Source organism: Nocardia sp. NBC_01730 (assembly GCF_035920445.1).
Classification (GTDB): Bacteria; Actinomycetota; Actinomycetes; order Mycobacteriales; family Mycobacteriaceae; genus Nocardia.
This window is the reverse complement of sequence record NZ_CP109162.1, coordinates 1,325,182-1,440,524: the sequence shown is the minus strand read 5'-3', so window position 1 is coordinate 1,440,524 and position 115,343 is coordinate 1,325,182. Positions and strand designations below refer to the sequence as shown.

Below are 115,343 nucleotides of genomic sequence, written 5' to 3'. Positions count from 1 at the left end.
GGGCCAGCCACCACGCAAATCGGCAGTTATGGCGGAAGGTCCAGGCTCGTCATTGAGCGGAACGTCGTTCGAGCTGCGACGCTCTCACCGTCGGAAACCATACTCTCATTCTAGGAGAATAAAGTTAACTTTGCCAGAGAAAGTTCATGAAGATGCAATGCGATCAGGGCGGATGTCACACCGCGCGAGGATCGCCATGGGCGCGCTGAACCAAACCCGCCCGCCACTCCCGCCACACTGCTGGCCGATCCCAGCAGGGTCGACGCCATTGCGACCGGTCGGTCGGAAATTATATTGCTATACTGTGAGAATTAGATTCTCATCTTGGCTCGAACGGACGGCGACATGGGACTGATGCCCACCGCGATCGGCTATCTGCGCAGTGACGTATCCGGCATACGGCAAACCTGGGACGAGACCCAGATCCGAAGCCTGGCAGCACGACTCAGGTACAACCTGGCCAAAACGGTCGCATTCAGCGAGTGCACAGACGATCCCGTGGCACAACTGATCGCGGTGGCGAGGCGTACCCACGCCGAAGCGGTCATCACGCCCGGCGTCACGCATTTCGGTGGCACCATACCGGCAGAGCTGGGTTGCGTCACCGCAGTCATCACGGTCACACCAGAGCCCTTCTGACCCCGTCCGGCGGGTTCGGCGCTCGGCGTACCCACGCCGAGCGCCGAAACCAGCCCTAGCCGCAGGCGGTGGACTTACCGCCGGTCAGTGACATCAGCGCGCAGTACGTCGCCGCCGCGACCTTCCACTGGCCGGCTTCCTGGACAGCTTCACCGGTCTGATCCGGCAGTACCGGGTTACCGCCCATGAGCAGCGTGTAGGTGACGTCGGCATGACCGGCGCCGGTAAGTTTCGCCGCCGACACGGTGACCGACGTACTCTGCGCCTGCGGATCGGTCGCCTGCACCTGCAACTGCGCCAGGAACTCCGGTCCCCGTTCGATCACTGCGGCCCGCTTATCCGGCGCCGCCTTTCCGTCGAAGAACAGCACGTAGGCATCACTGATCGCCTTGGTGGTCGCGGCGTCGGCCGGGCCGGCGACGACCGCCGACGTGGCCGCCGTGGTCGACTCATTGTTGCTGACACTCTTGTCATCGGAGCTGCAGCCGGTCGCGACGCCAAAGGAGATCGTCGCAAGGCCGAAACAGAGCACGGTCCGGCGGACAACATTATCACGCATGATGGTTCCTCTCGGAATGATAATCAGGGATCGGGAATGAATGATTTCTAGTCGCATTACCTTTTCGACCGAATGACCATCGGCGAACACGGAGGGAAAGGCAAGAGATAGGCACGGTATCGGTTTCAGGGTCTATTTACAGAATCCACCATTTCCATCGACGCGTGGCGTCGATTTTCTACGGATCAGGCGCGAATGAATCACTCGATCGCCTGCTTCATCCCGTCCAGACCGAGCAGCACCGCGTTCCCGTTCACACTCAACGCGTTCCCGTGACCGGTCGCGTGCACGTCGAATACCGACTGGATGGCGGCATAGAAGCCCTGCACATCCAAGGTCTGGTTGACCGCGCGCTTGGCCTGACGCAGTCCGAAGGCAGGCATCCTGGCTATCCGTGCGGCCAGCGCTCGCGACTGCGCGTCGAGCTGACCACGCGGGACCACCATGTTCACCATGCCGACCTGCTCAGCCTCGTGTGCGGTGACGGCACGGCCGGTGAACAGAATCTCCTTGGCTTTACGGGCACCGAGTTCCCAAGTGTGCCCGTGATATTCGACGCCGCCGATACCCATGAGCACGACCGGGTCGGAGAACAACGCGTCCTCGGCGGCCACGATCAGGTCGCACGGCCAGCACAGCAGGAGTCCGCCCGCGATGCAGCGCCCCTGCACCGCGGCAATAGAGGGCTTCGGCACGTTGCGCCACCGCAGGGAATAGTCGAGATAGCGGCGGCTCTCGTTTCGGTATATCCGCTCGAGCGTGACCTTCTCCGACTCGGCTGACGAGCTCCCCCTCAGGTCGTGACCGGCGGAGAAGTGCTTACCTTCGCCACGGAGCACGATGACCGCAACCTCGTCATCGGCCGCCGCGCGACTCCATGCCACATCGAGCTCGTCCAATAGCTCGCCATTCTGAGCGTTGGCGACCTCAGGCCGATCGAGGGTAATCGTCGCGATCTTGTCCGCGACCCCGTAGCGGATATACATATCGAAACCTCAGCTCCGGGGAAGGCCGAGTACGCGCTCGGCAATAATGTTGCGCTGAATTTCGGAGGTGCCGCCTGCGATCGTTCCCGCAAAACTGCGCGCGTACCGTTCGAACCAGCTGAAAGAAAAAGTATCCAAATTCAACGGACTGAATGGCGCGGTGACGGCCGGATGGTCGAGGCCGGTCGGCCCCGCGGCCAGCAGCGCCCGCTCGGAAGCAGTCTGGACCGCTTCCGAACCGAAGACCTTCAGCACCGACAGCGCGGCCACATCCTGGTCACCGCGCGCCGCGCGGGCCAGGGCCGCGGAACCGAGCAGTCGTAGCGCCTCGATGTCCATGACCAGCGTCGCGTAGCAATCTCGATCCAAGACGGTCACGGGGTGGAAGTCTTCGACCAACTCCTGTAGCCGGTCCGCGAAGCTCAACCACAGCAGGGTGCGCTCATGCCCGAGCGAACCGTTGGCCACGCCCCAACCACCGTGTAGCGGCCCGACCAGATTCTCCGCAGGCACGTGGACGTCTTCGAAAAAGACTTCGTTGAGATCGAGATCGTGCGGACCGCAGATCGAGGCGAACGGCCGACGCGTGATGCCTGGGGTATCGGTCGGGATGAGCAGCACGCTGATCCCCTTGTGTTTCGGCGCATCCGGGGCGGTACGCACGAAAGTCAGCAGTACGTCCGCGTCATGGGCGCCGGATGTCCACACCTTCTGCCCGTTCACGACGAAATAGTCACCGTCGCGCACCGCGCGGGTGCGCAAGCCTGCCAAGTCGGAACCCGCGCCGGGCTCGCTCATGCCGAGAGAGGCAGTGATCTCGGCACGCAATATTCTTACGGCCCAATGCTTCTTCTGCTCCTCGGTGCCGAACGACAGCAACGACGCGGCAATGATGCCGAGGCCCTGCGGGTTGAAACTGTGGTACATGTGTCGCTTCGACAGCTCTTCGAGATGCACGTACTGCTGGAGAATAGTGGCGTTGCGCCCACCGAATTCCGGTGGATTGCCGGGCAGCAACCAGCCGTGGTCGAACTGCAGTCGCTGCCATTCTCGAGCCCAACCGGGAATATGGGAACTCGACCGGGCCCGTTCTTTACCCGCTGTCACGGCATCGGGCATGTGCTCGGACAGGAAGGCGATGAACTCGGCCCGGAAGTCCTCGACCTCGGCATCAAAAGTTAGTTGCACGGTACTCCTCAGCGATCAGCGCCCGATGCTCGGCGGCGCCGCCGAGCAATAGCTCGCCGGCTTTGGCTCGCTTGAGCGCGAACTGCAGGTCGTTTTCCCAGGTGAATCCCATACCGCCGAACAGCTGCACACCATGCCGAAACACCAAGGACTGGCATTCACCGGCGGCGGCCTTGGCCATCGAAGCCGCCACCCGCCGGCGCGGATCATCGGCGGCAATAGTCAATGCGGCGAAATAGGCCAGGGCTCGCGCCCGTTCGATCGCGACGTGCATGTCGGCGGCCTTGTGCTTCACGGCCTGGAACGAGCCCAACGGCACGCCGAACTGTTGTCTGGTACGCAGGTGCTCGAGCACCAGGTCCAGAATTCGCCGGGCGGCGCCGACCATGGTCAGAGCCAAACCAGCCAGCGCGAGGTGCCGCGCAGGCTCCGGATCTACTGCGACACGGAACTCGTCGCGCACCCGTACCCCTGCGAAACTCACCTCGGCGATATGCAGTACCGGGTCGAATACGGCCGTACGCCGGGAGACGACATCAGCGGCGGGAACCACGAAAACCCCGGCCTCGGTGACGACGGCGAGCTGTTGTGCCCGATCACCGTCCAGGACGTGGCGCGATGTGCCGTTCAGCAACCAGCCGTCGGCGTCCCGCTGCACAGTGACCCCGTCGTACACGGCGGCGCCCGACTGCCCCGGAACGGCCAATTCTGCCGCGAGCGGTACGAATTGACTCATAGTCGCCAGATAGGGCGTCGGATCGGCGGCACGGCCGAGTTCCTCTAGAACGATCGCCAGTTCCACCGCACCGCTAGGGTCTGTCAACTCGGTCCAGCCGAGTTTGATGTAGGTCTGCCACAGCGCGGCCGGATCTGCGTTCTTGTCGACGACCTCACGAATCAGCGTCGGCGGGCACTCTTTGGCGACGACGTCACGGACCGTGCTCTGCCATAGCTGTTGATCGGAGTCGAACTCCAAAAGCATCCGGACTGCCTCCTTGCCAGCTATCAGTGGGTGATGCCGCGAGAATATCATTCTCCTCACAAGAAAGTAATAGTCTCATTCTGGTGGCGACACATGGACGTGGAGCAGCTAGGGAACATGGCATTCTCCGGTACAGTGCATCCATGTTCTGCACACATAACCTAGGACAGTGCCGATCGTGACCAGCATCAGCGAAGAGCCCGCCTGGAAGCAGCGCGCTGTCGAACGTTCGATCCGCGGCGCGAAACTGCGCGCCGAACAACGGGTGCAGCGATTCCTCGACGCCGCGCAGGCGATCATCATGGAGAAGGGCACTACCGACTTCACCGTGCAAGAGGTCGTCGATCGTTCCAGCCAGTCGCTGCGCAGTTTCTACCTGCAGTTCGACGGGAAGCACGAGCTCCTGCTCGCCCTGTTCGAGGATGCACTCGGCCGCACCTCCGACCAGCTGCGAGCCGCGGCCGATGGCAAGACCGACCCGCTGGAGCGCCTGCAGGTGACCGCCGAGTTGCTGTTCGAACTGAGCCGACCCGACCCGACCGCGCAGCGCCCACTGTTCACGGATTTCGCGCCTCAACTGCTGGTTTCCCACCCTGCCCAGGTCAAGGTCGCGCACGCACCGCTGCTTGCGCTGTTCACCGACCTGATGGAAGAGGCAGCGCAGGCCGGTCAATTGGGTAAGGACGTCAATCCCCGCCGCATGGCCGCCATCGTCATGCAGACGGTCATGTTCACCGCGCAGTCCGCGGGCAGCACAGACGACGAGACGGTGCACCCGATCACGGCGGCAGAGGTGTGGGCCTTCTGTGCCCACGGGTTCGCTCGAAAATAGACATCGGGCAACCCCGCACCGCAGGGCCACCCGATATCTACGACACCCGCGCGCCGCGGGCGACTATCCGGGTCAGAGCGGCCGCGCGCCGCACCACGGATCGCTCACGGAGCCGGTACCTCGATCACGGTGGCCGAGCCCATTCCGCCACCGGCACACATGGCCGCGATTCCGAGACCGCCGCCGCGGCGGCGCAATTCGTGCACCAGCGTCGCGATCATCCTGGCACCGCTGGCCGCCACCGGGTGTCCGAGCGAGCAGCCACTACCGCTGACGTTGACCAGGCTCGGATCGATGGCCAGGGCCTTGATGGTGGCCAGCGGCACTGCGGCGAACGCCTCGTTGATCTCCAGCAGGCTGACGTCGGCCAGCGATATCCCAGCGCGGGCAACCGCTTTGGTGATCGCTTCGATCGGGGCCAGCCCGGTGTCGGCCGGATCGACACCGACCGACGCCCACGACCGGATGATGCCGAGCGCGGGAAGTCCGAGCTGGTCGCTGGCGATCGTCAGCGCCACGGCGCCGTCGTTCGCACCCGAGGCGTTGCCCGCGGTGATGCTGAAACCCTCGATCTCCGGGTGCAGCACCTTCAAACCGGCCAGCCGTTGCAGACTGGTATCCCGTCGCGGATGCTCGTCCACCGCGAAAAGCCCATGCGGCGTCTCGATGGGAACGATCTCCTCCTTGAAGCGTCCTTCATCGATGGCGGCGATCGCATTGCGATGCGATCGCAGCGCCCAGGCATCCATCTCCTCGCGGGAGAGCCCGGCCTTCACGGCTGTGTTCCAGCCGACCGTGATCGACATGTCGAGATTCGGGGCATCCGGCCGATCAGGATGGCTCGGCGAAACCCAGGGATCGATCCATTCGTCTTCGCCGACCCGGAACCGCGCCCGGGGGCCGGTCGAATCGGAATTCACACCACCCGCGATGACGAGCTGGTCCATCCCTGCCCGGATGCTCGCCGCCGCGGTCTGCACGGCCGCCATACCCGCGGCGCAGTGCCGGTTGTTGGCGAGGCCCGGAATCCTGGCCAATCCGGCGACAACCGCAGCGTGCCTGGCGAGCACGCCGCCGCCGTAGCGCCCCTCCCCCAGGATGATGTCGTCGATCCGGTCCGAATCGAGTCCCTCCGCCGCCGCGGCGACCACGTGCCGAGCCAGCGAGAAAGCGTTCGTGTCGCGCAGCGTCCCCTTCCTCGCGGTACCGATGGGCGTGCGCAGTGCGGATACGATGACTGCTTCAGGCATCAGTGCTCTCCAGTTCAGCAACAAGGTTGCGTCGCAACAGTTTTCCGGTTTCTGTCTTCGGCAGCTCGGCCCGGAACACGATGGTGTCGGGGGTTTTGGACGAGCGCAGCCGGTCCTTGACCCACTGCTTGATCTCCGCCACCGCACCGGTGCCGACCACCACCGCCACCAGTCGTTGTCCCCACTCCGGATCCGGCACACCGATCACGGCGGCCTCGGTGATCCCCGGGTATTCCAGCAGGACATCCTCGATCTCGGCCGGGGCGATGTTCTCACCGCCGCGGATAATGGTGTCGTCGGCGCGTCCCTCGATGAACAGGTAGCCGTCGGCATCGAGCCTGCCGAGATCTCGGGTCGGGAACCACCCGGCCGGGTCGAGAGCACTACGCCCGCCGTACTCACCGGAAATCTGGTCACCCCGGACGAAAACCAGCCCGGCCTCCCCCGCTGCGACCGGTTCGCCTGTCTCACTGCGGATCTCGATCTCGATGCCGGGCAGTGGGCGTCCGACCGAACCGAGCCGGTTGCGCTCCGCCGGGTCGGCGGATGCGGCCGCGGCGCGGTGATCGTCGGGCCCCAGCACGGCGACGGAGGACGCGGTTTCGGTCAGACCGTAGGCGTTGACGAAACCGGCATCCGGAAACACCCGTAGCGCGTGTTCCAGCACCGGCCGTGGGGTCCGGGAGCCGCCATAGGCGAGGCTGGTGAGCGTCGGGGTGTTGGTGTCTTCGTCCACCTCGGCGACGATGCGAGCCAGCATGGTCGGCACCAGCATTGCGTGGGTGATCCGTTCCCGGCGTACGGTGTCCAGCCAGTCCGCGGCATCGAAGGTCGACAAGTAGACCACCCGCCGACCGGAGTAGAGGTTCGAGAGCAGATTCGTCAGGCCGGCAATGTGATAGGGAGGCACCGACACCAACGACGCGTCGGTCTCCGCCGCGGCGCCGAACTCCAGCGTGTTCAGCAGATAGGCCATCAGATGCCGGTGCCGCAGCATGGCCGCTTTCGGCTCGGATGTCGTGCCGCTGGTGTAGATGATCACGGCGACTGCGTCACCGTCCCACGGCGTCGGAATCTGCTCCATATCCGGTGGCACGTCATCCGCCACGAGGGCGGCGAGGTCGTCCTGACGCAATACGAGCGCCCCCGGATGACGCTCGAGCAACGCGTCGAGCTGCTGACCGCCGAGCCGATAGTTCAGTGGCACGAACGGGACGCCCGCCAACACAGCACCGAACAGCGCCACCGGGTAGGCGAGATTGCTGGTCGCGAGGTATAGCACCGCCGGATACTCCCGGAACCGCAGCGCAGCGCGGCGCGCGTGGTCGCGTAGTTCTACCGCGGTCAGCGAACGGTCACCGACGGTGATCAGCGGACGGCTCCCGGCCGATGCGGCCATGTCTAGGATCATGCCAATGTTCATGAGAACATTATTCTCTCAGTAAGAGAGTTGGAATTTCAAGAGAGGGGACTGCAATGCAGATCAGCGGCAGTTCCACGGTCGTCACCCACAACTCCGACGGGTTCGGCGGAGCCGTCGTCGACCGTTGGCCACCTCGAGTGCGACGGCCTCTGCCGCGCGATCTTCCTCGGCGAGGCCACGCCGCGGCTCGAGCCCGATCGACCGGCGCCGAGCAGTACGTGCAGCGGGACCACTGTCCGAGCGTCCAGCTCGGCAAATTCTCGGCAGCCACCACTTTCGCGCCTATGATCAGGTGGTCGGGGCCGGAATTGCGCCTCGTGAGGTGATCGCATGATTCGCTACTCGAACGACCGGGACAGCGTCGTCCCACGAGGTGGTCGGTGTTCGACCGACGGCGCGAAACCCGCATGGTGAACGAAGGAATCAACCGTGTCGGAACTCGATCCCACGACAACCCAGCGTGACCTGCAGACCGGCCTGGCCGCGGAGTTGGCCGCCGCCGGCTTCTTCGACGCGGAGGAGATCGGGCGCGGCGGATTCGGCGCTGTCTTTCGCTGCATCGAACGGTCGCTGGACCGCCTGGTCGCGGTCAAAGTACTCAACTCCGAATTCGACGGCGAAGACCGTGCGCGGTTCGTGCGCGAACAGCACGCCCTCGGACGTTTGTCCGGCCACCCCAACATCGTGCAGATCCTGCAGGCGGACATCACCGCCACCGGTAAGCCCTATATCGTCATGCCGTTCCACGCGCGAGGGTCGCTGGACACCCAGCTACGCACCACCGGACCGGTGCGGTGGGATGAGGTGCTGTCCATCGGGGAACGCGTCGCAGGCGCCCTGGCCGCTGCTCATGCGGCAGGCACTATCCACCGAGATGTGAAGCCGGCCAATATCCTTCGCACCGACTACGACGAACCGCAATTGGCTGACTTCGGCATCGCCCGCGTCGGGGGCGGCTTCGAGACGACCACCGGCCACATCACCGGCACTCCCGCGTTCACCGCACCCGAAGTGCTCAGCGGTGCCTCGCCCAGTCCGGCATCCGATATCTACAGTCTCGGCGCAACTCTGTTCTGCCTATTGACCGGGCACGCCGCATTCGAACGCCGGACCGGGGAGACTGTCATGGCGCAATTCCTGCGGGTGAGCACCGAACCGATACCGGATCTGAGCGACACAGCGATTCCGGCCGACGCGGTCACCGCCATCGAATGCGCGATGGCACTGGATCCGATGGCCCGTCCGGAATCGGCCGCTGCCTATCAGCACCGGCTTCGCGAGGCGCTACGCCACGGTGGAACGGTCACCTCGAAGGACAGCACCCGCACCGAGTCGGCTATCGGCGGGCACGATCTGCCCGCCCAACCCCGCCGGACCCGAGAACCGACGGCGCCGCCCTCCGCGTCGACCAAGTACCGGCCGCCGTCACCGCCCCGCGCTCTGGTCGAGCGTCCCCGGTTGCTCCGAATACTGCGGGCCGGAGAACTACGACGGCTCACGGTAATCCGCGGTCCGGCCGGATTCGGCAAGAGCACCCTGGCCGCGCAGTGGGCACGCCTCCTCGAAGCCGAACAGGTCCAACTCGCCTGGCTGACCATCGATGCCGACGACAACAACGCGGTATGGTTCCTCGCCCATCTGGTAGAGGCGATCCGCCGCGCCCAGCCGACGCTGGCAGGCGACCTCGGCCAGATCCTCGAGCAGCACGCCACCGACGCCACCCGTTACGTCGTCAGCGCGCTTATAGACGAGATCCACACCAGCGGAGAAACATTTGCGGTAGTGATCGATGACTGGCACCTGGTGACGCAACCCGCAACGGTGGCCGCTTTCGAGTTTCTACTCGACAATGCCTGCCATCATTTACGCGTCATCGTGACCAGCCGAAGCGCCGCCCGGTTGCCGTTGGGCAAGATGCGCGTCCGCGACGAACTGGTCGAAATCAATTCCGAAGACTTGCGATTCGACGAAACCGAGGCGAGTTCATTCTTGCTCGACATCAATCGACTACTGCTGGATCCAGGAGATATCGCGCAGCTGCTCGAGTCGACCGAAGGATGGGCAGCAGCGCTACAACTCGCCTCACTGTCCTTACGCGGTCGCGAGAATCCGAGCGAATGTATCGAACAAATAGCCGGAGACAGCCACGCGATCAGCGAATATCTCGCGTCGAATGTGCTAGCGACGCTGGCACCGGACCTACTCGATTTCTTGCTGGCGACCTCGGTCACCGAACGGGTCTCCGGCGACCTGGCGTGCGTACTCGCCGAGGTGACCTGTGGGCAGGAGATGCTGGAGGAGATCGAGAATCTCGATCTGTTCCTCGGCCGAGTCGATGGTGCCCCCGACTGGTTCCGATATCACCGGCTCTTCGCGGATATACTGCGGCGCAGACTCGCTCGCAAGGACCCCGATCGGCTTTCGCGGTTGCACCGTACCGCGGCAGCCTGGTTCGCCGAGCGCAGGATGCTCAAAGAAGCCGTCGACCACGCGCTTGCCGCGAACGACCCGCCCGCCGCCATGCACATCATTCAGAAGTACGCACTCGAACTGCTGGAGCGGTCGAGGCCGGCGTCGTTACTCGGGCTCCTCGCAAAATTTCCGCTGTCCTTCGTGACCACGAGCCCGCAGCTGCAGTTGCTCGTCGCCTGGGCAAATGTCACGCTCCAACGCCTGCCGCCCGCGCGGGCGGCACTGGACTTGGCCGATGCGTTGCTGGACTCAGGCTATTGCGCCGAAGCCGAAACCGAGGCCATGCGCGCGGAAGTCGCGCTGGTCCGTGCCACCACCGGATTCTTCGCCGACCAGCACGACGAGTTGCCTGCGATAGTCCAAGACCGGCTACGCGGTACTGTCGACCCCTATTTCGCCACAGCCGCGGCCGACGTCGCGTCCACTGCCGCACTGTATCGATTCGATTTTGCCGAGGCCCGCCGCTGGCAACGATGGGCCGCGCCGTACCACGCGCGGCGAAAGAGCCCCTTCGGCGTCGTCTACGGGCACTGTCTGGCAGGCCTGGCCGGATTCGAGCAACTCGACTTCGCGGCCGCCGAGTCCGACCTGCGGACCGCACTCGCGGTGGCGCAGGTGGTCGGGTCGCACTCCAGCGGCGCCCGCCTTGCCTCGGCCCTACTCGGTGCGATCCGCTACGACCTCGGCGATATCGCCGACGCGGAGGCACTGCTCGACGAGAGTGCCGAACTGGGGCCCAAGAGTGCCCTCGTCGAGTTCATGATGGCCACCTACGGCATCGGAACCCGGGTCAAAGCGCTGCGCGGTGACCTCGACGCTGCGGAAACACGATTGTCCGAGGGCGCGAAGATCGCCGACAACCTGGGACTCGAGCGGCTCGCGGCGCGCATTATGAACGAACGCGTGCGCATCGGCTTGCCCCTCGACCCGGCCGATCGCGCGATGCTGCTCCAGCTACCACCGCCGCACCGTCCGCGCAGCGGCCTGCCCACCATCACCTCAGAACTTCAGCAGGACACCGCCATTCGATTGCTGCTCGCCGAGCATTCTCCCGACGCCGCGGACGAGGCGTGCACCCGGGCTGAAGCGCTGGTCGGCGCGATTGCCGAGATCGACCGGCCTCGCTCCCTGTTGCTTGCCCAACTGCTCTGGGCCGCGACACTTTCCGTAGCCGGCCGAAACGAGCTGGCGGGAGCCGTGTTCAGGCCGGCACTGGCACGGTGCGCGGAACACGGACTGATTCGCCCCGTGGCCGACGAGGCGGCGCAACTCCGGACGATGCTGGCGGCGTTACGCGCCGATCCGGCTCTCGCGCCAGAGATCTCGCAGACGTTCATCCGCAGAGTACTGGCCGAGCCGGGCCTGCATCGAGATTGGTCACGAGCCCACCGGCCCGGCCCGCGATGAACGTCGACGCAGCGCACACGGCGCGATGAGCGTGCGAAATTCCGAGACCAGATCGATATTGCCACCTACCATAAAAGAGAATACTCTTCTCACGACTGGCTGAGAATGATCTCAAAAGGGACCACCATGGCAGATTCCACCGACGCCGACGCCCGTTGTGCGCCCGTCGAGACGGACATCGCCACGGGGCCACCGACGCACCGTCGAAAGCACGATCACGGCCTCGTGCGGAATCTCGCTTGAAAGTAGGTTGCTGCCTATGTCGGTGTTTGCGCGACGTTCTCAGGTTATCCCGGAGAACCGCCGCGAAATGGTGAGCGATCCATTTCTCGACAACGGATTGGACCTCTCGGAATCGGGGATGCCGAACCGGCCGATGGTGGTGTTGGAACTCGATGATCTGTGCGATGCCCCGGCCGAAACGATCGCCAGGACGGCGGGACACATCGAGGACTCGCTGGCGCTCGTCATCGGGGTACTGAATCGACCACCGAGCAGAGCAATGGGCCCAGTCCTCGCGGCGACCACCCTGACCTTGACCGAGTTGCCGGTGGCCGATCTCCTGCACCAGGTGATATCGGTGGAGGAAACCGACGTCGCCCTCGCTACATTGGGCGCAGCGGTGGCCCGATCGCCGCGAGCGGCGCTCGCCTGCGGCCAGCTATTGCGCCAGACCTCGAAACTGGACACGATGCAAGCGCTGGCGGCCGAGGCTGCTGTCTACTCGATGCTGCTCGCCGGGCCCGAGTTCGCCCGATGGCTCACCGAACGCGGGCCTGCCCGCCCGAAGCCCCCGGCAGCCGACACCCTGGTTCGGTTACACCGCACCGACGGTCATCTCTCGATCGTGCTGGATCACCCACAGCGCCGCAATGCGCTGAGCGTGCGGCTGCGCGAGGAACTGCTGGCCGCCGCACAGGTGGCGGCCGCCGATTCGAGCATTACCTCAGTCGAGCTGAGCGGCACTGGACCGGACTTCTGCAGCGGCGGCGATCTGGACGAGTTCGGCTGTGCGACGGATCTGGTCGCCAGCTATCTGGTGCGGCTGGACCGGGCACCGTGGCGCGTATTCGACCGTATTGCCGGGCACCTGGTCGCGCGCGTCACCGGAGCCTGTATCGGCGCAGGCGCCGAGATAGCCGCGATGGCGGGCACGGTCGCCGCAGCCCCGGACACGTACTTCTCTTTTCCGGAAGTGCACATGGGGCTCGTCCCAGGTGCGGGCGGCACGGTCAGCGTGCCCAGTCGCATCGGCCGATGGCGAGCCGCCTGGCTCATGCTGACCGGACAGCGACTGCCCGTGCCGACTGCGCTGCGCTGGGGCTTAGTCGACCGGATGACCGAGGCAAGGAACTGAAGTGCGGGCGAATCACGAAACGAACAGACAACCCGGAACGGCGACAGCGTCTGCCGTCGTCGGCGACTGGGTACGGACGCTGACAACGTCTGCCGCACCGACAGCTGAACCGCACGGTCACGAATGTCCGGAACTGGCATGGGCAGCGTCCGGTGCGATGGCGCTCACCGGGACCGCCGAGGGACCGCCGGTGCTCTCCCCCGCGCCGGCCTATGGATTGCTGAAGGAAGTGCTGCGCGTGCTGTCCTGGGTCACCGGCGAGATCGGCACTCGGGTCGACCTCGATCCGGCGGTCGTCCTGGCCGGCCGCGCCGGATCGTCGGGGCTACGGCGGGCCGGTCGACGGTCCGCGAGCGGCGTGAGCAGGCTGCTCCGCACGGCCGACGGCTGGTGTGCCATCACGCTGAGTCGACGCGAGGACGTCGACGCCGTGCCCGCTATTCTGGGCCGCGCCTTCGACGGAGATCCCTGGACCGCACTCGAATCAGCTCTAAGCATCATGCCCTCGGCGGCAGTGGAGGAGCGTGCACAACTGCTCGGGGTACCCGCGGCAGCCCTACCTGCGACGGTCGCTCCGACTGTGCCCTGGCGGTCGTCACGGATCGCCGCACCGGTCGACACGTCGTCGTTGTCCGGACGCTCGGTCGTCGATCTGTCATCGCTGTGGGCCGGCCCGCTGTGTGCGCGAGTGCTCGGTCGAGCGGGTGCTCAGGTCATCAAGGTGGAGAGCACACACCGCCCTGACGGATTCCGCGTCGGCGACCCGAGGTTCTTCGACTGGCTGCACGACGGAAAGGAATTCCGCGCCATCGACTTCAGGTCTGCCCGCGGCCGAAACGAATTGGCAGAATTGCTCGATATGGCAGACATCGTGATCGAAGCCTCGCGCCCGCGGGCATTGGCGCAGCTGGGCCTGGCACCCGAGGACCGCCCGCACCCCGACGGGCAGGTCTGGCTGAGCTTGACCGGCGCAGGGCGGGGCGATCCGATGTGCGTGGCCTTCGGCGATGACGCGGCGGTGGCCGGCGGACTGGTCGGCCGGTATCGTGACGAACCGGTGTTCTGTGCGGACGCGATTGCCGATCCGCTATCCGGAATCTGCGCTGCACTGGCCGTGGCGAGCGCGGTCCGTGGCGGCGGCGGCGTGCTGATCGACCTTTCGATGCGGGCCACCGCGGCGGCCTTCGCCACGGCGCCGGCATTCGGGCACGGCACCCATCCGGTACACCGCCGTGGCGACGATTGGCTGGTGGAATGTCCTTGGTTGCAGCGTAGCCAATCCATTCTGACGCCCGCCGCCCCACCACCTGGCGGTGCGTAATTCTCATTCGACACGCGCGAGTATTCGCCTCCGGCCACACCGACGTCCGCTCGGCGGGTGGGCGAATCGTCGAATGCGGGCACGGCCTGCGGGCACGGCCCGATGAGGACCAGATAGACGCCAAGGGTGGCTGGCTGCTGCCCGGCTTGCACGACCACCATCTGCACCTGCGTTCGCTCGCTGCCACCGCCGGTTCGGTCCGGCTCGGTCCCCCGCGGCTGAGCACTGCCGCAGAGCTGGCAGCCGTTCTGCTGCAAGCGGATTCGGACTTACCTGCCGGGGCCTGGATCCGCGGTATCGGCTATCACGAATCCGTGGCCGGCGAACTGGACCGATGGACGCTGGACCGCATCATCAGGGATCGCCCGGCGCGCGTGCAGCATCGGTCCGGCGCGTTGTGGACGCTGAACTCGCGTGCCTGCGCGGCTGTCGGGCTGGCGGATTGTGTGCTGCCAGGGGTTGAACGCGACCCGGCCGGGCGCGTGACGGGAAGGCTCTGGCGGATGGACTCATGGCTCGGTTCCCGAATAGCCACGGTGCCCAACGATCTCGCCGCCGTCAGTGCTCGCGCGGCAGCACTGGGCGTTACCGGTTTCACCGATGCGACACCGTCGCTGCGCCAATCGGATATCGACGACTTCGCCCGGTCGGTAGCCGATCGGACGATCCAGCAGCACATGCACTGCATGGCGCCGCCCGGTATCACCGATCCCGGGATCGCACGCTTCTCGTTGGGACCGACCAAAATCCTGCTGGACGACGCCATGTTGCCCGCGTTGGACGAGTTCACCGATCACATTGCCGACCTGCACGCGGCGGGACGGTCAGTCGCGGTGCACTGCGTAACCCGGGTCCAGCTGATCCTCACCATCGCCGCGCTCGACGGCGCGGGCACGCGGGATGGGGACCGGATCGAGCACGGCGCGATCATCCCGGCCGAATCACTGGCGTGGTTGCGCGAACGCGGAGTACCGGTGGTGACTCAGCCCCACTTCTTGATGGAACGGGCGGCACAGTACGCCCGCGACGTGCCTGCCGTGGATCGCCCGGATCTCTGGCGGTTGGGCTCCCTGCTCGACGCGCGGGTCGGCGTCGCGGCGGGCAGCGACGCACCGTTCGGCGCGGCGAATCCATGGCATGTGGTGCGCGCCGCAGTCAATCGGGACCCGACTTCCGATGTGCCCGAAGGAATTTCGATGCACTCGGCATTGGCGCTCTTCCACGGCCGACCCGAACGCCCCGCCGCTTCTCGCGTGATAGCACCAGGCGAAGTCGCCGACCTCACCCTCCTCGCCGTGCCGCCCGAGGAGCTCACCTCGGCATTGCACGACCCACCGATCGCGGCGACCATCGTCGGCGGGTGGCCGATCCACCTAGGGTCGTGACGTCAGAACGTCACCGGACGAGTCGGAAAGGTAGGCCGGCCCGGGACCGAGAATCCGGCGAGCGGGCTTTCGTCGCAGGCTCGTGCAGGCACCTGAGGCATACCGATCACGACCGGCCGACCGCGACGCGAATGGTCCTGCGAGGGCCGTGGCGCGGGCCCCCGGCCTGCTACCGCCAAGGCGGTTTCGCCGTGGCCGCGCACACACTCCGGGTCAGGCCCCGCCAACGGCAGACCGGTGAAGAACTTCGCCGCCATGCACCCCCCTCGGCAGCTGTCGAATGCCGAACACGACGTGCATGCCCCGGCCGATTGCGGGCGACGCAACTCGGCGAACAACTCGGAGTCCCGCCAGATATGCGCGAAACCACCATCAGCGCGGACGTTTCCGGCCAGGAAGTCGTCATGAATCGCGAACGGGCACGCATAGACGTCGCCGATCGGGTCGACCAGACAGACAACTCGCCCGGCGCCACAGAGATTCAGTCCGGGCAACGACTCACCGTAGCCTGCCAAATGAAAGAACGAATCCCCGGTCAGCACCTGCTCTCCATGGTCGACCAGCCAGTCGTACACCGCGCGCTGCTGGTCGGCGGTGGGATGCAGCTCGTCCCAGACGTCGGCGCCGCGACCAGACGGCCGCAGCCTGGTCAAGCGCAGTTGCGCACCGAACAGATCGGCGATCGCGGCGAAGGAATCGAGTTGCCCCGCGTTCTCACGCGTCACCACCACAGACAGCTTGAAGTCGTAAACGCCTTCGGAAGCAAGGGTTTCCATCGCTCGCACAGCCATCCGGTACGAACCGGCACCACGCACGGCGTCATTCACCTGCTCGGTGGCGCCATCCAAGGAAATCTGCACATCGGTGTAACTGCTCGCGGCCAGCCGACGAGCCGCCGCCTGGTTGATCCGAACGCCGTTGGTGGAGAACTTCACCCCGACATGATGCGCGTTGGCGTAGTCGACGAGCTCCCAGAAGTCTTGACGCACAGTCGGTTCGCCGCCGCCGATATTCACATAGAACACCTGCATCCGCTCGAACTCGTCGATCAGCGCCATGCACTCGGCGGTGCTCAACTCGTTCGGATCTCGTCTGCCGGAACTCGACAGGCAGTGCGTGCAGGACAGATTGCAGGCGTAGGTCAGCTCCCACGTCAAGCAGATCGGTGCGTCGAGCCCGTACTGGAACTGATCGACCAGAGGAAGTGAGGTAGTCATGTCGCGTTTCTCTCACGGATCATGTCGGATGCGGCCAAGGTCATCAGGGCCGCGCGATACGTCGGCAACGCGGTCTCGGGCACGCCGACCTTGATGCAGGCTTCCCGTGCGGTACCCGAGTCGGCAAGGCCGCGAACAATCTGCAGCATCAGCGGGCTTTTCAAGAAGGACAGCCGCCTGGTCCCGAAGTGATAGAGCAGCGCGCCGAACCGTTCCGGCCGGACCGATACCTCTGATGACATCTCCCACCCGGCCTCCATATCGAACGGACGCCGGGACAGCTCAGTAGACACCGCACATTCCGTCGATCGATACCTCTTCCACGAGCACCTCTTCGATCAGCTCATCGGCGTCAGTCGCAGCAACGGCGTCTTCGGCGTTATCGGTCATGGCACTCCTCGTGTCCAGCTGTGCGATACCATATGGTATATGGCATTACCATATATGATAATGCCATTATCCAGTGGCTACAAGACCTGGCTCAGGTCACCTCAGGTCAGCGGTGCCGACGAACCGGCGATCGCCGCCCGAGAGACCACACCGGCCACGGCAGCTCGACATCAGGCGCGATCACCCTGACCGACGGTGTCCGCAGCAGATGGCGCCGCGACAGCACGATGGCCGTGCCGCAATGGCGGGCCAGTCGCACAGCGAAGTCGTGCGCGCCGAACTGCGCGTGGTGCCAGTTCCACCCGCAGCCCAGCGGCGCGAGGATCTCGGCCGCCTGCGCGAAATCCGCACGCTCGATCCGCTCCATGTCGAGCACCAGCCCCGTCCAGACAAACGAGCTGGTCAATGCCCATGGCGCCATTCCATCGCAGACCACATGGACGTGTCCGGTTCGACCGACAGCGCGGCCCGCCCACTCCAGCACGACACGGCGTCGCGCAGGCGCCCCGGGAACCAGCGCGACGAGTTCGACCACGTCAAGCCCCGGGACCAGCCAGGATCGTCACTCCGGCAACCGCTGTCGGACCACCGACGTTATGCGCCAGCCCGATTCGCGCACCGTCGACCTGGTTTGCGGCACTGCCGCGCAGCTGTTCGAACAACTCGACGCACTGCGCCACCCCGGTGGCACCCGGCGGATGCCCCTTGGCCTTCAGGCCGCCGCTCGGATTGATCGGCAGTGCGCCACCGACGCTGGTGACACCCGCTTCGACAAGCTTGTGCGCTTCGAAGCGGTCAGCGAATCCGAGATCTTCGTAGCTGATCAGCTCGACGCCGGTGAAGAAGTCGTGCACCTCGGCGACATCGACATTCGCGGGTGTCAACCCGGCCATGCCGAAGGCCTGCTTGGCGGCACGTACCGTCGCCGGGAAAGTAGTCATATCCCGTTTGTGTTGATGCATCACCGAATCAAGGCCGAGCCCGACACCACGGACCCATACCGGACGATCAGTGTAGCGGTCCACGACATCCTCCGCCGCCAGCACCAGCGCGGCAGCACCGTCACTTTGCGGAGCGCAGTCGTAGAGGCCGAAGGGGGTGACCACGGTCGGCGCCGCCAGCGCCTCTTCGATGGTTATCTCGAAACGCAACCGCGCCTTGAGATTTCGGACTCCATGGCGATGGTTCTTCACCGCGACCATGGCCATGTGCTCCCTGGTGGCGGGCGATTCGTGCAGATACCGTGCTACATGGAGGGCGAACCCCGCGGGCGCTACCAGGCCGAGGGGGTAGTCCCAGGCCATATCCCGCGTCATCGCCTCCCACTCCCATAGCATGCCCCTCGACGTCGACTCACGGAGCTTGTCGGCCCCGAGCACGAGCGCCACGTCGATCGCCCCCGATGCGATACCGTACAGCGCGTTACGCACCGCGTCATGTCCTGTGGCACAGGCATTTTCGACACGGGTAACCGGAATTTCCTGCAGGCCGAGAGTATCGGCGAGGATGCCGGAGGGAAATCCGTCGGTGGTACCGAACTCACCGAACCACGCAGCTTGGATATCGGACCTGCGCAGCCCCTTGTCGACGGTGGCCGCGCACTCCGCGAACGCCATCGGCACCAGATCCTTGATACCCAACACGAAATGCTCGGCAAATGGGGTCATCCCCGCGCCGACGATGGCGACCTTCCTCATGCCACTGCCTCACTCTCGGGTTCGAACGCGTAACCGTAATCCGGAACGCCCGATCGCACTGCCACTCGGCGCAGCACCATACGACCGCGGTCGCCGATGTTCACCGTTCCCGGGTCGGCGCTGGTCACCTTCACCAGAGCACGCACGCCGACTTCATCGAGTTCCACGATCACGAGGGAATAGGGGGTTTTCAAACCCGGCACCGGCACGTGCACCGTCACACCGGTGTAGACGACGGCGGTCCGGGGCAACGGCACCAAGGTGTAGTCGGCATGTAGCGCACCGTCGTCATCGACCCGATACCGAGGAGGAAAGTCCAATTCGTCGGTACCGGCGGGCCGGCCTGCCACCCAGCGCACCTTCGCCTCGAAGGCCCGTTCATAGGCGGCCAGGGAAATCGGAATGTCCGCGCCGGGAATGAAGGTGCCTGCGGGCTTCATCCGCGCCTCCGGTTCACGGCGCCGGACCTGCACGGCGCCGACGGCGACCGTGACCGCGGACAGGCTCGCTTGCTCCACACCGACCAGCGGCCCTTCCTTGGCCGCGTCCGCCATGGCGGCGAGCGCGAACAATCCGGAACTGGCACCGAGCGTCGGCAACGGTGGCGGCGTGCCGACACACAGATCGACGGCCTGTGCGTGATCGACGCCCGCCACCGCGATCGGCGTGTCCAGCCAAGCCACCGCCAGCGAACCGAGCAAGCCACGTGCGTGCAGGAGCCGCGGGTCGCCGTATTCGTGCACGACGCCGGTGGCGTACCGGGTGCGCACAGGCAGGCTGCGGGCGACCCGCGCCGCGGTACGTATTTGCAGACCGCGCTCGGCGGTCACCGCCGCCGCCGCACCGGCCGGTGCCAAGTCGACACCGATGACCAGGCTGCGCGACCGGGCGGAACTGAGCGCGTCGAGCACCGCGGGGGCTCCCCCGAGCCGCTCGGTGACTTCCAGTTCCGGATCCAAGCCGAGGCCCGCCAACAGCACGGCGGCGTTGCCGCCTTCCAGCAGCGGCAGATCGCGGCTCACCAGAACGATATGTTCCACGCCCGCGCCATCACCGAGCGCGACCCGGCCCGCCTCGACCGCGAGCGTGATCGCGTCCTCGTCGTCACCGACAACCCGTTGTCCGGCGCTACCCCAGCACGGCAGGTAGGTGCCGATCGAAGCGATATATGGCATCCAACTCTCCCAGCGTTCCAGGTGACCGCGCCTGCGTATCGAGCACGTCGTGCAGGCCGTGCAGGCCGTGGTTGCGGTGCGGCTCGACGTGCTGAGGCACCGCGCAGCCCTAGTATAGAGCGTTAATCTCCATTGTGAGAATTCAATTCTCAAAACTGCTTAACGCGTCACGGGCGCGCGCCAGATGCCGACGGTGGCACTGAACCGCGCGTGCCCGCGTTGGCCGTCTTCAACCGCCCATAGTGAAGCGAGTCCGCGTAGACCAGCCCGGAGATCGCTGGTGGCCTCCGTCGGGAGGCCGGCGTCACCGGCACCAAAACGTTGATGGTGCTCGGATCCTGGACGCGCGGCGTTTGATGTGCCCACGACATGGCGTGAGCACCGGTCACAACCCCAGAGACTTGGCGATGATCACCTTCATGACCTCGCTGGTTCCCGCGTAGATCCGGGCGACGCGCGCATCCGTGTACAGGCGGGCGATCGGGTACTCGGTCATATAGCCGTAGCCACCGAACAGCTGCAGACAGCGGTCCACCACCCGGCCCTGTACTTCGGTGGTGAACAGTTTGACCCGCGCGGCATCCGCGCCGGACAGTTCGCCCTCGACAAGATCGAGAACTGCCCGGTCCACCATGGTTTGCGCGGCCTCGATCTCCGCAGACATCGAGGCGAGCTCGAATTTCGTGTTCTGAAAAGAAGCAACCGGAGTCCCGAATGCCTTGCGTTGCTTGACATAGTCGATCGTCGTAGTGACTGCTGCCCGCGCCTGGGCGACCGACCCGACGGCCACGGTCATCCGTTCCTGCGCCAGATTGTTGCCGAGGTAACCGAAGGCCGCGCCCTCCTCGCCGAGCCGGTTCACCGCGGGAACCCGCACGTCATCGAAGGACAGCTCGACGGTGTCCTGCACCTTGCAACCCATCTTGTCCAGTACCCGACCACGCTCGAACCCAGGCATACCGTCCTCGACAACGAGCAGGGTCAGACCAGCTCGCCGGTTCTCCGGGTCGGTCGCCGTGCGCGCCACCACGATCACCAGGTCGGCGAGCAGCCCACCGGTGATGAAGGTCTTGGCACCATTGAGTACGTAATCCTCACCGTCACGCACGGCACTGGTGCGCATACCCGCCAGATCGGAGCCGGTCCCTGGCTCCGTCATCGCGATGGCCGTCAACAGCTCGCCGCTCGCGAGGCCGGGAAACCAGCGCTGCCGCTGCTGTTCGTCGGCGTACTCCAAGAAGTACGGCAGGATGACGTCGAGCTGCGTGCGCACCGTACTCAGCGTTACCAGCGCGCGGGCCGCTTCTTCTTGTAGCACTGCGTTGTAGCGATAGTCTCGCTCCCCTGCCCCGCCGTACTCCGATGGAATAGCCACCCCGAGTACGCCCAGCGATCCGAGGCGAGCGAAGACCGTGCGGGGCATCCGGCCAGCACGCTCCCACTCGGCATAATGCGGAACGACATCCTTTTCGATGAATTCCCGCACCAACTGCCGGAATGCTTCGTGGTCCTCGGTATAGATCTCCCGGCGCAACGACGTCTCCTTTATCGGGTTACCAGCTCGACGATGGTGGCGTTGGCGGTGCCGCCACCCTCGCACATCGTCTGCAGGCCGTAGCGAATTCCTTTGTCGCGCATGTGATGAATCATTCGGGTCAGCAGACCCGCTCCCGAACCACCAAGCGGGTGGCCGAGTGCGATGGCCCCGCCCAGTGGATTGAGCAGCCGCGGGTCAGCACCGGTCTCAGCGAGCCATGCCAGCGGGACCGGAGCGAATGCCTCGTTCACCTCGAAGACACCGACGTCGGACAAGGCCAGGCCAGCTCTACGCAGCACCTTCTCCGTCGCCGGAATCGGGCCCGTCAGCATCAGCACCGGATCAGAGCCCGTCACCACACCGGCCTGGTAGCGCACTAGCGGCGTCAGCCCTATTTCGCGGGCCTTCTCCGGTGTCGTCACCAGCACGGCGGCCGCCCCGTCGGAGATCTGGGAGGAGTTGCCCGCGTGGATCACGCCACCGTCCTGGAAGGCCGGCTTCAAGGCGGCGAGCTTGTCCGGGGTGGTGCCGCGGCGCACGCCTTCATCGGCCGTCAGGTTCCCGTCCTCCGTGACAACAGCAACGATCTGCCCGTCGAAAGCACCCCGGTCCTGCGCGGCGGCGGCCAACTCGTGTGACGCCGAGGCGAATTCATCGAGGACACGTCGAGACAGACCCCATTTCTGCGCAATCAGTTCTGCGGATATCCCCTGATTGAAGGAGTAATCGTCATAGCGCGCAAGAACGTTGGGCCCATACGGAACACCGTCGCCTTTCGCCGCGCCGAGCGGCACCCGGCTCATCACCTCCACGCCGCCCGCGACGACGACGTCCTGCTGCCCGGACATCACGCCCTGAACGGCGAATTCCAATGCCTGCTGACTCGAACCACAGGCCCGGTTGACTGTCGTCCCCGGAATGCTCTCCGGCCAGCCCGCGGCCAGCACCGAGTAGCGCCCGATATTGCTCGACTGGTCACCGACCTGGGATACGCAACCCCAGATGACATCATCGATCACCGCCGGATCAATCCCGGTGCGCTCGATCAGTGCGTTCAGCACGACGGCGGACAAATCGGCCGGATGGGTCGAGGACAACCCTCCGTTCCGCTTGCCGAACGGCGTACGAACCGCCTCGACAACAACTACTTCACGCATCCAATTCTCCAGTTCGGTCTAGCTATGATTCGAATTCACAGCGGAACTGCCCGTCCGGACACCGACCAGCGGCCGGTGAATTCCGGATCTCGCTTCTCGGCGAATGCGGCGAAAGCCTCCGCCGCATCGGCCGTCGCGAAGTTCACCGCCTGCGCACGGGCCTCACTGGCCAGCGCATCCCGCAGGGTCCGGTCAGCGCCTTCGTTCAACAACGCTTTGGTCTGAGCAAGTGCGACAGGCGGCCCTGCAACGAGCCGTGCGGCAAGTTCGAGGACAAACTCGTCGACTTCCGATTCGGGTACCACCCAGGTCACCAGGTTCAGTGCGCGCGCCTGCTCCGCGTCGATCATCTCGGTCAACAGCGCCAGACGCTTTGCCTGCTGCAATCCGACCAACTTCGGCAGTAGCCACGAGCCACCGAGATCCACGGAAAGCCCCCGGCGGGCGAAAATCTGCGAGAATCGCGACTCCGGCGTAGCCACCACCAGATCGCAGCCGAGGGCGAGATTCCAGCCCGCACCGACCGCCACGCCGTTCACTTTTGCGATCGTGGGAATCGGCAGCTCATGCAGCAGTAGCGCCACATCGGTCAATCTGCGCATTTTGTCGACGGGATGGGTGGGGTCCGGCTCGGCGATATCAGCTCCGGAACAGAACGCCCCACCCGCGCCGGTGATGACCAGCACGCGAACGGCGGGGTCGTGTCCCGCGGCATCCAGCGCATCACGCAGCGCCACCCATAATGCTCGGTCGATCGCGTTCTTGCGCTGCGGCCGGTGCAAGGTCAGGGTTCGCACGCCATTGCGATCCTCCGATATCAGCGACGCACCCACAACACTCTCCTTCTCGTCAGACATCAGTGGTAGGCCGGCCCGATCGCACCCTGCACGCGCAACCAGGTGATTTCGTCGTCGGAAAGTCCGAGTTCGGTGAGCACCGCGTTGGTGTGCTGCCCGAGCGCGGGCACCGCCCCCATGGGCGGCTCGAAACCGGCGATGATCGGCGGCGGCAGCAGCGCCGGGATCGGACCTACGGGGCTGTCGATACTGCGCCAGCGATCGCGGGTGGTCAGCTGCGGGTGTACCAGTACTTCGCTCGGCAGGTTGTAGCGGGCGTTGCCGATTCCTGCCGCGTCCGCTGCCTTCTGCACGTGCCCGAGATCATGGCGCGCACACCAGTCGCCGATCTCGCCGTCGAGCACCTGCCGATGCCGAACGCGGTCGGGATTGGTCCGAAACCGCGCATCCTCGGCGAGGTCGGGACGCCGCAGCAATTCGCGCGCAAGACGCTGCCATTCGCTGTCATTCGTCGTGCCGAGTACCACGGTCTGCCCGTCAGCGGTCGGATAGGCACCATACGGTGCCACCGCGGGCGAACTCATACCGAGCGGCTGCTGATCGACGCCCGAGTGCCGGGTGTAGGTGAGGTGGTAACCCATGACCTCGGCCATGGTGTCGAACAGGCTCACGCTGATCGCCGCGCCACGCCCGCCACGCCGTTGCTGCCCGCACAACGTGGCCAGGATCGACAACGCCGCGTACAACCCGGAGGTGACATCGGCGACCGGCGGCCCGGGCTTGGCGGGCGCGCCCGCCTGCCCGGTGACCGCACACACCCCGGACTCCGCCTGCGCGAGGAGGTCGTAAGCACGTTTACCCGACAACGGACCGCCCGCGCCGAAACCATCGATCTCCACCGCGATCAGCTCGGGATAGCGGTCGGCCAGATCGGCGGGCGCGACCCCCAGCCGAGCGGTCGCCCCCGGCGCGAGATTGGAGACGAGCACGTCGGCGCGCTCCAGTAACCGGTGCAATACCTCCAGTCCGCCAAGCGATTTCAAGTCAAGGGTGACCGACTCCTTCCCACGGTTCACCCAGACGAAATGAGCGGCGAGGCCATTGACCACGTCGTCGTAATGCCGGGCGAAATCGCCGCCCTTCGGGTTCTCCACCTTGATCACCCTGGCCCCGAAGTCGGCGAGGGTCCGAGTACACATCGGCGCGGATACCGCTTGCTCCAGTGACACCACGGTGACACCGGCCAGCGGTGCGTCCGCTGCTGGCCTGTCATCCGGCGCCGGCTGCACCATCACATCACCATGCCGCCATCCACCGGCAGCACCTGCCCGGTGACGAACGACGACGCATCGGAGGCCAAGAAGACAAAGGCACCCGCGATCTCCTCGGGCTCAGCCCACCGGCGCAACGGAATGCGGGCGAGCATCTGGGCCGCGAACTTCTCGTCGGTGCGAATGGTGCTCGTCATCGGGGTCGCCGCGAGCGGTGCCAGCGCGTTCACCAGGATGTTCTTGCGGGCCAATTCACGCGCGAGGGACTTCGTCACGCCGATGATGCCCGCCTTGGCAGCCGAATAGTTCACCTGTCCGAGGGTGCCGACGATGCCCGCCGACGAGGTCACGTTGATGATCCGCCCGGTGCCGTTCGTCGCCAGTTTCGGGAGTGCGGCCTGCGAGCAGATGAAGGTGCCCATCAGGTGGATATCGATCAACCGCCGAATCGACTCTTCGGTGGTGTCCGCGAACATTGCCGGGTCGGTCACGCCCGCGTTGTTCACCAGAATGTGCAGCGTCCCGTCGCCCAGGTCCACCGCCTTGGCGACTGCGGTGTCGGCCGCCGCGCGATCCCGCACATCCAACGCGGCACTGGCGGCTTTGCCCCCGTTGGCCGAGATCTTCTCGGCTACCGCCGCAGCCGCGGCTCCGTCGACATCGGTGACCACCACCGCGGCACCCGCAGTGGCGAAAGCCTGGGCGACGGCCGACCCGATACCGCCGGCGGCCCCGGTGACCAGCGCAGTGCGCCCGGTCAGATCGAAGAGTGCGTTCTTGATGGCCATTCAGTAGCTCCTCGGCATACCTAGAGTGTGTGATCCCAAATAGTTCAGAATCATTTCCTGACTGATCGGCGCGATCTTCATAACGCGCGCCTCACGGAAATAACGACCAACGTTGTATTCCTCGGCGTAACCCATCCCGCCGTGTGTCTGCAGCGCACGGTCGGTCGCGGTGAACCCGGCGTCCGCGCACAGATACTTGGCGGTGTTCGCCTCACGCCCGCATGGCTTGCCGTTGTCGTAGAGCCACGTCGCCTTGCGCAGTACCAGTTCGGCGGCGTCCAAATGGGTCAGCGAGTCCGCGAGCGGAAATTGGATACCTTGGTTCATACCGATCGGCCGGCCGAACACCTCGCGCTGACAGGCATATTTCACGGCTCTGTCCAACGCCACCCGGCCCAGACCGAGGGCCTCCGCCGCGATCAGCATCCGCTCGGGGTTCAGACCATCGAGTAAGTACTTGAACCCCTTGCCCTCCTCGCCGACTCGATCAGCCACCGGGATCCGGAGATCGTCGATGAACAATTCATTCGAAGTGACCGCGTTGCGTCCCATTTTCGCGATCGGCCGGATATCGACCCGGTCCCGGTCCAGGTCAGTGAGGAACAGCGTCATGCCATCGGTCTTCTTCTCGACCTGGTCATAGCTCTGGGTACGAGTCAGCAGCAGGATCTTTTCCGACTCCATGGCCTTGGAGATCCACACCTTGCGCCCGTTCACCACGTAGTCGTCACCGTCGCGTTTAGCGAAGGTGGTGATACGTGTGGTATCCAACCCGGCACCCGGTTCGGTCACGCCGAAGCAAACATGCAGATCGCCCTTGGCGATGCGGGGCAACGTTCGGCGCTTGAGCTCATCCGAGCCATGCACGACCACCGGATGCATGCCAAAGATCGACATGTGGATGGAACTGGCGGCATTCATGCCGCCACCAGAGCGCGATACCTCCTCGAGCAGCAACGTCGCCTCGGTGATACCGAGACCGAGGCCGCCGTATTCCTCTGGAATAGTGATGCCGAGCCAGTCGCCTGCGGCAATGGCGTTGTAGAATTCTGTCGGAAATTCGTGCGCCTGGTCCTTTTTCATCCAGTACTGGTCGTCGAACCTCTTCGCCAGTTCGGCAACTGACTTGCGAATCAGTTGCTGATCCTCGCTCAGTTCGAAATTCATTCCGGCAGACACATCCACTCCTGTATTCGCTCGAATCACCGAATCGGTCCCGACCCCGGGATGTCCCTCGAAGGGGAAGGCGCCTGTGCCCGGGTACGACCGCAAAACTCACGATCGGCCACGGATTCGCGAAGCACGCCGACCGTCGCCCGCTCCTTTGGTATGTGCAAGAAGGGATCGAAGGAGTACCAGCGCATGGCATTCTCATGAGTCATCTTGTTGATGTCGGAGTCCCACACGGCGTCCTCGTCCATGACCTCATAGAGATCCTCGGGCGCGGTCGGCCAGGCCGAATCGCTGTGCGGATAGCCTGCGGCCCAGCAGATATTGTCGATGCCGATCCGCCGACGCAGGTTGATGCCGACCGGGTCACTGATGAAGCAGGTGAGGAAGTGCTTCCGGAACACTTCGCTCGGCAGCACGGCGCCGAAGTCGCGCCGCGTACGCGACGCCAGCCTTTCGGCGATCCGGTCGGCCCGCTCCAAGAAGTAGGGGACCCAGCCGATCCCGCCTTCGGGCAACGCGATTCGGAGATCCGGAAACTTCTCGAAGACCGCCGACCACAGTAGATCCGCCGCAGCAGCGGCAATGTTCATAGGAGCTACAGTTTCCAGCACCTGCGGCGGTGAATCCTCGGTCGGCATAGTCGACCAGCCCGCCGAGCCCAGCGGCATCGACAGGACGGTGCTCGTATCACACAACGCCCGCCACAGCGGATCCCAGTAGGAGTCATGGAAGCTTGGATAGCCGAGCGCGGCCGGATACTCGGTGAACGTCAGCGAGTGACAGCGTTTGGCCGCGACCCGGCGCACCTCGTCGGCGCACAGTTCAGCATCCCAGATCATCGGCAGTGCCAGCGGGACGAAGCGGCCCGGATAGGCGCCGCACCACTCGTCGATCTGCCAATCGTTGTAGGCACGCACCAGCGCCCGTGGCAGATCAGGATCATCGGTGGCGCCCAGCCCGGTCGCGAGACCAGGGAACGACGGGAAGTTCATCGAGGCGAGGATGCCGCCTGCGCTCATCGCCTCGACCCGAGCGTGCACGTCATAGCTACCCGCCTCGATCTCATCGAGCCCTGCCGGCTCGAGACCGTACTTCCGGTCGGCCGCGGTACTCGGTGCCGCACGGGGGATGACCACATCGCGGAACTTCCAGACGGCAGTCCCGTCCGCTCGTTCCACCAGCTGAGGGGCCTGCCTCGAGTACCGGCTGTGCAGATGGTTCACGAACAGGTCGGCCGGTTCGATGAGGTGGTCACCGACGCTGATCAAGATCATGTCATCGCGCTTCATGACGGTCCGTTTCGCTCAATCGGAGGCGGGTAGCGCCTTGGCAGCCTTGATAGTCATCGGCGTTCCGTCGCAGCTCAGCTCCCCCGCACCAGCCGCCGTGCACAGCAACTCCACTGCTTCACTCGCGTCCACGTAGCGCTTGCCGATCAGCGTGACCGCTGTCCCGTCCGCCGCAACCGGCTGGGCGGTGGCCGCCGAAACCATCGGACTCCCGCCGCAGGCGATCACCGGCGCGCCCTCGGCGGGCACTCGAATCACCACCACCCTGGTTCCGCAGACGGTGCTGGCGAGCTGGTCACCGGGGTGCACAGGCGACGTTGTCATGGTGAATCTCCCTTCCTTGTGGCGATCCCCGCGGCTCTGCGGTCACGATGCTCTCGCTCACTGGAAACTATCTTCTCATCAAAAGAGAATCAATGCCGCAGCGACCGCAATGCCCGGCTGACCACGCGCCAGTCGGCCACGTCGACCGCCCGACGAGCAGACTCGAGCCCTCCAGTCGGCGACATTGACTATCCAAGCCAGTCGTGGAAACCTAGAAGTTCATATTTGAGAATATGATTCTCTCGGCTGAGAGGAGGTCGGCATCCGTGTGCACCCACTGCGGGTGGGTCCGGGGAGACAGGTACGGCACGCCGTCACCCGCATCCTGCTGCGCGCCCAGGGAACCATCACCCGACCATGGCGTTCAACACCTTCGGCGTAGAAGTCGAACACTGAAAGGCTGAAACCTTGCCCCACTTCACCAAACCAGCAGCAGGCAGCTGGACCCAGCACTACCCAACCCTGGGCACCGAACCCGTCGACTACACCGACTCCACCGACCCCCAATTCTACGAAGACGAACGCAACGCCATCTTCAAAAAATCCTGGCTCAACGTCGGCCGCGTCGAACGCCTCCCCCGTACCGGCAGCTACTTCACCCGCGAACTCGCCTGCATCGGCACCTCACTCATCATCGTCAAAGACACCGACGACACCATCCGCGCCTTCCACAACATCTGCCGCCACCGCGGCAACAAACTCGTCTGGGACGACTACCCCAACGAAGAAACCGCAGGCACCTGCCGCCAATTCACCTGCAAATACCACGCCTGGCGCTACAGCCTCGCCGGCGAAGTAAAATTCGTCCAACAAGAACAAGAATTCTTCGACCTCGACAAAAACCTCTACGGACTCAAACCCGTCCGCTGCGAAGTCTGGCAAGGCTTCATCTTCATCAACACCGACAACAACGCACCCCCACTCAACGACTACCTCGGCACCATGATCAAAGGCGTCGAAGGCTACCCCTTCCACGAAATGACCGAAACCTACACCTACCGCGCCGACATCGGCAGCAACTGGAAACTCTTCATCGACGCCTTCGCCGAGTTCTACCACGCCCCCATCCTCCACATGAAACAAGCCGTCAAAGACGAAGCCGACAAACTCGCCGGCACCGGCTACGAAGCACTCCACTACGAAATCCAACCCCCCCACTCCATGATCTCCAGCTGGGGCGGCATGGCACCACCCAAAGACCCCAACATGGTCAAACCCATCGAACGCATCCTCCGCAGCGGACTCTTCGGCCCCTGGGACAAACCCGACATCGAAGGACTCGACACCCTCCCCGAAGGCATCAACCCCGCCCGCCACCGTGCCTGGGGCATCGACGAATTCGAAATCTTCCCCAACATGTCCCTGCTCTTCTGGGAACCCGGCTGGTTCCTCACCTACCACTACTGGCCCACCGCCGTCAACCGCCACATCTTCGAAGCAGCCCTCTACTTCGTCCCCGCCAAAAACGCCCGCGAACGCCTCGCCCAAGAACTCGCCGCCGTCACCTTCAAAGAATACGCACTCCAAGACGCCAACACCCTCGAAGCCACCCAAACAATGCTCGCCACCAACATCGTCACCGACTTCCCCCTCAACGACCAAGAAATCCTCCTCCGCCACCTCCACAAAACCGCCAAAGACAAAGTCGAGGAATACCGCAATGCCAACACTGCCCCCTGAATTCAACGACCTCGACCCCTACATCGACTGGGCCCTACCCACCGAACCCGAACGCTACACAAAACGCCTCAACTCAACCATGCCCCAAATGCAACAATTCTACGACGCCGCATTCCCACGCATCCAAGACGCCATCACCCACTGCGACAAACACACCTGGGGCGACCTCCCCGACGACACCCGCACCCTCTTCCACCTCATGCAATCCCTCATCAACATCTCCTTCCCCATCGAAGTATGGAAACAACCCCGCGTCCCCGACAGCGGCGCCGCCATGGTCCAACTCCTCCGCGAACCGGTCGTCTGAAATGCAGACGCTGAAGGCAGCCGGTTTCCTGGACATCGACACCGGCGAGATCGCCCGCCCCGCTATCCTGCGGGTCGACGGCGACCGTATCGTCGGCGTCGGTGGCGCCCCCGAGGGTGAGGTCATCGACCTCGGCGAGCTGATCTTGCTCCCTGGCCTGATGGACATGGAGGTCAACCTCCTGATGGGCGGACGCGGCGAGACGGGCCTCACCTCCAGCGTTCAAGACGATCCGCCGTTACGCATGCTGCGTGCCGTGGGAAATGCCCGCCGTACGCTACGAGCCGGATTCACCACCGTCCGCAACCTCGGCCTCTTTGTGAAGACCGGTGGCTATCTTCTCGACGTCGCGCTCGGCAAGGCGATCGACGCCGGATGGATCGACGGGCCCCGGGTAGTGCCTGCGGGCCACGCGATCACCCCCACCGGAGGGCACCTCGACCCGACGATGTTCGCCGCGTTCGCACCCCACGTGCTGGACCTGACCATCGAAGAGGGCATCGCCAACGGCGTCGACGAGGTACGCAAGGCAGTCCGATATCAGATCAAGCACGGTGCCCAGCTGATCAAGGTGTGTGTCTCCGGCGGCGTCATGTCGCTGACCGGAGCTCCTGGCGCACAACACTATTCAGCGGACGAACTGGTCGCGATCGTGGATGAGGCACATCGGCGCGGCCTGCGCGTCGCCTCGCACACGCACGGCGCGGATGCGGTGCGCGCGGCGGTCCAGGCCGGCATCGACTGCATCGAACACGGCTTCCTGATCGATGACGACGCGATCGCGCTGATGGTCGAACGAGGCACCTATCTGGTGCCGACCACCCGCCTGGCCGACGCCATGGACGTGTCCAAGGCCGCGCCCGAACTGCAGGCCAAGGCAGCCCTGATGTTCCCGCGCGCAAGAACTTCCGTGCTGGCTGCCTATAAAGCAGGCGTGAAGATCGCGGTGGGCACCGACGCCCCGGCCATCCCGCACGGCCGCAATGCCGACGAACTGGTCGCACTCGTCGAGCGCGGCCTGCCGCCGCTGGCCGTGCTACGGGCCGCGACCGTCACCGCCGCCGAACTGATCGACGTCACCGATCGTGGACGGTTCGCCGAGGGACTTCTCGCCGACATCATCGGTGTGTCCGGTGACCCGCTGCAGGACATCTCCGTCACCCAGAACGTGCGCTTCGTCATGAAAGGCGGAAAGGTCTATGTCGACAATCGATGACGTGATCGAGATCCAGCAGTTGCTCGCCCGCTACGCGGTCACCATGACTCAGGGCGACATCGACGGGGTGCTGGCGGTTTTCACCGCTGACGGCACGTACAGCGCCTTCGGCGACAGTTATCCGCTCGCTGATTTCCCGGCACTGGTCGCGGCAGCTCCCAAGGGCTTGTTCATGACCGGGACTCCGGTGCTGGATATCGACGGTGGCAGCGCGACCGGCACCCAGACCCTGTGCTTCATCGATCACGCTACCCACGACATGCGGATCGGCTACTACCGCGACACTTACACCCGTACCGACGCCGGTTGGCGGCTGCGCACCAGGGCGATGACGTTCATCCGCCGCAACGGCCACCACGATTCCGGTCGTCCACACGCCTTCGAACGACCGAATGTATGAACCACGGTGAGTTCCGAGCAGGCCTGCGGGCCTGGCTCGACGAAAACGACCTGTCCGTCGATATCAGTCACACTCTCGACGAACAGGTCGCGCAACTGGCCCGAGTCCGCAGCGCGCTGTATGACGCGGGTTGGATGCGCTACGGTTGGCCCGCCGACGTCGGAGGTCTCGGCGGGCCGGCCGTTCTTCGGGCGATTCTCGGCGAGGAAGTCGCCACTCGCGACTTGGCCGAGCCCGGAATCTATTCGATGGTCGAGGTGCTCGCACCGACGATGATCTCCTACGCCCGCCCGGAACTGGCCGCGGAAATGGTCCCTCGGCTGCTGAGCGGCCGCGAGCAGTGGTGTCAGGGCTTCTCCGAACCTGGCTCGGGTAGTGACCTCGCCTCGCTGACCACCCGGGCCGAGCAGCGTGGCGACAACTGGGTGATCTCCGGTCAGAAGGTGTGGACCAGTCTGGCGCAGTATGCGGCGCGATGCGTATTGCTCACCCGCACCGCACCGGGCCACGACGGCATCACCGCCTTCTTCGTGGATATGGATACCCCCGGCATCACCGTACGGCCGCTGCGCACCATGCACGGCATCGACGAATTCGCGGAAGTGTACTTCGACGAGGTGGTCGTCCCCGCCGACCGAATGCTCGGCCGTCCCGGGGACGGCTGGCGCGTCGCGATGGATCTGCTGCCGCACGAACGCTCGACCTGCTTTTGGCACCGAATCGCCTATCTCTACACGCGATTGGACCAGCTACTGGCCGAGACGTCCGCCCCCGACGATGCCGACCTGGGAGCCGCGTACCTCGCGCTGCATACGATCCGCTGCCGTTCCCACGCGACCCAGCAACGGCTGGCCGCAGGAGACAAGCTCGGTCCGGAGACGTCCATCGACAAGGTTCTGCTCGCCACAGCCGAACAGCAATTGTTCGACACCGTCCGTGATCTGCTGCCCGGCACGCTGGAGCTCATCGACTCGTCATGGCGCCCGGAATTCCTGTACTCGCGGGCGGCGACGATATATGGCGGCACCGCCGAGATCCAACGCAATATCATCGCGCGTCGCCTGCTCGACCTCGGGAAAGAGTGAACCGTGGAGAATGCCGAACTCGATCTGCTCACCCAGACGCTACGCAAGACGATGCTCGTAGCCTCCGGCCCCGAGCTGTATACGGCACTTGCCGACCTCGGGTGGCATCAAATGCTCGCCGAGATTCCGGAAGTCGCTGTGCCGCTGGTCTTCCGCTTGCTCGGCGAGACAGGCGCACACGCTCCGTTGCTGAACGATGTGCTGCGCGACAGCATAGGACGGCCCGCCATCGAGTCTGTGCCACTGCCCTTCGCGGGCGGCAGATGGGTGTTGTGGGAGGAGATCGGCGGCGGAAGCTCGGCAATCGATGCCGAACTACCCATCCGTGAAGTGCCGGCAGGAGATGAGATCCCGCTTGCCGTCGGCCGCCGTGCCCTCGGCTGGTGGCTGGTGGGCACGAGCAGAGCGATGCTCGCACTCGCCAAGACGCATGCCATGCACCGCGTCCAATTCGACCGTCCCGTTGCTTCCTTTCAGGCCGTCCGGCACCGACTCGCGGAGGCGCTCGTCGCCACCGAAGGCGCCGAGGCGACACTTCAGGCCGCCGACAGCGATCTCGGCGCGTTGCTGGCGAAGGCTGCCGCAGGGCGGGCGGCGTTGACCGCGGCCCGGCATTGCCAACAGGTCCTCGGCGGCATCGGCTTCACTGCCGAACATGATCTGCACCGGCATATTCGGCGCGTCCTGGTACTCGACTGTCTACTCGGCAGTTCTCGGGAGCTGATCCGCGATGCGGGGGCAATGCTGCGAACAACAGGCAACGCTCCGCGCCTGGTCCACCTTTGACGAGACAGCGTGCCGACTCTGTTCACCATGGTCGGCGCCGGAATGGTCCCCATGAACAGCGCGACAGAAGATCCGGCATGGAAGCAGCGCGCGGTCGAGCGCTCGATCAGGACCGCGAAGCTGCGCGCTGAACAACGGGTGCAGCGTTTCCTGGATGCGGCGCAGGCAATAATCCTCGAAAACGGGACGATGGACTTCACCGTGCAAGAAGTCGTCGAACGGTCTCGTCAATCCCTGCGCAGCTTCTACCTACAGTTCGACGGTAAGCACGAGCTGCTGGTCGCGCTCTTCGAGGAGGCCTTGATCAACGCGGCCGATCAAATCCGTACTGTCGCTGCCAGTAGGCCCGATCCACTCGACCGGCTCGCGGTCGCTGTCCAGCTCCTGTTCGACTTGTCGCGCCCCGACCCGACAGCACAGCGCCCGCTGTTCACCGACTTCGCACCTCGCCTCCTGGTCACCCACCCTGCGCAGGTCAAGGTCGCGCACGCACCGCTGCTCGCGTTGTTCGTCGACCTGGTGAACGATGCCGCCGCGGCAGGTGAACTGCGGCCAGGGCTGAACCCACGCAGGGTGGCGGCGATGACCATGCAGACCGTGATGTTCACGGCCCGGTCCGGTGGCAACCTCGACGACGCGACCGCCCGTCCGATCACCGCCGAAGAGGTGTGGAAGTTCTGCGCCACCGGAGTCGTGCACCAGTCATGAGAAGCTAGTTCTTCTACAATGAGAATTTCGATTACACTAAGGTAATGCCCGATCTCTGGAGTGATCTTCTCGCTTGCCTCGAGCTACGTCGCTGCCCCTCAGTTGGCGCTACCGAGCGACACGCAGTCCCCCCTGCTGATGCCGACGCCGTCCAAGAATTCGAGGGACCCAATCTGCCGCTGGACTACCACCGGCTCTTCGGTGGGCAGATTCTCGGGCAACTCGTCCGCGCTGCCGGGCTCTCCTGCCCGGACAAGGCCGTCAAATCCGTACACGCGATCTTCGGCAAAGAGGGCCGATACGAAGAGCCTGTCCGCTACGAGGTCACGTGCCATCATGAGGGCCGCTCGTTCGCGACACTGTCGGTGATCGCACGACAATCCACCGTCGTTGTGGCGAGTGCCTCGGTGTCCATGCACGGCGCCGAAGACGGACCGCTCCATCAGACCATCGCCGATGTACCGCCCCTCCTGCCCCCTGACCATGAAGTCCAGTTCGATCTACTGCCCTGGGAAACTCGTTCCGTCACAGACCTGGACGACACGACGGCGGGCGAACCGGAGTACGAGTTCTGGATGCGCACCCCGGAAGTCAGCCGTGAGCTTGCGTCCGTACTGACCGCCTATGCCACCGATCTGAACCTCATCGGTACCGCGCTACGGCCGGTGGAGGGCGTCAGCCAGCAGGGTAACGGCACCGACTTCGTTTCCGCCGTTACCTCCCACACCCTCTGGTTCCATCGTCCGTTCCGCACCACGGACTGGCTCCTGCTCCGTCAACACAGCCCGGTACTGGCTCACGGGCGCTGCTTCGGCCGCGGCGACGTGTTCACAAAGGACGGCACGCTCGTCGCGTCTTATGCTCAGGAAGCGCTCCTGCGGTTCAAGCAAGACGCGGCCTGAAAGGCCCCGCCGATCGGCTCTGCACGGCCGTTCGGCGGCGGAGAGCCGATCGGCGATCAAATCAGCTGCGCCGCAGGCCGGATCGTCGGCAGCCACTGCGGTTGCGGTCACTCATGACACGAAACCGGGGGACGCAGCAACAGCTCAGCGGCTGCGTAGGGGTCGTGACGGCCGGCCACGACGGCTGCCGCGAGTTCGTCCAAATCCTGGTGAGCGCGCAAGCGCGTCTGCGCGAGAGACAGGATCTGAGCCCTTGCGCGCGCCGTCCTACGCGCCGTTGAATCCGCGCGATGGTGCGCCTCGATCGCCTCGATCAATTCAGCGACGCCCCGGCCCCGCGACGCGACGAGGGTGTGAATCGGCAGCCCGGTTTCGATATGCAACTCCCGCACAGTCTGCTCAGCACCCGCGCGATCAGCCTTGTTGACGACGATGATGTCGGCGACCTCGAGCAAGCCGGCCTTGGCTGCCTGAATCGCGTCGCCCGCACCAGGATTCAGGATGACCACGGTAGGGTCCGCCACCGCCGCGATCTCGATCTCGGACTGCCCGACGCCCACCGTTTCCAGCATGATCAGGTCGTAGCCGAGAGCGGCGAGCAATCGGATCGCCGCGGGCACCACGGCGGCGAGCCCACCGAGATGGCCACGAGTAGCCACCGACCGAATCAGGACATCAGGATCGTTGATGTGCGCGGCCATCCGGATCCGATCACCGAGCAACGCGCCACCGCTGTAAGGCGAGGACGGGTCGACTGCCAGCACCGCTACCCGGAGGCCGCGCTCGCGATACCCGGCGACGAGCACCGCGATCGTCGTCGATTTGCCCGCGCCAGGCGGCCCGGTCACCCCGATCACGCGCGTCGGCACCTGATCGAGCACCGCGAGTACCTCCGTGCGGTGCGCGTTCTCGACGAGGCTCAGAAGTCGGCCCGCCGCCCGCACCGAGCCGGAGCGTGCCGCAGTGATCAATTCCGGAATATCCATCGTCCGCCTGCCAGTCATGAGAATGCTATTCTCTCAACAAGAGAGCATGAGTTGCAAGAAGGGTGACCGACCTATGAATGGCGCACTCGCTGGAAAGGTGGCGTTCGTCGCAGGAGCCAGTCGTGGCTTGGGCGCGGCAGTCGCCACGACGCTCGCACAGCAGGGCGCGGCAGTCGCCGTCGCCGCACGCTCCGAACGGGAAGGCCGGACGCCCGGCACGATCCATTCAGTCGCCGACCGGATCGCGGACATCGGTGGACGAGCTCTCGCCGTGCACTGTGATGTCACCGATGAGAACTCGGTGGAATCCGCAGTGCACCACACGCTCGCGGAATTCGGCGGCATCGACATCCTGATCTCCAATGCAGGCATGCTCTGGCTCGGCCCGATCGAATCCGCCCCATTGCAGAGCTGGCAACAGTGCCTCGACGTCAACCTCACCGGGGTCTTCCTCTTGACCAAGGCGGTCATACCCCACATCAGAGCCCGCAGCGGCGGCTCTCTGGTGGCGATGACGACCAACGGCGTAGGCCCGACCGTGCGCGGCGCGAACGCCTACTGGGTCGCCAAGGCTGCCACCGAGCGTCTCTACGCCGGACTCACGGCCGATCTGAAACCCGACAATATCGCGGTGTACTGCCTCAGCCTGTCGCGCTTGGTGCTCACCGAGGACTGGATCACCGGCCGCGATAGCCCTGGCGCATCAGCGCGGGGGGCCGAAGCCCTGGAGACGATTGCCACTGGGGTCGCCTTGCTGGCTCAGCAGGATAGCAACGGCATCACAGGCACGATCCAGCACTCAGACGTGCTCGCGGCACAACGCCGACACCACTGAGCCCGCCGAGTATGCGCGGCGGCACCGGATCACACCTTGCTTCGGCCGGTTCCACAGCGATCCCGCAGTGCCCGCCATCCCGCCGGGCACCTGAAGGCCTTCGTGAATCGTCGAGAATAATATTCTCACCAACACAGAATCTTAATATCAGAAGGAGATTGCCGATGGCGAGACCGCCCTTGTTCCAGCGCGCTACGGTGACCCGGATCATCAAAGAGAACGCCGACGTCCGCACCTTCGTGCTCGACCCACACGAGGGGCCGTTGCCGTACCAGGCTGGGCAGTTCTGCACATTCCGGGTCCGGGTGGACGGGAACGACCTTTTTCGGTCCTACTCCATGTCGAGTGCACCCGAGGCCGATGACGAGTTCACCACCACCGTGAAACGAGTGCCCGGCGGGAAGGTCTCCAACTGGCTGAACGACCACCTGGCCGAAGGCGACGAGATCGAAATGACCAGGCCGGCAGGGAAATTCTGCCTGCGCGAGACAGACGTGCCACTGCTCGGTTTCAGCGGCGGCAGTGGAATCACACCGATCCTCTCGCTGACCAAGAGCGCCCTTAGAGCCACCGACCGCAGCGTGCGGCTGTTGTGCGCGGACCGCGATCGGGCCTCGGTGATATTCGACGCAGTACTGTCCGAACTGGTCGAGCGCTATCCGACCCGGCTCGAGGTGATCCGGCACCTGGACGCGGAGCGCGGCCTGCTCGACCCGGCCGCAGTGCGTGCCTTCGTCGGCGCCGACGGCCATGCAGACACCTACATCTGTGGACCGGAACCCTTCATGGCAATGGCGGAGGCCGCCCTCCCCGGGCCGGGACTGATCTACAGCGAGCGCTTCGGCACACCCGCACCGATCGCCGCGCCGAGCACCGTTCAGACTCCACCCGACGCCGACGCCCCTGCGGGGACAGTAACGATCATCCTGGGCCGCAAGAAAGTATCGGTGCCACGCACCGAGGGCGAGACACTGCTGGAGAGCGCCCGCCGCGGCGGTCTGACTCCGCCGTTCTCCTGCGAATCGGGCAACTGTGCCACCTGCATCGCCAAACTCACTGCCGGATCGGCGACGATGCGCATAAACGATGCGCTGACCGACGACGAAGTCACCGAGGGCTACGTGCTCACCTGTCAGGCAGTACCCGACACCGCCGAGACCATAGTCGACTACGAATAAACGGTCGCATCGAAGTCGGCCGCCGGCCGCTCGTCTTCGATGGGCGGCCGGACCGGCGGAGCTGTTTTCAGGCGCCGTGCTCACCCAAGCGGGGCGGCGGACCATAATCAGGCTCGAATCCGGCGATCCGAATCGGACTGCCGACCAGCCGGTAGTCGCCGACGATCACCACTGCCCGCGGCGTCGCGGCCAGCGCTTCGGGCAGGGTACGCACGGCGGCCGCGGGGATACCGAGTGGCCTCAGCCGTGACTCCCACCCGGCTGCGGTGTCCGATGACAGGGCGCCGAGCACGATGGCGAGCAATTCGTCGCGGTGCGCTGCCCGCTCGGCCATCGTCGCGAAGCCATCAATATCGGCTTCCGCGGCAAAGGTCTTCCAGAACCCGTCGTGGGTGATGAACAGCGCGAGATATCCCTCGGCGGTCGGAAATATCTGCGCTGGAACGTAATACGCGTGCGCCCCGAACGGCCGACGCAGTGGTTGCTTGCCTTCGTTGAGGTAGGCCGAAGCGTGGTAGTTCAACTGCGAAAGCATCACCTCACTCAGCGACACCTCCACCTGTCCGCCCCGACCGGACACGATCTGGGCAAGCAAACCCAGCGCCGCGGTCAACCCGGTGGAGTTATCGGCCGAGGAGTAGCCGGGCAGTGTCGGCGGGCCTGCCGGATCGCCGGTCAGCGCGGCGACTCCGGTCGCGGCTTGGATCACATAGTCGAACGCCGGGTCGTCGCCGGCGTCCAGCCCGAATCCGGTGATCGCCACACAAACTATCCGCTCGTTCCATTGCCGCAATGCCTCGTAGGTCAGGCCGAGCCTGCGGACCGCCGAGGGTTTGAGGTTCACCAGCAGCGCGTGCGACTGCGCGACCAACTCGCCGAGCGTGGATTGGCCATCAGCCGAGGTCAGGTCGAGGCAAATGCTGCGCTTACCACGATTGAGGCTGGCGAAGTAGCTGTCACCTACCTGCCGCGAGATCTCGCCGTCGAGCGGTTCCAGTTTGGTGACCTCGGCCCCGAGATCGGCGAGCATCATCGTCGCGTACGGACCGGCCAGCATAGTGCCGACCTCGAGGATGCGGATACCGTCCAACGGGCCGGCATTCGCGGCGGCCGCGTGGCTCGCGCCCGCGCCGGGGATGTCCCCCGTGTTCGCGCCGCGAGCGCTGGTCACCGCAGTTCCTTCGCCAGGTCGGCGATCATCTCCCGGGTCCGGCGCTTGGAGGCGACCAGTTCGTCGCGGTTGTCACCGATCGGCAGCAGCCGCACCGAGAGATCGGTAGCTCCGGCATCGGCGAATCGCCGAAGTCCGGCGGCAATGGCCCGCTCGTCACCCGCGATGCAGATATCGCCGATGTCCTGGGCGTCGCCGGCTTCCAGGAGTCGCTGATAATTTGGCGAGATTTCGGCTTCCCCCAGGATTCGGTTCGCCCGGGACCTGGCCTCATCGACCTCGGAAGGTTTACACAGACATACCGGTAGACCGGCAACCACCCGCGGTGCCGGTCGACCGGCCTCGGCTGCTGCCTTGGTGATGCGGGGGACGACGTGTGCGCCGACTGCACGTTCGTCGGCCATCCACAGAATTGTCCCGTCGGCGTGCTCGCCTGCGATCCGCAGCATGACCGGCCCGAGTGCGGCGATCAGCACCGGCACGGGTGCGACGGGTCCGAGGTCGAGCGGATTGTGCACCGTGAACGTCGTGTTCTCAACGTCGACCTGGCCGGGTCCCCGCAGCGCGACGTTCAGCACGTCGAGATAGTCCCTCGTGTATCCCGCGGGCTTCTCATAGGGCAATCCGAGCATGCCCCGGACAATCCAGTGATGCGATGGACCGACGCCGAGCGCCAGTCGTCCGCCAGCTGCGGCCTGTGCCGAAAGCGCTTGCCGTGCAAGGGCAATCGGATGCTGCGCCTGCAGCGGCACCACGGCGGTCCCCAACTCGATCCGCGTGGTCCTCGACCCCATCAGCGCGATGGTGATCAGCGCGTCGAAATCGGTAGGAATCTGCGGAATCCACGCGGTGTCCAACCCCGCCGATTCCGCCCACTCGATGTCGTCCAACATCCGGGTGAGCTTTCGCGCGGCATCCCCTTTTTCCGGCCCGATCATCACTCCGATACGCACGAATGCCTCCGTATTCCACTGCTTGCCGCATGGCCGGGGCCCCAGCCATGCGCGCCACCGAATGAGTTCACGCTGGCGACTGTGTACTGGTGAGCGCCCGGATGTCGGTGACAAGAACCTCCAGTGAGGTGCCAGTCGGGAACACCGCCGCGGCGCCGACTTCCAGCAACCGCGCGACATCTGTCTGCGGGATCGTGCCGCCGACGATCACGGCGATATCGGCCGCATCGGCAGCCCGCAGGGCCTCGACGACCCGGGCGGTCAGAGCCACGTGCGCGCCCGAGAGGATGCTCAGCCCGACCACGGCGACATCCTCCTGCAGCGCGATCGACACGATGTCCTCGATGCGCTGGCGAATCCCGGTGTAGACGACTTCGAAACCGGCGTCACGCAACGCGCGGGCGACAATCTTGGCCCCCCGGTCATGGCCGTCGAGGCCGGGTTTCGCGACCAGAACCCGAGTTGCCATCAGAACACCACCGGCTGCTGGAACTCGCCCCAGACGTCTTTGAGTGCAGCGGTCATCTCCCCCACGGTGCAATAGGCGTTGGCGCAATCGATCAGATAGTGCATCAAATTCTCGTCTCCTTCCGCAGCCTTGGACAAAGCCGCAAGGCTGGCATCGACGGCCGCACAATCCCGTTCGGCCTTGACCCGTCGAAGCCGCTGCAGCTGCAGATCACGTCCTTCGGCGTCCAATTCGTAGGTCACGATCTCGGGCGCGGGCTCTTCGGAGACGAACTTGTTGACGCCCACAACAGGGCGCGTGCCCGCCTCGACGTCCTTGTGCAGTTGGTAGGCCTCGTCCGCGATCAGGCCTTGCAGGTAACCGTCCTCGATTGCGCGAACCATGCCGCCGTGGCGATCGAGGTCGTCCATGATCTCGATGATTCGCGCCTCGGTGGCATCGGTGAGCGCCTCCACGAAGTAGGAACCGCCGAGTGGGTCCGCGACACGGGTGACGCCGGTTTCATAGGCGAGGATCTGCTGAGTACGCAGCGCCAAAGTCGCCGACTCCTCGCTGGGCAGGGCAAACGGTTCATCCCACGCCGCGGTGAACATCGACTGCACCCCACCGAGAACCGATGCCATCGCTTCGTAGGCCACTCTGACCAGATTGTTCTGTGCCTGTGGCGCGTACAAGGAGGCACCGCCCGCGACACAGCCGAAGCGGAACATCGACGCCTTGTCGGCGGTCGACCCGTACCGCTCCCTCACGATGGTCGCCCAACGTCGGCGCCCCGCGCGGTACTTGGCAATCTCCTCGAAGAAGTCGCCATGGGTGTAAAAGAAGAAGGAGATCTGCGGAGCGAACTGATCTATGGTCATTCGCCCCCGCTCCACCACGGTGTCGCAGTAGGTCACCCCATCCGCGAGCGTGAACGACATCTCCTGCACCGCAGTGGCACCCGCGTCGCGGAAGTGTGCGCCCGCGACCGATATCGCGTTGAATTTCGGCACCTCGGCCGCGCAGAACTCGATGGTATCGGCGATCAGCCGCAGCGACGGCTCCGGCGGCCAGATCCAGGTACCGCGCGACGCGTACTCCTTGAGTATGTCGTTCTGAATTGTGCCCGTGAGCTTTTCGCGCGGCACGCCCTTCTTCTCGGCGGCTGCCACATAGAACGCCAACAGGATCGCGGCCGTGCCGTTGATCGTGAAGCTGGTGCTGATCTTGTCCAGTGGTATCTCATCGAACAGCACCTCGGCGTCGGCGAGGGTGTCCACGGCCACCCCGACTCGGCCGACCTCTTCGGTCACTTCCGGATCGTCGGAGTCGTAGCCGCATTGTGTCGGTAGATCAAGCGCGACCGACAGGCCGGTGCCGCCCTGACTCAGGAGGTAGCGATAGCGGCGGTTGGACTCCTCGGCGGTACCGAATCCGGAGTACTGGCGAAACGTCCACAGTCGCCCCCGGTAGCCGGTGGCGAAATTGCCGCGAGTGAATGGGAAGCCGCCGGGCGCCGGCGGATCGGCGCCTCGGTCCGCCGGTCCGTAGACCGGCTCGAGCGGTATACCGGACGAGGTCTGTACTGGGTCGTTCATCGCTGATTACGGTACTTGCAAAAAATGAGAATGCCAATACCATCGCTGGTGGGCGTCCGACCACGGCGTCCGTTAGCCACACCAACGTCGACGTTGTTCTCGACCGACCCGGAAGCAGGCAAATGCTGCCCTCACCTGACGATACGACTCGCCGCCAGCTCTATGAGGCAGGCCTGCAGGTCAGGGCAGCGGTCGTCGGTGAGGAATACGTGACCCGGGTGCTCGCCGATACGACGGAATTTTCCCGTCCCATGCAGGAGCTGGTCACCGAGTACTGCTGGGGCGCTGTGTGGACTCGACCGGGATTGTCGCCGCGCACCCGCTCCATGATCACCCTCGCGATGCTCACGGCGCTCAACCGGCCCACCGAATTCGGCACCCATGTCCGTGGTGCCCTCGCCAACGGAGTTTCTCCGGGCGCAATCCAGGAGGTGCTGCTCCACACCGCCGTCTATGCCGGTGTGCCCGCGGCAGTCGAATCGTTCCGGATCGCCGGCCAGATTCTGGCGGAACGCTCCGATGACTGACACCGTTCGTGTGGCGTTCCTCGGGCTGGGCGCCATGGGGCACGCGGATGTCCAAACGACTCATCGACGCAGGACGCAACGTGACCGGATTCGATCCCGCTGAAGATGCCCGGCTGTCGCTCATCGCCGCAGGCGGTAATGCGGCGATGAGCGCACCGGCGGCCGTGACAGGCGCGGCGTTCGTTGTCTTGATGCTGCCGAATTCCGCAGTTGTCGAGGCGATATTGGGCGACGCAGCCGTGCTCGACGCCCTGCGCCCCGGCTCGATCGTCGTCGACATGAGTTCTTCCGAGCCGCTCTCGACGCAGCGGCTGACCTACGCGCTTGCCAAACGGCGGATCACGCTGATCGACGCGCCCGTATCCGGCGGGGTCGACGGCGCCGAGTCGGGGACGCTCACGATCATGGCCGGCGGCACCGCGACCGCCGTGGCAAGGATCAGCACTTTGCTGGCGCCACTCGGCCAACTGCACCATGTGGGCAATACCGGCGCCGGGCATGCGTTGAAAGCAATCAACAATCTGCTCGCCGCAGTGCATCTACTCGCGAGTGCGGAGGGAATCGCGGCCGGACGACGTTTCGGTCTCGACCCGGACCTTATGGTAATGATGATCAATATCTCGAGCGGCAGGAGCGCCTCGACCGAAGTCAAATTTCCGCGCTATATCCTGCCGGAGACGTACGATTCCGGCTTCGGTATGGCACTGATGCTCAAGGATATGCGTATCGCCACCAGTCTGGCCGACGCGCTCGGCGTCAGCACACCGCTCGGCGAACGCGCCGTCGAACTCTGGACCGAAGCCGACACCGCGCTCGGGCCTGGCGCGGACCAGACCGAGATCGCGCGCTGGGTCTTGCGCGACGAGAATATTTCCACCCGGCCGCACGCACGATGAGCGCATCCGGTGCATTTCAGCTCGGCACCGGATGCGCTCGATCACTCACTTGAGCATGCCGCCGGCATCGATCGGCAGTGCGACGCCCGTGATATAGCGCCCCTCATCAGAGGCCAAGAAGAGGGCGGCGTTCGTGACGTCCTCGGCCTCCACCCACGGGATGGGCAGCACGTGCATGAACTGGGAGACCGCCTTGAAGTCGTCCACCGTGGGGTGCTCCAGATCAGGCCGAAACATCCGATACGTGCCCTCGTTCAACAACATCGGCGTCGCCACCTGAGTGGGGCAGAGTGCATTGACGCGAATATTCTTGTCCCCCAGCTCCATTGCCAAGGTACGCATGACACCGATGACACCGTGTTTGGCGCTGATGTAGTGCCCGATATTCGGACCGCCACGCAAACCGCCGACCGAACTGGTCAAGATGATCGACCCACCATTACCGGCGGCGATCATGTGCGGGACCGACACCCTGGTGGTGAGCCAGACACCGGTCAGGTTGACGTCGATCATGTCGCGCCAGGTCTTTTCGCTCATCTCGTCCATCCGGGCGCCATCGCTGGCGAGTCCGGCATTGGCCATGACGATGTCCAATCGGCCGAACTCTTTGACCCCTTCGCCCACCACGGCCTGCATGGCGTCGAAGTCACGCACATCCACCTCAGCGGCAACGATGCGCCCGCCGAGGGCCTTCACCTGATCTACGGTTTCGGCCAGGTCGTCGGGCGTCGACATCGCGATATTGACGCCGTCGAGCTGCTTACAGACGTCGACTGCGATGATCGCGGCGCCTTCCTGCGCCAGTCGCAGCGCGTGACTGCGGCCCTGGCCACGGGCGGCGCCGGTAATGAAGGCAACCTTGCCTTCGACTCTTCCTGTCATCTGATGACTCGCTTCCTGATTGTTATTAGATGGACGACTTCGGTCGACGTCGCACGAGCTGCAGCACGATCAGCAGCGTCACTGTGACGGCAACCGGAGCAAGCCGTTTGACTACGCGGGCGCCGACAGTGGCGTTCAGCAAGCTGACCGGCTCCGTCGGGCGGTCCGACTTCGGTGCCGCACCGTCGGCGATCCAGTGCGGAAGTTCGGTATGCATCAATGACTCCAGGTCGACCGGCGCCAAGGCAACGAGCTCCTCGGCGAGGTTTGCGGCGAAATGGGCGATGAGGGTTTCGGTGACGGCGGCAATCACGTCGCCGCTGTACTCGGCTGGCTTATCCGTCGTGACCAGCTCCGTTTCGACGAAAACGGTGGTCGATTCGTTGCCGGATTCGATGAGGCGACAGGTGATCAAGGCCTTCGCGGTGCCGTTGTTACGAGCCCGGCCTTCACCTTCCGGTACCGCGACCCGCGCCAACTCGTTCCGGGAAAGGATTTTGAGGACGCCGTGGTAAGTCAGACCGGCCGGGCCGAGTTTGACCTTGATCTTGCCCTTGCAACCACTCTCATCCCCACCGATGAGCACCACGCCCGGGACATGTGGCGCCATCCGCTCGAGATCCAGCAGCACCCGCCAAGCGTCGACAGCCGGAACGGGAATGCTGAATCTGTTCTCGAGATTCATGCGAAGTCCTTCGTCGCCAGTAGTGCACCTTCCACCCAACAGATATGTCAACGACAGCAATGTAACTCTACATTATGGATAACGCCATTCTCGTAATGACGTTGGAATCCAGCCCGCCTCGTCAACGAGCACCGCTCCCGGCCAAGCGCAGGCTTGACCGGGAGCGGATTACCGAGCCGTCAGCACCGGGTTCGGCGTCGAGCTCGGAGTATCAGGCACAGTCCGCTTGCAGCGCGCGGATTGCGGAGATGATCCGCCCGGCATCGGATGCCGAAGTCGCGGTCTGCACGACGTTGATGTAGTTCGACAGATCCGCTTTCCCCTTCTCGGACTGGACGCTGGACAGCTTGGATTGCAACTCGCCGACGTACTGATCCCGGGCCGCTTGCCCCTCTTCCACGGGCAGCGCCTGCAACGGCGTGAGCCTGCCGACCGCCTGGGACCCGATCGGGCCGAGGATGGCGCAATCCGCCGCGAGAGCCGAATCGTCGGCAGTGGCGGTCGGTGCCGCAACACCGATCAGGGCGGTGGCGGCGGCCATTACGACGAGCCCGAGGGCGCTTCGTGTTTTCATCACTATCTCCATTGATTGTGCAACTCGGCCATCGCGCGCTTACCGAGTGACCAGCGACGATGGGCGGGTTTCTGATTCAGAGTCGATTGCCGAGACGTACGCCTCGACGGGCGAGGGAGAACGGTTCGTGAGTCTCTACTGGATTCTGGCAGCACCTCCGGAAATGTGAAGCGGCCGGATTTCGCTTCTACCGGCCGGGATCCGCCTGATTCGTCCAATTCGATGCAGTCGCTGGCGAGTAGGGCGAGTTCTCGCCCATCGCCCAGGCCAGTCGGCACCGGGTCACTGGGTGGCAACCATCTCAAGCCTTCCCGAAAATATCATTCTCCAAACAGAGAATCTTATGTTCGGCTGATATGGACTGTAGCAGCAAAGGAACGTCGCAGATACCCCAAACTTGCCCCGGTCGGCAAGCCATCCGTAACCTTGCGGACACATGTACACGAGAGTACGGTTCTCGAAAACAGAAGGTGAATTCTACCGCGCGCTTTCCTCCTCGGCACCGGCAAGCAACGGCGTCGCGGGGTAACGCCGATGTCGCCAACCGCCGAATACGCGCTGCAATGTCACACCTCCGCTGAGGACGGCCACATGAATACCACCGAACACGAGTCCTCCGCGCTGATCGATCATGGTCCGATTCGAGTCGTCGAAGACGCGGACGGCATCCCGATCTCCGGGTTGCTGGCCGCTGCCCAGAACCCCAAGGGAGTCATCGTCGCCTTGCACGGCGGCGCGACCACGTCGACATACTTCGACTGTCCCGGCCACCCGAAGCTGTCGTTGCTACGGACCGCCCCCACGCAAGGATTCACCGTGCTCGCCTTGGACCGCCCAGCCTACGGAAGCTCCGGCCAGTATTCGGACCTGCTCGCCGACCCCGGGCGACGGGTGGAACTCATGTACGCAGCCATTGACGAACATCTCGACGGCCATTCCCGGGGCGCAGGTATTTTTCTGATGGCCCATTCGGCAGGCTGCGGGTTAGCGCTCCGGATGGCGACCCAGAAGCGGGGCCGAGCACTGCTTGGCCTGGAACTCGCGGGCATCGGCCGGGAACACCAACCGGAGGCGCAGGACATCCTGTGGGGACTGCGACCCGAGGGGTCACGACGCACCGGCCTTGGTGAGCTGCTGTGGATCCGAACCGCTTGTATCCGCCCGAACTCGTCGGCGGCACGCCGATCGCATCATCCGGCCCCAAGGACGAGGCCGCCGTCACGGCGAACAGCTGGGCTGAGCACATCCTCCCCGCGCTCGCGCGCAGGGTGCGGGTGCCCGTGCACTTCTCTGTCGGCGATCACGAGCGCATATGGCGCAACGATCCTCAGGGGCTGGCCGAGGTCGTATCGCGCTTCACGGCCGCACCCCGTGCCGTGCTCAACCCACAGTTCGAAAGCGGGCACAATCTCAGCCTCGGCTACACGGCGACGGCATATCACTTGAAGGTGCTCTCGTTCGTGGAGGAATGTATCGCGACCCGAGCAAACGAGGAATAGCGCTCAGCCCGACCCTGATCGAAGTCATTGCGGGCCAGGCATTTTCACACGGCGTCGCCCTGGCGATATTCGTCCACAGTCCGGCCGGCCTAGCCGATAGTGATCGCGCGCTCGGGACAGCCATCCGCGGCGCTGCGCACCGCGTCTTCGAGTTCGGCAGGCACGTCCGACACGATCACCTCGGCATAGCCGTCATCAGTGAGCTCGAATACCTCCGGACACAGCGTCAAACACACCCCGTGCCCACGGCAGCTGTCGGAATCCACGGTGGCTTTCACAGCCAGTCACTCTCCGGTGCTGGTGAACTCGATATTCAGTGCGGTGAGGCCGCGCAGAATATAGGTCGGCAGATACTGGTAGTCGCGGGCGTCGACCGGCCCATGCATTCGATCGTTGATCCGGATATCGACGGTCCGGTCGAGCAGCCGTTCGATGGCGATTCGCGCTTCGGTCCGTGCCAGCGGCGCACCGGGGCAGGTATGTATTCCGCGCCCGAAGGCGATGTGCTGGCGAGCATTCGAACGGGCAGCGTCGAAGGTCGCGGGATCATCGAAACGCCGCGGGTCCCGGTTCGCGGCACCGTTCAGCACCATCACGGTGGTTCCGGCACCGATGTCGACTCCACCGACATTCGTCGGAACACGCGCCAGCCGGAAGTCACCCTTGACTGGACTCTCGGTGCGAAGCACCTCTTCGATGAAGTTGGTGACGCGGCCACGATCGCTACGCAGCGACTGCTGGATATCGGCTCGCTCAGCGATCAGCTTGAGCGCCGAACCGAGCAGGCGGACAGTGGTCTCCTGCCCCGCAGAGAAGAGATTGGTCGCGACCCGCACGATATCCAGTACGGTGGGCGTCGAGCCATCTGGAAACGCGATGGTAGCCATGCTCGTCAGCACGTCACTACGCGGCTGACGTCGGCGGTCCTCGATGTACTCCGAGAACTTCGCGTACAGGAATTCGATCGGATTGTGCCCCAGGGTGTCGCCTTCGGTATTGCCGATCCCGGCTCGCGCGGCCCGCGGCCCGCGCTGGAGGGCATCGAGAAACTCCTCCTGATCCGCGTCCGGCACCCCGAGCAGATCAGCTATCGCATACAGGGTGAACGGGCCCGCGAAGTCGGCGAGGACATCGCCCTCATCTTCCGCGAGGAAGTTGTCGAGGAGCCGATCCGCGATCGCCCACATGGACTCCTCGTTCTGCTTCAACCGCTTCGGGGTGATCAACCGCATCAGCAAAGCGCGGTGCGCGGTATGCACGGGCGGATCCAGCGTCGGGAGCTGATCGCTCATGGGAAGTTCGTCGCGGTGCCGCTCGATCAGCTCGGTCACGTCATCGCCCACGAGCGGGACCGGGAAGCCAGGAAACGGGCCGGTCACCGAGTTACACGAGGAGAAAACCGCGGGGTCGTTGAATACCTGCAGCGCTTCTTCGTATCCCGTCACCATCACGACATCGTGGTGACCTTCCCGCACCACGGGGCACTCAGCACGCAGGGCATCGAAATAGGGATATGGGTCTGCGACGAGCCGTTCGTCGGCAAAGAAGTTCAGCGCCTTGAATTCGCCCGTCACTGAGAGCTCCCTCCACTGTGCGAATAGCTTACTATCACTTTATGATAATACTATTCTTATACACGAATATAAGGATTTCACAACGGATGCTGCTACGTCAATAACGCTTTCGAGCCGCTACCCCACTCGCGCCCGCCGCCCTTCTCGGCCCAGGGCCGAGAAGGACCGCCAGCGGGGAAGCACACCGGGTGGCGAAGGTCAGGCAGGTATCAGATCAGTGGCAGGTGGCCGGGGAACCGACAACAGGCGACTGCGGAACACCTCGACGTCCGCCACCGAATCAACCGGCACCGCGGCGGCGGCGAGCGCCTGCGCCTTGAATGTCCTCGCCGCACTACTCAGCCGATGCTGCATAGATCCGATCCGGCAATTCAACTCAGTCGGGCAGACCTCGCCGAGCAGAGCAAACTCGGACACATCGCGTTCGAAGATGTCCAGCACGCCCCATCGGACCCGTTCATCCGACTCGTACAAATCCGCGGACACCGCGACAGTGTGTGGCATCGGATCGCGCGGCGAGGCCAGCGAGCCCTCCAAGTCGAGCACTGTTGCGCCGAGGATCTGCAGCGGCCGGACATCGGAGTGGTCAGCGACCAGGACCGTCACGTCCCATCCGGCCATCACCCGATCGAAAAGCCACCCCCCGGCGTATCGCACCACTTCGACCGCGCTTGGAGCGACGACCGACAGCCGGTACCTCAATATGTGCCTGCGAGCGTGAGCTCGCGAGAAAGTGACCGGCAGTACTCCCGGAACACTACGGCCAGCGGAATCGACGGGTCGAGTAGCCATGATGTTTCCATTCCATTGAGAAAGGCGATGATCTCCACCGCTTTGGCGGTGGGGTTGATGTCAGCGCGATACTTGCCCATACGTTGCCCACGCCGAATTCCCGCGGCGACGGTGTCGCGCGCGATTCGGTGCCTGCCGACCAAGCGGTCGCGCAGCGGATCGCCCGGCCCGAGGTTCTCAGTGAGCAGCACGATGTACATACCGATGAGTTCCGGAGAGCGGGTAAATCGATCAGCAACCCGTTCGATCTGCTCGATGATGTCGCCGGACAGATCCACATGCTTGGCATCATCGGCATCGCGAGCATCGAGGATGGAATGGAGCAGCTGCTCTTTGGACTCGAAGTGATGCAGCAGACCCGCTTGGCTCACCCCGGCCTCGGTGGCGATCAGCGCCAGTGACGTCGAGCGCCAGCCCTTACGCACGAGCAGGCGCTGCGCTACCGCGAGGATTTGCAGCTTCCGCTCCTCGCCCTTGGCAAGCAGAGTGTCATACCTGCGGGCTGCGGGCTGCCGTCGACTGGTCACCGAACTCCTTTGTCCAAACTTCCTTACTGAGTACACAGTAGGTTGGTTTTCACGATGTGACAAGGGTCTCATTGACATTTTCTCTGCCACCCCGGAGGGCGGCAGGTCACCCTGCGGATCAGGCTCGATCGGCAGGTAGCTTAAAGATTTCTCGCCGCGCCGAGCGGCGCTCCCGCCGCTATCAGGATGCTGACTACCCAACTGATGTCCGCTCCGACAAATTGGGGGCGGCCACCGCGACCGCACCGGTAGATGCATATCCAGCGGGGTGGCCTTCGATGAATAGCCACCCATTCGCTCAAGCTAGCCAATCGGCTAGTTTCGGCAAAACTGTAGCCGATCGGCTAGGGCGAGACAAGTGGGGCAAGCTGATCGGCTATCCTCGTCCCGTGAGCCCCCGCACGCGCGCGACCAGCAGCGCAACGAAGTCCGGGCGCTACAGCGCCACACAGGTCCGCACCATTACGGCGGCGCACACCTTGTTCGCCCGGCACGGCGTCGGCGGCACGTCGCTCCAGATGATTGCTCAAGCCCTCGGTGTCACGAAGGCAGCGGTCTACCACCAGTTCAAGTCGAAGGATGACATCGTTCTCGCGGTCGCCGAGTACGAATTGGCCAAGCTGGAAACCGCGGTCGATGCCGCCGAGGCCGAGAAATACGACCTCCAGGCGCGCGATGTGCTGCTCACTCAGGTGGTCGATCTCGCCGTCGAGCGACGACACATGGTCAGCACACTGCAAACCGATCCCGTCATGATCCGGCTCTTCGCACAGCACGAACCGTTCCAGCAACTGATGGAGCGGCTTTTCTCGGTCCTGGTCGGTACAAACGCCAGCGCCGAGGCTCGGGTGCCCGCAGCCATGCTGGCGGCCGCGATCGGGGGCGCCAGCATTCACCCCATAGTCATGGACCTCGATGACGACACGCTCCGGTACCACCTTCTCAACCTGGCGAGACGACTCACTCAGTCTCCGGATTGATGCCCTAGCGTCGCCGCACCCGTTCGACCTGACGAACCTGTCGCATGCCTGGGGTTGCGCTAGTCGATCGGCTAGCCTGTAACAATCCCCCGCCATGCAGTGGCCCACGGCGGGCGGAGGCGATGCGATGTGACCGACTCCGCCGTTTCGGTGGTCGGCGTGGAGCCGTACACCGCGCCAAGAGGGAGGCCTACCGTGCCGAGCTTCGAGGAAATCGACTTATTCACCGATCCGTCGTTGGTGGACGATCCGTATCCGTACTACGAACACCTGCGAGCGCAAGGCCCGGTTGCTCACCTGCCGCAACACGGCGTGGTCGCGGTGACCGGCTACGACGAGGCCGTCGAGGTATCGCAACCATGCCGTGTACTCCTCGATCAATTCCTTTCTCGGGCCGTTCCCGCCGCTGCCTTTCCAACCGGCAGGCGACGATATCGCCGAGCAGATCGAGCAGTACCGCGACCGGATACCGCTGCACGAGCACATGGTCACCATGGACCCGCCCCAGCACACGGCACAGCGAGCGCTGTTGCAGCGCCTACTTTCGCCGAAGCGGCTCAAGGAGAACGAGGAGTTCATGTGGCGGCTGGCGGATCGCCAGATGAGCGACTTCCACACCGCAGGACGACTCGAGTTGCTGTCGGACTACGCCAAGCCCTTCGCGCTCTTGGTAATCGCGGATCTGCTCGGGGTGCCCGAGGAAGACCACACCCTGTTCCGAGATCGTTTGGGGTCCAGCAAGACTCGCTCGCTCGACGCGGAAGAAGTAGTTGCTGCCAATCCGCTGGAATGGCTGGAGAGACAGTTCGGTGGCTATATCGAGGATCGGCGCCGTGCGCCGGGCAACGACGTCTTGACCGAGCTGGCAACCGCGCGCTTTCCCGACGGGTCACTGCCCGAGGTGGTGGATGTGGTGCGACTGGCCACCTTCCTGTTCGCCGCTGGGCAGGAGACCACTGCCCGCTTACTGAGCAGCGCCATGCTGGTCATCGCTGACCGGCCCGACATTCAGCGGCAACTGCGCGAAGACCGCACCCGTATCCCCGCCTTCATCGAGGAGACGCTCCGCTGGGAGAGTCCGGTCAAGGCCGACTTCAGGTTGGTGTGCACTACCACCGAGCTTGCTGATCTCCGGTTGTCCGCCGGTACCCCCGTCGCTATTTTGCCCGGCGCGGTCAACCGTGACCCTCGGCGTTTCGACTCCCCCGCAGAATTCCGCATCGGCCGCCCGAACGGCCGCAAACACATCGCGTTCGGCCGGGGCGTGCACTCCTGCCCGGGTGCGCCGCTAGCGCGGGTGGAGGCCCGAGTCAGCATCGAGCGATTCCTGGACCGGATGTCCGAGATCCACCTCGACGAGACCGAACACGGCTCGGTCGGCGCTCGGCGGTTCACCTGGGAACCCACCTACCTGTTGCGCGGAGTCGCCACTCTGCACCTGCGGCACACCCCCGCGCCGCCGCTAGCATGCGGCGGTGACGAACGAGGGGCGGGGTAAGGACTGCGGTAGCGTCAATCATGGAAGTCTCAATCTCCCAGTTGAGAATGTGACTCTTGACCGCATAACAGCCAGGGTGCTTACTAGTGCCTAGCACTCGCTAAGCAGGTGCCCAGCACTCGACCTCGGCAACGAGGAAGGAAAACCACGATGACAGTGCAGTCGATACTGGACGAAATTCAGAAGCGCCCTGGTACGGGCGAGGTCATTCCGATCATTGATCCGGTGACCGAAGAGCAGATCACCGAGTTCACCGACTGCGGGGAAGAAGCGGTCAACGAGGCCGTTGCGCGGGCGCGAGCCGCCTTCGAGTCAGGCGTCTGGCGCGGCTTGCCCGGCCGCGAGCGGGCGAAGATCATGTGGCGCATCGCCGATTTGATGGATGATCACGTCGACGAACTCGCCGAACTCGATTCGCTCAATACCGGCATGCCATTGGCCCAGGCCAAGATGATCGTGCCCACCTGCGCCGAATTCTTCCGCTACTACGCCGGATGGTGCACCAAGGTCAACGGCACGGCGCACGAAGTTCAAATGACCGGCGGTGTTTCGGGCGCTTACGCGGACATGCACGCCTACACCCTCAAGGAGCCCTATGGCGTGGTGGGACTGATCTTCCCGTGGAACGGCCCGGTCTTCAACGCGTGCGCCAAGCTCGCGCCTGCCTTGGCCGCGGGCTGTAGCACAGTCGTCAAGCCTGCCGAGGAAACGCCACTCTCGGCCCTGTTGCTGGACCGGCTCATCACCGAAGCCGGCGTCCCCGACGGTGTCGTCAATCTCCTGACCGGCTACGGACACACCGCAGGAGCCGCGCTCACCGGGCATCCCGACGTGGACAAGATCGCCTTCACCGGATCGACCGAAGTCGGCAAGCAGATCGTGCAGGCCTCCGCAGGGAATCTCAAGAAGGTGATGCTCGAACTCGGCGGGAAGTCGCCAGTGCTGATCTTCGACGACGCCGATCTGAACATGGCCATTCTGATGGCGTCGATGGGCATCTTCGTGCACTCAGGCCAGGGCTGCGTCTGCGGTTCGCGCATCTTTGTTCAGCGCGGCGTCTATGACCAGGTCACCGAAGGCATTGCCACAGTGGCGAATTCGCTGAAGCTGGGTGGCCCGAAGGAGGAGGGGAGCAATATCGGACCGCTGATCAGCCAGAAGCAGCTCACCCGCGTCATGGGCTTCATCGACGAGGGCAAGGACAGCGGTGTCGAGGTCGTGACCGGAGGGCACCGGCTCGACCGGCGCGGATACTTCATCCATCCGACTGTGCTCACCAACGTCGATCCCGGCATGCGGCTGTATCAGCAGGAGATCTTCGGCCCCGTCGTGACGATCATGCCGTTCGATGACGACGACGAGGCCGTGGCCATGGCGAACGATACGACCTACGGGCTCGCCGCCACCGCCTGGACGAGCAATCTCGGCCGTGCCCATCGCATCGCGAAGCGACTGCAGGCGGGAACGGTATCGCTGAACTGCCAGCTGGTCTTCGATCACGCCGTCCCCTTCGGTGGCTACAAGCAGTCCGGCTGGGGTCACGAATTCGGCCGAGAGGGAATCGAGGCGTACATGCAGACCAAGTCCGTCTGGGCACAGTTGTAGAACGTTGCCAACGGTCCGCCCACTCGCCCGTCGATCGGCGAGCGGGTCGGACCGCAGCCCTTCATCAGTCCAGTGTCGAGGCCGGCGCCGCGGCCCGGCGATCCAGCCAGTCCGCCAGCGAGCGGCCGGCATCGAGCACATGCCGTTCGGCGATGTCGCGAGCGCGGGCCGGACCGCGCGCTTCGAGCGCGTCCAGGAGTTCGTCGTGGTCGTGCAGCGAATGCTGCTCGTGTTCAGGGAAGACCCCCAGGAAGTTCGAGGGCACTACCCGGGCCGCCTGTTTGATCTGGGTCAGCAGACGCGGCGAATGGGTGGCGGATGAATCGCCTGATGAAACCGCCAGTTCGCATCGCCGATACTGTCCAGGCCAGACCTGGAGGCGACCTCGGCGGCCAGCTCACCACCGCGACCGAGTGCAGCGGTGACCTGCGGACACCAACCGTGGCCAGCATTAGCAGGCCACCGCTAAGACTCCACACGGTCTCGTCGCGATGCACTTGCGACACGCTTCCGATAGCCGATCCGCTACCGAATGCTAGCCGATCGACTACCCTCAACGTGTTTAGCTGATCGTTAGCTCTGCACGGAATCTCGCCGAACCCCAAGACAGGCTTGTCGTGGATCGGCTACGCCAACCGGCACTCCGCCTGAGGCTACGAGCAAGGAATCGCGATGAACGAGCAACGACGTTGCATGCTGATCGCACAGTGGCAGCGCGCCCTGCCCTTCGCTGGATCCAGACTGCCTGAGTCAGCAACTCACCCGCTGTTGGGCTGTTTGATCGACGAGTTCGCCGCCGCGGTTGCCGCCGATCATCTCGACGACGAGATCGGCGTACGGATCGGCAACGCCTTGGCGGACAGTCTTCCGCTGGATGCCGCGATTCCCGTTGTCTCCGCACCAATCCTCGGCCATATCGCGGACAGTAGCATTCGATCCGACGCGGACCTCCGCGTGACCGCGTTGCTCGCCGCGGGGGACCGCGGCTATCACCAGCGGCTGCATCGAGCGATGGTCGCGAACAAGGCGAGCACCGCCGAACAGGACATCCGTCGCGCCGCCCAGGCCGATCGGTTCCAGCTCGTCTTCGACAGCGCCGCCGTGGCGATCGGCATCGCCGATATCCACGGCACTCTCATCGACGTCAACCCATGCCTGGCGGCAAATGATCGGCATCCCGGCCGAGATGCTGCGCGGGATCTCGGTGCACCATTTCGCCCACCCCGACGATGCCGACGGCATCCACACCCTTGTCTTCGACAAGCTGGTCGCGGCACAGGAAGGACCGCTCGAGTTCGAAGCCAGGGCGAGCGCTTCGGACGGCTCGTCGAAGTGGGCGGCCTTCACCGTCTCCTATGTGCGCGGACGGGACGCGGAGGCAGACTATCTGATGCCCGTCGGCGAGGACGTGACGGAACGCCATCTGTTGCAAGAAGAACTGCACCGACAGGCACGCCACGATCCGCTCACCGGCCTTCCCAACAGGCGACATCTGCTCGAACGGATGCGCGCGCTCGCCGCTACCGCCGCCGCGTTACTGACAGCCCTGGCCACGCCACACCTGTTGTCGTGGCGGGACAGTGGATCGCGATCTCGGTCAGCGTCGGCGCTGTTGCCGCCGCTCTTGCCCACACATCGGCCGAGGAGCTGCTCGATGCCGCGGACCGGCGCCTTTATCTCGCCAAGACCCATCGCCGCCGACGCCGGACTTTTCAACGCCTGCGGGACTGAGCGCGCCGTCGACCCGACAGGCAGCCGCGCGTCCATCCGGCACTGTTGACCGCAGGCTAGCCGATCGGCTAGCCTGCGATCGGAGGGGTTAGCTCGGCTACCTGGCGCGAATATCGGGCCGAATTGCAGGAGACGCCACGCAACGGTGTTTCCGCGTGAGGGATGGATGCGATGAGACGGACCGACGGTGAATTGATTCTGGTATGGACGTTGCCGGCGCTGGGAATCATATGGCTATCAGCGTTCTTCCTATTTCCCGGCTTCGCCCATCCGATGTCGCCGACTATGTCGACGCAAGAGGTCGCGGATTTCTATCGTGACCCGGAAAACCTCTCACGCATTCGTTACAGCATGATCGTGTTCAACTGGTTCTGCGTATGCTTCATTCCGATTCTGATGCTGCTGGTGACGCAGATCAGGAGAATGGGGCACCGCACGCCGATTTTCGCCTATTGTCTCGTAGCCTGCGCGGCGGGCGGTCCAACGATCTTCCTCATGGCCAACCTCTTCTGGCTGGTCGCCGCGTACAACCCGGAACGCAGCCCGGAGCTGACCCGACTGCTGAACGACCTGGCATGGATCACCTTCACTGCAGGAGTTCCCTATCTCATTGCGCAGAGCGCTATTGTCGCCCTGGCGATCTACGCCGACCGTTCGGCCAAACTAGTACTCCCTGTGTGGGTAGCGCATTTCAACCTGCTCGTCGCTGCCGCGTTGGTGCCTGCCGCGTTCACCGCGCTGGCCCACGAAGGACCGCTGGCCTGGGACGGCGTGCTGTCGTTCTGGCTCAAGAACATCGCTATCGGTGTGTGGATCGTGGTCATGGGAATTGTCGTTGCCCGGAACGTGCAACGCCAGCAGTCCGCTGAGCAGGTCCTCGCATGACCGGCACGGCGGCGCTGGAGTCGGCCGAACGACCCGAGCTACCGAGCGGCGCCGCGTACCAGCGATTCATCTGGCATTGCCGGCACAACCCCAAGCGTGATCTGTGGGCCGCCTGGTGGATGATGGTGGCCTTCTATCAGCTGTTCGGACTTGTCTTCTTCATAATCACGCGAAGCCAGCCACCGCCGCGCCCGGAGCGGAACCTCGCCGAGGTTGCGCAGTGGTTCGATGACAACCATTACGGCTTGCTGTACGGGTTTGCCGTCATGTTCGTGTTCACCGGCATGACCGCACCGATCAATGCACTCATCGCCTACTCGATCCGGCGGATGTCGGTCAGCCGGGCGTACGCTTATTCCTACCTGATTATCTACTCGCTGAGCGCCATTCCTGGCAGCATGCTGCTCTGCCTGGTGCTGACCGTCGGTGCGATGCGCCCCGACCGCGATCCTGAAGCGCTCCGATGGATTTACGACTTCGCGTTCTTGTCCTACGTCGGAACAATGGGCGTATTCCTTATCGGGTCGTTCGTGTGGATGGTTGCGATACTGATCGACAAGAACAACGTTTTCCCTAAATGGTTCGCCTATCTCAATCTGTGTAACGCGCTCACCGAGGTCGTCGTCTCGCCCGCGTGGATCTTCCATCGCGGTGTGTTCGCGTGGAACGGGCTGATCTCGTGGTGGATCGGCATGGCCGTGTTCGGCATCTACACCGCCGCCTGCATCACCCTGCTCAGGAAGATGATCCTGCGTGAGGATTTCGGCACAGGGCCGCTGCCAGATCTTCCACCGAGTAAACAATCCTCCGCACCGGCTTCGCTGGAGGTGGCACGATGACCGAGCTCGCTGATACCGGCGCGCGCCGGGAACACCACGACGAAAGTTCCACCGAGCAGCAGGCCGCGAAGTCGCCCGGTGTGATCCCAGGCCAGCCGGACATGTGGGCGTTCGTCTTATTCGAAACGCTGGTGTTCACGGCCTACTGGGTCGTCTATATGTACCAGCGCACCAAGAACCACGAACTCTACTTGCAATCGCAGGCACATCTGGACCTGCGGATCGGAATTTTCAATACGGTAGTCCTGCTGACCAGCTCCTGGATGGTGGCGCGCTGCGTTCAGTCGGCTCGCGCAGGCAGGTATCCCGCCGCCCTGAACTACGCGTTGCTCACCGGCGCCTTCGGATTCGTCTTCTTCGTCACGAAGATCTTCGAATGGGTGCAGGCGATTCGGTCCGGCTATACCTTCACCAGTAACGAATTCTTTATGCACTACTACTTCCTGACGGCGATCCATTGCCTGCATTTAACGATCGGATTCATCGTTATCGGCATTATCGTCTACCAGCTCAGAAGCCCGGCACGGCGCTCCCAGACGCTGGTGGAGACCGGAGCAACATACTGGCACACCGTCGATTTCCTCTGGGTACTGATCTTCGCATTGCTCTACGTGGTGAGGTAGCGATGAACGCCGATAGAAGAACGATGACCGCATGGATTGCGCTGTCTGGATTGACACTGATCTACATATGGATCGATCGATCGGTCGATCACGACGGCATGCTGCAGGCCAATAGGGTGGTGACGGCGAGCGCGATAGTTATCGCACTCGTCAAGGTTCGCATAATTTTCCGCGAGTTCATGGAAGTCAGACACGCCACCGCGCTGCTTCGCCGCCTCACCGATATCTGGCTCGTCATCGTGGCCGTCAGTCTGCTGAGCAGCTACCTGATCAGCGTTTGGATTTCGACCTGACGACGACGCGGAACCGCTGGCACCTGCTACATCGTATTTCGTTATGCCCCGTCGGGAATCGGTATCCCTGGCCCATTGCCTGGGCTGATCGGTTCGGGCATGGTCGATCTCCACCGTCCCGGCGGACATGATTGCCCACGCATAGCGATCGGTCATGCCACATCGTAGGCATGGCATGGCACCGCGTGACGCTTGCGGGAAGACGACGATCGCACGGCAGGTGGCCGACCTGACGGCAGCGGAGTTCACGGAACTGGAGCCGGTGCTCGCCGGTGGCGACCCTGGCCACGAACGCCGTGATCGCTTGGACCACAGAGTATTACGGGCTGGCCGTGGAGCAGATGCGCCGATCCGGGCGGCGTATCGACGACGTTGTGCACCAGGTGGCCCGTCGTGGCCGATACGCAATGTATGACGGTGAAACCGGCGGCGCCGCTCAGCATTTGCTCGTGCAGCGAGAAGTTCTAGACCGCGGTCCGCCCACCGTCGGCGGGCAGTATCGCGCCGTGGATGAAGCTGGCGTGGTCGCTGACGGGCAAGCCTATGGTCGCGGCGATTTCGGTGACGTCGGCGACGCGGCGTGCCGGGGCTCGAACGGCCAGCGCCTGCAATTGCTCGGTGCTGTAGTACGCCGCAGTACCTTCGGTAAGGATAGGGCCCGGAGCGATGGCGTTGACGCGGACCCCGTGCGGCCCGAGTTCGGCGCCCCAGGATTTGGTGAGCAGCTCCAGTGCGGCCTTGCTGGAAGCATAGACGGCCGCGCCGGGGCACCGAACGCGGCCCCAGTTCACCGCAGCCGCCGCCTGCGACCGGTGGAAACATGGGCAGAAAGGGCGGATCGTTGACGCGGCAGTCTCCCGGTATCCGGTGCTGGCTTCGGAGTCCGACGAGCCGGAGGTAGAGCGGGTCGATCTCTGCTGAGGTTCAGTGTCCGAGTCGGGATCAACTTCTTCGTGAATCGTCGGCCGAATCAGCTTGTAGGCGATGGCGACCCCACCGAGGCGCTCGGATTGAGCGTCCTCCTTGGAATCTGCTTGTGCGATCGGAACGGGTCGGCCAGCTACGTTGCAGGTGGGTTCGTGATTGGGCTGTACGCGGAAGTGCGGCATGACCTTCGTCGAACCCACTGCGACCGGGACCATCGAAGCTTTGCATCCGATGCACAGGAACGGGCCCTTGGCGCGGGTGTACGCGAGTTCAGTTGCGTCTACGGTCACCTTGCGGCCGATGTCTCGGGCTTGATCCATGACGTTCCTCCCACCCAGCCGGACCCATGTATCAGGTTCTGCATTATTCTGCCGCACAGAGGCGAGAAACTCTGTTGATCGGCCGCGACTCCCCGTACTCTGAACCTGCTGTATCCCAACAGTATTGATGTCACAGCGACCGCAACGGTAGCAACGGATTTGACCCATCCAAAATTTGCACCAAACATTCACAGTGATTGTCCATGATCGTCCGAGACTGAACGTGCATCGTCCGGTGAGGTGCCCGGAGGTTCGCGGACAGTGGCCCAAAGTAGGATTTGGGTGAACTGAACGGAGTTGTTTGTGGCACAGAAGAAGTCGCGGCATTTCACCCCGGAGTTCCGGGAGGCTGCGGCCAGGGAAGTGGTGGAGAGGTCTCGGGCGTTCGCTGATGTCGCTCGTGATTGCGGTGTGACGGGTCAGACGATCCGGAACTGGGTGAAGGAGTTCCAGGCCACGCATCCCGAGGCCGACGCGGAGTTGACGGTGCCCGAGCGAGTCCGGTTGAAGGAATTGGAGCGCCGCGTCCGGGAACTGGAGGAGGAGAACCGGTTCCTGGGAAAATCGGTGGCCTTCTTCGCGAAGAAGCACCGGTGAGTGTGAGATACGCGTTCATCGCCTCCGAAGAAGGCAATCATTCCGTCGTGAACATGTGCCGATGGGCGAAGGTGTCCCGGTCGGGGTACTACGCCTGGCGGGACCGTGAACCCTCGGCCACCGCGCAACGCCGCGAGATCCTCGAGGCAGAGGTCCGGTTCTGTTTCACCCATTCCGATGGCACCTACGGCTACCGGCGGGTGCACGCCCAACTACGCCGGTGGGGCACCACCGTGGACCCGGACACGGTTCGTAAGATCATGCGTGAGCTGGGCTTGGTGGCCTGTCAGCCGCGCCCGTTCCGGTCGTGACCACGATCGCCGGTGACGCCGCCGAGCTACCCGACCTGGTGGCCCGTGACTTCACCGCCACCGCGCCGGCCACCAAGCTGGTCGGCGATATCACCTATATCCGAACCTGGGAGGGATGGTTGTATTTGGCGACCGTGCTGGATTGTTTCTCGAAGAAGGTGATCGGGTACGCAATGGCCGACCATATGCGCACCGAGCTCGTCACCGACGCTCTGCGCATGGCCGCGGCCAACCTGGAATTCACCCCAGGAACCACGATCTTCCACAGCGATCGCGGCAGCAATACTTGTCTTCCGAATTCGCTACAGCGGCACGAGAACTCGGCGTCCTGAGGTCGGTAGGCCGCACAGGAATATGCTATGACAACGCCTGGGCGGAATCGTTCAACGGGACCCTGAAGAACGAGCGGGTCCACCGCACGCAATACCCCACCAGGGAGCATGCGCGAAGGGATATCACCCGCTATATTGAGTTGCGATACAACCAGATTCGGCTCCACTCAGCGATTGGCTATCGCACCCCGAATGAGGTAGAGTCCGAATGGATCGAGCAGAGTAAGGCAGCCTGAGAGACCAAAACTCACTGTCCGAAAACTTTCCAGCCCCTCAATCTGGGCCGACAGGAATGTCGCGGACAGAGATATCGCGCTTGCATGGGCGATGCCGGACAGTCCGCCATACACGCGCTTTCCCATCGACGGCGACAGAGCATCAACAAGCGCCGAATAGTTCGGAAAAGACACCTTCGGCAACTGTTGCCTACTGCGCCAGTCTTTGAATCCCTTTGCCAAGGCCACCAAATCGGGATCAGCTCCTGGCTTGCCTATCCCAAGATCTTGAAATCCCTCGTTGCATAGGTTGGCCAGCTTGGACAGGCGGATATCCGGCCCGTCTGCGGCATCGGAAATGTATCGGCATCGGCTTGCGTACTCCGCCGTGGAACGACCAAGGACCGCTGGCGAAACCACCATCGGTTCGTCGAGAGCCAACAGCTTGCCGATGGCATACACGAAGTCGCCCGCACCCACCAGATAGAACCGGGACAGCCGGTGCGATGTCAGCAGCGGATCCGGCATCTCCGTGCTACCACGCTTGGCGTCGAAGGAGCCGATGTCCGCAACAGTAGGTTCGCGGTACGGCAGGTAAGCCGTACGATTCATCACCTGAGCCGAGACATCGCACAGATTGCCCGCCTCGGCGAGTGGAGGCAGTTCGGATGACATGGGAGGCGACTCTACGGCGCAACTGAGGCATCCCGCTCACCAATTCCTACTCCGACCGACAACCAACAGCGGAACCACATTCGACGGAACAGCAACCTCCGGAGCAGGAGCCCTGCTGCCCGATCGGGTTCGGATGGAATTCACCGCCGACGAGGACGCGTTCATCGGCGACCGCCGGGGCGGGTTGTACTCGTTCCAGCCCGGCCAACGCACCGGCATCGGGCGGTGCCCCGATCACCGCAACAAAGTTGATGCCGCTGGCCGCCGGGGGCGGAAATCCCCCAGTGCCACTGAGCCTTCCGATCGACCGTGCGCTGTCATCAGCCGCCAGCCGCATTCGTTCGATGCCGCGTGTAGAGGGTTCACCGGTGTCCTAGAACTGAACTGTGACCTGCTCAGGTGCTCGAACACTCGGCGCCTGGTCGACCGCGAGGTCCGCGGCCGGGACGATGATGAAGACCACGCCCACGTCATCGAGCAACGCCGAGTGTGTGGCGCCTGAACTGATCGGCTGTCAGAACCCCGGTGCACTGTCGTCTGCTGCCGGACCACACGCCAGCGGCTCACATCGAAAACAGCCGAGTGATCACCGCGCCGAGCCTAACGTTGGTGTGGCTCCCCGTACACAGGGGCATCGGCGTATCCACGCTTCGAGTAGATGAGCGTGCATGGGGGGATCGTCCGTCACCCAACATCTTTCGGCTTTCAGCCTTTACTTCGCCTCAGCGTTTTTCGTCGAGGCAGGATCAGGGGCGAGGTCGACGAAGCGGCACAGATGCATCTGATGGGCAACCAGGATTGTTGCTGTCGGGCCACTTCGGTGTTTGGCAAGGATCAAGTCTGCCTCGCCACCGCGCGGATGATCGCGTTCCCACATGTCTGGGCGTTCGATCAGGATCACCAGATCAGCAATATGGGCGATTGTGCCCGAATCTCGCAGGTCTGACAGCGACGGCCGAGCTGGGATCGCCTGACGTGGACCGGGATTGTTGGTCAGGTGAGAGGTGACCACAATCGCGGTATCAGTGTCGAGAGCCAGCGTTTTCAAGCGGCGTATGATCTCGGCGACCTCACGTTCGCGATTTTCGTACGGCAGGTCGGTGCGGGCGGTGATCATGTTCAGTGGGTCGATCACCACGAGCTTGATTCCTTGGGATTCGACCAGTTCGGCAACCAGGGTGGTGAGCGCGACGATATCGCGGTCAGTCGGGCGATCGATGAAAACCGGCAGATCGCTGATCTCGCTCATCCGGCGAGCGAGTTTCGTCCAGTCCTCGTCTGACATCCGGCCAGAACGCAAGTCGCCGTGCTTGACCTTCGCCTCACTGGACAGCAGTCGAAGCATGAGCTGATCGCGGCGGCTGTCCAGCGTCAGGAATACGGCCGGGATCTTGTGCTTCACAGCGGCTGAGCGTGTGAAGTCCATGGCGAGAGTGCTCGAACCGGCGCCGGGATAGCCGCCGATCACGGTAAGCGAGCCTGGCATGAGACCGGTGGTGAGTTCGTCCAGGTTGCAAAACCCGGTAGGAATGTGCCCGATTCCTGCCCCGCCGTTGCTCGCGACGGCGTCGATATCGTCGATCGCACTCTGGAGCAAGTCCTCGAGCCGACTGGTCTCATCGACAGCATCTCGGTGGGAGGCGGTACTGGTCGCTGCTTTGTCGCTCATGCGCTAAGGGTAGGTACCGAGTCAAACCCGAAGCTGCCTTGCTGCATTCGGATCTCACGAGCACTCCGCGTCGATGGCGACCCAGTGTTCGGAAACGAAGGTGCGCTCAAAGGCTCAGTGCATCACCGCTGCTGAGATGGTCAGCGTAAACCTCTGCCGGACTGCGGTATCGGTGGATCTTGCGGGGCCGATGGTTGAGCTCGTCAGCGATGGCATCGAGGTCTGCCTGTCTGAACCGACGCAAGTCGGCGTTCTTGGGCAAATATTGGCGCAGCAGGTTGGTGTTCTCGTTGGTCCCACGCTGCCAAGGGCTTCGGGGCTTGCACAGATAGATCGGCATGTTCGTTGCCGCGGTGATGGCCTTATGGCCGACGATCTCCCGGCCTCGGTCCCAGGTCAAGGTGCGCCGCATCGGCGCTGGGAGCCCGATCAGGTGACGCGTTAGATACGGGGTGACCTGTTCTGCTTTGATTCCCTCGGGCAACGCAACCAGTGCCGTGAAACGGCTGGTCCGCTCGACCAACGTCGCAATAGCCGACGGCCGCGACCCCATGACCAGATCGCCTTCCCAATGCCCGGCGACCATACGGGTTTCGACCTCATCAGGACGTTCGCTGATCGGAACCAGATCCTTGATCACGCCTCGTCCATCAGGGCGGCGAGCTCGCTTGGGGTGACGCATCGCCCGGCCGGTGCGCAGCCGCCGGGTCAGCCCGCGGTCGATCGCCTTGCGGCGCTGCGGGTCGAACAACGACAAGTAAATCGTCGACACGCTGGCCCAGACGTCGGCGCACAACCCGATCGAGATGCCGGAGTTGATCCGCTCGGGGCCGCCGCGCGGCCGTTGACCGACACACGCGGAACCGGCCAAACAGAATCCAGAACCAAAACGGGGGGTAAACGCGGGGCCAGACACAAAAAGCAGGTCAGGCCCGGTATAAGACCGGGCCTGACCTGCGATTACTGTGGAGCTAAGGGGACTCGAACCCCACACTCCGCCTCGCAAAAAGACCTGGTCAGCGACTTGGCGTTGCCCTTCTTCTGCTGTTCAACTGCCAATTCACGACACGTCATTGCGTTTCATGACACAACGTAGCGACTTGCTGGTGACGCGGTCAACACCCCAGGTCAACACCGCCTGCTGACTTCGGACGACGATCGAGTCCCCACGCGACTGGTGACGGCGTCACCACAAGAACCAGCTTCAGTTCGCTGTCCGTCGCTGGGCAACGAGTTCGATCGGCGGCCGGTAGTCGCGGGCGCTCAAGATCACGCGACGCAGGCTCCGGTTGAGGTATCGACGGTCGGCGTGGTCGAGACCGCCCGAGCTATCGATGATGTGTTGGCCGGTGAGGGCCAGGTCGTTCATGCACCTGAGTACTTGCCGGTCGGCCGTCGTGGCGAGGACGAGTTCGGGTGTCCCGGTGTCGGCGAATGTGTCGAGCGGTAGTTTCTCGTCGCGGAGATCCCATTGGATGAGGCCGGTCGTGAGGGTTCTTCGTGCACCGCAGGATCACACCGCGATGGTAGGGGCGTTTGGTTTGTTGTGCCTGTCCGCTGGCGTAGCGGCGTATGAGAGCGGAGAACCGGCTCGGGGTCGCGGATCCGGTGAATGCTCTGGACCATCTGCCGCGGTCGATGTTGGCGATGAGCAGACGAAGCGCCACTACAGCATCGTTTCGTGCGCCGGATAGGTTGGGGTCGGCCAGTTTCCATCTCTGGATCTGTGCACAGTGCTGGTGGACGATTTCGAACAGCGTGGCGAGGTCAGTAACGTCTTTGTCGGTGCGGCTATGCCAGGCGAGGGCTTTGAGGACGACTGCAGCCTCGATGTCGGGTATTGGAACGGTGAACCCAATGGTTTCGCCGGCGGCCAGGGTTGCGGTGGTGTGGGCGATCACTGCGTCGGTCACGACGGTGAAATGGAGACCGGGTACTGCGTCGAATGCGCGACCGGCGACCTCGCTGGTCTGTCGCGCATTGTCGTATGAGGGGACGAGGATGTCGACGTCCAACAGTCCCTTCGCAGTGGTCATGGTGTAGCGGTTGCTCTTTTCGAGCTCGTAGCCGAGGCTAAGCAGGTTCTGGTGTAGATGTTCCGCCGAGGCGATGAGGGCCTGTTTCTCCATCCCGGCGGCTGCGTCGGTGGTGCCACGCAGTTGCCAGCCCTCAAATGGGTAGATGTGTTGCAGTAGTTGGACCATGTGTCCGCCGATGACCCGGTAGGAGTCTTCGGGAAGCTGCGTGGCCGCGGCCGCGAGGTTGGCCCGCGCGAGGAAGCCGCGGTCGGCGGCGTTGCTTGTGGAGACGATATTGATCTGGGCGCGGCGATGGTCAGGCACCAAATACTCCGGTCTCGATCACGGCACGCAGACGGGGCGCCGCTTCCTCCGTGGTTCGCGTAGTGCTGGCGTTGAGCAGATCCCATAGCGTGATGCGGCATCGGCAAGTAGATGGCGGTCGGTGTAGCGCTCGCCCAATGCGGCGGCGACGTGTGCCACGGTCGGGTCTTCGGGTACAGCCACCGTCATGGTCGCATCATCCGGTGCAGCCGGCGAGAAACCGACAGGCGTGAAATCGACGATCTCCGGCAAGTACAGACAGACGGTGGCGGGGAGCTGCCAAGCCGCGTATCTATCGGCGGCGAGATCGCCGGAAACCACGGCTTGTAGTTCTAGTTCGTCCAATAGCTGCAGTGCTGTCGTCGTCTGAGACGCCGGGCTGTCCAACCCGTACCAGTAGCTGACAGTCCCTCCGGGACCGGCATAGCTGTCCAGCCAAGCATCGAGCGCACCTTTGAGTGCGATCCACCCTGCACGTCACGAGCGACCTCGGCGGGAATCCTGTGCAGGCCAAGGGAAACTGCCTGCTGACTGATGCCGACCGTCGCGGCGAGTTCAGACTGCTGCAGGGGGCGAGGCGATAGCGCTAGGACACGCAAGATCGCCTGCCGTCCCCACCCGGGTCTGCGACGTGCCGCGGTATGTCTAGAGTCGTCGGGCTCCAGCAGCACTCGCCCGCCGATAATAACCAGTTCAGGCTGCTCGGTGACTGAATCGAACTCCCCGACAGCCGCAGCGGCCACAACGTCGGGTGTCGCTGAGGGTGCCACTGGCCGGTCCCCGATGATGCGACCACCCGGTGATAGAGCCCGGGGTGTTCGATCCGTCTTTAGTTGATGTCGCAGGCCACCGGATGGTGGGCATGGCTGCAGCGGGCAGCGTACTCGGCCGGTGTGAGATAGCCCAGCGCCGAATGGCGATGCCGCCGGTTGTGGTCGGCTTTGAAGTCGCCGATCACGACACGGGCCTCGAGCAGGGTGGTCCAGTGGTTACGGTTCAAGCATTCGTGGCGCAGCGCCGGTTGAACGACTCGATGTAGCCGTTGTTCCACGGAGTTCCGGGCGGAATGTAGGAGATCCCGACCTTGTCGGCGCAGAACTGTTGCAGCGCATCCGAAATCAGTTCCGGTCCGTTGTCCATCCGCAGCACCTTCGGCGGCCCGCCAGCCGCGGTGAACACCCGCTCCAGCTCGGTGACCAGGCACTGGGCGGTGATCGAGCGTTCGGTCAGGTGCAGCAGCGATTCGCGGGTGTGTTCGTCGACCATGGACGCGATCTTCACCGCCCGCCCATCGACGGTCGAGTCGAACTGGAAATCCAACGCCCACACCACTTTCGGTGCGTCAGCGCCGACCAGTGGCACCGACGATTGCCCGGCCCGTTTTCGCGGCGAGTGGGCACGAACCTGTAGCCCTTCTTCGCGCCAGAGCCGGTGGACTCGTTTCTTGTTCACGCCGCTGCCTTCGTCGAACCGCAACGCCGCCCAAGCCCGCCGGAACCCGTGGCACGGGTTCTTCGCCGCATACGAGCGCAACCAGGCCCGCAAGCCGGCGTCGGGATCGGCGGGTGTTTGCGCGGTCGGCAGTCGCCGATATGTGGATCTGTGGAGCCCAACTACCTTGCACGCGAACCGTTCTGACATGCACTTCACCTGCTGGAGCATGTCGACGGCTCGTCGCTTGGCTGCTGGGCTCACCATTTTCCCTTGGCGATCTCCCGCAGAGCGTCCTTCTCCAGCTCGGCATCGGCGAGCAGCCGCTTGAGCCGCGCGTTCTGTTCGCGCAGCTCTTTGAGCTCTTTGGCGGCGTCGGTGTCCACACCGCCGTACTGGCGGCGCCAGTTGTAGAGCGTCGCGGCCGACACGCCCAGATCGGCGGCGATCTGCTCACCGGTCTGACCTGCCGCGGCGAGCTCGTCGGCACGGCGGAGCTTCCGCACGATGTCCTCCGCGGAGTTCCGTTTGCGTCCTGCCATGGTTTTCAGTGTCCCTTCCGGCCCTGACCAGGGCCAACAAGGACTCTAAAACCAGATGGACTCATTCACCGGGGACAGGCCACCACGTACAGCGTGCGCCGGCCCAGCCCTATCTGACACTCCCGTAAGCTATTTGGAGCCCGAGGATGCCTGTCGAGTCCAGCGAGTGAAGCGGACGCCAGTCTGTTTCCGATCTTGTCGGTGCTGCGATGTATGTATATGAATCGAGGTATCACGACGGGGACCATTAGAGGGGGCTTAACTGTGACTCATCGATTCGCGGTGGGCCAATTGGTCGAGTGTGTCGGTTCTCCGGGGGTCGGACGAGTGGGCGAGATCAGCGATGGGCACGCCCGCGTCGACTTCTTCGAATCCGTTGCTGTGCCGGTGGCTCTCTCTGAGCACGTGCCCTTGACCAAGTGCCGCCCTGCTGTCCTCGGAGAGGCAACACGGGTGTTTCGCCGTAACCCTGATACTGGCGATTGGCTCGCGGGCCGCGTCCAGGCGTCCGCCGGCGGAAAATACTACGTGCAGTTCCCCAACTACGAGTTCGGCTTTCCTATCCCTGAGAAGGAACTCCGGGTGCGGTGGGATCGCCCCGTTGCGGACCCGGTCACGGTATTGACCGCTGGCGGGCACGAATCAGCTTACTTCCACGACGCCCGCATCCCCTTCCTTCAAGACCTTGTAGCCCAACGGGCGGCGAGCGCTAACACCCCGGCGTTGTTGTCCTCCGCGGTCGAACTCTTCCCCCACCAGATCCGCGCTGCGTTGACTGTCCTGGCCGACCCGGTACAGCGATACCTACTGGCTGACGAGGTTGGCCTGGGCAAGACCGTCGAGGCCGGCTTTGTCATCCGGCAGACTTTGATCGACAAACCAGATGCGCGGATCTGCATCGTGGCCCCGGATGTCCTTAGGAGGCAGTGGATCCGGGAGCTCAGCCTCAAGTTCTTCATCGAAGACTTCCCTCGCGCCAAGATCAGTTGCGTAGCGCATGAGAATCCAGAGCGATGGGCCAAAAATCATGGCAGCGATCTTGTGGTCGTCGATGAGGCGCACCGCCTCGTCCACGCGAGCGGCCCCGATGAGTCCCCTTACCGGGAGCTTGCGGGCTTGGCGCACTCCTCGACACGCCTCCTGCTGTTGTCAGCGACCCCCGTTATGTCCCATTACCTGACGCAACTGGGCATGCTCCATTTGCTCGCGCCAGACCTCTACCGCTGGACCGACCGCGATGCGTTCGAAGACAAGTACCGATTGCGGTCCAAGTTGGCCGACTGCGTGTTCGCGCTCGATAGCGAGTACACCTACCTCCTACCCTCCGCGATCACCAGGATCCGTGAACTACTGCCTCCGGAGGACAAGCGTTTCGCCGAGCTCAGTCGTCTCGTTCTCGATCTACTGGCCGATGACGACGAACTGTTGTCGAGTGCAGACGCTCTGGAACTCAAGGCGCGCACCGAGGCTCTACGAGCGCATATCAGCGAGGCCTACCGGCTGCACCGGCGGGTTATTCGGCATCGCCGTCACACTGTGCTGCACGATGATCCTGACGCCGAGTTTCTGCCGTACGCAGTACGCGGCCGGCAAGATCCCGAAGCGATCGTGATTGGTAGTGAGGCACACGATCTCACACAGTTGATCTTGTCCGATTGGCGCTCGCAGGTCTGGGATCACCTACTCGACAACGGCTTGGAAGAGTACAAGCCCGCTTACAGCATGATCCTCGGCATCCTGGTCTCCAGGGGGACCGTGCTCCCCCATGATCTTCAAGACGCCCTGGAATGGCGAGTCACCAAGGATGAAAACGCAGCTACCCGCGCTAGTCTCAGCGAACGCGAACGGGTTCTGCTGACAGAACCGGATTTGTTCGATTTCGAGCGCACCATCCTCGACGAGCTCCGGTCACGGTCCGCAGGGCCCACCACGGATTCCGTCGAGCACCTCGATGATCTGATCAACGCGATGCTTCCGACACTCCGAGGCAGTCACCGAGTCGTACTCTTTTGCGGGCCAGGGAGTCTCGCTGGCAGCCTTGCCGACCGTTTGGCACAGCGGTTCAAAAAGCTGGCTGTCTACGAGCACAGCCGACGCCTTGATATGGATGCGTCGGACGAGGCCGTTTCGGCCTGGTCAGCAATCGACCAGACAGGCAGTCGAGTCCTCGTAGTTGACGATTCAGCCGAGGACGGACTCAATCTCCAGACTGCAGATGCCATCGTCCACGTCCGCCTGCCGTGGTCACCCAACCAACTTGAACAACGGCTGGGGCGAGTCGACCGCTATCAAGCCGTCCATCGTGGCCCCATGACCCCGGCGCTGCAATACAGAGTGGCCGACCACGACCCGGGCGCATCATTCCTCGAGGCCTGGGCCCAACTCCTCACCCGGGGCTTCCGTGTGTTTTCCGACTCCGTCTCTACCCTCCAGGATGCAATCTCCGAGGGTCTCAATGAAGTCTGGACTGCTGCCCTCGAATACGGACCGGAAGGATTGCAAGCCAAAGCCGAGCAGGTCCACAAAGAGTTGCAAACAGCCCAGCAGGAGATCGACAAGATGGACATGCTGGAAGCGATTCACGAAACATCTACCGAGGGCCGGGATATCGCAGAGTCTGTGTTGGCGATCGAGGAACACTGGCGCGGGATGCGGGAGGCCATGCTCCGATATGTGGCAGACGAGGGCGGCATCAAACTGCGACACGTCGACCGCACCGTCGACGGGTGTGCGAATGTGGTGTTCGACCCCTGGCAGTCCCGGCCGCTGATTGATCCCCGCCAGTGGCAGGCCGCGCGAGCACAGTTGCCCGGAGCAGCGGTACAAGGCGCGTTCAATCGGTCTGCTGCCCTGCGGGCACCCGGCACACGACTCTTCCGCACCGGAAATCAACTGGTCGATGTTCTAGCCCAGGCGATCTACCTCGACGACCGCGGACAGGCATCGGCCTTCCGCCGGATCGACGACCGCTATCACGGCGATCCCACCGCCTATTTCGGCTTCGACTACCTCGTAGAAGCCGACCTGACCAGCGCTCTAGATCTGGTCAGAGGCCACGCTGATGCTCTGACCGCACTTCGCCGTCAGGCAGATAGGTTGCTGCCGCCGTTCACTCTCAAGGTTTGGATCCAAGCTGGTGCATCCTCGCCGATCTCGGACGAACGGGCCCTGGGGTGGCTCAATCGTGCGTATGACAACAGTCGGGACCATAACTACAACATGAGCACTACCTCTGAATTGTTGGAGATCTTCGGTGGCTGGGACCGCTATCGCAGCGCAGCAGATCTTGCCGCGAGAACGGCCCGCGACCATCTTTCAGAGGTCACTGACCTCGCCCAAAAATGCGGTCGGGCTCAGGAACAATCACGTCTGCATGCTGCGGTCTCGATGGCGCAGGCTCAGACTCGTCAAGCTGCGGGTCACCTCGTTGGTGACGCCGAAAGCCTGTTGACCGATACGGCCGTGGTTAACGCCCTCATCGAAGATCTGTCCCAGCCATCGGTGAAGGTAATCGCCGCTACGTGCATCATTCGCGCGGGACGCGAGGTGCGGCGTGACAGCAAGTGACTGGGTCAAAGCCAAGCAACTGTTCTCCGCATGGCCCGAAATGGACTCATCAGAGATTCAGGGCACCATCCGCCGACTCGCTGACGCTTTGGCGGGTTTGCGAACACGCTCTGCGGGATGGCGCGATATCACATCGCTGACCAGGCAGATCTTGCTAGAGGCGAGTGCGAGCGGCAACATGTCGCCACTACTCGTACCTGTCACTTCAGAAATGCCCACCGTCGAACAGTGGCGAAGTTCCGGATGTGAGGCTCTAATCACCACGGTCGGCACAATCAGCGTCTCGGCTCAGCCTTGGCATCCGTCGGTTTCTGAGGGTCGAGCCACCGATGCGGCGAAAGCTGACCTCAAGGAGATCTATCTCGGCCGAGACTCTGCACAGCGTCGTAGTTTCAACGATGTGCTCGGGGATCCGTTCTGGGCAACAGCGCTTGGTTACGACAACTATTATTCTCTTGGTCAGCGGCAGGCAGCACGGAGTGTCATCATGGCTCCGCCTGGAAGCACGGCGATCGTCTGTCTCCCTACTGGACACGGAAAGACCCCGGTCGCCCTCGCCCCGACGCTGCTCGGAGGTCGGGCGCACGGCGGATCCATCGTGGTTGTTCCGACCGTTGTGCTGGCTCTCGATATGGAACGCCGTACTCGGGACTTGCTCGAAGCCCGGGGCGTGAAGTCGCCTACGGGACGTTACGCCTTCACTGGTGATCTTTCCGAGGACGTCAAGAAACAACTTTGCGACGACGTTCGATACGGGCGCCAGCCCATCCTGTTCACCTCGCCAGAGGCCGTTACGACTACCTTGCAGCGGCCCTTGGATGAAGCAGCCGCAGCGGGATCGCTCCGCTACTTCATAATCGACGAGGCTCACCTGGTCGAGCAGTGGGGGAACGAGTTCCGGCCCGACTTCCAGACCATGGCAGGACAACGCCGAAACTGGCTACGCCGGGCCCCCGCTGGGCGTGAGCCTAGAACGATCGCGATGAGTGCAACCCTTACGGCCCAGCAGATCGAGACCTTGGAGAACCTATTCGGTGCCCCGCAGGCAACCGACCTTGTCTGGGCTTCACAACTCCGTACGGAACCCAGTTACTACATCGAATCACTTCCCACTGAAGTAGCCCGCCGCGAAGCGGTGATGCACGCTCTCGCCAGGCTACCCAAGCCATCGATCCTCTATGTGTCCACCGTTGAGGCAGCAAAAGACTGGGCCGCCTTGTTAGCGGAATCCGGAATGCGTCGCGTGATAGCGGTAACGGGCAGATCTATACCTGAAGATCGTCGAGAGGCGATGGAAGGCTGGGGAGGCCGCGACGCTACTGGCAGAATTCCGACTCGGTTCGATACGGTCATTGGAACATCCGCCTTCGGGCTGGGAATCGACCTCTCCGACGTGAAAACAGTGGTCCACGCCTGCATGCCCGAAACCGTCGACCGTTACTACCAGGAAGTCGGGCGTGGCGGCCGCGATGGCAGCCCTTCGCTTGCATATATGGCGACCGTGCAAAAAGACATTCGGGTCGCAGAGTCATTGAATGCCGAGATAATCCTCTTGCCGAAGACTGCTTGGGAACGCTGGGATGCGATGTTTCAGCGGCGCATTCCTCCCGACGCCGATGGCGTCTACCAGATCGACTTGGACAGCTACCCGGCCAGGCTTTCCATGGGGTTTAAGACCAACCGCCTCTGGAATATTCGAGCGCTGAACCTCATGGTTCGAACCAAGCTCGTTGAACTGACCTCACCCAAGGCTCCTCAGCAGGCGGAAGATGAACCTCACGATACCTGGCAGCGACGGCAGCAGGGATACCTTGAGTCCTTGCCGTCCAGGGTCGATGTCCAACTGATGGACGGCCGAACAAACGACAGAGATTACTTCCTGCGAAGAATCGGCCCAACGCGAGATCGCATCCTGACGAGCCAAAATTCTGCGCTTGAGCGACTACGCGCAGCAGTTCGGGGCGATCGATGCATCGCTGATGTGCTGTCTGATTACTACGTTGTTCAGCGCCCGGAGGGGACTCTCGAAACCGCGCCCGCATGCCGGGGATGCCCCCATTGTCGTGAGCACCAGGAGTTCCCTGTCGCCGGTGGATTCTACCGAACGCCCTGGGAACCTCATCCGCCGGTCGTCAAATGGCTCGACGTACCAAGTGACCCGCTCGGAACCTTCCGCGGACCGGGACAGACCAGTCTCAACATTTGGTGGGAGCGTGACGACGAGCGCCGAGATTTGGTACCAGACCTCGTGACCGAACTCTGCAGGCGTGGCATGACCATTATCGGCGGAGAGGGGATCAGTGATGCCATGACCAAACGAATCCAGCGTGAAAGCTTGCCGCATGCACTGATCGTCGATTCCGATGAGGACATGCTCACCGCCTTCCGTGGGCCGCTCGTTTGGATCCTCGACGGCTCCCCGGAATCGATGAACGGTGCGGCAGCCGAGCGATTCGAAAGCTCCGATGTCACCTACTTCATTCATTGCCGGAACCTGGAACACCCCAGCAGACCTGGTGCCAGGCTGATCGATATCCACTCCAGCAATATTTCCATAAACAGAGCGCTGAGGTCCCTGTAAATGGCATTGATCAACGTCTACAATGGGCCGCCCGTGCTGCCAACAGCAATGTGGGCCACAGTCCGTTTTCTGGCGTCGGAGAAGCGACCCGTCCGGCTCGACAAAGCCCGGAACGTGCTCAGCCCACCCACCGTCTACGCCGACGACAAGTTGCTCGATGCAGCCATATACGGGCTGGCGTCCCTAGGGCTGCTGAACAAGTCCGATGATGAGAGACTCGAATTAACCGGTCCGGCCAAGGACCTGGACGGTACGAACTACTCCGGGTTCGTGTCCGTATTACGTGTCGCTGTCCTCGCTGCGGACCTGAATTCGGGGCTCGGCGATGACGACAGCCAGGTGGGCCCTCGGGACCTCTGCCGCGCGTTGTGCTGGTTCCTCACTCAGGATCCTTTCGGCGAGCCAATGAATTGGTTGGCTGTCGAGCTACGCCAAAACAATGCGCTCAAGCCCGAAGTCGGCGAAGTTTTCTCCACCAACGCACGTTGGTCACCATTCGTCGCCTGGGTAACAACCCTCGGCTTCGGAGCGCCAACGCTGGCAATCAAACCAGGAACTGCCAGCCACGTGGTGGCCGACTGCACCCCAGCAGTGAGAGAGACCGTTCGATCACTCTGGAAGCCAGGCGACACCGTTAGCGCAACGGACTTCCTGCATGGCTTGCGTAGGTCCCTGCCAGTATTGCCCGGCGGAGCGTACTCGTTGGCGGTCGGGCTCGATTCTCCCGGTGACGACAGTGCCGGCCCGGCGCTGTCGCACGCGCTCCTCCGCGGCGTCGACGAGGGCTGGCTGGAACTACAGCGTTTTGCGGACGCTAGGCAGATTCTCAGCGTCTACGACCCAGAGAATCCGGATTTCCCCCGTTCGTACAACTCCGCAAAGATCGGTGGGGATCTTCATGCCTGAACTTCGCGGTCACCTGTGCTGGGACCCGGACACCGCCAGCAGGACGGTCCATACTGAGGCAGTCAAACCGTCCGCGGCGGTCTTCCTGGCCACCCATGCCCCGCTCCGCATCCGCAAGGCCCGCATCCAGGGACGTTCGCTGGTCCCTATGGACAGCGCCGTCACGGAGAAGGCAGTTCTCGACGACTTCCTGAACCGGAAGGCCGACACCGGCACACTTCTGATGCCGATCGTGGGTGACTCGGGCTCGGGAAAGTCGCATCTCGTGCGCTGGGTGCGGGAGAACATTCCGCCACGCGACAAGTATCAGGTGATCTACCTGGAGAAATCGCAGACGAGTCTCAAGGCGGTCGTAGAGGCCCTGCTCAAGGGAGTTGAGGACGATTCCCTTGCACAGTTGCGTTCCGACGTTCGCTCGTTCAGCGTCAGTCTCGACGACACCGGGTTGGCCCGCCGCCTGATCAACGCACTCAATGAGGCTCTTGCCGCCACGACAGCGAAAGATCTGTCAGGAGATGCTCGAGTCCTGGCCGGCCCCAAAGGCTTAGCGGCGATCCTCCAAGATCCCTACATCCAGGCGTACATGCTCGCGCCGGGAAAGTTCGTGCCGCAGTTGGCCCATCAACTTCTCCATGACCGGGACCTCGATGCCCCTGAGCGCCCGGTGGGGTTTACCACCGGCGATCTTCCGTTGAACGTGCAGGACATCAAGCAGGCCGCGAAGATCTCGCAGAGTCTCCTGCAAAAACTGCTGTCCGACCCTGTTCTCAAGAACGCCGCCGCCGATCTGCTCAACCAGCATTTGGAGGCGGCCGTGCAGAGCGCCTCCAAGATGGGGACCGGCCGAATGCATGAGGCCATGCTGCAGGTCCGGCAGGCATTCGCGCGTCAAGGCAAAGAGATCATCCTCTTGGTCGAGGACTTCGCTCTCATCCAGGGTGTCCAACGAGAATTACTCGAAGCGCTGACCGAGGCCGCGACTCGCGAAGGTCAGTTGCGCTACGCGCCTATGCGCACCCTCATGGCGGTAACCACCGGCTATTTCCGGGAGCTACCGGAGACGGTGATGAGTCGGGTTTCGGCTGCAACCACTGGTTATGTATACAACGTCGACCTGGTTTTCGGCCCCGAAGACAACGGCATCGAACAAATCGCTTCGTTCGTCGGCCGGTACCTCAACGCCGCTCGGATCGGTCACGAAGTACTCGACGGTCTCAAGAATCGGCCTGTCCCGAATCGTTGTGACAACTGCCCGCTCAAAGCCCCGTGTCACGAGTCCTTCGGCCACACCGACGAAGGCTTCGGTCTGTACCCATTCAACAGGCCAGCGGTGGTACGGATGGTGCATTCAGTTGCCCCCGCCGATAAGGAGTGGGCATTCATCCCACGATCGGTGCTCAGCAACGTCCTCCGGCCGACGCTGGTCGACAGTTCCGCCGAAATTGCGGACGGTTCGTTCCCTTCCCCCACCTTCAAGGAACGGTTCCGTACCGCACCAATTGATGAAGCGCTGTCGACTGCGGTGGCGGAGGAGGTCAACACCTACGACCAAACCGACGCTGAACGCCACAAGTTGGTGCTCGAGTTCTGGGGAAACGCGCCGACCGAACCGGCCGAGGTGGACGCCGGGCTCCTCCGAGCTTTCGGTTTGCGGCCCCTGCCCAGCGAAGTCGGGTGGTCCAAAGCTCCGAAGAACCCCACTGTTAGTACGGCAACCCCAGACCGTCCTCCCGCCCCGACGGATGTGATTCCGGAATCCCTACGCCGGAGGATCCAGAGTGTTGAGAACTGGGCTGCACGCGATCAGCCACTTCCAGTGGATGTTGCCAGGGACATACGCAAGATAGTGAGCGAGACGGTTATCCGCCGCTATCCGTGGTCATCGCCGCTGATGAAGGAGATGACCGCAGACGAAGTAAACAAGGCGTGGCCGGCAAACTCCACGGTGGTCTCCATTCGCGGAGCCGTCGGTGAGAACTTGCCAGGAGTCGACAGGGCTCCCATCACGTTCGAACGAACCGCTCGGAACAGTCAATTCTTTCAGAGCCTGCTCCGCACCAAGGCAGGGGTCGCGGGAACCCGCGCCGAAGATCTCAGACGGCTCGCATGGATCGGCGAAACGAAATCCGACGCGCTGACTGCGGCACTTGAGCGGCACTACGAGATCTCCGACGCCGAGTTGGTCACAGGATTTCGCGCTTCGCTGCTGGGTGCCGCGCTGGCCGGGCGGGCATGGCCGGGAATGGCAGACAACGACCTTCTATCGGCAGCCCTGGATGACGGGCGCGAGTGGAACCGTGGCGATAGGAAACTCCGCACCACGAGTTGGCAGCAAATTCTCGCACGTCACATGGAGAATCGGGCTCCGCTGGTGGACAAACTCAGCAGTAGTGTCGGGCTTTCCCAGGGCACTGGTGCGGTAAGGATGGTCGACGCCGCCCGGGCACTCCCGCTGATCCGTACAGCCGCCCAGTCCTGGACCTGGACTGGCCATCAACCACCACCGAGTTGGGTCAGGAACGCAGTCATGGGGTTCGCCGGATTGGACACATGTCTCGACGAGCAGGTCAAGACGCTGAGCGCGGGCCTCAACAGTGTCCGGCAGTGCCTTCCTCGTGGTGTCGGCGGTCGCGAAACCATTGACGCGGTCCGTGCGGCGCTGAAGGAGTCGGAGAAGGTCGGGCTGCCGCCGAACCGAGACAAGAAAACCCAGCTCAATGATTTGCTGTCCCGCGCGGAGACGGCGGAGTGGCGCACTATCACGACGCTGGAAGACGACCTCGACAAGATCTCCTCGTCCGAAGGTGCCGAGTCGATCTCCGCCAAGGTCAAAGCGGCGGCCCGAGATCGTAGTGAGTCCCTCGAGATCATCCGAGACTGTCTTGTCCTGGCTGACGAATGGCTGACCGGTGCCCTGTCGAATGCCGCTGCCCGCAGCGATACCGCCGGCGACTCGGCCGTGCAGCAATTGCAGTCCGTGCAGGACGAATGGGCAACGCTGATCGAACCGGAGGACGAGGGGAATGACTGATACTTCGGTGCTCGCCAAAGCCCAGCGGCTTCAAAGCGCGGCCCGCAGGCTGGATCTCGGACGCAAGGACGAGCAGGAGGAACGACGCGTACTTGAGCGCGTCGGCAACCTACGTGATGCGCTGGCCGAGCTTCGGATGCAGATCCGGGTCGCGCGCGCGGTGGAAAACGCGACGGGCAGCAAGGTCGACATCTCCGGCGTAGACCGGGGCAGGGCAGAGTTCGTCCGGAAGGCAGCCGATGGCTTGCCCGGAAATCCAGCATTCATCAGCGCCAACAGGAAGATCGGCGAGGCAATCGACATCCTCTCGGATGCGATGGCGAAGCAGTGGCAGGCCTGGGCAGCAGACCAACTGGAAGTTCTGCCCGAGGGCCGAATCGCGATGCTGGCGCAAGGTCGCCAGACCGAGCTCCGGTCGGCGGTGAAGACTCTCAAGGCATACGCATCAGCGCCGCCGACAGTTGCGAACATCACGGCCTTTGCTGCGCGCTATCGGCACGTCGCGCAGGAACTCGATGCGGCCCCCGATACCCCGGTCGCTTTGTCAGTACTGCTCGAACGTCTGGGCTCTCAAGCACTTACCCTCCGCGACGTCAGAGATGAGGAGATCGCGCTCCTCCGGCAGTACAACATGGACCTGGAGATCGAAGTACGGAGGAAGCGCTTGTGACAACGGATCTCAGCCGAGAATTCGCTGGGCATCTGCTCAACGTATTGGAGGATCTCGAACTCCCCCTGTTGTCCTGGGGAGTCACAGATGGCGCGCTGTCCGAGTCTGAAGTATTGGAGGAAATCGCTGACGCGCTCGCCACACATCCGCAGCCTCCGGTGGGCTCCACTCCCGAGGACGTCCTAGACGAACTACGAAATCGGGCACTCCTTTTCCGGATTCGGCCGCACTCACCGAGGCGGTATCGAACCCGCCTCGCCGAGGGCTTACGCTTGGCCACGAATCTGCGACAGATCTTCGCCCCACGCGACCGTGGGGCGCCTCTACCGCTCAATTTTTGGCAAGCGAGCCCCCAGTTAGTCGCGGATTACCGGCTGGACGCCCCCTTGCGTCGATACCCCAAGCGAAACATCCCAGGACCGGATGCGCTTCTAGACTTGAACAGCACCCCTGGGTGGGGACCGGCTCAGGACCGCGTCGCCGCTGCGTTGATCGGCACACGGGAACTGTCTCAATTCCAAATCGCAGCTACCCGTTCGATCTTCGGATCACTCAGCGAACGTCAGTCCGCTGGCGTGATCGTGGGCGCTGGCACCGGCAGCGGGAAGACTATGGCCTTCTACCTCCCGGCCTTTGCCTCGATGGCCGAGCGTGCCACGACGGGGCGATCGCGAGTCCACACACTCGCCCTCTATCCACGAAAGGAATTGCTGCGCGACCAACTCCGTGAAGCACTTTCGAGCGCACGGACAATCGAGCCCGGACTCACGCAGGGCGGCGGACGCCCACTGCGTATCGGTGCGCTCTACGGTGATACGCCCTCTGACCCCGGCGATCTCGACCAGCGAACCAAACCGGTTGCCAAGGCATGGCGACAGCAGGGCGAGGGTTTGATCTGCCCCTTCACCGTCTGTCCGAAATGCGCGGTCGGAGAGTTGCTGTGGTCTCACGCAGACCGGAGGGCTCGCTCGGAGAGACTCACTTGCCTCAACTGCAAGACAGTCGTTCCGCATGGCCGACTGGCCTTAACACGTAAATCGCTTCGGGACACCCCTCCCGATCTGCTCTTCACCACGACTGAGATCCTCAACCGGCACAGCACGAACCCCTGGCTCGGCCGGCTACTCGGGTGGTCCGGGTCAGAAACACCCGCAGTGGTCCTGCTCGACGAAGTCCATTCTTACACCGGCACCCACGGCGCGCAGGTTGCTCTGCTCCTGCGACGCTGGAGGCATGCGGTTCGGAATCGCGTCACATTCGTTGGACTCAGCGCGACGCTGAAGGACGCCACCCAGTTCTTCGCTCAACTGACCGGGTTACCCAGTCGGACGGTCGAGTACATCGAACCGAGCCCAGCAGATATGGAAGAGGACGGCAGAGAGTACGCGATCGCCCTCCGCGGCGATCCGGTGTCCGGAGCGAGCCTTCTCTCGACGTCGATCCAGACGGCAATGCTTTTCGGCCGGATACTTGATACAGACAACCAACGCTTCCTTTTCGGCTCGACTGGCTTCCTGTTTACTGACGATCTCGATGTGACCAACCGTTTCTATGACAATCTCCGAGATGCCGAGGGTAGGCAATCGCGGGCAGGTCGGCTGTACGGGCCCGTCCTCGCCGCTCTCCGCTCACCCGACCTTCCACAACACGAAGAGCGCTACAGAGACGGCCAATCGTGGGACTTGACCGACAAGATCGGACGCTATCTGGACCCAGGCCTATTGTCGGGCGAACTTCACATCGGCCGCACCTCATCGCAGGATGCGGGGATGGATCGCAGCGCAGATCTGACCGTGGCCACAGCTTCGCTGGAGGTCGGATTCAACGACCCCCGTGTGGGCCTGGTGCTCCAGCACAGGTCGCCCCACAGTGCCGCAGCCTTCATTCAACGCCGCGGCCGAGCGGGACGTGAACGTGGAACCCGCCCCATCACGATCGTGACGCTGTCCGACTACGGACGCGACCGGCTCAGCTACCAGGGCTATGACTCCCTGTTCGCACCTGAGATCACGGCCCAGAACTTGCCGATCCGCAACCGCTACGTCCTCAAGATCCAAGCCAGCCAGGCGATGTTGGACTGGCTCGGACGCGATCTCCAACGCGCGCACCACGGGGTCAATCCGCGTGCTCTACTAACTGCACCGAACAGCGGGGCGCCCCAGTCGAATTCTGACGCGTCCACCTGGCTTGCCGATCGCCTTGAGGAACTGCTCACCGACGCCCAACTTCAAAGCCGCTTGGCCCGTCACTTGCAATCAGCCCTCCAAGTCGACTCCGACGAAGCCCAGGCATTGATGTGGGAGCAGCCGCGGTCGATACTCCTGGCCGTTGTTCCGACTGCCCTCCGCCGTCTTCGCTCCGGATGGCGACCACTCCGAAGCGATCCGGGCGCGGCGCCGAAGTCGATGCTCCCCGAGTTTGTAACAGGGACCCTCTTCGAGCCGTTGAACGTCCCCGAAGTCACGTTCGAACTGCCGTTTGAAACCAAGAACGGCGATGAAACGCGTATGCCCATCGCAAAAGCCTTGCGCGAAGCGGTCCCTGGCCGAGTGAGCAAACGGTATGGATACGAGCGCGATGAGCACCGGACCTGGATCGAGGTACCCGAGAGCAGCGAACTGATTGAACTGAGCGAACGCCTGATACCCGAAGCACATCTCGAGGGGACGTGGCAACTGTCCGGCAGTTCGTCGGGCGACTACGTGGTGCTTCGGCCTTACCGGCTGAATCTTCAAGAACCATCTACCTCGATCAACGACCGCTCCCAGGGGGTGCCGTTGTGGGGAACCCAGATCGTCGCGCCACCCAGCAGTTTGCGCAATGACGCGGACATCCCAGACCCGTCACCCTGGAGAGACCGGATTAGAGGGTTGAGCTTCAATACCCATGCTGGGGGAAATCCCGTCGACGTTCGACGCATGACATACGGTGCCGACTGCGATCTTTCGTTCAACAATCCTCGCCTCCCCAGCGAACGGCGCAGACTGCGATACACCCACGGAGGTAAACCAGCTGCGATGGGATTCCACCTAACCGTGGACGCCATACGCATCGAATTGGCGCCGCTCGACTGGGAATCACCAGTCGTTCAGACCTACGTGTCATCACCTCAGTGGCGTTCTCAAGCTTACTTCCGTGCGGTAGATGAGGATCAGACACTTGCGGAGGTCAGCAACTCCTTCCAACGCAACTGGCTGGCCCTCATCTACATCACCGCATTCTCGCTGGCCGGGCTCGATGGAACAAAGTCTCCCGAACAAGTCTGGGCGACCCTAAAGGGTGGCTCATGGCGCGATGACCTACAGCAGATTCTCAACGTTCTGTATCGAGACGACTCGTCGAACGCTCCGACAACCAACCGTCTTGTCACAACGTTGACCGAACTCAGCCTGCACGAAACGGCGACCGAGGCTCTCGACCGGGCGGGACGCCTCCTTATCGACCAAGATGTCGCCGCGCGAACGCAGGGGCTGGCTCAGCGGGCATATCGAGATTCGCTCGCGGCAGCGATCCTCGCCGCAGCGCTTCGGGCCTGCCCCGATGCTCAGGAGACCGACCTGATCGTCGACATGGTGCCTGGGCTTGATGTCGAGGAGTTCGACACTGTATGGCTGACTGAGACCACAATTGGCGGCGTCGGCGTCATCGAGCACATTGCCGGCTTCTACACAGCAGACCCACGACGATTCTGGTCACTCGTTTCCGGTACATTGCGGCCCAACGAGTACGAGTACGTCGACTCGACCGTCACCCGGCTGCTGCGGGATATCGTCGCTGACCGACCGACCGGAAAACCAGCACTCGCAATGGCGGCCATGCGTGCAGCAAAATCAGCCGAAGCAGCCCGTATTGCGCTGGGCCAACTCCGTTCCGCCTGGGCCGAACTGGATGGACCGCCTCGACACGGTGCTGTGGCGGCAGTTTCCACCCGCCTGCTCCGCCCAGGCAGCAGCCCAGAGACCGACGCAGCGAGCTTGAGAATTCTCGATGAATGGACGGCGCTGGAACAACGCCTCGGATTCGAGGTCGACGCTCGTGTCATCGCCTACGCCGTAGGCATCGGTGAACTCCAAACTGGCGGACAGCGTCTGAAGGCTGATCAGGCCTTCAGCATGATGTGGCCACGGGGGGCACAGGCGCGGACCCAGCACCTGGAGTACTACCAACCGTATGTCGGCTACGACCGCCCGCCGGTGATCGATCGGCTCTTGATCGAGGCCGCGCACGACGAAAACCTGCCCACCATCGACGTGACGGAACTCGGGTGGGAGAAGAGATATCAGCAGGCATTGGCCGAGACTGGCGCTGTCGAGCTGGTCTGTCCTGTCAGCGATCGAGCTAGTTTCAGCGACGCGATCAGTCGTATTCCAGTGGTACCGATAGATCGCGACGTACTGCGCGTCTACGGCGACCTCGAGTCGGTGACTCGATTCGGGTACGTGTACAAGGCGAAGGTTGAACTGCGGGAGGCAATGCAGTGACCGGTCTAACGCGCACCGTCCGGACTGGCAATCGGATGCGACTGCGAGCCGACTCAATACTCAGTACCGCGCTGCTCGCCGAATTGGCGCACCCGGGCGGCTCGCTTTGGCTGGTGTCAGGGTGGATCACCGACATCGATGTACTCGACAACGCCCAGGGCGCCTTCGACGTACTGCTCGGTGACAGCCCACCTACTATCTGCCGGCTCTCACGGGTACTCAGCCTCATCGCAGACGCTGGCTCTCGTATCCACGTCGTCACCAGGGAAAACTCCCACAATCAGATCTTCGCTGCGCGGCTGCAGCAGGCTATGACAGATCCGAAGCGCCAACTCGACTTCCGATTCGACGACAAGATCCATGAGAAGACGCTATGCGGGCGTGACTGGATGCTGACCGGCTCGATGAACTTCACTGTCAGCGGCCTAGGCGAGAACGAGGAGTCGGTCACCTACAAGGTCGACGACCCCGAGGTCGCCCAGGCTCATCTGGACTTCTCCGAACGATGGAAGGAACAGGCGTGACTGTTGGGGACGAACCCGGGACCGAACGCAACGCCGAGGCGGCCCGTGTCGAAGGTTTCCTCGAAGAGTTCCTGGGCCACGATAACGACGCAGGCAATCCGCGATACGAGGGTTCTGTCAGGCCGTTCTTGGATAGCCTCCGCCGCGGAGATGACACTCCGGTCATCCTGCCGCGCTTCTCCCTCGGTTCGGACACATTCTCTATATACGTAATAGCCAAGTCCCCATCCCATGCGACTCAGGTTCGAGAACTGATAGGAGCCTTCGTCGGCCCAACCTATAGCACGAGGGGGGACTCGGTTCCAGCCAACCTGGACCCAACTGACCCAATCGACGCTGCAGTGATCGATTTTGGCGGGGCCGGTACGACATTCGTCTTACACACCAGTTCGAACAGCCAGCATCGAGTAAGCCTTCGGAAGGCACTCAGCCTGATGCAGCAGACCATCGCTCGCAGGAATGTCCGGTCATGGAATAACATTCGACCGCTGGGACGCTTGATTGCCGAATTCAATGCGTCGCTCGCGGCGGGCGGAGTTGGGTCGTCGAAGTCAATTCTCGAGCAGATCGCCGCGCAGGGCGGAATCACGGCTACGAATCTTGCTCACCTGCGTATCAAACGCCTTGATCGACTTGGCCTGAGCCACCACCTACTCACCTTCGATGGCTTAAATAATGTTCTCCGACAAGATCCTCCATTCCCAATCAAGGAAGCAGTGCTAAATGCGCTTCACGCCACGCTGGTCACAGAACCGCTCGGCAGAGGCGACACGCAGGACGCCTGCGACCGACTACGCGACTTTGGGCTGCCTCTACCAGTAGGCGCCGATATTCGTCTTTACAATGACGAAGCAGTAACCGTGCTCTTCACTGCAGCGGTCGGTCGGCGCGATGCGCAAAGCCTTACCATAATGCTCTCAACTCTGAGAGAAGAGGCGCGTATAGCCGCAATACCTGACGTTCTCCTGCAAGAGGCATCCGCGCTATCTGCAACCGTGTCGCCTCCAACCCTCCCTGAAATCTCCGAACTCGAAGCGGAACTGCAGCCGACGCACAACGGTATCGATGCGGAGTTCCCAACAGATCCAGCACCAGCCTCGGAACCCGAGTCTTGGATCGAGTTGTTCCAAGGTACCGCTCAGGGTACCCGGGTCGCAGCCGCAGCATGCCGCGATGAGAACTGGCGGTCCTGGCCCTCTCCATCGGAGTCCGATATCGCGCTCGCGCAGGTACTCACTGAACTTGATGATCAATCGTGGCACCGAGCGTGGGACTTGGTAGGGTCCGTCATCGACGCCGTGGGGTACGGTCTATCCGCGCCTCTTACCGTCCGCGAGTTCATTACCTACGCTCTCACATTCGAAAAACTCTTGCCCGGCGATCTCATTACCGTACATGCCCTTCTTGAGATCTTCCTCCGCTCTTCACCATCACCCAGTAGCTACCGCGAAGTCCTGGAAGAACTGCGGGAATCCTGTTCCCAATGGGTATCCCCTGAGAATGCCGTGACGGCGCTGGACTTCGCCGACCGCCTTGTGCTCGCCGCATGCCCAGATGACAGCGCGAGATTAAACCTCGCTCTTGCGATTCTGCGGCCACTCAATCGATATCAGGGACGGCTCGAACCCGAAACTCTATCCTTCGCCCGCCAGCTTTCCGATGAACTCGATGTGCGACTTGAATGGCCACGAGTGGAAGACCCCGGGGAGGACAGCCCGTTCGATTCGCTCTCCGGGACTTCGATCTTGCTATATTCGCTGGACGAGGCCGTGCTCGCCCGAACCTCAGCAGAGTTGACACGCATGATTCCCGGTCTACGCGTCTCCATCTCCCACGACAAGGTAGGAAACACAACGCTCCGGGAAAAATCCCGGAATGCCGACGTAGTCACGCTCGCAACCCGATGCGCAAAACATGCCGCCACGGGGTTCATCACTGAGAACGCCGCGAATTCAGAGATCACCTACGCGGATGGGAGCGGATCTGCCTCACTATTGCGTGCGGCGGTTGCGGGACTTCTGGGTATCGGCAAACTCAGGTAGCCGCACGGTCTTGGTGCTGTTACGACATGTCGTCGCCGACTGGCCGTCGGACGCGGACTCCGAACCTCGGGCAAGCCATGAGGTTTGGAGTCCGCAACGAACTGGAGGTTCAGTAGAGAGGGACGGGCACTTGCTGGTCAACGACCTGCAGCAGGTAGTTCGTCAGCAAACGGACGTCACTCGGCGTGTTCTGCAGGCCGTTCCATTTGCGCTCGCCGCTCTCACTGAAGTTCCAGGTGCCTGAGGTCCACCTGGCTACGTCTTCGATCCGCTTCATTGCGTCGCTGACGACGTCGGTGTCGACTGCGTGCGACGCGAGGTTTTCGGTGAGGTGGTCCATGACGAAGCCCATGGACTGGACGCCCACACCGTGCGTGAGGCGAGAGTTGCGCGGGTCAAGCTTCCAAGCCTCGGGGAAGGTGTCTCGAACCAAACCCCAGAAGGCATTGAGGTGCTCAAGCATCTTGTCGATATCGCCGGTTCCGTCCGCAGGGTTGCGGTACTGATAGAGGGCGCCCTCATACAGGCTGTGCTCGATCATCTTCAGAACACTGTTGTCCTTGATGTACCCATCGGGAGCGGTCGGCGTAGCGATGATCCGATAGAACGGGCCCCTGATCGTGCCATTGAGCCGGGTCATGATCTCCGCCGGAAGCTGTCGGCGGGCGTATGCAGGGGGCAGATGCCCCGTCGTATCCGGCAGCAACTCATTGACCAAGCCCTTGGGAAGCGGCTTGGTGTTGTTCACAAGAATGAACTGCGAGCGCTGCTCGGCCTCGTCATCGGCGATGAACGCCACTGCGGCCACGGGAAACTCGCCGATGTCGGCATCCCGGATCGCTGCACTACGTTGCTGCCCGTCCACCAGCCACGCCGGCTTGTCCTCCTCAGCGAGTGTCTCGTCGATCGGGACCACCAACTCGCCGGGCGTGGAGTAATGAACAGCCTGCGGGAAACCTGACGACGGCTCGAAGCGGACTCGATTGTCGAACGCGAGGACTACAGCGTTCGGAAGCATCGCCTCATCCGATTCGAGGTATCGCTTGATAGCCCGAATATGACTCGCAACCTCAGGCCGCTGGTACCCGTGAAGCGATTCCTCCGGGCCGCGGCGAATACGGGAAACTGCCGCGAATTCGTGCAGCCGTTTGCCATCCACGGCGAAGCAGTAGATGCGACGGGTTCCCTGCCGAACCTCCAGCGCAGGAAGGCGAAGGGTGTAACGGTCGGCCATTATCTCTCCTCGACAGACGGACGAACGGCGATGTGATGCATTCTTTCACTGAGCACCGACAGGTTATGAAATCCGCGACTCTTGTTACGCTCGGTGCCGCGAAATATGACAATCTCTATCCCATGCTTATGACATAGTTCACATTTACAAGTTTTCCATGGTTTCGCTTCAAGGGTTCGCTGATATCCCGAGAGCCGCGACTTTTTAACCGGGTCAACAAGGGGCTCATATTCACCGATTGCAGACAAAACCTGCTCCATCGAAGCGACACCTATATCGAAAGCCCGCAATTGCTTGAGGCACTCACGCTCAGCAGCCTTGACCTTCGATTGACAGACGGCACCAGACAATATTCGACGCTTGAGCGCAGGATTTCCATCCGACTGCGGAACACGGATGGCGTTGAAGGTTCCATCCGTCGTATGATAGTTATCCCGGTCGTCCATGAAGGCTTGTTTGAATGGTGACGTGCTGTCGAAACTTGTAACACCATACCGAGCAAATTCTTCCATGGATGCAACGCGCGTGATTCCCAAGAGATGGAACTCGGTATCCGGGCCACGAACTCCGTCGATCTCCCTTAGGCAAGCGAGAATCTCATGGGTCTTCAACGGCACCATGCCTCCCAGCGCGATCCGCTGATAGCCCATCTCCTGAAGACGCTGCACACTGTCCGCGTAGCTTGCCGGGCTCCAGCCCTGGGCAGCCCCTACAGGTTCGATCTTTCGGCCCCGAGAATCAACACCTGCCAGGAATTTTTCGGCATAACTGAGAGATATCTGTCGACGCTCCGCCCAGGCGGGGTCTACGTCACTATCCGCAATATTCGGGTCATACCCAAAGATGATGTGATCGATACTGATCCCGGAATCAAATCCACAGCCCTCATAGAAGTCCAGAACCTCGTCCACCGTATACGGCGGGAGTTCCTCATCAATATAGTTGAAGGCTCCACAGTCACCTAGCGATTTAACATCAGGAGGAAGGCGGAAGTATTTCTTGATACCAAGACGGTACAAGCGCTCCCGCTGAGGCATCGAGTATTTTCCAGCACCTTTTATGGAACCATCTACGATTGCCTTACTTACCAATATTCCGTCATATGGTGCCGGGTTCAACACCTCGTGGGCATACTTGTCATCCCGCTGACGCACCCGAAAGGGAGAGTACTCATCGTTAATGAAGTCATAGTTGGGGCTGACCATGTCCTGACTGTCAGGGAAGAAGAACTTCACATGAGTTCCCTACGTGTCGAGTGATAGGTGCGAATGAGATAGTTGGAGAGTTCCTGAACGTGTTTACTGACGTTCTCGATCTCATTCCAACGATGCCCGAGGTCGTCCCATGTACCTGTTGTCCAACGGCAATAAGGCGCGACAAGGGCAAGATGCTCGCGTATCCGTTCAGGGGCATCCGTCCGCAGCGGATCTACCGTTCCCAGGATCCGGTCCATGAGACGGCCCATAGCACGGATTCCAGCTCCATGCATGAGTCGACTTTTTTCCGGCGGCTTTCCCCATGCCTCAGGAAAAGTGTCGCGAACAGCCGACCAATAGATAATCAGCGCTTGGATGATGCTGTCGAAGTCGGTTTCGCCTCGGCCGATATCCCTATAGGGGTACAAGCAACCCGAAGAGGATATGAGGCTCTCTTGAATCATCTCCACGATCCCTGTGTCAGTGACAACCGCGTTAGTCGGCTTTTTACCAGACATCGAGGCACGTTTAATCATCCCCAGGAACGGCGACGACTTGTCAGTGTTCAGGACATCGCAGAGCTTCGATGGTGCCTGACGGATTGCGAGACGAGCCGGGAGCGGGCTGTCGACCTCCGGCAGCAACTCGGTGACCAGTCCACGAGGAAGAGGCTTCGTGTTGTTGATCCGGACGAACTGGTCACGCTGGAGATTGACAGTGTCAGCAACGAACGCCGTGATCGGAACAGGAAAGTCCTTGCGCTGGGCATACGAGAGGGCCAACGCTCGCTGCTGGCCGTCGACGATCCAGGCCGGCTTGGCCTTGCCCGCTTCTGGCAGTGGGATGGTAAGCCTGCCGGTGTCGGAGATCCCGTCGTCAGGATGACGGTTACCGCCCCGGGTACTCCTGAACACGACCTCAGGGGACAACGCCATGATGATCGGGTTCGGGAAGATCGGAACGTCACTATCCAGATACTCCACGATCTCCTGGATGTGCTTGCGTACCTGAGGTCGCTGATAGCCGATCAGCTTCCCTGCCTCATCACGACTGACACGCGAGATGTCAGCGAAGTCCAGGATCTCATCGGCTCGGAGCATGAAGACGTACAGCGGATAGTCTTTGGCCTGAATGATCCGGAGCGCGCGGACCTCTCGTGTTGGGGTCACCCTGGTCGAGGCCATCAGAACAGCACCCCGCTAGATACTTCGGCGAAGAGCGCCTTGAAACGAGCTTGCTCACACGACTGGCCCGAATCCCTCAGCAATCGCAGCAGTTTCGTCGCCGATGTCGGTCCGGAGGAGATGCGCTCTCGGATAAAGGCCCGAACGTCGTCGTCGACGAGCCTTACACCAGCCGGCCGACGTCCTGCATCCTCGGGCGCTGCCGCGGTCGCGTCAGCAATCAGCTTGATTAGCAATGATCGGCGAAGCGGGGTGCCAGACTCACGTGCTGTTCGGAGAACATGGTCAGCAGCGCGCACATTCAGAGCCTGAAGGCTACCGCCAACCGCGGGTCGCAAAGCTGCAGTTACGGGCACAATCAGGTCGTCGATCTCGGAGCAGCTTCCAGGCGGTCCGAATACCGAGATGTTCTCGGCGTCTGTCAGCTGCGACGCCGCATCTTTGAGGTCGTGAGAACACGCACGCAGGTAGGCATCCGACATAACCGCGATAATCACCGAGTTGGGGTCCTGCTCGGCCAGTGCCGCGAAGGACCGCGGTTCACCGGCGCGGGGTCCTCCCCATTTCGACAGATCAAGCCACCAACGCCGCGCGGCATCGGAAGTTGTTGCTACCGAGTCTGGTTGGCCGCTGGCGAAGGTAGCCGCATAGGCATGGATCGGGGCGGCGGCGGAGATCAAGCCGTAACCGGCCGAACTGACCCAGAGATCCGCAGATGCCCCAACAGCTTCGGGTAGATTCCTGGCTACCTGCCAGTGCTCGCCCGCGTACATATCTTTCGCGGTAGTCGTCGGTGAACCCGCGGCGAGCCGCTTGAGCCACGCGGCGCAACGCTCGTCCGGTGCTGCGGCGTTCAGGTTCTGAAGTCGAAAGTGTTCCGGTACAGTCTGTCGTTTACGGTTCGCGCACGTCACCACGACGCGAATGGCCGGATCCCGCCGATCTGCGATGTTGTCCATGTCTAGACGCTGCCAGCCGTGCTGGTCCAGGCAAGTTCGGCGAAGGCGGCGTGGTTATGAATGCTCTCGTCATTGACAGCCCGGACGCGGTAAGCCCCAATGTGATTCGAGTCCGCGAGCGCCTGGGCGACGTTGCGGACCATATCTTCGACGAAGACCGGGTTGTCGTATCCCGTCATCGTCACGTGGCGCTCGTCGGGTCGTTTCAGCAACGCATAGACCGGTGACGAGCCGGCGCTCTCGGCGATGGCGATGAGCTCATCGAACCAGAGGTCGGTCGGATGGTCCGCTGGGCGGACTTCGATGGTGATCCAGCCTCGCTGGTTGTGTGCGCCTCGATCGCTGATCGCCTTGCTACACGGACAGACGCTGGTGACCGGCACTACGACCTGCAGTGTGAGGCTACTGCCGCTGGGCTCACTGACGGCCGAAACGGCACAGTTGTACTCAACGAAGGCACGCGCACCCGTAATAGGAGCCGATCGCTCGAGGAAGTAGGGAAACGCCATGTGAACGCGAGCGCGAGTGCTCCCCATGCGTTCCCGAAGGTCGTCCGCGATGCCAATGGCGCTCTCCGAACCCAACTGCTCACGCCAACTGTGAAGTACTTCGATGAAGCGGCTGAGATGTGCTCCTTTGACCTCTGAATCGAGGCTCACCGACATGTTCGCGGTGGCCACGGTCTCTCGCTTGTCCCCCTGCCCATTCGAGATCAGCACCGGGTAACGAAGGCCCTCGATACCTACCTCATCGAGTGGGATACCTCGAACATCGGGAGCAGCCTGTACGTCCTGGAGCATTAGTCCTCCCCGCGGTAGATACAACCAGACGTGCACGTCTCGCGCACTTGAATTGCGACCAAAGGCAATTGGTCGATCAAGCGCGTCCAGATCCACCTCGCGAGCACCTCGCTGGTCGGGTTCTCCAGCCCCTCGATGTCATTGAGGTAGTAGTGATCGAGTTGTGCCTCGATCGGCTTGAAAGCGACTTTGAGGTCGCCGAAATCCATGAACCAGCCTGAGGAAGGGTCGATCTCACCCTTCAGGTGAACCTGGACTCGGTAGCTGTGACCGTGAAGCCGGGCACACTTGTGGCCCTCAGGTACGTTCGGAAGCCGATGTGCGGCTTCGAAGGTGAACTCACGGAATATTTCGATCAACGGATCCCCAATGTCTTGTGAGTCTGGACGCTCAACTGCCACTGTGGGTGCTCGAGGCAGTAGTCGATCGCTGCTCGAGTATTGGAGACCAAGTCAGGGCCATCCATTGGCTGCAGCATGAAGCGAGTGAAATCGAGGTCTTCGAACTGCTCTGGCTGCGCACCATTCTGTGGGTAAACCAACTTGAGGTCGTCGCCCGAAGTCAAGACAACCTCGGCGCCCGCTTTGGGGCTCACGCACACCCAGTCAATCCCCGCAGGGGCTCGGCGAGTGCCATTGGTCTCGATCGCAATCTCGAATCCCTCCGCATGGAGAGCGTCAACCGCGGCCTCGTCCAACTGCAACAACGGCTCACCGCCCGTACAAACAACATAGGGACGACTGCGCGGATGCGGGCGCCCCTCCCAGGTCTTCGCCACTGCAGCCGCGAGGTCTGATGCCGTCCGAAACCGTCCTCCGCCAGGCCCATCCGTGCCGACGAAGTCGGTGTCGCAGAACTGGCAGATCGCTCGATGTCGATCCTTCTCCAGTCCAGTCCACAGATTGCAACTCGTGAATCGGCAGAACACGGACGGTCGCCCAGCGTGGCTTCCCTCGCCCTGGAGCGTGTAGAAGATCTCCTTCACCCGATACATACGCGGGATCAGCCCTTGAGGGAGGTGAAGGACGGGTCGACCAAACCGAGTTCGGCAAAGCCACGGCCCCGCAACAGACACGAGTCGCAGGTCTCACAGGCGCGTCCATCAACCGGGTCGTAGCAACTGTGGGTCCAGGCGTAGTCCACGCCGAGTTCAAGACCACGCTCGATCGTCTGCGCCTTCGTCAGATCGATCAGCGGTGTGTGGATCTTGAGTAGTTGCGTTCCCTCAACGCCAGCCTTCGTGGCCAGGTTGGCCATGCGCTCGTAGGCCTCGATGTACTCAGGCCGGCAGTCCGGGTAGCCGCTGTAGTCGAGGGCGTTCACACCGATGAAAACATCAGAGGATCCGAGGGTCTCCGCCCAGGCGAGAGCGAAGGAGAGAAATACCGTATTGCGCGCTGGCACATAGGTAATCGGGATTCCGGAGCCCATGTCGTCGACGTGGTCGTAATGCGGCACGTCAAGAGCACGGTCCGTCAGCGCAGAGCCACCGAAGACAGCCAGGTTGATGTCGGCAATCACGTGCTGCGCAGCGCCCAGTTTCGCAGCGACGAGTTTCGCGGCCTCAAGCTCCTCCGTGTGCCGCTGCCCGTACTGGAAGCTGAGTGCGTAGGTCTCGTACCCTTGCTGCTGAGCCATCGCGAGGACGGTCGTCGAGTCGAGCCCGCCACTGAGCAGGACGACCGCCTTGCGCTTATCTGTGGTCACTGCGTCTTCCCATCGCTTGTAACTTGAGGAAACTGCTCCATCATTCGCCACCTGGGTGAGCGTAGTTTTCCGGGCCAAACGCTGCAACATTCCCACGACCTCCAGCCCATCGAAATCCGGCCAGCGCAGCTGGGGACAGTCCGCCCCAACGGGCTCCGCACCTCACCGACCCGGAAGGCAACACGCCCTTGACCTGGGAGTTATTGAGCTGAGCGACCGATGCCATGCAGTCAACCTCAGAAACTGCTTTCAAAATGTTTGGTAGGAAGGAACACTTTCTGGCCGCAACCGCAGGCGAAGACTGTTGGTTCGGCTAAGACTTATCGAGAAGGGATGTCGTTGCTGACCCGTGGGCGCGGGTGGGCACGGGTGGGCACGGGTGATGCCGAGGTCGATCAGCAGCCCGGCGACGGATTTTACTGGTCATCGGCGCAACGTTGTCGGCGTGGATGTAATTGGGCACAATCCCATCGTTGGCTGCGAAGGCGTCGAGCTGGAATCGTCTTGCCACCCAACTGGATTCGCTAGCGACTAGCTTCCTAGTGGATCACCTTGCGCGGGAAGAGATATCCGGCATCACCATCAGGTCGTTATAGACGCCCCTTCACGGACATTTCAGCTTCGTGATGTCCCACGACCACCTGGTTGGGCCGGTGGCCGCCAGATCCGGTTTGGTCCGTGGCGGGTGGCCTGGCGTCTGCGTTCACGCACCTTGCCATGGGCACGCAGCAACCGATAGATCGTTGAGATCTAGCACAGGTAAGTGCCTTCGTCGAGCAGCGTGGCCCACACCCTGCGCTGGCGACTTGTCGGCGAACCGGTCGCCGCGCAACACCTCGAGCACCGCGGCCTCCTCAGTCGCGGCCGTTCCAAATCTGATCGTCGGTGTTCAAGGCGCCACCAGGCACAACCCAGCTCATACCAGCTGACGCACCGCTAGAAGGGACTAACCGATGCCACATCAGCTCAACGCCGACTCTCGACAACACAGCAGCGAGGGTGTTGGATACCTTACAGAGCTTTCGTTGCAGGTACCAGCACCACAGGCGCGCCGCTACAGCACAATGGCTTGGGACGGGGACCCTCACATGGATGTCGACATCAAGTGTCCGCACTGCTGCCAACTAGACTTGGTACAAAGTGTCCCGGCTGTGCGGGCGGATGGAGTATCGACCAGTTCAGGGGCGCACCTCTACTCCGGTGTGGGAGTAGGTTCCACCGGCTTGGTGCCGGTCTTCGGCACCGCGACGGTCGAACACACTCACACCACTGCGCTGGCACGAAGTCTCGCACCCGAGCCGACCCGGCGACCGGTGCGACGGCTCACCATCATCGGCCTGTTCTTGCTGCTGCCCGCATTGTTCGCCGTTGTGATCGCAATAGATTCCGTAGCCAGGTCGCTCGACCCCCGACCGACAAGCTTGGGCGTATTGGTCGGAGAAGCCACATTTATTGGAGGGGTTGCGCTTCCGGGCTTACTCGTGCTTGGGGTTGTGGTGTTTCGCGGCCTTCGCAACAGGCGCATTTCCCGCGGATGCGGTCTCGCTCGCTCCGTTTGGCAGAGGGCGTTCTATTGCCATCGCTGTGGTGTCGCGTTCTGGCCACTGTCTCCCGCACCAGGCATTCCCGCCAGGCAAGCGTTCACACCCCACCACTTCCGATGGTTCGTATGGAACGCCGGTGGCTACGCCAACATCTGATGCCGTCACATGCCCAGCAGAGGTTGGTCTTTGCAAGCGCGCCGTTGTGAGGTCAGGTCAGTTACCGCACGCCTGGCGGCTCGATCTCGAAGACACCGTCCTCGCTGTCGCGCCTGGCGGGATCTAGCCGGTATTCGAAGCGCTGGTAAGCCCGTGGGCAACGACCGATTCGAATGCTGCTGAGGTCAACAGTCTTCGCCGAGCTTAGCGAGCAGGAAGTCGCGTGCGGCCCCGCATGCTCGTTCGAACTGCTCCTCGTACACGGCGAAGTGGGGGCCGGGGATCAGAGCCAGTTGCTTGGGTTCTAGTGCCTCGGCGTAGCTCTGCAGAGCGATGTCGCTGGGTGTCAGGGTGTCCTGTTCGGCGATCACCATCAGCAGCGGGGTCGGAGACACCCGCCGTAGGAATGCTTCTGGGGCGTAGGACTGGAACGTATCGATGCTGGAGACGGTGACCTCGTTGCGCCAGGTCGGCACCTGGGACCGTTGGCCATCAACCATTGGTATGTCTCGATTCCAGGCATAGCGACAAGTTCCGTCGGGTCATCGGAGGCCGCTTTGATCATTTGGTGCGGTTTGCCGCAGTCGCGGGCTTGGCGGTCGGCAGCGATAGCCGCGTGGACGGTGGGCAGCATGACGGTGGGGACCAAGCTGCGGAAGTTGGCCCACCCGTTCGTAGTCGGGACCTGAGATTCGACGGCGCGCACGCGCCGGTCGGTCGCCGCGACGACCAGGACGTGGCCGCCCGCGAAGCTGGTTCCCCAGATGCCGATGCGGTCCGGATCGATGCCGTCGAGGGTTTGCGCGAAGGTGATCGCATCGCGGTAACCCTCGATTTGAGCCCACGGGTCGACCTCGTGGCGCGGTTGGCCCTCGGAGGTCCCGAATCCCGGGTGGTCATAGACCAAACAAGCCAGGCCGGCGGCGCTGAACACTTCGGCGAACGGTGCGACCCATTCCTTGATTCCCGCGAAGCCATGGGTCATGACCACGAGCGGGGTGCTGCCCGACGACCCTTCCGGCCGTTAGAGCCATCCCCGCAAGGTCACTGCACCACTGGTGAATTCGACATCGACACGCATAACGATCCCCTCCGAACCATCCGTCTCGTAATGAAAGTACGGCGTTGACGATCTGATGTCGAAGGTTTCTCGGCCTCGAGACGCACGATTCGAATCTGGGCAGCAGAGTCGTTCCGTGGTGTATGCCCGGTTTGTCCGCGATGATCCCCACTTTCGATGCGGAGCCTTCGGTAAGCACGCGTCATTCGTTCCCGACGTGCGCCGCATCCGTGACACTGCTGGGCACGGGAGGTCTTCCCGAGTCGTGGGGTGCGCTCACCTGAACTGAGTGGTTCTCGGATCCGGGACTCACTGGCACCCGGCCACCATCCTCACGGTGTGAAGTAGCGGTAGCAGTGGGCATCGGGATTGTGTTGCGTTGTGCGCGTCCGGCGTTGATGAGTTGCCGAGCTTGTCGGGTATCGAGCTCGAGTAGTTCGGCGACGTCCTCGTCGGTCTGGCCTTGATCACGGATCGCCACTGCGGCGGCGGCTTGGTCCGCGCGGTGACGGGCGACTTCTTCAGCGGTGCGTGACTCGACCGCATGAATCTGCTCCCGGAGTGTCTCGATCTCAGTGTCGCGCTGTGCTTCACACGCGGCGATTGCCTGCCAATCGTCGACGTACCGCTTCACCGCATCGGCGATCGTGCGTTCGCGCTGACGTGCCAATGCGCGGCGTTCACGCACACGCAAACGCGAGCGTTCCAACCGCTCCACGACTTCCGGGGATCGAATCTTCCGCGGGGACCGCGGCGGGCGAGGTGAAGACATGGCTGGGCTCCTCTGGTCAAAGGCCCATCCGTTGATTCTCCCGGAGTCGATATTACTCGTGCAGATAGGCACAGGTCTTCTGCCTTCGCTAACGGCTTTGCACCAACACACCTCGAAGTATCTGGGCCGCAACCCATTGCGGACTGCCCGCCCACTCTCGGGGCGACGCCCGTTGGTCCATCACCGTTCATGCGCAGCCGCGAAGACGCGGCCCTCGCTCGCTACCGATGTCGATCGTTTTCACCGTCGTCCGAAAGGAGTTTCAGTGCCTACCCTGCCCGATCTGTTCCGCGATCCTTCTCAGCTCATTGCCTCGATACCCGCGTCCCTCGGCTACACACCGCAACGGGAGTTGGTGTTGATTGTTGTCAGCGCCACCGTGGAACCCCGAAGTCCGAAACCCGCATTGGTGGTCCGATCGGTTACTGCCACGAGCAGTCTCACCGAATCGGTAGCGAAGATCCTCAAACGGCTGCGACGCGCCGCGCAGGGCGCCGCTGCGTTCGCGACGTTCGCGATCGTGGTTGATGACCGATTTGCCGACTCCCCACCCGGGTCTCCCCACCGGACCACGATCCGCCGTCTCATCGACGAGTTGACCGACGAGTTCACGCGCGGTCCCGCACCTCTGGTTGGAGCATGGGCAACCCGTGAGATCGCTGCTGGTGCGCCCTGGTTCGCTCTGGTCGGCGAGCCCGAACACGGAGTGATCGCAGATCCGACGCTTACCGACAACTCACAAGAGCGCATCATCGCTGGTCAGATTCTCCATGGGTCCAAGCAGGATATGGCGGACAGTCTTGTCCCTGATCTCGCGGCGGCGACCGAGCTGGCTCGGTTCCTGCCCAGTGCCAATTCGGACGCTAAGCGCCGCCGAGACTGCGCCGAACGCCACGACCAGTGGGCTCGGCATCACCGTCACTGCCTGGAGACCGTTTTGTGGCGGATCGCCGATGTCGCCGCTGGTGACTCGATCCCGTTCGCGCTGCTGGCCAACCTGACCGCGGTGATGACCGAACGCAAGGTGCTCGATTGCCTGCATGCGACCGCCGTGGGCGAGTACTTGATGGCGGCCGAACAACTGTGGATACTGCTGATCCGCAGCCTCACCGGACCAGAGCGGGCCGAGCCAGCGACATTGCTGGCCTATAGCGCCTACTTACGAGGCGACGGCCCTCTGGCCGGCGTCGCACTGGACATAGCGCTGTCCGCGCGCAGCTCCCACGTCATCGCCCGGCTCCTGCACGCCTGCCTGAGTGCAGGTCTCGCGCCACAGACGCTACCGCGCATCGCCCGCTTCGGCGTCGCCGCTGCCACCGATCTCGGCGTCGACATCGGTGAGTGGCAGTCCTAAAGGCAGGAGGTAGTCGCTGTGAGTGATGACGGACTGTTCAGTCTCCCCACATCTTTCGGAGACCGACAGTTCCGCGAGTTTTCGCCTGCACACCCGTCACGAATTCAGGGAGCCGATCATGCGAGCAACCAAACGTGTCCGTACTTCGAGCGCGGCCGAGAACCTCATCACGCAGATCAGCGATGGGTTGGCACCGCTGTTCAACCAGATGGAGTGGGCAGAAAGTGAGATCGCGAAAGCCCAAGTGCGCCATCGCCGCCACCGCAATGTCCTCCATCACACCTTTTCGCTGCTGTCGTCAGCGCACAGCCGGATGCGTCAGGAGTTCGTCTACCGGTCGCATTGCCGCGAGCTCCTCGAGCGGGTCGTGGCAGGGCGTTGCACGAAACAAGGCACCGCAGCCGAGGTCGCCGTGGCCTTGCTGACAACCAGCCTCGCTGCACCGTTGAACAGCACCGCGTTCGGGCTGTACTGCCGAATGTGGAAGCAGGCAGAGTTTCCTGACATAGACGCGCTGACCGACAACACCGTCCACTACGAGGCGATCGGGTCAACCCAGATCGACGATCTGGAGGTTTGGTCCAGAAAGAAACTCGCGGTACCCACACGGATCCTCACCAACATCGAGTGCCGAGGCTTGCATCACGGCGAGCCGGTGAACTGCGAATACGCGAAACCGTCGAGCATTCGCCGGGCAGCCTGAGGAACCCGTTCGCGTCTCGGCGATATCAGCGCGCTGCGAACGGAAGGCGGCCTCGCTCGACCATCAAGGCCACAGCCACCAGGGATACCCGGCCCGAACACGACCGCGGCGGCGAGCGAGGCGATTGTGATACGGACCGCGACTGCGCCGGTCCTGGTCATCAAGGTCACGGGGCTCAGTCACGCTTTGCCCCGAGCCCGCGCTCGCGGCCTGAAACACCACACCCGCGAGTCAACCGAACTCGGGGCAGTCCCACTTGTTACCCACCGCACCCGTGCAGCTGAGACCTTGCCCCTCCTCGAGGTCTGTGGACGTTGATCGGCCAGAGCCGTTGACCCGGCCCCACAGCACTTGAGGCGCGAGCACGATCCAAGTCCTCGAGACGTACGCCAATGAAATGGCCGAAGCCGAACTCGATGCTTCGGGTGGCGTTCCCATGTCCGAAAGGAGTTTTCGTGACGCGTTCGGATGAGTTCACCGAGAAGTACAGCGCCAGCCCTCACTTCCCGCCCCGGAAAGGACTAAACCGTGCCCAGCGCATCGCCTTCCGACCGTGACAACCCTGCACATCGGAAGGCGCTGGGCACTGTCATGATCGACAGCGGCAAAGAGTTGCTGGCGTGGATCCAAGCGAACCTGCCCACCCTTGATGAAGACCTGTTCGAGCCATGGCTAGCCGGACCCGCCTGCCCGTCCGCGGTTACCGCGGAGATCCAGGTGCGTATCCATAGCGCCGGGACCGTCGACCGTGTCACCGCCATCACCTTGTCAGCGGCCCCGATTGCCAATAGCCCCGACGCCCTTTCGATGCCACTGAATGCGGCGGCGGTACACCCAGATTCGAGGTGATCATGACCGATTCACCGAGCCGCGCTCAACCCGCCGATCTTGACCGCCCACCATTCACGAGTTCGTTTCTGCGGCATGGCTGTCGAGACAGTGACGTGTCACACCGCGCGGTTGGCAGGGCGTTCGCTGCACGCGTCCGGAGTCGCACGGAGCGACCATTACGAAGCCGAAGAACCCCCGTCTTGGTTCGGTGATCCGGTAGAGGACTTCACCCGCAATGACCTCACCCCGACCTGTCCACACGACTGAATGTTGCCGCAGCCGGGGCGCGGTGCCAGTTTCCGACCTCCCGCCATGCTGCCAAGGTCTCCTGTGACCTGGGAGCCGGTCCCACGCCACAGCAGCACTATCGCGGCTGCATCTGCGCTCACCCATTGCCTCACCTACCAGAAAGGGGTACTTCGTCATGCCCACAGCCGATGTCGGTGTTGCAGACGCGGAAGAGTTTTATCGAGTTCGCCAACTGTTGGGGCCACCGGTCACCGAAGCGTATGCCCGTGGTGAGGGCTATGTGTGGGGCTGGCAAGACGCGCACGGCACCGCCGTCTTCGACACTGATCAGGCCACCGCGTTCTCGCGCGCCTACGCCATCTACTTCGCCGAATTCCTCGCTCAGCACCGGAGTTTCGTTCAGCCGGTCGCTCGGTGCTGGCGGGCGTGGATCGTCCATGGTGACGTCGCCGCCGAGCCGAGCGGGTGCGCGGCGTGAACCGGGCACCGGACTACGCGCAGTGGTCCAAGGCGCTCGAGAACCGCTCCGCCCATTTGCTGTGTTTCGAGGCCATCGGCTACGCCCGCGGGTACTGCGACCGCGCAGGCGTCGGGTCCGGCGATGCGGTCGACTTCGGTCACGCCTTCGCTGTGCTGGTCGCCGCACGCGGATCTCGGCCCTCGATCGCCGAGGCGTGGCGCAACTGGTGCGCGGACCTGCCGATCGGCTGCTTGGAGTACCCACCGCCGCAACCAGCCCCCACCGAGGACGAACACCGATCACGCCCCTATTCAGCCAATGCCGCAGATGAACTCGAACCGCCTACCGCACCGGAGGTTTCATGACGTCACAACCATCCCCGGCCATGACCCGTTCGTTGGCTTGGGCGATCCTGTCGCGCGCCGCACTGGTCGCTCCGACCGTGATCGGTGACCTGCTGCGTGCGCAGAACGTCTGGGATGCTGCCGAACAGGTCCTCGCCGGGAAGATCGCCGCCGAGGTACCCCGTGATCTGCGTGGGTTGGCGGCCTGCGACCTCGAGCGTGCCGAGGCGATTGGTGCCCGCCTGCTACCTCGAGAAGGTGCTGACTGGCCTGGATTCCCATTGTGGGACCTCGATGCGCCGAAAGTTCGCAGCGCTGGCCCGGTCGCGTTGTGGGTGCGGGGCGCGGCGCGCATCAATCCGCTGGCCCAGACCCACGTTGCGGTCGTCGGTGCACGCGCGGCCACCGAGCGTGGCGTTGCCGTCACTACCGAGATCACCGACGGTCTGACCGAGCGCGGCTGGACTGTCATCAGCGGTGGCGGGTACGGCGTCGAGGAAGCCGCTCACCGTGCGGCTCTGGCCCGCGATGGGAAGACGATCGCGGTCCTGGCTACCGGGTTGGGGCGCACTTGCCCACCAGCGCAGCAGGCCCTTTTCGACGGGATCGCCGAGAAGGGTTGATCGTCTCGGAGTACCCGCCCGACTTCCAGGCCACCAGAGAGCAATTCGTGCAGCGCGACCGACTCATAGCTGCCCTGGCTCAGGCGGTCGTTGTGCCGGAGGCCCGTGCCGATAGCGGCACCCTCAACGCCGTGAAGTGGGCCCGCCGACTACACCGTCCCGTATTCGCGGTGCCAGGGCCGACCAACTCCACCGCCGCCGACGGCTGCGATGAACTGATCCGCAAACGGCGCGCGCTGCCGGTGAACGACGCCGCGCAGACGATTCGAGGCATCTACGACACCTGGACCTAGCACTCGACGCCGCCACCAGGCCGACGCCCTTCACGTTCGTTTCCAACGCCTCGGTGACCGAAAGCTCGCGCCCGCGTCTTAGTTCGCCGACGACGACCTCGCCGACGTCTCGGCGTGCGCCGGAATCGCTGCACTCGGTGTGGAAAACCTGGGCGAGGTAGTCGCCTGGCTGCGGCGCTCAGGCCCACCCCAGCCCGCCACCACCGAAGCCGACCCGCCGCACGGTCAGTAGTTACCTCGCCCGCGCTCTGCCGTGCGGGGGCGAGCGCATCAATTTGTTGGATGTCGAGTCCCGTTCCTGGGCTCGGCTTTTCGCATCGCATATTTGGAGGTGAGCTGTCGTGAGCAAGTTGACGCGTAGTCAAGCTGCCGCGCACCGGGAAGCGTGTTCGCTGGTCGAGCTCGATCGCGACCTCGACGAGGGCGAGAAGTTATTTGTCCTCGAGCATTATCAGGAATCGACCAGCACTACCCAGTCCGCTGACGGGGCGTTCTTCACCCCGCTCGGGTTGGCGAGGGATATGCGCATCGAGGTCGTCGGAACCCGCATCCTCGACCTGGGCGCTGGTATCGGGCATCTGGCGTTCACCTGCCGCAACCAGTGGGATCAAGCCAACGGCGAACCCGCACGCGAGCTGGTGTGTGTGGAACGCAATCCGGAGTTCGTGCGTGTGGGGATGAAGGTCGTACCCGAGGCGACATGGTGGTGCGGGGATCTGCTGCGGGTGCACCGAGAACCGGTGCGGCCTTTCGACACCGTCATCAGCAATCCCCCTTTCGGCACGGCAACCCGCAATGCCGACGCTCCGGAGTATCGGGGCCCACGTTTCGAGTATCACGTGATCGCGGTCGCCGCGCATGTTGCCCGCCACGGGGTGTTCTTGATCCCACAGTCCTTGGCACCGTTCCACTACAGCGGGCAACAGGGCATGCAACACGACCGCGCCGACGCCGAATACGAGCGCTTCCACACCAGCACCGGGATCGGGTTGGAAGCCAACTGCGGCATCGACACCAGCTACTACCTCGACCAGTGGCATCACCCGATGATCCCAACTGAGATCGTCACCTGCGATTTCACCGACTCCGCCGTCGCACGCCGCCGCTCGCGGGCGACGCTCACCCCGACCACGCCCGTCTTCGCCCGCCCGAGGTGGCCTGATACCGCCGCCCGCTGAAACTCATGCTTCCGAGAAGGGACACCGATTCGCCATGCCCGCAGCAGCTTTCACGCTCGACGAGAACACGAACTCCGCCGACAACGGCGCGGCATACGACATCTTCTCCACCGACGATGCGCCGGTGCGGGGGCAGGTGTTCACCGACATGGCCGAGCACTCCGTGACGGTCGACGGGCGGGTCGAATCCCGGCCCGCGGTTGTCTTCCGGTTCTTCGGACTCGATGTCGACGGCCACCGGCTCGGGAACCCGTGCTGTACAGCGAAGTTCCATCCGTCCTGGACAGGTTCCGCGTTGATCACCAGTCTCGACGAACCCGGATTCCTGACAGTGCAGCTGAGCCAACGCATCACCGCCGTCGGTGACACCGTCGCACAGCTGGTCAACGAGCTGGTCACTGCTATCGCTGTCGATTTCCTGACCGATGAGCGCGTGGCACGGCATCGCCACTGGCTCGCCGACCAGCGTCGTCTCAACGCGATTCGTGAACACGAACATGCCGAGGGCCTCGAGCAGCAGGCGTTTCACCGATTCCGCGAAGCACGTGCCGCCGCCGACGCCTCCTACGCCCTGCTGCGTTCGGTGCGCCAGCAGTCCTGAGCAATCCCGCCCCACAGCGCGCCGTTCTTCGAAATCAGGTTCCTTCGAATCTGTTTCCTGAGAGGTGTTTCCATGTCGATCGCTACTTCCGCGCGTCACGCCGAGCTCGGTGACCTTGTCGCGTTGCTCAACCGGCAGCAAGCCGCGAAGGTCGATGTCGTCGCCCCCGCATCGGCGTTGCGGGCCCGTGATGGTGTGTTGGATCTGTCCGGTGTCGAACCGGTCTTCGACGAACGTGGTGTCACCAGTGTCGATGGTCTCTACCGGCCGACCGCCGCCGCGGATGCCCAGATCGGTTCGAAGCTGAAGATCCCCGTCGGCTATTTGAAGTGGCTGCGTGAACAGTCACGCACCGACCTCTACGACGCCAACGTCAACGGTCTGCTCCACGGCCCGGATACTGTCGGGTTGTTGTCGGGGGCCGGTGATGACCGCTCATTCCTGCTGCGGCTGTTCACTTCCGGGGTTCCCGGTGAACCGGGGATTCTGCGCGCGCTGCTGTCGGACCGATACGGGATCATCGACAACCTCGACCTGCTGACCGCGGTCCTGGACGGCATCCGCCTCGCCGACGCCGAGGTGACGGTCCGCTCGTGTGATCTGACCGAGTCCACAATGCACTGCAAGGTGTTCTCCCCCAGAGTATCCGCCCTCGCACCAGGGTTCCTGGCGAACTACCGCAATCCGTTCGCCAACCCCGAACTCGACGCCGAACGCCGTCGCGTGGCCGGCGAGCTGGATCGGTGGCGGCCGATCGCCGCGCGCGACGGTCAGGGTTACGCACCCGGTGCCGAGCCGGTGGTGTTCGCCGGGTTCCGGTTCTCCAACTCCGAGATCGGGCATCGGCTGTTCACGTTGAAACCGGAACTGCTGGTCAGGATTTGCGGCAACGGGCTGACATTGCCGCTGTTCTCCTACACCAAACGTCACATCGGCGACAAACTCGACGTCGGCACGGTGGGCTGGTCGCAGGACACCTACCGCAAACGGTTGGCGGTCATCACAGCCGAGACCCGCGACAAGGTCGCCGAATGGCTGTCCCCGGAGTTCCTCAACGCCCGCATCGGCGAACTCGAACACCGCGCCGGAACCCCGGTCACCCAGCCGGACAAGACGATCGAAGTCTTGGCGAAACGTCTGGGGTTCACCGAGGACGAGCGGACCGGGATCCTGTCGCATTTCATCGCCGGGGGCCAGCTCACCGTCGCCGGGATCGCCAACGCTGTGACCAGCTACAGCCAAACCATTCCCGACGCTGACCGCGCCGACAGCCTCGACGACCTCGCCTTGCACGCCATGTCGCTGGCCTGAGAACACCCGCGCCTCATACCGACGACCTGCGTATTTCGAATCCGGTTGGGCCGCAGCGCCCGTGAACAGGAGGTAACTGATGGCCGAGACCCTCACCCGCGCCGAGTTCGCTCTCGCCGAGCATCTCGGTGGCGCCGGAACCGTCGCCGCCCTCGGGCAGGCAACGGTGGATGGGTGGCGTGAGCTGCACCCGGACTGGCAGGGCAAGCACTGGTCCTACACCGAACCCGACGAACGCGGCGCGCGGTATCTACGCCCGATCAACATCGCGCCCCGCACCAAGAACCAGAACTGAAAACCCGGGCATCCGTCCCGCGCTTTGCCCGCTCAACCACTACCTCATATCCAGACCGGGCAGGTCCCGGACAGTCCAAAGCTGTCCGGGGCCTGCCTGTTTCACGATAGGAGCTCCGCAATGTCCCTAGACACCGACACGCCGACCGTCGACCTCGACGCCCCACCCGCTACCGACCATCCCGATCCGCTTCCCGCCATCGACGATGGCCCCGCCGCCGATACAGCAGCACGCGGTGACTCCGCGTCTACCATCTCCGATGTCATGATCGACGCCGACGCCGACGCCGATGACGTCGGCGGCGAAGCGCACGCCGACAGCGGCAGCGTTGTCGTTGTGGGGCCGGGCGAGGATGGGTGCATGGATCCGGCGCTGCTGGACATCGCCGATAACGTGCGCAAGAGCTTCCGGCTCGAGGATTACCCAGAGGTCACCGAGTCGATCAAAGAGCACGGTGTGAAGAACCCGATCAAAGCGATCCGAATGCCCGACGGGCGGATCGTGGTCCGCGACGGGCAGGTCCGCACCTTGACCGCGCTCGCGTTCGCACAGGAGCGGGTGCCGGTGTGGCTTTGCGACGCCGACGAAACGTTGAGCGCGAAAGAATCCGAGATCGCGCGGATCAGTGAGCAGATCACCGTCAACGATCGGCGGATCCCACTGACCGATGGTGACCGCGCCGCCGGTATCGCCGACATGCTCGACTTCGGCGCGTCGGTCACTCGGGTCGCTCGGGAGTTGCAGATCAAACGCGACCAGGTCAAGCTCGCGGGCAAGGTCGGTGCCTCCCCCACCGCCCGTGGTCTGGTCGATGACGGTCAGTTCGATTTCGAGCAGGCCGCGATCATCGGCGAGTACGAGGCCGTCGGCGACACTGACGCTGTCGAGCGGCTGCTCAACGCCGCGCGCTACAACTTCAACTACACCGCCAAACTCGTTGCCGCTGACCGCGACGAACAACGAGCGTTCCTCGCTGCGGCGCTGCCGTATGCCGAAGCCGGGTTCGGAGTCCTGACCGATTACCCCGACATCTACGTCGCCGACCCGGAATTCGTGTCCGCGACCGACCTCGTCGACGCCAATGGTGAGGCCATCGGTGCCGAGCAGATCCACACCGACCCGGGCCGGTGGCTGGTCTGGGTCGAGAAGGCCGAGCTGCCGGTGTATGTCGAGGTCGACACCGGGGCGATCGTCGACCCAGACACGGTGGACTGGGCCACCGCGCACGATCCCGAACGCACCCCGGCCGAGGGCAAGCGCCATGCCAGCGAGGTCGAGGAGCGCGACCAGTGGCCTGTCGAATACCTCCTGCCCACCGATCAGCTCGCCGCTGCCAACGTGTTCCTGCCCGCCAACGAACCGACCGAGATCGATAATCCAGACACCGCAGACGGGGACGACGACACCGACGACGCGGTCGACGATGGGTCCGCCGCCGAGCTGGCGGCCCAACGGCGCGCCGAGGCCGAGGTTGAAGCGGAGGCAAGGCGGGAACAGGAGCGTCAAGCCGCGCGGCGTGTCCGCGAACTCAACAAGCAGGGCCTTGCCGCGGAGGAAGCACGCAAGGACTTCGTCACAAAATTTCTCAAGCGCAACAGCTTGCCGGTGGTGGCGTCGAAGTTCATAGCCGAAGCCCTCGCCTCCGATTCCGGTCTGCTCGGGGAGTACAACGCGCTCGAAAATGCTCTGGAGTTGCTCGGCATCAGCGGTGGCTGGCGCCCGCAGTTGTTGCAGGCCGTCGACAGCGCCAAGCCTGCTCGCTGCCAGGTGATCGTGCTGGGGCTTGTGTTCGGTGCCTACGAGAAACGCACCAACAAGGACTGCTGGCGATACTCCGATCGCGGTGTCCGCCACTACCTGGGGTTCCTGCGCGAGCTCGGTCACTACCTCGTCCCGGTCGAACTCTCGGCCATCGGTGAGCTCGCTTTCGACCAGATCGACATCGACAACCCCACCCACACTGTCGATCTCGACCAGGCCGCCTGACACCGCGGTCGCCCCCTGGCCGGTGCGTCCCCGCACCATGTCCTCCCAATTCCACCCACTGGCGGGCCGCCGTTGAACCGGTGGCCCGCCGGTTCGTCTCGTCCCCGTCAGGAGACCCCATGCAGATCACAGAAGACCCCCGCATCGACGACGTCATCGCGACCGCCCGCGGATACCAGGCGCGGAGCCTGTGTCTGGTCGACGGACAGCCCGCCGACCTCACCTTGATCGTGGATACGACCACCCCGGAGCGGTCCCGCTACACCGTTCACGTGTTCGACCAGATGAGCCTGCGATGGTGTCCGATCCTGCGTGCCAGCGCCCCGGACTTCGGGCCCATGCCAAGCCAGTGCGACGACGTGCTCACCGTCATAGCCTGCCGCAAGTTGGCCACCCAGCTCCACGACGTCGCCGAGTGGGTCCTGCGGACCGCCCGCGACCTCGGGCCCCGCTGGTAGTCACCGCTGCGGTGTCACCTACTCCGAGACGGAGGTAACCCCCGTGTCCGATCTCGACCCGCTGCGGGCGGTGGCGTTGACCGCCGCCGCCCACGGCTGGCCGGTGTTCCCGCTGCGGCCCGGCGGGAAGACTCCCGCTATCAAACGTTGGCCGGAGCAGGCGAGCACCGACACCACACTCATCGACCGCTGGTGGTCCTGGAACCCCCGCTACAACATCGCGATCGCAACCGGTCCCGCCCGGTTGCATGTCATCGACCTCGACAGCGACCACCTGCCATCACCGGCACCCGACCTCGACCATGCCCTGCACCAACTGGCAGATCATCTGCCCGAGCCAGCGCCGCTGACCTTGACAGTCGCCACACCCCACGGCTGGCACCTGTATTACCGGGCACCGCGGCAACCTCGGCTGCCGTGCACGATCGGCCGCGTCGCCGCCGGTGTCGATTCCCGCGGGCACGGCGGCTACATCGTCGCCCCCGGATCCCGCACCCCGGCCGGGATTTACCGCGTCGTTCAACAGCATCCGATCGCAGAGCTGCCCCCGGCGCTGATCACCGCACTGACCCCGCCATCACCACCGACGCCTGTGGTCGGCGGTCCTGTGGTCGGGAGTTCGCACTCGTATCTGGGCGCGATCTTGTCCAGCGAGACCGACCGCGTCGCGCACGCCCGCCCCGGCACCCGCAACCTCGCGGTCTTCAGCGCCGCGCTGCGCCTGGGGCGGCTTATCGCCGCCGACGAACTCTGCGCGCACACCGCCCGGACTGTTCTCACCAGGGCCGCGGAAAGCCATGTGGGGATCGAGGGCTTCACCGCGGCCGAGCTCGACCGCGCGGTGAGCAACGGATTCCGCTACGGCGCGAAACACCCACGCCGACTCCACCATTGACCTCTCCCCCGTCGACAGGAAGGCACATGCCCGAATTCGCTGTCAGTTGGCACATCGACCTCAGCGCCGACACACTCCTGCTCGCGGCCACCGAGGCCCTCGAAATTCACCGCGACGCTGCGTCTCTGGCCACGGTGTTCGACATCCGCGACGAACACGACACCACCTATCGCATCGACCTCGACGACGACGTCCCCGTCGTCCTCGCACGGTCACGAATTCCCCGCAGGGGGTTGTCCGCGTGGCTGTCCGGCCGCCTCACCGCATGGGCTGCGGTCCTCGACGACGCACCGGGCGTCGCCGCCTGAGTCGCCCGAATCACGCGATAGCTCACAACAATTCGATCTTGACGATCCCCGCCATCGCCACGAGTCGTTAACGGTCTCCGTGTGTGAAAGGAGCAGCGCCGATGGATTCGATCGATCTGTGGTTCCGGCTGTCCGAGGTCCGACCGATCGCCGAGCACGCCGTGGCCGCCACCGAGCATGCGCCGTCGTTGAGCCAGCACCTCGACAACGAGCCCAGTCAGCCGTCGTTGATGTGGGTCAAGGATGACGGCACCTACCTGATGAGCAACGGGTCACCCCTGCAACTCGCCGACCCCGAGAACCCCACAGGCGGCGCGAGAGTCGCCTACGCCCTCGACTGGGGCCAAGGGACAGGCCCCGACATCGGCGTCACACCGGTCGGTAGTGACGACTTCGCCGAACACCTGCCGCTGCACGAGACAGTCCTACCCGGAAGAACGCTGATCGAACTCATCCGCTCCTACGACGTACAGGCCGGCTGGTTGATCATCACCGCCAACCCGGAACCTTCGAAATCGCCTTCCCCACCAGCCAACCCGCCAGGGAACAACGGCGGCGCGCGCGCGTGGCAAGCGGCCCTCCGTGAAGCGCTGATGTGGATCAGCTTCGCGCGCACCCCGAAATGGGCGGTCCGTGACCAGCCGACCGACACCGCTAACTAACGCAGCAGCCCGCTGCTCCTACTGTGTCGGCCAGCGCGAGGACTGGCTTCCCGGGCACCGCGCTCAACTCTTCGACATCACCGAGTACGAAATGGCCAGCTGTCAACCTTTTCCGGTCCGGTAATCGCTTTGTTCCACGCTGAGTTCGACGCCTTGCTCACTCATGAGTTGGCCGTCCTCAAAAAGTTCGCGGCGAGCACCCACCGCACATGGCACGCCCTGAACAGCACCACCTGCCGCGCCATGCCCTGACTACCCGCGCCCGAACCAGCGGCCGTGCTCGGGGCGCGGATTCAAGGGCGCGGCTGAGCGATCCGGTTACCGCGCCGTCCAGACAGGAAGGGGTTACGCCGATGGCGTCGATCGAACTGTGGTTCCCACTGGCCGAGGTCGGTCCCATCGCCGAGCACGCGATGACTGCTCAACAACATTCGCGTTCACCGTACGAGCCAGCGGATGCACCGGCTGTGCCGTCACTGGTGTGGTCCAAAGACAGCGGCACCTACCTGCGAAGCAATGGAATCCCCCGCCAGCTCCCCGACTCCCGACAACCTGACGGAATGACTCGGATCGTCTACGCCCAAGGCTGGGGACCCGGAACCGAATCACGCCTCGCGGACACCCCTGTCGGTGGCGACGACTTCACGGAGTACCTGGACCTGACCGAGATCCTCTCCGGAGGGACCACCCTCGCCGAGGCCATCCACACGTGCGCGCTGCTGGGCGGTTGGATGCTATTCACCGTCCGAGCCGGACAACTCGACATCGGGTTCGCCCCCACCAAACCCAACTAATCACCTCGCCGCCGCGGCCAGCGCACCGCCACGTCCATCGGCGTTGCCATCGACAGCGGTATTCGCCCACACATGCTGCGCCGTCTGGCTCTGCCCGGAACAGCGCCGCCGCACTCGGCGTCGAGCTCGGACACCACCTCGGCATTGCGCATCGTTCGCGTGCGCCAGTCGTCGCAGTCACGTCGAACGTCAGAACGCTACCGCGCCAAAGAAATTCGATGTCCATTCCCGGGCATCGTCTCGAAACCTGTTCCTCGACAAAGGGAGTAATCAGTCATGGCCGGAGACACCACCATCACCGTCATCGGGAACATCACCCAAGACCCCGAACTGGTCGTCACGACCACGGGCGCAACCGTCACCAATTTCACGGTCGCCTCGACACCACGATATCTCGACCGCACCACCAACGAGTGGAAAGACAGCGAAGCATTGTTCCTGCGCTGCAACATATGGCGCGAGCCCGCCGAGCATGTCGTCGCGTCGCTGACTCGCGGGGCGCGGGTGATCGTAGTCGGTCGGCTCAAGCAACGCAGCTTTCAAACCCGCGAGGGCGAGAAGCGCACCGTCGTCGAGCTCGAAGTCGATGAGGTCGGCGCGTCACTGCGTTTCGCCACAGCCAAGGTCACCAAGGCCACCCGGCGCGGTGGTTGGGGCCAGTCCAACCCTACTGCTTCCCGCGCAGGTGGTTCTGACGATCCGTGGTCGTCACTGACCGCGCGTGAACCGGCGTTCGCCGGTGCGGGAGCGGGGGACGAGCCGGGCTTCTGATTCTGCTCTGTGCCCCTGCCCCGGTGGGGCAGGGGCACAGACAGTCATCGAGTGGGTAGGGATGCCCGTCTGGCCGATCGTCCAGCCCGACGAGGGCTACCAGACCGACGCCCGACACGGCGGGGCCCGCGCCCGGCACCACCGAATTTCACCTCGCGCCCCGCATCAACGCGGCGGTCACGTTCGGAAATTCGGTGGTGCACGCCCCGGCGCGTTCCCCGCCGCGCCGACCGCCGACCTGGTCGAGACGCCCTCAGGCTGGCCGCCCGGCCAGCCGACCATCCCCGTGGCATGTCACGTACGCGCGGGGCCGGGCCCTATCCGCTCGCTCTGAAGGGAAACACTCCGATGACCCGTTACGAACCTCAGACCTTCCTCGACGCGATCGCCCACATCGACTGGCAACTCGACGCCGGTCAACACGACGACGCCCGCGAGACGTTCGAACACGCGCTCACCAACCTCGCCTCCCCTGCCGACCTCGACAAGCTCGTGCGTCTCGCTGACACCTTCACCAATGATCCGTATGTAGTCGCGTCAGCGCGGTTGCGGTCGCTGTGGCGGCGCTCCGACGCCGACCTCCAAACGTGGCTCGACATGTTCGTCACCCGCACTGATCCCGGCCTGCATCGCCCCGCCGAAGTCAAGCCCCGCTGGATCACCACTGTTCCGATCACCGCCGTCGACTGGAAGGTGCGCCGCATGGTCGCCCGAGACCCCAACCGCAAGCAGTACGGCACGCCCTCGCTTGCTACGAAGATCGCCGCCAAGCGGGCGTGGAGTCGTCCCGAGCACGTCGAGGCGATCAAGTCCAAGCGTCGCCCCGTGCGCGAACCGCGTGTGGTCACCGACTACGTCCGTTCCCGGCTCTTCGTCGATGCCGACCCGGCACTGCGACCGTCGCAGTGGGATCGCAACTATGTTCGCCAGGTCGCCGAGCAGGTTCTCGCCGAACGCGACCGTGCCGGTGCCCGCACCCGCGACGACTTCGACTCCATCGCAATCGCCCGCACCCGAACCGGTCTCAACATCCGTGACGACGACCGACCCGCCTTCCTCACCAACGGCAACGGCCTGGACTACGACCACTCCACGCTCGCGCCGTTGCAGGGGTGGGTGTGCGTGTACTGCTTCGGCGAACGTGCCTGTGCCGACCGGTTCCGCACCGGCACCGACGGTCATCGTGTCAGCGACGATGGTCTGTGCCAGCACTGCCGCGACACCGGCCGCGCCGGGATCGCCGCGCTGCCCGCCGGTTTCGGCCTCGCCGAGGAAGTCGCCGCCTACTGCCAGTTCCTCACCGACCACTACCCCGCCGTCGCTCCCCGCTTGCTCGATGCGTTGCGGGAACGCTCCACGGGGGTGGTGCGAGGGCTGGTCCTGGCATTCCTCGACCACCAGCGCACCGGGCAGCCCGGTGTACCGGTCACCACGCTGACACCGGTGGCGTTGCGGAAGGCACGCTGCTGCTCCTGCTACGCCCACGATCGCCTCGTCGACACCGACGACCTCTGCGACGACTGCCGCCAGCACTTCCTCGTCGCCGCCTGATCATCCCGACGCTCCCGCTGTAGGCGGGAACCCGTTCCCGGTCCGCCGTGGTGTCCACTCCTGCGGCGGACCGGTCACCAATCAGCCGCCTGCCCATCCGTCAACCATCAACCCACCGCACACATCTCACCCCACGCACCCAACAGACCTCATTCCTCCCACCTCACTCCCCATCCTCCCCATCCACTGCTTCTTCTCTGCTCCCTCTCCCTCCCTCCCCGCCTCTCTTTCATAAGCACACCTCTTGCATCCAGGCGATAACAATTCAGTAACGACCTGGGGATATGCTTGATTTGACGAAAAAATAGTCAAACCCAACCCCTGGCGATAATTGCCTGATGCGTGCCTGATGGATATATGACCGCGACAATTCATAAAGTCGTGGCAGGCAATGGCTATCAGTATTACCTGCGTAATGTCGCCGCGAACGATAATCCCGGTCGCGGCCGGTCCAGCCTGGCCGACTACTACTCTGCCCACGGTGAAGCACCAGGGCGCTGGCACGGCACCGGCCTGAGCTCTCTGGGCATCACCGCAGGTGATGAAGTCACCGAAGAGCAGATGAAATCCCTGTTCGGACTGGGTCGCCATCCCAACGCCGACGCGATCGAAACCGCGGTCTACGACGAGCATATAGGGCGGGGAGAAACTCACAAGAACGCGACCCGCGCAGCGGATCACGCCTCTCGTTTAGGTAACCCGTTTCGTGTTTATGCGCAGGTTTCCGACTTCCGGAAACGGTGCGCGCAGGCGTTTCAGCAACACAATATTGCGCAGGGATCAGACCCGCACGGCGCCATTCCCGATACCGAGCGCGCTCGAATTCGCACCACTGTCGCGACGCGAATGTTCACCGAAACCTACGATCGCGCGCCCTTGAATGAGCGCGAGTTGTCGGGGTGGGTGGCACAGAACTCTCGACCGAACACCACTGCGGTCGCCGGTTTCGATATCACTTTCTCGCCGGTGAAGTCGGTGTCGGTGTTGTGGGCGCTGGCACCCCGCGCGGTCGCGGAGAAGATCGAGGCCGCACACCAGGCCGCAATCGGTGACGCACTCACCTGGCTCGAGCAGCACGCGGTCTTCACCCGGTTGGGGCGCAACGGGATCCGGCAGGTCGATGTCGAGGGCATCGTCGCAGCAAGATTCACCCACCGCGACAGCCGCGCCGGGGACCCGGACCTGCACACACACGTCCTGATCGCCAACCGCGTGCGCACCCTCGACGGGCGGTGGCGCACCCTCGACGGCACCGCGATCTACCAGGCGGTGGTCACCGTGTCCGAGATCTACAACACCCGCTTGGAGCACCACCTCGAAGATCTCGTCGGTGTGGAGTTCACCGAACGCCCTGGTACTGATCCGACCAAGCGGCCGATCCGGGAAATCATCGGCATCCCAACCCCGTTGATCCAGGCGTGGTCGCGGCGGGAAGCGGCGATCAAAGTGCGCCTGGGCGAGCTCGCCGCAGATTTCCAACACCGGTTCGGGCGTGAACCGATTCCTGGGGAAATGTATGACCTGGCCCAGCGCGCCACGCTGCAGACCCGCCCCGCCAAACACCAACTACGGTCACTGGCCGAGCAACGCGCCAGCTGGCGGGCGGAAGCGGTAGCGCTGCTTGGGGGTCGAGAAGTGCTGTCGCGGATGGTTGTGGCTGTGTTGAATCCGGTGCGGACACCCCGGGTGGTGGTGTCAGCGCAGTGGATCACGCGCACGGCCGAGCGCGTGCTGGAGGTGGTGGCCGAGCACCGATCGACCTGGCGGCCCAACAATGTGCGCGCCGAAGTCGAGCGGCAGGTCCGCGGCCACATCCGAGGCCAAGATTGGGCACAAGCCGCCGAAGCCGTCCTGAGCGAAGCACTCTCACCGGCGCAGTCGATCGAACGCGGCGACCCCGATATCGCTGACGCGCCCGAATTGCGCACAGTGCCCGAGCTGTTGCGTCGTCGCGACGGCTCCAGCGTCTACACGTCTGCGGGCTCTGGGCTGTATACCTCGACGCAGGTGTTGTCGGTGGAACAGGCCCTGATCGAGCTGTCGGTGACCTCCGGCGCCCGCCAACTCTCCCCCGGCACGGTGGCTGCGGCGGTGCACACCTACAACACGCTCAACCCGGATCGGCCGCTGAATGCCGGACAGGTCAATGTCATCGAAGGCTTCGCCACCTCGGGTTTGCGGATACACACCGCCAACGCCCCGGCCGGGTCCGGGAAGACGACCGCGATGGCCGTACTCACCGACGCCTGGCACACCAGCGGCGGACAAGTCCTCGGCCTGGCCCCCACCGCCTCAGCCGCCGCCGTGCTCGGGGACTCGATCGGCGCCCGAGTCGAGACCGTCGACAAGGTCCTCGACGTCCTCTCCCGTCACACACCGCGACCGGACAACCCGGCGCTGGACCGTGATATCCCGCCGCCGCTGCCGGAATGGGTGCTGCAAATCGATCCCGGCACGTTGGTGATCGTCGATGAGCACGTCAAGCTCGGCAACCTCAAACGTCTACGGCTGCTGCGGTTTCTGGCCTCTCGTGGTGCGACGGTCCGCTGTATCGGTGACGATCAGCAGCTGCCCGCGATCGAGGCCGGCGGTGCGGACGCGGACATGAATGCCGCCACCCCA

At 63.4% G+C, this 115,343-nt stretch carries 103 protein-coding genes and 5 pseudogenes (1 of these 108 running past the window's edge); 55 read left to right on the top strand and 53 right to left on the bottom strand.

Translation table 11 applies throughout. The features are described 5' to 3' along the window. Positions 1–324: 324 nt before the first annotated feature. Positions 325–639 carry a hypothetical protein gene (locus OHB12_RS05630; RefSeq protein WP_327116796.1) on the top strand — a complete coding sequence of 105 codons (315 nt, stop codon included), beginning with the start codon at positions 325–327 and terminating at the stop codon, positions 637–639. A 55-nt stretch (positions 640–694) separates the two neighbouring features. On the opposite strand, the gene OHB12_RS05625 is transcribed toward OHB12_RS05630, so the two are convergent. The 4 genes from OHB12_RS05625 to OHB12_RS05610 all read right to left on the bottom strand — a co-directional run bounded on the left by OHB12_RS05625 (position 695) and on the right by OHB12_RS05610 (position 4,354). Next, positions 695–1,288 (bottom strand): hypothetical protein, encoded by a 594-nt coding sequence (locus OHB12_RS05625; RefSeq protein WP_327116794.1) that lies wholly within the window; start codon positions 1,286–1,288, stop codon positions 695–697. 110 nt (positions 1,289–1,398) lie between these two features. Next, positions 1,399–2,184 (bottom strand): enoyl-CoA hydratase, encoded by a 786-nt coding sequence (locus tag OHB12_RS05620; protein ID WP_327116792.1) that lies wholly within the window; start codon positions 2,182–2,184, stop codon positions 1,399–1,401. Positions 2,185–2,193: 9 nt separating this feature from the next. Continuing rightward, positions 2,194–3,372, bottom strand: a complete 1,179-nt coding sequence (locus tag OHB12_RS05615; protein ID WP_327116790.1) for an acyl-CoA dehydrogenase family protein — start codon at positions 3,370–3,372, stop codon at positions 2,194–2,196. After that, positions 3,356–4,354 (bottom strand): acyl-CoA dehydrogenase family protein, encoded by a 999-nt coding sequence (locus OHB12_RS05610; RefSeq protein WP_327116788.1) that lies wholly within the window; start codon positions 4,352–4,354, stop codon positions 3,356–3,358. The genes OHB12_RS05615 and OHB12_RS05610 overlap by 17 nt, the downstream gene beginning before the upstream one ends. Positions 4,355–4,532: 178 nt before the next feature. Here OHB12_RS05610 and OHB12_RS05605 point away from each other — a divergent pair, with 178 nt between their 5' ends. Beyond that, a complete protein-coding gene (locus OHB12_RS05605) occupies positions 4,533–5,186 on the top strand; it encodes a TetR/AcrR family transcriptional regulator (RefSeq protein WP_327116786.1) in 654 nt (217 codons plus the stop codon). Positions 5,187–5,290: 104 nt separating this feature from the next. On the opposite strand, the gene OHB12_RS05600 is transcribed toward OHB12_RS05605, so the two are convergent. Next, positions 5,291–6,436 (bottom strand): thiolase family protein, encoded by a 1,146-nt coding sequence (locus tag OHB12_RS05600; protein ID WP_327116784.1) that lies wholly within the window; start codon positions 6,434–6,436, stop codon positions 5,291–5,293. Beyond that, a complete protein-coding gene (locus OHB12_RS05595) occupies positions 6,429–7,859 on the bottom strand; it encodes a class I adenylate-forming enzyme family protein (RefSeq protein ID WP_327116782.1) in 1,431 nt (476 codons plus the stop codon). Before OHB12_RS05595 ends, OHB12_RS05600 begins: the two co-directional genes overlap by 8 nt. A 429-nt stretch (positions 7,860–8,288) precedes the next feature. Between OHB12_RS05595 and OHB12_RS05590 the strand changes: the two genes are divergently transcribed. From OHB12_RS05590 to OHB12_RS05575, 4 genes are all read left to right on the top strand, one after another. Continuing rightward, the gene (locus tag OHB12_RS05590; RefSeq protein ID WP_327116780.1) at positions 8,289–11,738 is read left to right on the top strand and encodes a protein kinase domain-containing protein; all 3,450 of its coding nucleotides are present in this window, start codon (positions 8,289–8,291) and stop codon (positions 11,736–11,738) included. A 259-nt stretch (positions 11,739–11,997) separates the two neighbouring features. Continuing rightward, positions 11,998–13,095, top strand: a complete 1,098-nt coding sequence (locus tag OHB12_RS05585; protein ID WP_327116778.1) for an enoyl-CoA hydratase/isomerase family protein — start codon at positions 11,998–12,000, stop codon at positions 13,093–13,095. Positions 13,096–13,252: 157 nt separating this feature from the next. Then, on the top strand, positions 13,253–14,416 hold the full coding sequence (locus OHB12_RS05580; protein ID WP_327116776.1) for a CoA transferase: 1,164 nt from the start codon (positions 13,253–13,255) through the stop codon (positions 14,414–14,416). Further along, positions 14,374–15,801, top strand: coding sequence for an amidohydrolase family protein (locus tag OHB12_RS05575; protein WP_327120918.1), 1,428 nt, complete (start codon positions 14,374–14,376; stop codon positions 15,799–15,801). The genes OHB12_RS05580 and OHB12_RS05575 overlap by 43 nt, the downstream gene beginning before the upstream one ends. A gap of 2 nt (positions 15,802–15,803) precedes the next feature. Here the strand turns inward: OHB12_RS05575 and mftC are convergent, their stop codons facing one another. From mftC to OHB12_RS05505, 14 genes are all read right to left on the bottom strand, one after another. After that, a complete protein-coding gene (gene mftC / locus OHB12_RS05570; protein WP_327116774.1) occupies positions 15,804–17,018 on the bottom strand; it encodes a mycofactocin radical SAM maturase in 1,215 nt (404 codons plus the stop codon). After that, on the bottom strand, positions 17,015–17,311 hold the full coding sequence (gene mftB, locus OHB12_RS05565) for a mycofactocin biosynthesis chaperone MftB (protein ID WP_327116772.1): 297 nt from the start codon (positions 17,309–17,311) through the stop codon (positions 17,015–17,017). The genes mftC and mftB overlap by 4 nt, the downstream gene beginning before the upstream one ends. Beyond that, positions 17,301–17,408: a mycofactocin precursor MftA gene (mftA, locus tag OHB12_RS05560; protein WP_327116770.1), complete on the bottom strand. Its 108-nt coding sequence runs from the start codon at positions 17,406–17,408 to the stop codon at positions 17,301–17,303. The genes mftB and mftA overlap by 11 nt, the downstream gene beginning before the upstream one ends. A gap of 106 nt (positions 17,409–17,514) precedes the next feature. After that, on the bottom strand, positions 17,515–17,943 hold the full coding sequence (locus tag OHB12_RS05555) for a hypothetical protein (RefSeq protein WP_327116768.1): 429 nt from the start codon (positions 17,941–17,943) through the stop codon (positions 17,515–17,517). A 1-nt stretch (position 17,944) separates the two neighbouring features. Further along, positions 17,945–19,105 (bottom strand): thiolase C-terminal domain-containing protein, encoded by a 1,161-nt coding sequence (locus tag OHB12_RS05550; protein ID WP_327116766.1) that lies wholly within the window; start codon positions 19,103–19,105, stop codon positions 17,945–17,947. After that, on the bottom strand, positions 19,102–20,280 hold the full coding sequence (locus OHB12_RS05545) for a Zn-ribbon domain-containing OB-fold protein (protein ID WP_327116764.1): 1,179 nt from the start codon (positions 20,278–20,280) through the stop codon (positions 19,102–19,104). The genes OHB12_RS05550 and OHB12_RS05545 overlap by 4 nt, the downstream gene beginning before the upstream one ends. A 385-nt stretch (positions 20,281–20,665) precedes the next feature. Further along, entirely contained in the window at positions 20,666–21,814 is a 1,149-nt protein-coding gene (locus tag OHB12_RS05540; protein WP_327116762.1) for an acyl-CoA dehydrogenase family protein, read from the bottom strand. An 11-nt stretch (positions 21,815–21,825) separates the two neighbouring features. Further along, complete coding sequence (locus OHB12_RS05535) at positions 21,826–22,974, bottom strand: thiolase family protein (RefSeq protein WP_327116760.1); 1,149 nt, start codon at positions 22,972–22,974, stop codon at positions 21,826–21,828. A 35-nt stretch (positions 22,975–23,009) separates the two neighbouring features. Further along, complete coding sequence (locus tag OHB12_RS05530) at positions 23,010–23,831, bottom strand: enoyl-CoA hydratase/isomerase family protein (protein ID WP_327116759.1); 822 nt, start codon at positions 23,829–23,831, stop codon at positions 23,010–23,012. Then, a complete protein-coding gene (locus OHB12_RS05525; protein ID WP_327116757.1) occupies positions 23,831–25,063 on the bottom strand; it encodes a CaiB/BaiF CoA transferase family protein in 1,233 nt (410 codons plus the stop codon). The genes OHB12_RS05530 and OHB12_RS05525 overlap by 1 nt, the downstream gene beginning before the upstream one ends. Then, positions 25,063–25,830: an SDR family NAD(P)-dependent oxidoreductase gene (locus tag OHB12_RS05520; RefSeq protein ID WP_327116755.1), complete on the bottom strand. Its 768-nt coding sequence runs from the start codon at positions 25,828–25,830 to the stop codon at positions 25,063–25,065. The genes OHB12_RS05525 and OHB12_RS05520 overlap by 1 nt, the downstream gene beginning before the upstream one ends. Beyond that, positions 25,831–26,997, bottom strand: coding sequence for an acyl-CoA dehydrogenase family protein (locus OHB12_RS05515; protein ID WP_327120916.1), 1,167 nt, complete (start codon positions 26,995–26,997; stop codon positions 25,831–25,833). Positions 26,998–27,032: 35 nt separating this feature from the next. Next, positions 27,033–28,292: an amidohydrolase family protein gene (locus OHB12_RS05510; RefSeq protein ID WP_327116753.1), complete on the bottom strand. Its 1,260-nt coding sequence runs from the start codon at positions 28,290–28,292 to the stop codon at positions 27,033–27,035. 15 nt (positions 28,293–28,307) lie between these two features. Further along, complete coding sequence (locus OHB12_RS05505) at positions 28,308–28,616, bottom strand: hypothetical protein (protein ID WP_327116750.1); 309 nt, start codon at positions 28,614–28,616, stop codon at positions 28,308–28,310. A gap of 408 nt (positions 28,617–29,024) precedes the next feature. Between OHB12_RS05505 and OHB12_RS05500 the strand changes: the two genes are divergently transcribed. Genes OHB12_RS05500 through OHB12_RS05465 form a run of 8 tightly spaced genes read left to right on the top strand, consistent with a single transcriptional unit; the run spans position 29,025 to position 35,700 of the window. Next, complete coding sequence (locus OHB12_RS05500; protein WP_327116748.1) at positions 29,025–30,296, top strand: aromatic ring-hydroxylating oxygenase subunit alpha; 1,272 nt, start codon at positions 29,025–29,027, stop codon at positions 30,294–30,296. Further along, positions 30,277–30,603: a hypothetical protein gene (locus tag OHB12_RS05495; protein WP_327116747.1), complete on the top strand. Its 327-nt coding sequence runs from the start codon at positions 30,277–30,279 to the stop codon at positions 30,601–30,603. The genes OHB12_RS05500 and OHB12_RS05495 overlap by 20 nt, the downstream gene beginning before the upstream one ends. Position 30,604: 1 nt before the next feature. Next, on the top strand, positions 30,605–31,819 hold the full coding sequence (locus tag OHB12_RS05490) for a metal-dependent hydrolase family protein (protein WP_327116745.1): 1,215 nt from the start codon (positions 30,605–30,607) through the stop codon (positions 31,817–31,819). Beyond that, positions 31,803–32,219: a nuclear transport factor 2 family protein gene (locus OHB12_RS05485; RefSeq protein ID WP_327116743.1), complete on the top strand. Its 417-nt coding sequence runs from the start codon at positions 31,803–31,805 to the stop codon at positions 32,217–32,219. The genes OHB12_RS05490 and OHB12_RS05485 overlap by 17 nt, the downstream gene beginning before the upstream one ends. After that, complete coding sequence (locus OHB12_RS05480; protein WP_327116741.1) at positions 32,216–33,304, top strand: acyl-CoA dehydrogenase family protein; 1,089 nt, start codon at positions 32,216–32,218, stop codon at positions 33,302–33,304. Before OHB12_RS05485 ends, OHB12_RS05480 begins: the two co-directional genes overlap by 4 nt. Positions 33,305–33,355: 51 nt before the next feature. Continuing rightward, positions 33,356–34,090, top strand: coding sequence for an acyl-CoA dehydrogenase family protein (locus OHB12_RS05475; protein WP_327120914.1), 735 nt, complete (start codon positions 33,356–33,358; stop codon positions 34,088–34,090). A 51-nt stretch (positions 34,091–34,141) separates the two neighbouring features. Further along, positions 34,142–34,798, top strand: a complete 657-nt coding sequence (locus tag OHB12_RS05470; protein ID WP_327120912.1) for a TetR/AcrR family transcriptional regulator — start codon at positions 34,142–34,144, stop codon at positions 34,796–34,798. A gap of 44 nt (positions 34,799–34,842) precedes the next feature. After that, positions 34,843–35,700 (top strand): acyl-CoA thioesterase, encoded by an 858-nt coding sequence (locus OHB12_RS05465; RefSeq protein WP_327116739.1) that lies wholly within the window; start codon positions 34,843–34,845, stop codon positions 35,698–35,700. Between the two features lie 107 nt (positions 35,701–35,807). Here OHB12_RS05465 and meaB read toward each other — a convergent pair whose 3' ends face one another. Then, positions 35,808–36,686: a methylmalonyl Co-A mutase-associated GTPase MeaB gene (meaB, locus tag OHB12_RS05460; protein WP_327120909.1), complete on the bottom strand. Its 879-nt coding sequence runs from the start codon at positions 36,684–36,686 to the stop codon at positions 35,808–35,810. A 73-nt stretch (positions 36,687–36,759) separates the two neighbouring features. Between meaB and OHB12_RS05455 the strand changes: the two genes are divergently transcribed. Both OHB12_RS05455 and OHB12_RS05450 read left to right on the top strand, forming a co-directional pair. Beyond that, on the top strand, positions 36,760–37,521 hold the full coding sequence (locus OHB12_RS05455) for an SDR family NAD(P)-dependent oxidoreductase (protein ID WP_327116737.1): 762 nt from the start codon (positions 36,760–36,762) through the stop codon (positions 37,519–37,521). A gap of 164 nt (positions 37,522–37,685) precedes the next feature. Then, a complete protein-coding gene (locus OHB12_RS05450) occupies positions 37,686–38,699 on the top strand; it encodes a ferredoxin--NADP reductase (RefSeq protein ID WP_327116735.1) in 1,014 nt (337 codons plus the stop codon). A gap of 67 nt (positions 38,700–38,766) precedes the next feature. On the opposite strand, the gene OHB12_RS05445 is transcribed toward OHB12_RS05450, so the two are convergent. From OHB12_RS05445 to OHB12_RS05430, 4 genes are all read right to left on the bottom strand, one after another. Continuing rightward, positions 38,767–39,837 (bottom strand): CaiB/BaiF CoA transferase family protein, encoded by a 1,071-nt coding sequence (locus OHB12_RS05445; RefSeq protein WP_327120907.1) that lies wholly within the window; start codon positions 39,835–39,837, stop codon positions 38,767–38,769. A 29-nt stretch (positions 39,838–39,866) separates the two neighbouring features. After that, positions 39,867–40,823, bottom strand: coding sequence for an LLM class F420-dependent oxidoreductase (locus OHB12_RS05440; RefSeq protein WP_327116733.1), 957 nt, complete (start codon positions 40,821–40,823; stop codon positions 39,867–39,869). Positions 40,824–40,890: 67 nt separating this feature from the next. Beyond that, positions 40,891–41,292, bottom strand: coding sequence for a cobalamin-dependent protein (locus OHB12_RS05435; RefSeq protein WP_327116731.1), 402 nt, complete (start codon positions 41,290–41,292; stop codon positions 40,891–40,893). Then, positions 41,292–42,869, bottom strand: a complete 1,578-nt coding sequence (locus tag OHB12_RS05430) for a methylmalonyl-CoA mutase family protein (protein WP_327116729.1) — start codon at positions 42,867–42,869, stop codon at positions 41,292–41,294. The genes OHB12_RS05435 and OHB12_RS05430 overlap by 1 nt, the downstream gene beginning before the upstream one ends. 122 nt (positions 42,870–42,991) lie before the next feature. On the opposite strand from OHB12_RS05430, the gene OHB12_RS05425 reads away from it, so the two are divergent. Both OHB12_RS05425 and OHB12_RS05420 read left to right on the top strand, forming a co-directional pair. Then, complete coding sequence (locus OHB12_RS05425; RefSeq protein ID WP_327116727.1) at positions 42,992–43,396, top strand: carboxymuconolactone decarboxylase family protein; 405 nt, start codon at positions 42,992–42,994, stop codon at positions 43,394–43,396. Between the two features lie 80 nt (positions 43,397–43,476). After that, positions 43,477–44,292 carry an NAD(P)-dependent oxidoreductase gene (locus OHB12_RS05420; RefSeq protein WP_327116725.1) on the top strand — a complete coding sequence of 272 codons (816 nt, stop codon included), beginning with the start codon at positions 43,477–43,479 and terminating at the stop codon, positions 44,290–44,292. 45 nt (positions 44,293–44,337) lie between these two features. Here the strand turns inward: OHB12_RS05420 and OHB12_RS05415 are convergent, their stop codons facing one another. The 3 genes from OHB12_RS05415 to OHB12_RS05405 all read right to left on the bottom strand — a co-directional run bounded on the left by OHB12_RS05415 (position 44,338) and on the right by OHB12_RS05405 (position 46,433). Further along, on the bottom strand, positions 44,338–45,174 hold the full coding sequence (locus OHB12_RS05415) for a mycofactocin-coupled SDR family oxidoreductase (protein ID WP_327116723.1): 837 nt from the start codon (positions 45,172–45,174) through the stop codon (positions 44,338–44,340). Positions 45,175–45,199: 25 nt separating this feature from the next. After that, the gene (locus OHB12_RS05410) at positions 45,200–45,859 is read right to left on the bottom strand and encodes an SRPBCC family protein (RefSeq protein ID WP_327116721.1); all 660 of its coding nucleotides are present in this window, start codon (positions 45,857–45,859) and stop codon (positions 45,200–45,202) included. Between the two features lie 211 nt (positions 45,860–46,070). Further along, entirely contained in the window at positions 46,071–46,433 is a 363-nt protein-coding gene (locus tag OHB12_RS05405; RefSeq protein WP_327116719.1) for a hypothetical protein, read from the bottom strand. 534 nt (positions 46,434–46,967) lie between these two features. Between OHB12_RS05405 and OHB12_RS36130 the strand changes: the two genes are divergently transcribed. After that, positions 46,968–47,879: an alpha/beta hydrolase gene (locus OHB12_RS36130; RefSeq protein ID WP_442799970.1), complete on the top strand. Its 912-nt coding sequence runs from the start codon at positions 46,968–46,970 to the stop codon at positions 47,877–47,879. A gap of 142 nt (positions 47,880–48,021) precedes the next feature. Here the strand turns inward: OHB12_RS36130 and OHB12_RS05395 are convergent, their stop codons facing one another. The 4 genes from OHB12_RS05395 to OHB12_RS05380 form a co-directional block, all read right to left on the bottom strand. Beyond that, positions 48,022–48,210, bottom strand: coding sequence for a ferredoxin (locus OHB12_RS05395; protein ID WP_327116715.1), 189 nt, complete (start codon positions 48,208–48,210; stop codon positions 48,022–48,024). A 6-nt stretch (positions 48,211–48,216) separates the two neighbouring features. Then, a complete protein-coding gene (locus OHB12_RS05390; protein WP_327116713.1) occupies positions 48,217–49,506 on the bottom strand; it encodes a cytochrome P450 in 1,290 nt (429 codons plus the stop codon). Between the two features lie 198 nt (positions 49,507–49,704). Continuing rightward, positions 49,705–50,208, bottom strand: a complete 504-nt coding sequence (locus tag OHB12_RS05385) for a hypothetical protein (protein ID WP_327116711.1) — start codon at positions 50,206–50,208, stop codon at positions 49,705–49,707. After that, complete coding sequence (locus tag OHB12_RS05380; protein ID WP_327116709.1) at positions 50,205–50,825, bottom strand: TetR/AcrR family transcriptional regulator; 621 nt, start codon at positions 50,823–50,825, stop codon at positions 50,205–50,207. Before OHB12_RS05380 ends, OHB12_RS05385 begins: the two co-directional genes overlap by 4 nt. Before the next feature lie 71 nt (positions 50,826–50,896). On the opposite strand from OHB12_RS05380, the gene OHB12_RS05375 reads away from it, so the two are divergent. From OHB12_RS05375 to OHB12_RS05365, 3 genes and pseudogenes are all read left to right on the top strand, one after another. Then, the gene (locus tag OHB12_RS05375) at positions 50,897–51,805 is read left to right on the top strand and encodes a TetR/AcrR family transcriptional regulator (RefSeq protein ID WP_327116707.1); all 909 of its coding nucleotides are present in this window, start codon (positions 50,897–50,899) and stop codon (positions 51,803–51,805) included. A gap of 195 nt (positions 51,806–52,000) precedes the next feature. Then, positions 52,001–53,303: pseudogene (locus OHB12_RS05370) on the top strand (cytochrome P450). Between the two features lie 150 nt (positions 53,304–53,453). Next, a complete protein-coding gene (locus OHB12_RS05365) occupies positions 53,454–54,908 on the top strand; it encodes an aldehyde dehydrogenase family protein (RefSeq protein WP_327116705.1) in 1,455 nt (484 codons plus the stop codon). A gap of 64 nt (positions 54,909–54,972) precedes the next feature. Here OHB12_RS05365 and OHB12_RS05360 read toward each other — a convergent pair. Continuing rightward, positions 54,973–55,307: pseudogene (locus tag OHB12_RS05360) on the bottom strand (FCD domain-containing protein); the annotation flags it as partial. Between the two features lie 351 nt (positions 55,308–55,658). Then, the gene (locus tag OHB12_RS05355) at positions 55,659–56,036 is read right to left on the bottom strand and encodes a hypothetical protein (RefSeq protein ID WP_327116703.1); all 378 of its coding nucleotides are present in this window, start codon (positions 56,034–56,036) and stop codon (positions 55,659–55,661) included. Here OHB12_RS05355 and OHB12_RS05350 point away from each other — a divergent pair. From OHB12_RS05350 to OHB12_RS05330, 5 genes are all read left to right on the top strand, one after another. Beyond that, on the top strand, positions 55,978–56,688 hold the full coding sequence (locus OHB12_RS05350; RefSeq protein ID WP_327120905.1) for a PAS domain S-box protein: 711 nt from the start codon (positions 55,978–55,980) through the stop codon (positions 56,686–56,688). The genes OHB12_RS05355 and OHB12_RS05350 overlap by 59 nt on opposite strands. A 122-nt stretch (positions 56,689–56,810) precedes the next feature. Further along, complete coding sequence (locus OHB12_RS05345) at positions 56,811–57,524, top strand: hypothetical protein (protein WP_327116701.1); 714 nt, start codon at positions 56,811–56,813, stop codon at positions 57,522–57,524. Beyond that, complete coding sequence (locus tag OHB12_RS05340) at positions 57,521–58,363, top strand: hypothetical protein (protein WP_442799969.1); 843 nt, start codon at positions 57,521–57,523, stop codon at positions 58,361–58,363. The genes OHB12_RS05345 and OHB12_RS05340 overlap by 4 nt, the downstream gene beginning before the upstream one ends. Continuing rightward, positions 58,360–58,986 carry a cytochrome c oxidase subunit 3 gene (locus tag OHB12_RS05335; protein ID WP_442799968.1) on the top strand — a complete coding sequence of 209 codons (627 nt, stop codon included), beginning with the start codon at positions 58,360–58,362 and terminating at the stop codon, positions 58,984–58,986. Before OHB12_RS05340 ends, OHB12_RS05335 begins: the two co-directional genes overlap by 4 nt. 2 nt (positions 58,987–58,988) lie before the next feature. After that, complete coding sequence (locus OHB12_RS05330; protein ID WP_327116699.1) at positions 58,989–59,279, top strand: cytochrome C oxidase subunit IV family protein; 291 nt, start codon at positions 58,989–58,991, stop codon at positions 59,277–59,279. 464 nt (positions 59,280–59,743) lie between these two features. Here OHB12_RS05330 and OHB12_RS05325 read toward each other — a convergent pair whose 3' ends face one another. Next, positions 59,744–60,526, bottom strand: coding sequence for an SDR family oxidoreductase (locus tag OHB12_RS05325; RefSeq protein ID WP_327116697.1), 783 nt, complete (start codon positions 60,524–60,526; stop codon positions 59,744–59,746). A gap of 303 nt (positions 60,527–60,829) precedes the next feature. On the opposite strand from OHB12_RS05325, the pseudogene OHB12_RS05320 reads away from it, so the two are divergent. After that, a pseudogene (locus OHB12_RS05320) lies at positions 60,830–62,002 on the top strand (IS3 family transposase). Here the strand turns inward: OHB12_RS05320 and OHB12_RS05315 are convergent. From OHB12_RS05315 to OHB12_RS05290, 7 genes and pseudogenes are all read right to left on the bottom strand, one after another. Next, positions 61,934–62,656 carry a hypothetical protein gene (locus OHB12_RS05315; RefSeq protein WP_327116695.1) on the bottom strand — a complete coding sequence of 241 codons (723 nt, stop codon included), beginning with the start codon at positions 62,654–62,656 and terminating at the stop codon, positions 61,934–61,936. The pseudogene OHB12_RS05320 and the gene OHB12_RS05315 overlap by 69 nt on opposite strands. Before the next feature lie 712 nt (positions 62,657–63,368). Further along, entirely contained in the window at positions 63,369–64,325 is a 957-nt protein-coding gene (locus OHB12_RS05310) for a DnaB-like helicase C-terminal domain-containing protein (protein WP_327116693.1), read from the bottom strand. A gap of 106 nt (positions 64,326–64,431) precedes the next feature. Beyond that, positions 64,432–65,145, bottom strand: coding sequence for an IS30 family transposase (locus OHB12_RS05305; RefSeq protein WP_442800074.1), 714 nt, complete (start codon positions 65,143–65,145; stop codon positions 64,432–64,434). Between the two features lie 384 nt (positions 65,146–65,529). After that, positions 65,530–65,694, bottom strand: coding sequence for a hypothetical protein (locus OHB12_RS36125; RefSeq protein WP_442799967.1), 165 nt, complete (start codon positions 65,692–65,694; stop codon positions 65,530–65,532). Further along, entirely contained in the window at positions 65,654–66,529 is an 876-nt protein-coding gene (locus OHB12_RS05300) for a hypothetical protein (RefSeq protein ID WP_327116689.1), read from the bottom strand. The genes OHB12_RS36125 and OHB12_RS05300 overlap by 41 nt, the downstream gene beginning before the upstream one ends. A 156-nt stretch (positions 66,530–66,685) precedes the next feature. Continuing rightward, positions 66,686–66,856: a hypothetical protein gene (locus OHB12_RS05295; RefSeq protein ID WP_327116685.1), complete on the bottom strand. Its 171-nt coding sequence runs from the start codon at positions 66,854–66,856 to the stop codon at positions 66,686–66,688. Between the two features lie 640 nt (positions 66,857–67,496). Then, positions 67,497–68,640, bottom strand: a pseudogene (locus OHB12_RS05290) (IS3 family transposase). A 213-nt stretch (positions 68,641–68,853) separates the two neighbouring features. Here OHB12_RS05290 and dpdE point away from each other — a divergent pair. From dpdE to dpdD, 8 genes are read left to right on the top strand one after another with little or no spacing between them, the layout of a single operon-like run. Further along, entirely contained in the window at positions 68,854–72,207 is a 3,354-nt protein-coding gene (gene dpdE, locus OHB12_RS05285; protein ID WP_327116683.1) for a protein DpdE, read from the top strand. Next, positions 72,194–74,788 (top strand): protein DpdF, encoded by a 2,595-nt coding sequence (gene dpdF / locus OHB12_RS05280; protein ID WP_327116681.1) that lies wholly within the window; start codon positions 72,194–72,196, stop codon positions 74,786–74,788. Before dpdE ends, dpdF begins: the two co-directional genes overlap by 14 nt. Further along, a complete protein-coding gene (dpdG, locus tag OHB12_RS05275) occupies positions 74,789–75,694 on the top strand; it encodes a protein DpdG (RefSeq protein WP_327116679.1) in 906 nt (301 codons plus the stop codon). Continuing rightward, entirely contained in the window at positions 75,687–78,725 is a 3,039-nt protein-coding gene (gene dpdH / locus OHB12_RS05270; protein WP_327120899.1) for a protein DpdH, read from the top strand. Before dpdG ends, dpdH begins: the two co-directional genes overlap by 8 nt. Continuing rightward, complete coding sequence (locus OHB12_RS05265; protein ID WP_327116677.1) at positions 78,718–79,395, top strand: hypothetical protein; 678 nt, start codon at positions 78,718–78,720, stop codon at positions 79,393–79,395. Before dpdH ends, OHB12_RS05265 begins: the two co-directional genes overlap by 8 nt. Then, positions 79,392–83,876 (top strand): protein DpdJ, encoded by a 4,485-nt coding sequence (gene dpdJ / locus OHB12_RS05260; RefSeq protein WP_327116675.1) that lies wholly within the window; start codon positions 79,392–79,394, stop codon positions 83,874–83,876. The genes OHB12_RS05265 and dpdJ overlap by 4 nt, the downstream gene beginning before the upstream one ends. Continuing rightward, a complete protein-coding gene (dpdK, locus tag OHB12_RS05255) occupies positions 83,873–84,400 on the top strand; it encodes a phospholipase D-like domain-containing protein DpdK (RefSeq protein WP_327116673.1) in 528 nt (175 codons plus the stop codon). The genes dpdJ and dpdK overlap by 4 nt, the downstream gene beginning before the upstream one ends. Continuing rightward, a complete protein-coding gene (gene dpdD, locus OHB12_RS05250; RefSeq protein ID WP_327116671.1) occupies positions 84,397–86,442 on the top strand; it encodes a protein DpdD in 2,046 nt (681 codons plus the stop codon). The genes dpdK and dpdD overlap by 4 nt, the downstream gene beginning before the upstream one ends. Positions 86,443–86,551: 109 nt before the next feature. On the opposite strand, the gene dbpB (OHB12_RS05245) is transcribed toward dpdD, so the two are convergent. From dbpB (OHB12_RS05245) to OHB12_RS05200, 11 genes are all read right to left on the bottom strand, one after another. Beyond that, positions 86,552–87,676 (bottom strand): DGQHR domain-containing protein DpdB, encoded by a 1,125-nt coding sequence (gene dbpB / locus OHB12_RS05245; RefSeq protein ID WP_327116669.1) that lies wholly within the window; start codon positions 87,674–87,676, stop codon positions 86,552–86,554. Beyond that, entirely contained in the window at positions 87,676–88,911 is a 1,236-nt protein-coding gene (dpdA, locus tag OHB12_RS05240) for a tRNA-guanine transglycosylase DpdA (protein WP_327116667.1), read from the bottom strand. The genes dbpB (OHB12_RS05245) and dpdA overlap by 1 nt, the downstream gene beginning before the upstream one ends. Beyond that, entirely contained in the window at positions 88,908–90,056 is a 1,149-nt protein-coding gene (dbpB, locus tag OHB12_RS05235; protein ID WP_327116665.1) for a DGQHR domain-containing protein DpdB, read from the bottom strand. Before dbpB (OHB12_RS05235) ends, dpdA begins: the two co-directional genes overlap by 4 nt. Next, positions 90,056–91,015 carry a hypothetical protein gene (locus OHB12_RS05230; protein ID WP_327116663.1) on the bottom strand — a complete coding sequence of 320 codons (960 nt, stop codon included), beginning with the start codon at positions 91,013–91,015 and terminating at the stop codon, positions 90,056–90,058. Before OHB12_RS05230 ends, dbpB (OHB12_RS05235) begins: the two co-directional genes overlap by 1 nt. A 2-nt stretch (positions 91,016–91,017) precedes the next feature. Continuing rightward, positions 91,018–91,815: a GTP cyclohydrolase FolE2 gene (gene folE2 / locus OHB12_RS05225; protein WP_327120897.1), complete on the bottom strand. Its 798-nt coding sequence runs from the start codon at positions 91,813–91,815 to the stop codon at positions 91,018–91,020. After that, the gene (gene queD, locus OHB12_RS05220) at positions 91,815–92,216 is read right to left on the bottom strand and encodes a 6-carboxytetrahydropterin synthase QueD (protein ID WP_442799966.1); all 402 of its coding nucleotides are present in this window, start codon (positions 92,214–92,216) and stop codon (positions 91,815–91,817) included. The genes folE2 and queD overlap by 1 nt, the downstream gene beginning before the upstream one ends. After that, on the bottom strand, positions 92,171–92,809 hold the full coding sequence (queE, locus tag OHB12_RS05215; RefSeq protein ID WP_327116661.1) for a 7-carboxy-7-deazaguanine synthase: 639 nt from the start codon (positions 92,807–92,809) through the stop codon (positions 92,171–92,173). Before queE ends, queD begins: the two co-directional genes overlap by 46 nt. A gap of 8 nt (positions 92,810–92,817) precedes the next feature. Beyond that, on the bottom strand, positions 92,818–93,522 hold the full coding sequence (gene queC, locus OHB12_RS05210) for a 7-cyano-7-deazaguanine synthase QueC (RefSeq protein ID WP_327116659.1): 705 nt from the start codon (positions 93,520–93,522) through the stop codon (positions 92,818–92,820). 1,885 nt (positions 93,523–95,407) lie between these two features. Beyond that, entirely contained in the window at positions 95,408–95,698 is a 291-nt protein-coding gene (locus tag OHB12_RS05205) for an alpha/beta hydrolase (RefSeq protein WP_327116657.1), read from the bottom strand. Further along, positions 95,596–96,207 (bottom strand): alpha/beta hydrolase, encoded by a 612-nt coding sequence (locus tag OHB12_RS36120; RefSeq protein ID WP_442800072.1) that lies wholly within the window; start codon positions 96,205–96,207, stop codon positions 95,596–95,598. Before OHB12_RS36120 ends, OHB12_RS05205 begins: the two co-directional genes overlap by 103 nt. 277 nt (positions 96,208–96,484) lie before the next feature. After that, the gene (locus tag OHB12_RS05200) at positions 96,485–97,054 is read right to left on the bottom strand and encodes a hypothetical protein (protein ID WP_327116655.1); all 570 of its coding nucleotides are present in this window, start codon (positions 97,052–97,054) and stop codon (positions 96,485–96,487) included. Positions 97,055–97,319: 265 nt separating this feature from the next. Here OHB12_RS05200 and OHB12_RS05195 point away from each other — a divergent pair, with 265 nt between their 5' ends. The 19 genes and pseudogenes from OHB12_RS05195 to mobF form a co-directional block, all read left to right on the top strand. Next, positions 97,320–98,408, top strand: coding sequence for a DUF4192 domain-containing protein (locus OHB12_RS05195; RefSeq protein ID WP_327116653.1), 1,089 nt, complete (start codon positions 97,320–97,322; stop codon positions 98,406–98,408). 118 nt (positions 98,409–98,526) lie between these two features. Next, entirely contained in the window at positions 98,527–99,111 is a 585-nt protein-coding gene (locus OHB12_RS05190) for a hypothetical protein (RefSeq protein ID WP_327116652.1), read from the top strand. A 528-nt stretch (positions 99,112–99,639) separates the two neighbouring features. Then, positions 99,640–99,960, top strand: a complete 321-nt coding sequence (locus OHB12_RS05185) for a hypothetical protein (RefSeq protein WP_327116651.1) — start codon at positions 99,640–99,642, stop codon at positions 99,958–99,960. Positions 99,961–100,366: 406 nt separating this feature from the next. Next, positions 100,367–100,669, top strand: a complete 303-nt coding sequence (locus OHB12_RS05180; RefSeq protein ID WP_327116650.1) for a hypothetical protein — start codon at positions 100,367–100,369, stop codon at positions 100,667–100,669. After that, the gene (locus OHB12_RS05175) at positions 100,666–101,016 is read left to right on the top strand and encodes a hypothetical protein (RefSeq protein WP_327116649.1); all 351 of its coding nucleotides are present in this window, start codon (positions 100,666–100,668) and stop codon (positions 101,014–101,016) included. Before OHB12_RS05180 ends, OHB12_RS05175 begins: the two co-directional genes overlap by 4 nt. Beyond that, a pseudogene (locus OHB12_RS36115) lies at positions 101,013–101,911 on the top strand (DNA-processing protein DprA). The gene OHB12_RS05175 and the pseudogene OHB12_RS36115 overlap by 4 nt, the downstream one beginning before the upstream one ends. A 341-nt stretch (positions 101,912–102,252) precedes the next feature. Further along, the gene (locus OHB12_RS05160; RefSeq protein WP_327116646.1) at positions 102,253–103,089 is read left to right on the top strand and encodes a methyltransferase; all 837 of its coding nucleotides are present in this window, start codon (positions 102,253–102,255) and stop codon (positions 103,087–103,089) included. A 34-nt stretch (positions 103,090–103,123) separates the two neighbouring features. Continuing rightward, on the top strand, positions 103,124–103,690 hold the full coding sequence (locus tag OHB12_RS05155) for a hypothetical protein (RefSeq protein ID WP_327116645.1): 567 nt from the start codon (positions 103,124–103,126) through the stop codon (positions 103,688–103,690). 72 nt (positions 103,691–103,762) lie between these two features. After that, positions 103,763–105,001, top strand: coding sequence for a hypothetical protein (locus OHB12_RS05150; RefSeq protein ID WP_327116644.1), 1,239 nt, complete (start codon positions 103,763–103,765; stop codon positions 104,999–105,001). A gap of 79 nt (positions 105,002–105,080) precedes the next feature. Continuing rightward, the gene (locus OHB12_RS05145; RefSeq protein ID WP_327116643.1) at positions 105,081–105,296 is read left to right on the top strand and encodes a hypothetical protein; all 216 of its coding nucleotides are present in this window, start codon (positions 105,081–105,083) and stop codon (positions 105,294–105,296) included. Between the two features lie 120 nt (positions 105,297–105,416). Then, the gene (locus tag OHB12_RS05140; protein WP_327116642.1) at positions 105,417–107,282 is read left to right on the top strand and encodes a ParB/RepB/Spo0J family partition protein; all 1,866 of its coding nucleotides are present in this window, start codon (positions 105,417–105,419) and stop codon (positions 107,280–107,282) included. Positions 107,283–107,401: 119 nt separating this feature from the next. After that, positions 107,402–107,740, top strand: coding sequence for a hypothetical protein (locus OHB12_RS05135; protein WP_327116641.1), 339 nt, complete (start codon positions 107,402–107,404; stop codon positions 107,738–107,740). Positions 107,741–107,783: 43 nt separating this feature from the next. Next, a complete protein-coding gene (locus OHB12_RS05130) occupies positions 107,784–108,635 on the top strand; it encodes a bifunctional DNA primase/polymerase (RefSeq protein WP_327116640.1) in 852 nt (283 codons plus the stop codon). 26 nt (positions 108,636–108,661) lie between these two features. Then, the gene (locus OHB12_RS05125; protein WP_327116639.1) at positions 108,662–108,943 is read left to right on the top strand and encodes a hypothetical protein; all 282 of its coding nucleotides are present in this window, start codon (positions 108,662–108,664) and stop codon (positions 108,941–108,943) included. 101 nt (positions 108,944–109,044) lie between these two features. Beyond that, positions 109,045–109,605, top strand: coding sequence for a hypothetical protein (locus tag OHB12_RS05120; protein WP_327116638.1), 561 nt, complete (start codon positions 109,045–109,047; stop codon positions 109,603–109,605). A 353-nt stretch (positions 109,606–109,958) separates the two neighbouring features. Further along, positions 109,959–110,399, top strand: a complete 441-nt coding sequence (locus OHB12_RS05115) for a DUF3085 domain-containing protein (RefSeq protein ID WP_327116637.1) — start codon at positions 109,959–109,961, stop codon at positions 110,397–110,399. 276 nt (positions 110,400–110,675) lie between these two features. Then, positions 110,676–111,170, top strand: a complete 495-nt coding sequence (locus OHB12_RS05110; protein WP_327116636.1) for a single-stranded DNA-binding protein — start codon at positions 110,676–110,678, stop codon at positions 111,168–111,170. Positions 111,171–111,518: 348 nt separating this feature from the next. Then, positions 111,519–112,721, top strand: a complete 1,203-nt coding sequence (locus OHB12_RS05105; protein WP_327116635.1) for a hypothetical protein — start codon at positions 111,519–111,521, stop codon at positions 112,719–112,721. Between the two features lie 357 nt (positions 112,722–113,078). Further along, positions 113,079–115,343 carry the beginning of a MobF family relaxase gene (gene mobF / locus OHB12_RS05100; RefSeq protein WP_327116634.1) on the top strand. 3,762 nt of this gene lie beyond the right edge of the window, so the window shows 2,265 of its 6,027 coding nt (coding positions 1–2,265); its start codon is at positions 113,079–113,081; its stop codon lies beyond the right edge, outside the window.

Excerpts from the sequence above, each read along its gene's own strand:
- OHB12_RS05620 (WP_327116792.1), bottom strand. The coding sequence starts at position 2,184 with ATGTATATCCGCTACGGGGTCGCGGACAAGATCGCGACGATTACCCTC.
- OHB12_RS05610 (WP_327116788.1), bottom strand. The coding sequence starts at position 4,354 with ATGCTTTTGGAGTTCGACTCCGATCAACAGCTATGGCAGAGCACGGTC.
- OHB12_RS05600 (WP_327116784.1), bottom strand. The coding sequence starts at position 6,436 with ATGCCTGAAGCAGTCATCGTATCCGCACTGCGCACGCCCATCGGTACC.
- OHB12_RS05595 (WP_327116782.1), bottom strand. The coding sequence starts at position 7,859 with ATGAACATTGGCATGATCCTAGACATGGCCGCATCGGCCGGGAGCCGT.
- OHB12_RS05585 (WP_327116778.1), top strand. The coding sequence starts at position 11,998 with ATGTCGGTGTTTGCGCGACGTTCTCAGGTTATCCCGGAGAACCGCCGC.
- OHB12_RS05580 (WP_327116776.1), top strand. The coding sequence starts at position 13,253 with ATGGCGCTCACCGGGACCGCCGAGGGACCGCCGGTGCTCTCCCCCGCG.
- mftC (WP_327116774.1), bottom strand. The coding sequence starts at position 17,018 with ATGACTACCTCACTTCCTCTGGTCGATCAGTTCCAGTACGGGCTCGAC.
- mftA (WP_327116770.1), bottom strand. The coding sequence starts at position 17,408 with ATGACCGATAACGCCGAAGACGCCGTTGCTGCGACTGACGCCGATGAG.
- OHB12_RS05550 (WP_327116766.1), bottom strand. The coding sequence starts at position 19,105 with ATGAGGAAGGTCGCCATCGTCGGCGCGGGGATGACCCCATTTGCCGAG.
- OHB12_RS05545 (WP_327116764.1), bottom strand. The coding sequence starts at position 20,280 with ATGCCATATATCGCTTCGATCGGCACCTACCTGCCGTGCTGGGGTAGC.
- OHB12_RS05535 (WP_327116760.1), bottom strand. The coding sequence starts at position 22,974 with ATGCGTGAAGTAGTTGTTGTCGAGGCGGTTCGTACGCCGTTCGGCAAG.
- OHB12_RS05530 (WP_327116759.1), bottom strand. The coding sequence starts at position 23,831 with ATGTCTGACGAGAAGGAGAGTGTTGTGGGTGCGTCGCTGATATCGGAG.
- OHB12_RS05525 (WP_327116757.1), bottom strand. The coding sequence starts at position 25,063 with ATGGTGCAGCCGGCGCCGGATGACAGGCCAGCAGCGGACGCACCGCTG.
- OHB12_RS05520 (WP_327116755.1), bottom strand. The coding sequence starts at position 25,830 with ATGGCCATCAAGAACGCACTCTTCGATCTGACCGGGCGCACTGCGCTG.
- OHB12_RS05515 (WP_327120916.1), bottom strand. The coding sequence starts at position 26,997 with ATGAATTTCGAACTGAGCGAGGATCAGCAACTGATTCGCAAGTCAGTT.
- OHB12_RS05510 (WP_327116753.1), bottom strand. The coding sequence starts at position 28,292 with ATGAAGCGCGATGACATGATCTTGATCAGCGTCGGTGACCACCTCATC.
- OHB12_RS05505 (WP_327116750.1), bottom strand. The coding sequence starts at position 28,616 with ATGACAACGTCGCCTGTGCACCCCGGTGACCAGCTCGCCAGCACCGTC.
- OHB12_RS05495 (WP_327116747.1), top strand. The coding sequence starts at position 30,277 with ATGCCAACACTGCCCCCTGAATTCAACGACCTCGACCCCTACATCGAC.
- OHB12_RS05490 (WP_327116745.1), top strand. The coding sequence starts at position 30,605 with ATGCAGACGCTGAAGGCAGCCGGTTTCCTGGACATCGACACCGGCGAG.
- OHB12_RS05485 (WP_327116743.1), top strand. The coding sequence starts at position 31,803 with ATGTCGACAATCGATGACGTGATCGAGATCCAGCAGTTGCTCGCCCGC.
- OHB12_RS05480 (WP_327116741.1), top strand. The coding sequence starts at position 32,216 with ATGAACCACGGTGAGTTCCGAGCAGGCCTGCGGGCCTGGCTCGACGAA.
- OHB12_RS05475 (WP_327120914.1), top strand. The coding sequence starts at position 33,356 with ATGCTCGTAGCCTCCGGCCCCGAGCTGTATACGGCACTTGCCGACCTC.
- OHB12_RS05470 (WP_327120912.1), top strand. The coding sequence starts at position 34,142 with ATGAACAGCGCGACAGAAGATCCGGCATGGAAGCAGCGCGCGGTCGAG.
- OHB12_RS05465 (WP_327116739.1), top strand. The coding sequence starts at position 34,843 with ATGCCCGATCTCTGGAGTGATCTTCTCGCTTGCCTCGAGCTACGTCGC.
- meaB (WP_327120909.1), bottom strand. The coding sequence starts at position 36,686 with ATGGATATTCCGGAATTGATCACTGCGGCACGCTCCGGCTCGGTGCGG.
- OHB12_RS05455 (WP_327116737.1), top strand. The coding sequence starts at position 36,760 with ATGAATGGCGCACTCGCTGGAAAGGTGGCGTTCGTCGCAGGAGCCAGT.
- OHB12_RS05450 (WP_327116735.1), top strand. The coding sequence starts at position 37,686 with ATGGCGAGACCGCCCTTGTTCCAGCGCGCTACGGTGACCCGGATCATC.
- OHB12_RS05435 (WP_327116731.1), bottom strand. The coding sequence starts at position 41,292 with ATGGCAACTCGGGTTCTGGTCGCGAAACCCGGCCTCGACGGCCATGAC.
- OHB12_RS05430 (WP_327116729.1), bottom strand. The coding sequence starts at position 42,869 with ATGAACGACCCAGTACAGACCTCGTCCGGTATACCGCTCGAGCCGGTC.
- OHB12_RS05425 (WP_327116727.1), top strand. The coding sequence starts at position 42,992 with ATGCTGCCCTCACCTGACGATACGACTCGCCGCCAGCTCTATGAGGCA.
- OHB12_RS05415 (WP_327116723.1), bottom strand. The coding sequence starts at position 45,174 with ATGACAGGAAGAGTCGAAGGCAAGGTTGCCTTCATTACCGGCGCCGCC.
- OHB12_RS05410 (WP_327116721.1), bottom strand. The coding sequence starts at position 45,859 with ATGAATCTCGAGAACAGATTCAGCATTCCCGTTCCGGCTGTCGACGCT.
- OHB12_RS05405 (WP_327116719.1), bottom strand. The coding sequence starts at position 46,433 with ATGAAAACACGAAGCGCCCTCGGGCTCGTCGTAATGGCCGCCGCCACC.
- OHB12_RS36130 (WP_442799970.1), top strand. The coding sequence starts at position 46,968 with ATGTCGCCAACCGCCGAATACGCGCTGCAATGTCACACCTCCGCTGAG.
- OHB12_RS05365 (WP_327116705.1), top strand. The coding sequence starts at position 53,454 with ATGACAGTGCAGTCGATACTGGACGAAATTCAGAAGCGCCCTGGTACG.
- OHB12_RS05345 (WP_327116701.1), top strand. The coding sequence starts at position 56,811 with ATGAGACGGACCGACGGTGAATTGATTCTGGTATGGACGTTGCCGGCG.
- OHB12_RS05340 (WP_442799969.1), top strand. The coding sequence starts at position 57,521 with ATGACCGGCACGGCGGCGCTGGAGTCGGCCGAACGACCCGAGCTACCG.
- OHB12_RS05335 (WP_442799968.1), top strand. The coding sequence starts at position 58,360 with ATGACCGAGCTCGCTGATACCGGCGCGCGCCGGGAACACCACGACGAA.
- OHB12_RS05330 (WP_327116699.1), top strand. The coding sequence starts at position 58,989 with ATGAACGCCGATAGAAGAACGATGACCGCATGGATTGCGCTGTCTGGA.
- OHB12_RS05325 (WP_327116697.1), bottom strand. The coding sequence starts at position 60,526 with ATGGATCAAGCCCGAGACATCGGCCGCAAGGTGACCGTAGACGCAACT.
- OHB12_RS05315 (WP_327116695.1), bottom strand. The coding sequence starts at position 62,656 with ATGTCATCCGAACTGCCTCCACTCGCCGAGGCGGGCAATCTGTGCGAT.
- OHB12_RS05310 (WP_327116693.1), bottom strand. The coding sequence starts at position 64,325 with ATGAGCGACAAAGCAGCGACCAGTACCGCCTCCCACCGAGATGCTGTC.
- OHB12_RS36125 (WP_442799967.1), bottom strand. The coding sequence starts at position 65,694 with ATGAACGACCTGGCCCTCACCGGCCAACACATCATCGATAGCTCGGGC.
- OHB12_RS05300 (WP_327116689.1), bottom strand. The coding sequence starts at position 66,529 with ATGGTCCAACTACTGCAACACATCTACCCATTTGAGGGCTGGCAACTG.
- OHB12_RS05295 (WP_327116685.1), bottom strand. The coding sequence starts at position 66,856 with ATGACGGTGGCTGTACCCGAAGACCCGACCGTGGCACACGTCGCCGCC.
- dpdE (WP_327116683.1), top strand. The coding sequence starts at position 68,854 with ATGTATATGAATCGAGGTATCACGACGGGGACCATTAGAGGGGGCTTA.
- dpdG (WP_327116679.1), top strand. The coding sequence starts at position 74,789 with ATGGCATTGATCAACGTCTACAATGGGCCGCCCGTGCTGCCAACAGCA.
- dpdH (WP_327120899.1), top strand. The coding sequence starts at position 75,687 with ATGCCTGAACTTCGCGGTCACCTGTGCTGGGACCCGGACACCGCCAGC.
- OHB12_RS05265 (WP_327116677.1), top strand. The coding sequence starts at position 78,718 with ATGACTGATACTTCGGTGCTCGCCAAAGCCCAGCGGCTTCAAAGCGCG.
- dbpB (WP_327116669.1), bottom strand. The coding sequence starts at position 87,676 with ATGGCCGACCGTTACACCCTTCGCCTTCCTGCGCTGGAGGTTCGGCAG.
- dbpB (WP_327116665.1), bottom strand. The coding sequence starts at position 90,056 with ATGGCCTCGACCAGGGTGACCCCAACACGAGAGGTCCGCGCGCTCCGG.
- OHB12_RS05230 (WP_327116663.1), bottom strand. The coding sequence starts at position 91,015 with ATGGACAACATCGCAGATCGGCGGGATCCGGCCATTCGCGTCGTGGTG.
- folE2 (WP_327120897.1), bottom strand. The coding sequence starts at position 91,815 with ATGCTCCAGGACGTACAGGCTGCTCCCGATGTTCGAGGTATCCCACTC.
- queE (WP_327116661.1), bottom strand. The coding sequence starts at position 92,809 with ATGTATCGGGTGAAGGAGATCTTCTACACGCTCCAGGGCGAGGGAAGC.
- OHB12_RS36120 (WP_442800072.1), bottom strand. The coding sequence starts at position 96,207 with ATGACCCATGGCTTCGCGGGAATCAAGGAATGGGTCGCACCGTTCGCC.
- OHB12_RS05200 (WP_327116655.1), bottom strand. The coding sequence starts at position 97,054 with ATGTCTTCACCTCGCCCGCCGCGGTCCCCGCGGAAGATTCGATCCCCG.
- OHB12_RS05190 (WP_327116652.1), top strand. The coding sequence starts at position 98,527 with ATGCGAGCAACCAAACGTGTCCGTACTTCGAGCGCGGCCGAGAACCTC.
- OHB12_RS05180 (WP_327116650.1), top strand. The coding sequence starts at position 100,367 with ATGCCCACAGCCGATGTCGGTGTTGCAGACGCGGAAGAGTTTTATCGA.
- OHB12_RS05155 (WP_327116645.1), top strand. The coding sequence starts at position 103,124 with ATGCCCGCAGCAGCTTTCACGCTCGACGAGAACACGAACTCCGCCGAC.
- OHB12_RS05150 (WP_327116644.1), top strand. The coding sequence starts at position 103,763 with ATGTCGATCGCTACTTCCGCGCGTCACGCCGAGCTCGGTGACCTTGTC.
- OHB12_RS05145 (WP_327116643.1), top strand. The coding sequence starts at position 105,081 with ATGGCCGAGACCCTCACCCGCGCCGAGTTCGCTCTCGCCGAGCATCTC.
- OHB12_RS05140 (WP_327116642.1), top strand. The coding sequence starts at position 105,417 with ATGTCCCTAGACACCGACACGCCGACCGTCGACCTCGACGCCCCACCC.
- OHB12_RS05135 (WP_327116641.1), top strand. The coding sequence starts at position 107,402 with ATGCAGATCACAGAAGACCCCCGCATCGACGACGTCATCGCGACCGCC.
- OHB12_RS05125 (WP_327116639.1), top strand. The coding sequence starts at position 108,662 with ATGCCCGAATTCGCTGTCAGTTGGCACATCGACCTCAGCGCCGACACA.
- OHB12_RS05120 (WP_327116638.1), top strand. The coding sequence starts at position 109,045 with ATGGATTCGATCGATCTGTGGTTCCGGCTGTCCGAGGTCCGACCGATC.
- OHB12_RS05115 (WP_327116637.1), top strand. The coding sequence starts at position 109,959 with ATGGCGTCGATCGAACTGTGGTTCCCACTGGCCGAGGTCGGTCCCATC.
- OHB12_RS05110 (WP_327116636.1), top strand. The coding sequence starts at position 110,676 with ATGGCCGGAGACACCACCATCACCGTCATCGGGAACATCACCCAAGAC.
- OHB12_RS05105 (WP_327116635.1), top strand. The coding sequence starts at position 111,519 with ATGACCCGTTACGAACCTCAGACCTTCCTCGACGCGATCGCCCACATC.